Source organism: Terrabacter aerolatus (assembly GCF_007991735.1).
Classification (GTDB): domain Bacteria; phylum Actinomycetota; class Actinomycetes; order Actinomycetales; family Dermatophilaceae; genus Terrabacter; species Terrabacter aerolatus.
Window position 1 is genome coordinate 1 of the sequence record NZ_BJYX01000011.1, and the last position, 113,081, is coordinate 113,081.

Annotated in this window: 108 protein-coding genes, 2 tRNA genes, 1 pseudogene and 1 riboswitch (1 of these 112 running past the window's edge); of the genes and pseudogenes, 79 read left to right on the plus strand and 32 right to left on the minus strand. The window is 71.8% G+C overall.

Features of this window, described 5'->3' with window-relative positions; all coding sequences use genetic code 11:
- Window positions 1-36 precede the first annotated feature (36 nt).
- The 4 genes from TAE01_RS11280 to TAE01_RS11295 all read left to right on the plus strand — a co-directional run bounded on the left by TAE01_RS11280 (window position 37) and on the right by TAE01_RS11295 (window position 2,657).
- A complete protein-coding gene (locus tag TAE01_RS11280; protein WP_147066462.1) occupies window positions 37-1,092 on the plus strand; it encodes an anthranilate synthase component I family protein in 1,056 nt (351 codons plus the stop codon).
- Between the two features lie 52 nt (window positions 1,093-1,144).
- A complete protein-coding gene (locus TAE01_RS11285; protein WP_147066465.1) occupies window positions 1,145-1,990 on the plus strand; it encodes an aminotransferase class IV in 846 nt (281 codons plus the stop codon).
- The gene (locus TAE01_RS11290; protein WP_147066467.1) at window positions 1,987-2,478 is read left to right on the plus strand and encodes a TIGR02611 family protein; all 492 of its coding nucleotides are present in this window, start codon (window positions 1,987-1,989) and stop codon (window positions 2,476-2,478) included. Before TAE01_RS11285 ends, TAE01_RS11290 begins: the two co-directional genes overlap by 4 nt.
- A gap of 105 nt (window positions 2,479-2,583) precedes the next feature.
- Window positions 2,584-2,657, plus strand: a tRNA-Val gene (locus tag TAE01_RS11295).
- Window positions 2,658-2,756: 99 nt separating this feature from the next.
- Here TAE01_RS11295 and TAE01_RS11300 read toward each other — a convergent pair.
- On the minus strand, window positions 2,757-3,170 hold the full coding sequence (locus tag TAE01_RS11300) for a BLUF domain-containing protein (RefSeq protein WP_186815158.1): 414 nt from the start codon (window positions 3,168-3,170) through the stop codon (window positions 2,757-2,759).
- A gap of 304 nt (window positions 3,171-3,474) precedes the next feature.
- On the opposite strand from TAE01_RS11300, the gene TAE01_RS11305 reads away from it, so the two are divergent.
- The 4 genes from TAE01_RS11305 (at window position 3,475) to TAE01_RS11315 (ending at window position 5,490) form a co-directional block, all read left to right on the plus strand.
- Window positions 3,475-4,179 (plus strand): phosphoribosyltransferase, encoded by a 705-nt coding sequence (locus tag TAE01_RS11305; RefSeq protein ID WP_246111291.1) that lies wholly within the window; start codon window positions 3,475-3,477, stop codon window positions 4,177-4,179.
- Between the two features lie 82 nt (window positions 4,180-4,261).
- A complete protein-coding gene (locus TAE01_RS20885) occupies window positions 4,262-4,477 on the plus strand; it encodes an alpha/beta hydrolase family protein (protein WP_246111292.1) in 216 nt (71 codons plus the stop codon).
- Between the two features lie 100 nt (window positions 4,478-4,577).
- Window positions 4,578-4,928 (plus strand): MOSC domain-containing protein, encoded by a 351-nt coding sequence (locus TAE01_RS11310; RefSeq protein WP_246111293.1) that lies wholly within the window; start codon window positions 4,578-4,580, stop codon window positions 4,926-4,928.
- A gap of 40 nt (window positions 4,929-4,968) precedes the next feature.
- Window positions 4,969-5,490: a flavin reductase family protein gene (locus TAE01_RS11315; protein ID WP_147066473.1), complete on the plus strand. Its 522-nt coding sequence runs from the start codon at window positions 4,969-4,971 to the stop codon at window positions 5,488-5,490.
- A gap of 43 nt (window positions 5,491-5,533) precedes the next feature.
- On the opposite strand, the gene TAE01_RS11320 is transcribed toward TAE01_RS11315, so the two are convergent.
- Together TAE01_RS11320 and TAE01_RS11325 are read right to left on the minus strand one after the other, a co-directional pair.
- Entirely contained in the window at window positions 5,534-7,483 is a 1,950-nt protein-coding gene (locus tag TAE01_RS11320; protein ID WP_147066475.1) for an acyl-CoA dehydrogenase family protein, read from the minus strand.
- Window positions 7,484-7,505: 22 nt separating this feature from the next.
- The gene (locus TAE01_RS11325; protein WP_147066478.1) at window positions 7,506-8,255 is read right to left on the minus strand and encodes a TetR/AcrR family transcriptional regulator; all 750 of its coding nucleotides are present in this window, start codon (window positions 8,253-8,255) and stop codon (window positions 7,506-7,508) included.
- Between the two features lie 96 nt (window positions 8,256-8,351).
- Between TAE01_RS11325 and TAE01_RS11330 the strand changes: the two genes are divergently transcribed.
- The 12 genes from TAE01_RS11330 to TAE01_RS11385 all read left to right on the plus strand — a co-directional run bounded on the left by TAE01_RS11330 (window position 8,352) and on the right by TAE01_RS11385 (window position 24,286).
- Window positions 8,352-9,659, plus strand: coding sequence for an acetyl-CoA C-acetyltransferase (locus TAE01_RS11330; RefSeq protein ID WP_147066480.1), 1,308 nt, complete (start codon window positions 8,352-8,354; stop codon window positions 9,657-9,659).
- Window positions 9,660-9,661: 2 nt separating this feature from the next.
- Window positions 9,662-10,981 carry a 3-oxoacyl-ACP reductase gene (locus tag TAE01_RS11335; protein ID WP_222594117.1) on the plus strand — a complete coding sequence of 440 codons (1,320 nt, stop codon included), beginning with the start codon at window positions 9,662-9,664 and terminating at the stop codon, window positions 10,979-10,981.
- Window positions 10,978-11,856 carry a MaoC family dehydratase gene (locus tag TAE01_RS11340; RefSeq protein WP_246111294.1) on the plus strand — a complete coding sequence of 293 codons (879 nt, stop codon included), beginning with the start codon at window positions 10,978-10,980 and terminating at the stop codon, window positions 11,854-11,856. Before TAE01_RS11335 ends, TAE01_RS11340 begins: the two co-directional genes overlap by 4 nt.
- Before the next feature lie 141 nt (window positions 11,857-11,997).
- Window positions 11,998-13,983: a threonine--tRNA ligase gene (gene thrS / locus TAE01_RS11345; RefSeq protein ID WP_147066484.1), complete on the plus strand. Its 1,986-nt coding sequence runs from the start codon at window positions 11,998-12,000 to the stop codon at window positions 13,981-13,983.
- 244 nt (window positions 13,984-14,227) lie between these two features.
- Window positions 14,228-17,509: a GH92 family glycosyl hydrolase gene (locus TAE01_RS11350; protein WP_147066486.1), complete on the plus strand. Its 3,282-nt coding sequence runs from the start codon at window positions 14,228-14,230 to the stop codon at window positions 17,507-17,509.
- A 518-nt stretch (window positions 17,510-18,027) separates the two neighbouring features.
- Entirely contained in the window at window positions 18,028-18,582 is a 555-nt protein-coding gene (locus TAE01_RS11355; protein ID WP_147066489.1) for an HIT family protein, read from the plus strand.
- Window positions 18,583-18,633: 51 nt separating this feature from the next.
- Window positions 18,634-19,257 (plus strand): phosphatidylinositol phosphate synthase, encoded by a 624-nt coding sequence (gene pgsA, locus TAE01_RS11360; RefSeq protein WP_147066491.1) that lies wholly within the window; start codon window positions 18,634-18,636, stop codon window positions 19,255-19,257.
- Complete coding sequence (locus TAE01_RS11365; protein WP_147066493.1) at window positions 19,254-20,261, plus strand: phosphatidylinositol mannoside acyltransferase; 1,008 nt, start codon at window positions 19,254-19,256, stop codon at window positions 20,259-20,261. Before pgsA ends, TAE01_RS11365 begins: the two co-directional genes overlap by 4 nt.
- On the plus strand, window positions 20,258-21,430 hold the full coding sequence (locus tag TAE01_RS11370; RefSeq protein ID WP_147066495.1) for a glycosyltransferase family 4 protein: 1,173 nt from the start codon (window positions 20,258-20,260) through the stop codon (window positions 21,428-21,430). The genes TAE01_RS11365 and TAE01_RS11370 overlap by 4 nt, the downstream gene beginning before the upstream one ends.
- Window positions 21,427-21,978 carry a hypothetical protein gene (locus tag TAE01_RS11375; RefSeq protein WP_147066497.1) on the plus strand — a complete coding sequence of 184 codons (552 nt, stop codon included), beginning with the start codon at window positions 21,427-21,429 and terminating at the stop codon, window positions 21,976-21,978. The genes TAE01_RS11370 and TAE01_RS11375 overlap by 4 nt, the downstream gene beginning before the upstream one ends.
- A gap of 157 nt (window positions 21,979-22,135) precedes the next feature.
- Complete coding sequence (gene pdxS, locus TAE01_RS11380; RefSeq protein WP_147066499.1) at window positions 22,136-23,068, plus strand: pyridoxal 5'-phosphate synthase lyase subunit PdxS; 933 nt, start codon at window positions 22,136-22,138, stop codon at window positions 23,066-23,068.
- A gap of 189 nt (window positions 23,069-23,257) precedes the next feature.
- On the plus strand, window positions 23,258-24,286 hold the full coding sequence (locus TAE01_RS11385) for a DUF4037 domain-containing protein (protein ID WP_147066501.1): 1,029 nt from the start codon (window positions 23,258-23,260) through the stop codon (window positions 24,284-24,286).
- Between the two features lie 95 nt (window positions 24,287-24,381).
- Here TAE01_RS11385 and kynU read toward each other — a convergent pair whose 3' ends face one another.
- A complete protein-coding gene (gene kynU, locus TAE01_RS11390; protein WP_147066503.1) occupies window positions 24,382-25,635 on the minus strand; it encodes a kynureninase in 1,254 nt (417 codons plus the stop codon).
- Between the two features lie 144 nt (window positions 25,636-25,779).
- Between kynU and pdxT the strand changes: the two genes are divergently transcribed.
- The 10 genes from pdxT (at window position 25,780) to TAE01_RS11440 (ending at window position 36,316) form a co-directional block, all read left to right on the plus strand.
- Entirely contained in the window at window positions 25,780-26,469 is a 690-nt protein-coding gene (gene pdxT, locus TAE01_RS11395; protein WP_147066687.1) for a pyridoxal 5'-phosphate synthase glutaminase subunit PdxT, read from the plus strand.
- Entirely contained in the window at window positions 26,466-27,227 is a 762-nt protein-coding gene (locus TAE01_RS11400) for a YebC/PmpR family DNA-binding transcriptional regulator (RefSeq protein ID WP_147066505.1), read from the plus strand. The genes pdxT and TAE01_RS11400 overlap by 4 nt, the downstream gene beginning before the upstream one ends.
- Window positions 27,228-27,360: 133 nt before the next feature.
- Window positions 27,361-28,032, plus strand: a complete 672-nt coding sequence (gene ruvC, locus TAE01_RS11405) for a crossover junction endodeoxyribonuclease RuvC (protein WP_147066507.1) — start codon at window positions 27,361-27,363, stop codon at window positions 28,030-28,032.
- The gene (gene ruvA, locus TAE01_RS11410; RefSeq protein ID WP_147066509.1) at window positions 28,029-28,631 is read left to right on the plus strand and encodes a Holliday junction branch migration protein RuvA; all 603 of its coding nucleotides are present in this window, start codon (window positions 28,029-28,031) and stop codon (window positions 28,629-28,631) included. The genes ruvC and ruvA overlap by 4 nt, the downstream gene beginning before the upstream one ends.
- Complete coding sequence (gene ruvB, locus TAE01_RS11415; protein WP_147066511.1) at window positions 28,628-29,752, plus strand: Holliday junction branch migration DNA helicase RuvB; 1,125 nt, start codon at window positions 28,628-28,630, stop codon at window positions 29,750-29,752. Before ruvA ends, ruvB begins: the two co-directional genes overlap by 4 nt.
- A 242-nt stretch (window positions 29,753-29,994) precedes the next feature.
- The gene (gene yajC, locus TAE01_RS11420; protein WP_147066513.1) at window positions 29,995-30,357 is read left to right on the plus strand and encodes a preprotein translocase subunit YajC; all 363 of its coding nucleotides are present in this window, start codon (window positions 29,995-29,997) and stop codon (window positions 30,355-30,357) included.
- 7 nt (window positions 30,358-30,364) lie between these two features.
- Window positions 30,365-32,281: a protein translocase subunit SecD gene (secD, locus tag TAE01_RS11425; protein ID WP_147066515.1), complete on the plus strand. Its 1,917-nt coding sequence runs from the start codon at window positions 30,365-30,367 to the stop codon at window positions 32,279-32,281.
- The gene (secF, locus tag TAE01_RS11430) at window positions 32,278-33,438 is read left to right on the plus strand and encodes a protein translocase subunit SecF (protein ID WP_147066517.1); all 1,161 of its coding nucleotides are present in this window, start codon (window positions 32,278-32,280) and stop codon (window positions 33,436-33,438) included. The genes secD and secF overlap by 4 nt, the downstream gene beginning before the upstream one ends.
- Before the next feature lie 39 nt (window positions 33,439-33,477).
- Window positions 33,478-34,002 (plus strand): adenine phosphoribosyltransferase, encoded by a 525-nt coding sequence (locus TAE01_RS11435; RefSeq protein WP_147066520.1) that lies wholly within the window; start codon window positions 33,478-33,480, stop codon window positions 34,000-34,002.
- Between the two features lie 28 nt (window positions 34,003-34,030).
- On the plus strand, window positions 34,031-36,316 hold the full coding sequence (locus TAE01_RS11440) for a RelA/SpoT family protein (protein WP_147066522.1): 2,286 nt from the start codon (window positions 34,031-34,033) through the stop codon (window positions 36,314-36,316).
- A 164-nt stretch (window positions 36,317-36,480) separates the two neighbouring features.
- Here TAE01_RS11440 and TAE01_RS11445 read toward each other — a convergent pair whose 3' ends face one another.
- Together TAE01_RS11445 and TAE01_RS11450 are read right to left on the minus strand one after the other, a co-directional pair.
- Window positions 36,481-38,280: a DUF349 domain-containing protein gene (locus TAE01_RS11445; RefSeq protein WP_147066524.1), complete on the minus strand. Its 1,800-nt coding sequence runs from the start codon at window positions 38,278-38,280 to the stop codon at window positions 36,481-36,483.
- Window positions 38,277-39,143 (minus strand): peptidylprolyl isomerase, encoded by an 867-nt coding sequence (locus TAE01_RS11450; RefSeq protein WP_147066526.1) that lies wholly within the window; start codon window positions 39,141-39,143, stop codon window positions 38,277-38,279. The genes TAE01_RS11445 and TAE01_RS11450 overlap by 4 nt, the downstream gene beginning before the upstream one ends.
- 217 nt (window positions 39,144-39,360) lie before the next feature.
- On the opposite strand from TAE01_RS11450, the gene TAE01_RS11455 reads away from it, so the two are divergent.
- Together TAE01_RS11455 and hisS are read left to right on the plus strand one after the other, a co-directional pair.
- Window positions 39,361-40,062 carry an MBL fold metallo-hydrolase gene (locus TAE01_RS11455; protein WP_147066528.1) on the plus strand — a complete coding sequence of 234 codons (702 nt, stop codon included), beginning with the start codon at window positions 39,361-39,363 and terminating at the stop codon, window positions 40,060-40,062.
- Window positions 40,059-41,411, plus strand: coding sequence for a histidine--tRNA ligase (hisS, locus tag TAE01_RS11460; RefSeq protein WP_147066530.1), 1,353 nt, complete (start codon window positions 40,059-40,061; stop codon window positions 41,409-41,411). The genes TAE01_RS11455 and hisS overlap by 4 nt, the downstream gene beginning before the upstream one ends.
- A 35-nt stretch (window positions 41,412-41,446) precedes the next feature.
- Here the strand turns inward: hisS and TAE01_RS11465 are convergent, their stop codons facing one another.
- A complete protein-coding gene (locus TAE01_RS11465; RefSeq protein ID WP_147066532.1) occupies window positions 41,447-42,058 on the minus strand; it encodes a hypothetical protein in 612 nt (203 codons plus the stop codon).
- A complete protein-coding gene (locus TAE01_RS11470) occupies window positions 42,055-42,444 on the minus strand; it encodes a hypothetical protein (RefSeq protein ID WP_147066533.1) in 390 nt (129 codons plus the stop codon). Before TAE01_RS11470 ends, TAE01_RS11465 begins: the two co-directional genes overlap by 4 nt.
- A 197-nt stretch (window positions 42,445-42,641) precedes the next feature.
- On the opposite strand from TAE01_RS11470, the gene ald reads away from it, so the two are divergent.
- The 17 genes from ald (at window position 42,642) to TAE01_RS11560 (ending at window position 59,233) form a co-directional block, all read left to right on the plus strand.
- On the plus strand, window positions 42,642-43,757 hold the full coding sequence (ald, locus tag TAE01_RS11475; protein WP_147066534.1) for an alanine dehydrogenase: 1,116 nt from the start codon (window positions 42,642-42,644) through the stop codon (window positions 43,755-43,757).
- On the plus strand, window positions 43,754-44,740 hold the full coding sequence (gene xerD / locus TAE01_RS11480) for a site-specific tyrosine recombinase XerD (protein ID WP_147066535.1): 987 nt from the start codon (window positions 43,754-43,756) through the stop codon (window positions 44,738-44,740). The genes ald and xerD overlap by 4 nt, the downstream gene beginning before the upstream one ends.
- A 205-nt stretch (window positions 44,741-44,945) precedes the next feature.
- Window positions 44,946-45,782 carry a ParA family protein gene (locus tag TAE01_RS11485; RefSeq protein ID WP_222594118.1) on the plus strand — a complete coding sequence of 279 codons (837 nt, stop codon included), beginning with the start codon at window positions 44,946-44,948 and terminating at the stop codon, window positions 45,780-45,782.
- Between the two features lie 14 nt (window positions 45,783-45,796).
- Complete coding sequence (locus TAE01_RS11490) at window positions 45,797-46,834, plus strand: segregation and condensation protein A (RefSeq protein WP_147066538.1); 1,038 nt, start codon at window positions 45,797-45,799, stop codon at window positions 46,832-46,834.
- Complete coding sequence (gene scpB, locus TAE01_RS11495) at window positions 46,827-47,510, plus strand: SMC-Scp complex subunit ScpB (protein WP_147066539.1); 684 nt, start codon at window positions 46,827-46,829, stop codon at window positions 47,508-47,510. The genes TAE01_RS11490 and scpB overlap by 8 nt, the downstream gene beginning before the upstream one ends.
- A complete protein-coding gene (locus TAE01_RS11500; protein WP_147066540.1) occupies window positions 47,507-48,505 on the plus strand; it encodes a pseudouridine synthase in 999 nt (332 codons plus the stop codon). The genes scpB and TAE01_RS11500 overlap by 4 nt, the downstream gene beginning before the upstream one ends.
- Window positions 48,506-48,551: 46 nt before the next feature.
- Complete coding sequence (locus TAE01_RS11505; RefSeq protein ID WP_147066542.1) at window positions 48,552-49,634, plus strand: prephenate dehydrogenase; 1,083 nt, start codon at window positions 48,552-48,554, stop codon at window positions 49,632-49,634.
- Between the two features lie 57 nt (window positions 49,635-49,691).
- Window positions 49,692-50,399 (plus strand): (d)CMP kinase, encoded by a 708-nt coding sequence (cmk, locus tag TAE01_RS11510; protein ID WP_147066544.1) that lies wholly within the window; start codon window positions 49,692-49,694, stop codon window positions 50,397-50,399.
- Window positions 50,396-51,061 carry a lysophospholipid acyltransferase family protein gene (locus TAE01_RS11515; protein ID WP_147066547.1) on the plus strand — a complete coding sequence of 222 codons (666 nt, stop codon included), beginning with the start codon at window positions 50,396-50,398 and terminating at the stop codon, window positions 51,059-51,061. The genes cmk and TAE01_RS11515 overlap by 4 nt, the downstream gene beginning before the upstream one ends.
- A gap of 12 nt (window positions 51,062-51,073) precedes the next feature.
- The gene (der, locus tag TAE01_RS11520; RefSeq protein ID WP_147066550.1) at window positions 51,074-52,573 is read left to right on the plus strand and encodes a ribosome biogenesis GTPase Der; all 1,500 of its coding nucleotides are present in this window, start codon (window positions 51,074-51,076) and stop codon (window positions 52,571-52,573) included.
- 86 nt (window positions 52,574-52,659) lie between these two features.
- Window positions 52,660-52,733: transfer RNA gene (locus TAE01_RS11525), tRNA-Pro, on the plus strand.
- 297 nt (window positions 52,734-53,030) lie between these two features.
- On the plus strand, window positions 53,031-54,206 hold the full coding sequence (locus tag TAE01_RS11535) for a hypothetical protein (protein WP_147066552.1): 1,176 nt from the start codon (window positions 53,031-53,033) through the stop codon (window positions 54,204-54,206).
- A gap of 153 nt (window positions 54,207-54,359) precedes the next feature.
- Complete coding sequence (locus tag TAE01_RS11540) at window positions 54,360-55,409, plus strand: M4 family metallopeptidase (RefSeq protein ID WP_147066553.1); 1,050 nt, start codon at window positions 54,360-54,362, stop codon at window positions 55,407-55,409.
- 59 nt (window positions 55,410-55,468) lie between these two features.
- Window positions 55,469-55,804: a protealysin inhibitor emfourin gene (locus TAE01_RS11545; protein WP_147066554.1), complete on the plus strand. Its 336-nt coding sequence runs from the start codon at window positions 55,469-55,471 to the stop codon at window positions 55,802-55,804.
- Between the two features lie 316 nt (window positions 55,805-56,120).
- The gene (locus TAE01_RS11550) at window positions 56,121-56,648 is read left to right on the plus strand and encodes a hypothetical protein (protein ID WP_147066555.1); all 528 of its coding nucleotides are present in this window, start codon (window positions 56,121-56,123) and stop codon (window positions 56,646-56,648) included.
- Window positions 56,649-56,753: 105 nt separating this feature from the next.
- Window positions 56,754-57,488 (plus strand): hypothetical protein, encoded by a 735-nt coding sequence (locus tag TAE01_RS11555; protein ID WP_147066556.1) that lies wholly within the window; start codon window positions 56,754-56,756, stop codon window positions 57,486-57,488.
- The gene (locus TAE01_RS11560; RefSeq protein WP_147066557.1) at window positions 57,488-59,233 is read left to right on the plus strand and encodes an Ig-like domain-containing protein; all 1,746 of its coding nucleotides are present in this window, start codon (window positions 57,488-57,490) and stop codon (window positions 59,231-59,233) included. Before TAE01_RS11555 ends, TAE01_RS11560 begins: the two co-directional genes overlap by 1 nt.
- Before the next feature lie 48 nt (window positions 59,234-59,281).
- Here TAE01_RS11560 and TAE01_RS11565 read toward each other — a convergent pair whose 3' ends face one another.
- Complete coding sequence (locus TAE01_RS11565) at window positions 59,282-60,700, minus strand: YibE/F family protein (protein WP_147066558.1); 1,419 nt, start codon at window positions 60,698-60,700, stop codon at window positions 59,282-59,284.
- Window positions 60,701-60,820: 120 nt separating this feature from the next.
- Here TAE01_RS11565 and clsA point away from each other — a divergent pair, with 120 nt between their 5' ends.
- The 11 genes from clsA to TAE01_RS11620 all read left to right on the plus strand — a co-directional run bounded on the left by clsA (window position 60,821) and on the right by TAE01_RS11620 (window position 71,952).
- Window positions 60,821-61,429: a cardiolipin synthase ClsA gene (gene clsA, locus TAE01_RS11570; protein WP_222594116.1), complete on the plus strand. Its 609-nt coding sequence runs from the start codon at window positions 60,821-60,823 to the stop codon at window positions 61,427-61,429.
- The gene (locus tag TAE01_RS11575; protein ID WP_246111295.1) at window positions 61,426-62,472 is read left to right on the plus strand and encodes a DUF881 domain-containing protein; all 1,047 of its coding nucleotides are present in this window, start codon (window positions 61,426-61,428) and stop codon (window positions 62,470-62,472) included. The genes clsA and TAE01_RS11575 overlap by 4 nt, the downstream gene beginning before the upstream one ends.
- The gene (locus tag TAE01_RS11580) at window positions 62,469-62,801 is read left to right on the plus strand and encodes a small basic family protein (RefSeq protein WP_142185479.1); all 333 of its coding nucleotides are present in this window, start codon (window positions 62,469-62,471) and stop codon (window positions 62,799-62,801) included. Before TAE01_RS11575 ends, TAE01_RS11580 begins: the two co-directional genes overlap by 4 nt.
- A gap of 2 nt (window positions 62,802-62,803) precedes the next feature.
- Complete coding sequence (locus TAE01_RS11585) at window positions 62,804-63,871, plus strand: DUF881 domain-containing protein (RefSeq protein ID WP_147066559.1); 1,068 nt, start codon at window positions 62,804-62,806, stop codon at window positions 63,869-63,871.
- Window positions 63,872-64,079: 208 nt separating this feature from the next.
- Window positions 64,080-64,469: a glycine cleavage system protein GcvH gene (gene gcvH, locus TAE01_RS11590; RefSeq protein WP_147066560.1), complete on the plus strand. Its 390-nt coding sequence runs from the start codon at window positions 64,080-64,082 to the stop codon at window positions 64,467-64,469.
- A 115-nt stretch (window positions 64,470-64,584) separates the two neighbouring features.
- The gene (locus TAE01_RS11595; protein ID WP_147066561.1) at window positions 64,585-65,055 is read left to right on the plus strand and encodes an FHA domain-containing protein; all 471 of its coding nucleotides are present in this window, start codon (window positions 64,585-64,587) and stop codon (window positions 65,053-65,055) included.
- Window positions 65,052-65,777 carry a transcriptional regulator FtsR gene (gene ftsR / locus TAE01_RS11600; RefSeq protein ID WP_147066562.1) on the plus strand — a complete coding sequence of 242 codons (726 nt, stop codon included), beginning with the start codon at window positions 65,052-65,054 and terminating at the stop codon, window positions 65,775-65,777. The genes TAE01_RS11595 and ftsR overlap by 4 nt, the downstream gene beginning before the upstream one ends.
- Before the next feature lie 41 nt (window positions 65,778-65,818).
- Window positions 65,819-66,340 (plus strand): bifunctional nuclease family protein, encoded by a 522-nt coding sequence (locus TAE01_RS11605; RefSeq protein WP_142177907.1) that lies wholly within the window; start codon window positions 65,819-65,821, stop codon window positions 66,338-66,340.
- A gap of 203 nt (window positions 66,341-66,543) precedes the next feature.
- The gene (locus TAE01_RS11610; RefSeq protein WP_147066564.1) at window positions 66,544-67,128 is read left to right on the plus strand and encodes a MerR family transcriptional regulator; all 585 of its coding nucleotides are present in this window, start codon (window positions 66,544-66,546) and stop codon (window positions 67,126-67,128) included.
- Between the two features lie 114 nt (window positions 67,129-67,242).
- Window positions 67,243-67,342: riboswitch (glycine riboswitch) on the plus strand.
- A 77-nt stretch (window positions 67,343-67,419) separates the two neighbouring features.
- Entirely contained in the window at window positions 67,420-70,347 is a 2,928-nt protein-coding gene (gene gcvP / locus TAE01_RS11615; protein ID WP_147066566.1) for an aminomethyl-transferring glycine dehydrogenase, read from the plus strand.
- A 117-nt stretch (window positions 70,348-70,464) separates the two neighbouring features.
- Window positions 70,465-71,952: a glutamate-cysteine ligase family protein gene (locus TAE01_RS11620; protein ID WP_147066568.1), complete on the plus strand. Its 1,488-nt coding sequence runs from the start codon at window positions 70,465-70,467 to the stop codon at window positions 71,950-71,952.
- A gap of 96 nt (window positions 71,953-72,048) precedes the next feature.
- Here the strand turns inward: TAE01_RS11620 and TAE01_RS11625 are convergent, their stop codons facing one another.
- Window positions 72,049-72,678, minus strand: a complete 630-nt coding sequence (locus TAE01_RS11625; RefSeq protein ID WP_147066570.1) for a histidine phosphatase family protein — start codon at window positions 72,676-72,678, stop codon at window positions 72,049-72,051.
- A gap of 71 nt (window positions 72,679-72,749) precedes the next feature.
- Here TAE01_RS11625 and TAE01_RS11630 point away from each other — a divergent pair, with 71 nt between their 5' ends.
- The gene (locus TAE01_RS11630; RefSeq protein WP_147066571.1) at window positions 72,750-73,625 is read left to right on the plus strand and encodes a PhzF family phenazine biosynthesis protein; all 876 of its coding nucleotides are present in this window, start codon (window positions 72,750-72,752) and stop codon (window positions 73,623-73,625) included.
- Window positions 73,626-73,628: 3 nt separating this feature from the next.
- Window positions 73,629-74,168: a DUF1697 domain-containing protein gene (locus TAE01_RS11635; RefSeq protein WP_147066572.1), complete on the plus strand. Its 540-nt coding sequence runs from the start codon at window positions 73,629-73,631 to the stop codon at window positions 74,166-74,168.
- Between the two features lie 82 nt (window positions 74,169-74,250).
- On the opposite strand, the gene TAE01_RS11640 is transcribed toward TAE01_RS11635, so the two are convergent.
- On the minus strand, window positions 74,251-75,012 hold the full coding sequence (locus TAE01_RS11640) for a TrmH family RNA methyltransferase (protein WP_147066574.1): 762 nt from the start codon (window positions 75,010-75,012) through the stop codon (window positions 74,251-74,253).
- A 108-nt stretch (window positions 75,013-75,120) separates the two neighbouring features.
- On the opposite strand from TAE01_RS11640, the gene TAE01_RS11645 reads away from it, so the two are divergent.
- From TAE01_RS11645 to TAE01_RS11660, 4 genes are all read left to right on the plus strand, one after another.
- A complete protein-coding gene (locus TAE01_RS11645) occupies window positions 75,121-76,281 on the plus strand; it encodes an LLM class flavin-dependent oxidoreductase (protein WP_147066577.1) in 1,161 nt (386 codons plus the stop codon).
- Window positions 76,278-76,898 carry a CE1759 family FMN reductase gene (locus TAE01_RS11650; protein WP_147066579.1) on the plus strand — a complete coding sequence of 207 codons (621 nt, stop codon included), beginning with the start codon at window positions 76,278-76,280 and terminating at the stop codon, window positions 76,896-76,898. Before TAE01_RS11645 ends, TAE01_RS11650 begins: the two co-directional genes overlap by 4 nt.
- A 183-nt stretch (window positions 76,899-77,081) precedes the next feature.
- Entirely contained in the window at window positions 77,082-78,362 is a 1,281-nt protein-coding gene (locus TAE01_RS11655) for an APC family permease (protein ID WP_147066582.1), read from the plus strand.
- Between the two features lie 158 nt (window positions 78,363-78,520).
- Window positions 78,521-79,714: a Tle-like phospholipase domain-containing protein gene (locus TAE01_RS11660; RefSeq protein ID WP_186815159.1), complete on the plus strand. Its 1,194-nt coding sequence runs from the start codon at window positions 78,521-78,523 to the stop codon at window positions 79,712-79,714.
- 15 nt (window positions 79,715-79,729) lie between these two features.
- On the opposite strand, the gene TAE01_RS11665 is transcribed toward TAE01_RS11660, so the two are convergent.
- The gene (locus tag TAE01_RS11665) at window positions 79,730-80,176 is read right to left on the minus strand and encodes a GNAT family N-acetyltransferase (RefSeq protein WP_147066586.1); all 447 of its coding nucleotides are present in this window, start codon (window positions 80,174-80,176) and stop codon (window positions 79,730-79,732) included.
- 26 nt (window positions 80,177-80,202) lie between these two features.
- On the opposite strand from TAE01_RS11665, the gene TAE01_RS11670 reads away from it, so the two are divergent.
- The 3 genes from TAE01_RS11670 (at window position 80,203) to TAE01_RS11680 (ending at window position 84,095) form a co-directional block, all read left to right on the plus strand.
- Complete coding sequence (locus TAE01_RS11670) at window positions 80,203-80,823, plus strand: L-threonylcarbamoyladenylate synthase (RefSeq protein WP_147066588.1); 621 nt, start codon at window positions 80,203-80,205, stop codon at window positions 80,821-80,823.
- A 63-nt stretch (window positions 80,824-80,886) separates the two neighbouring features.
- Window positions 80,887-82,869, plus strand: coding sequence for an amylosucrase (locus TAE01_RS11675; protein ID WP_147066590.1), 1,983 nt, complete (start codon window positions 80,887-80,889; stop codon window positions 82,867-82,869).
- Between the two features lie 38 nt (window positions 82,870-82,907).
- Window positions 82,908-84,095: a Fic family protein gene (locus TAE01_RS11680; RefSeq protein WP_147066592.1), complete on the plus strand. Its 1,188-nt coding sequence runs from the start codon at window positions 82,908-82,910 to the stop codon at window positions 84,093-84,095.
- Window positions 84,096-84,172: 77 nt separating this feature from the next.
- Here the strand turns inward: TAE01_RS11680 and TAE01_RS11685 are convergent, their stop codons facing one another.
- Both TAE01_RS11685 and TAE01_RS11690 read right to left on the minus strand, forming a co-directional pair.
- Window positions 84,173-85,339, minus strand: a complete 1,167-nt coding sequence (locus TAE01_RS11685; protein WP_147066593.1) for a DUF2332 domain-containing protein — start codon at window positions 85,337-85,339, stop codon at window positions 84,173-84,175.
- Between the two features lie 12 nt (window positions 85,340-85,351).
- Window positions 85,352-86,563: a class I SAM-dependent methyltransferase gene (locus TAE01_RS11690; protein WP_147066694.1), complete on the minus strand. Its 1,212-nt coding sequence runs from the start codon at window positions 86,561-86,563 to the stop codon at window positions 85,352-85,354.
- A gap of 310 nt (window positions 86,564-86,873) precedes the next feature.
- Here TAE01_RS11690 and helR point away from each other — a divergent pair, with 310 nt between their 5' ends.
- Both helR and TAE01_RS20890 read left to right on the plus strand, forming a co-directional pair.
- On the plus strand, window positions 86,874-88,520 hold the full coding sequence (helR, locus tag TAE01_RS21095) for an RNA polymerase recycling motor ATPase HelR (protein WP_281289288.1): 1,647 nt from the start codon (window positions 86,874-86,876) through the stop codon (window positions 88,518-88,520).
- Window positions 88,451-89,056, plus strand: a pseudogene (locus tag TAE01_RS20890) (AAA family ATPase); the annotation flags it as partial. The gene helR and the pseudogene TAE01_RS20890, both read left to right, overlap by 70 nt.
- Here TAE01_RS20890 and TAE01_RS11700 read toward each other — a convergent pair.
- Window positions 89,043-89,582, minus strand: coding sequence for a MarR family winged helix-turn-helix transcriptional regulator (locus TAE01_RS11700; protein WP_186815161.1), 540 nt, complete (start codon window positions 89,580-89,582; stop codon window positions 89,043-89,045). The pseudogene TAE01_RS20890 and the gene TAE01_RS11700 sit on opposite strands and share 14 nt — an antisense overlap.
- A gap of 103 nt (window positions 89,583-89,685) precedes the next feature.
- Here TAE01_RS11700 and TAE01_RS11705 point away from each other — a divergent pair, with 103 nt between their 5' ends.
- A complete protein-coding gene (locus TAE01_RS11705) occupies window positions 89,686-91,062 on the plus strand; it encodes an MFS transporter (RefSeq protein ID WP_147066599.1) in 1,377 nt (458 codons plus the stop codon).
- 119 nt (window positions 91,063-91,181) lie between these two features.
- Entirely contained in the window at window positions 91,182-91,544 is a 363-nt protein-coding gene (locus TAE01_RS11710) for an RNA polymerase-binding protein RbpA (RefSeq protein WP_147066601.1), read from the plus strand.
- A 212-nt stretch (window positions 91,545-91,756) separates the two neighbouring features.
- Here TAE01_RS11710 and TAE01_RS11715 read toward each other — a convergent pair whose 3' ends face one another.
- The 7 genes from TAE01_RS11715 to kdd are packed head-to-tail and all read right to left on the minus strand — an operon-like array spanning window position 91,757 to window position 98,588.
- Complete coding sequence (locus tag TAE01_RS11715) at window positions 91,757-92,302, minus strand: FxsA family protein (protein ID WP_186815162.1); 546 nt, start codon at window positions 92,300-92,302, stop codon at window positions 91,757-91,759.
- A complete protein-coding gene (locus TAE01_RS11720) occupies window positions 92,299-93,090 on the minus strand; it encodes a polyprenol monophosphomannose synthase (protein WP_147066603.1) in 792 nt (263 codons plus the stop codon). The genes TAE01_RS11715 and TAE01_RS11720 overlap by 4 nt, the downstream gene beginning before the upstream one ends.
- Window positions 93,071-94,669 carry an apolipoprotein N-acyltransferase gene (lnt, locus tag TAE01_RS11725; protein WP_147066605.1) on the minus strand — a complete coding sequence of 533 codons (1,599 nt, stop codon included), beginning with the start codon at window positions 94,667-94,669 and terminating at the stop codon, window positions 93,071-93,073. Before lnt ends, TAE01_RS11720 begins: the two co-directional genes overlap by 20 nt.
- Window positions 94,670-94,706: 37 nt before the next feature.
- Entirely contained in the window at window positions 94,707-95,102 is a 396-nt protein-coding gene (gene kal / locus TAE01_RS11730; protein WP_147066607.1) for a 3-aminobutyryl-CoA ammonia lyase, read from the minus strand.
- Complete coding sequence (kamE, locus tag TAE01_RS11735; RefSeq protein ID WP_147066609.1) at window positions 95,099-95,848, minus strand: lysine 5,6-aminomutase subunit beta; 750 nt, start codon at window positions 95,846-95,848, stop codon at window positions 95,099-95,101. The genes kal and kamE overlap by 4 nt, the downstream gene beginning before the upstream one ends.
- Window positions 95,845-97,479 (minus strand): lysine 5,6-aminomutase subunit alpha, encoded by a 1,635-nt coding sequence (gene kamD / locus TAE01_RS11740; RefSeq protein ID WP_147066611.1) that lies wholly within the window; start codon window positions 97,477-97,479, stop codon window positions 95,845-95,847. Before kamD ends, kamE begins: the two co-directional genes overlap by 4 nt.
- A complete protein-coding gene (gene kdd / locus TAE01_RS11745; RefSeq protein WP_246111296.1) occupies window positions 97,476-98,588 on the minus strand; it encodes an L-erythro-3,5-diaminohexanoate dehydrogenase in 1,113 nt (370 codons plus the stop codon). The genes kamD and kdd overlap by 4 nt, the downstream gene beginning before the upstream one ends.
- A gap of 91 nt (window positions 98,589-98,679) precedes the next feature.
- Here kdd and TAE01_RS11750 point away from each other — a divergent pair, with 91 nt between their 5' ends.
- The 3 genes from TAE01_RS11750 (at window position 98,680) to ybaK (ending at window position 101,310) form a co-directional block, all read left to right on the plus strand.
- Window positions 98,680-100,125, plus strand: a complete 1,446-nt coding sequence (locus TAE01_RS11750) for a KamA family radical SAM protein (RefSeq protein WP_147066613.1) — start codon at window positions 98,680-98,682, stop codon at window positions 100,123-100,125.
- 61 nt (window positions 100,126-100,186) lie between these two features.
- The gene (locus TAE01_RS11755) at window positions 100,187-100,807 is read left to right on the plus strand and encodes a TetR/AcrR family transcriptional regulator (protein WP_147066615.1); all 621 of its coding nucleotides are present in this window, start codon (window positions 100,187-100,189) and stop codon (window positions 100,805-100,807) included.
- Window positions 100,807-101,310 carry a Cys-tRNA(Pro) deacylase gene (gene ybaK, locus TAE01_RS11760; protein WP_147066617.1) on the plus strand — a complete coding sequence of 168 codons (504 nt, stop codon included), beginning with the start codon at window positions 100,807-100,809 and terminating at the stop codon, window positions 101,308-101,310. The genes TAE01_RS11755 and ybaK overlap by 1 nt, the downstream gene beginning before the upstream one ends.
- Here ybaK and TAE01_RS11765 read toward each other — a convergent pair.
- Window positions 101,303-101,761 (minus strand): Lrp/AsnC family transcriptional regulator, encoded by a 459-nt coding sequence (locus TAE01_RS11765; RefSeq protein WP_147066620.1) that lies wholly within the window; start codon window positions 101,759-101,761, stop codon window positions 101,303-101,305. The genes ybaK and TAE01_RS11765 overlap by 8 nt on opposite strands.
- 103 nt (window positions 101,762-101,864) lie before the next feature.
- Here TAE01_RS11765 and TAE01_RS11770 point away from each other — a divergent pair, with 103 nt between their 5' ends.
- Window positions 101,865-102,806 carry a 5'-3' exonuclease gene (locus TAE01_RS11770; RefSeq protein WP_186815163.1) on the plus strand — a complete coding sequence of 314 codons (942 nt, stop codon included), beginning with the start codon at window positions 101,865-101,867 and terminating at the stop codon, window positions 102,804-102,806.
- Window positions 102,807-102,935: 129 nt separating this feature from the next.
- Window positions 102,936-103,160: a hypothetical protein gene (locus TAE01_RS11775; protein ID WP_147066622.1), complete on the plus strand. Its 225-nt coding sequence runs from the start codon at window positions 102,936-102,938 to the stop codon at window positions 103,158-103,160.
- Between the two features lie 252 nt (window positions 103,161-103,412).
- Here TAE01_RS11775 and TAE01_RS11780 read toward each other — a convergent pair whose 3' ends face one another.
- From TAE01_RS11780 to TAE01_RS11810, 7 genes are all read right to left on the minus strand, one after another.
- Window positions 103,413-103,613, minus strand: a complete 201-nt coding sequence (locus TAE01_RS11780; protein WP_020144233.1) for a cold-shock protein — start codon at window positions 103,611-103,613, stop codon at window positions 103,413-103,415.
- 220 nt (window positions 103,614-103,833) lie between these two features.
- Complete coding sequence (locus TAE01_RS11785; RefSeq protein WP_147066624.1) at window positions 103,834-106,722, minus strand: DEAD/DEAH box helicase; 2,889 nt, start codon at window positions 106,720-106,722, stop codon at window positions 103,834-103,836.
- Complete coding sequence (locus tag TAE01_RS11790; RefSeq protein WP_147066627.1) at window positions 106,719-107,624, minus strand: diacylglycerol kinase; 906 nt, start codon at window positions 107,622-107,624, stop codon at window positions 106,719-106,721. Before TAE01_RS11790 ends, TAE01_RS11785 begins: the two co-directional genes overlap by 4 nt.
- Before the next feature lie 25 nt (window positions 107,625-107,649).
- Window positions 107,650-108,456 carry a twin-arginine translocase subunit TatC gene (tatC, locus tag TAE01_RS11795; RefSeq protein WP_246111297.1) on the minus strand — a complete coding sequence of 269 codons (807 nt, stop codon included), beginning with the start codon at window positions 108,454-108,456 and terminating at the stop codon, window positions 107,650-107,652.
- 37 nt (window positions 108,457-108,493) lie between these two features.
- Window positions 108,494-108,889 (minus strand): Sec-independent protein translocase subunit TatA, encoded by a 396-nt coding sequence (gene tatA / locus TAE01_RS11800; RefSeq protein WP_147066629.1) that lies wholly within the window; start codon window positions 108,887-108,889, stop codon window positions 108,494-108,496.
- Between the two features lie 138 nt (window positions 108,890-109,027).
- Window positions 109,028-110,035, minus strand: a complete 1,008-nt coding sequence (locus tag TAE01_RS11805; protein ID WP_147066631.1) for a helix-turn-helix transcriptional regulator — start codon at window positions 110,033-110,035, stop codon at window positions 109,028-109,030.
- Window positions 110,032-111,057, minus strand: coding sequence for a helix-turn-helix transcriptional regulator (locus tag TAE01_RS11810; protein WP_147066634.1), 1,026 nt, complete (start codon window positions 111,055-111,057; stop codon window positions 110,032-110,034). The genes TAE01_RS11805 and TAE01_RS11810 overlap by 4 nt, the downstream gene beginning before the upstream one ends.
- Before the next feature lie 77 nt (window positions 111,058-111,134).
- Between TAE01_RS11810 and TAE01_RS11815 the strand changes: the two genes are divergently transcribed.
- Window positions 111,135-112,232: a DUF3866 family protein gene (locus TAE01_RS11815; RefSeq protein ID WP_147066635.1), complete on the plus strand. Its 1,098-nt coding sequence runs from the start codon at window positions 111,135-111,137 to the stop codon at window positions 112,230-112,232.
- Between the two features lie 6 nt (window positions 112,233-112,238).
- On the opposite strand, the gene TAE01_RS11820 is transcribed toward TAE01_RS11815, so the two are convergent.
- On the minus strand, window positions 112,239-112,625 hold the full coding sequence (locus TAE01_RS11820; protein WP_147066637.1) for an FKBP-type peptidyl-prolyl cis-trans isomerase: 387 nt from the start codon (window positions 112,623-112,625) through the stop codon (window positions 112,239-112,241).
- A 78-nt stretch (window positions 112,626-112,703) separates the two neighbouring features.
- On the minus strand, window positions 112,704-113,081 hold the 3' portion of the coding sequence (locus TAE01_RS11825) for an FKBP-type peptidyl-prolyl cis-trans isomerase (RefSeq protein ID WP_147066639.1). 612 nt of this gene lie beyond the right edge of the window; the window shows 378 of its 990 coding nt (coding positions 613-990); its start codon lies off the right edge, out of view; it ends in the stop codon at window positions 112,704-112,706.

Consider the following 113,081-nt stretch of genomic DNA (forward strand, 5'->3'; position numbering starts at 1 on the left):
CCATGACCGGGTACACCTAGGCCCTACGATCTGCGGGTGGACCACGCCCGCTTCGCCGACCGGGACGCCCGCGGGGTCATCGACGTCCGACACGGCCCGGAAGCCCTCGACGCCATCTCCGGCGAGGGCTTCTGGGCCGTCGTCGCGACCTTCGAGGGCGACGTGACCGCCGTGCGCTTCGCCGAGGTCACCCCGAGGCCGTATGCCGTGAGCAGCAGCGTCCCAGATGGCGCCGTCCCGACCGACGCGGCGTGGCGGCCGCTCGACCGGCGCTGGGCCAGCTCGCTCGACCGGACGGCATACGTCCAGGCCGTCCGCGAGGTGCGCGAGCGCATCGCGGCGGGGACCGTCTACCAGGTCAACGTGTGCCGGGTGCTCAGCCATGCGCTCGACGACGTTGCTGACCTCGACGGGCTCGACACCCTTCTGCGGCAAGGCAACCCAGCCCCGCACGCCGCCCGGGTCCGCTGCGTGGCGGCCGGTCTCGACGTCGTCAGCGCGTCGCCCGAGCTCTTCCTCTCGCGTCGCGACGGACGTCTCGTCACCCGCCCGATCAAGGGGACGGCCGAGACCGCCGAGCAGATGCTGCCCAAGGACTTCGCCGAGAACGTCATGATCGTCGACCTCATGCGCAACGACCTCTCGGGCGTCTGCGAGCCGGGCACGGTGTCGGTCGACGAGCTGTGCGCCCTCGAGCGCCACCCCGGCCTGGTGCACCTCGTGTCCACCGTCAGCGGGCGTCTGCGTGACGGCGTGGGCTGGCCGGACGTCTTCGCGGCCGCCTATCCACCCGGCTCCGTCTCGGGTGCCCCGAAGTCGAGCGCGCTCGACGCGATCCGCGAGCTCGAACCCACCCCGCGGGGCCCGTACTGCGGGGCGGTCGGCTGGGTCGACGCCGACCGGTGCGAGGCGGAGCTCGCCGTCGGCATCCGCACGTTCTGGGCCGAACACGACGACGCCGGAGCGCGGTGGCTGCGGTTCGGCACCGGGGCCGGCATCACGTGGCACTCCGACCCCGAGGGGGAGTGGGCCGAGACCGAGCTCAAGGCGGCCCGCCTCATCGGCCTGGCCGCCGGCACTGTGACACCATGATGACTCCCGTCGGGCGCCTTCCGGGCGGCCGCCGAGCCCCCAGGAAGGGACCATGAGCACGACCACGCGCGTCTGGGTCGACGGCGACCTCGTCGACCCGACCGGCCCCTCCGTCTCGGCCCTGGACCACTCGGTCACGGTCGGTGACGGTGTCTTCGAGACGGCCAAGATCGCCGGAGGGCAGCCGTTCGCCCTGACGCGGCACCACCGACGGCTCGAACGATCCGCCGCCGGGCTCGGGCTGCCGCCGCTCGACCTCGCCTTCGTCGACAAGGGCGTCGCGGCCGTCCTCGACGGGCCCGCCATCGACTTCGGCCGGCTGCGCTACAGCGTCACCGGCGGCATCGGACCGCTCGGCTCGGACCGCGACGACGCCTCCCTGACCTACATCGCGCTGGCGGCCCCGCAGCCGCTCCCGCCCGCGAGCGGGAAGCTGACCGTCGTGCCCTGGACGCGCAACGAGCGCTCGGCCGTCGTCGGGCTCAAGACGACGTCGTACGCCGAGAACGTCGTCGCCCTGGCGCGTGCCAAGGCGGAGGGGGCCGTCGAGGCGGTCTTCGGCAACACCCGTGGCGAGCTGTGCGAGTGCACGGGCAGCAACATCTTCGTCGTGGTCGACGGTGTCGTGCTGACGCCACCGGCCGAGTCGGGGCTGCTGCTCGGGATCACCCGCGAGCTGACGATCGAGTGGGGCCGCGCCGCCGGAATCGAGGTGCGCGAGGAGACGTTGCCGCTCGACGTGCTCCAGAGCGCAGACGAGGTCTTCATCACCAGCTCGACCAAGGACGTCCTGCCGATCCATGCGGTCGACGACCGGATGTTGTCGGCCGACGGCCCCGTGACGAGCGAGCTCCGACGCATCTTCCGGAGCAACGCCGAGCGGGACTGCGACCCGTGACGGCCGACGGTCGGGACGGCGACACGGGCAGGGCGGGGGGCCCGGCGTCCGTCGACTACTCGGACCCGAACGCGACTCTCGACGCGGGCGAGGACCGCTGGGCCTGGCGTGCCCGGCTGCGCCGCAACCCGGTGACCCACGCCATCTGGCGTACCGCCGTCGGCGTCGTCGGAGGCGTCGTCACGGTCGTCGGCCTCATCATGGTCCCCGCGCCGGGTCCGGGCTGGCTCGTCGTCTTCTTCGGACTGCTCATCCTCGCGAGCGAGTTCGAGTTCGCGCAACGCTGGCTCGACTTCGCCCGACGCCACGTCAGCCGGTGGAACGACTGGATCATGGGTCAGGCCGTCTGGGTGCGCGGTGTCGTGGCGCTCGGGACGCTGCTCGTCGTGTGGGGGGTCCTCTGGGGCTATCTCGCCTGGGCCGGCGTCTCGCAGTTCGTCCCGGAGTGGGCCGATCAGCTGCTGACACGGGTGCCGGGGGTCGACTGACATCGCGGCCGGTCGGCCCGCCACCGGGGCGATTTCCGTGCGGACGTCCGCACCGGCTATTGTTTCGATCCGACGCCCCGACGCCCTGTCGGGACAGGGGCGCCCGGACGTGTAGCTCAGCTGGTTAGAGCGCTCGCTTCACACGCGAGAGGTCAGGGGTTCGAGTCCCTTCACGTCCACCCTCGAGAGACCTCGTCGGTCCTCGCGCCCCGCCCGTGTGGCCACGTCGTCACCGGAGTGCTCGCGGCGGTTCCCCTCGGCCGGTGTGAGAGCGGGTGTCAGGGTGCGAACGTGCGGAACGCCCGGTGGAACGCCTCGGCCCTGTTGCCGCCCGGTGTGCGCGGAGCGTTCCTGCCGTCGAGGTAGTCGTTGAATCCGGGCACCGACCGGGTCTGCTCGTCCGACAGCTCGCGGAAGCCCATGCTCCAGTCGGGGAAGTGCCGCTCGTCCACCTGCTCGTGCAGCGCGACCGACACGGACCGGTGGCGGGTGTCGCGCGAGATCCGGGCGAAGGTCTCCTCGACGACGTCGTCGGGACCCTCGAGGGTCTGCACGAAGCTCCCGTCGGCATAGAGGAGCAGCCCGGTCAGGCCGACCGACGCGTTGCGCGACCTCGTGCGCTCGAGCAGCTCGCGCAGGTCGTCCGCGTCGAGCGGAGTCGTCGCCGTGCTGAAGTACGTGAGGGATAGCACCCTGTTCCTCCCGATCCGGCCCGGGCCGGGAGGTTCCCGGGACGGTGCCATCGTCGGGCGCCTCTGCTTGATGCCCGCGCGACATCCTAGACGGGGCACGACCTCGGGCCCGAAGGGACGCGCGGCGTGCCCGGAGTCGTCGCGACCTGCACCCGCCCCACGGACCGGGCAGCCCCGAGTCGCTCACCGTCGAGGCCAGGGACCAAGGCCCCTGCTGTCCCGGGCCCTCAGGGGGTGACGATGAGGTGGGCGCCGGAGTGCGTTCGCGAGGGTCGCTCGGTGCCCAAGTCGAGGGAGGCCGACGATGGTGGTGTTCGACGACCGGGTGGACGCGGGACGACAGCTGTCGCAGCTGCTCGCGAGCCTTCGGGACGAGGACGTCGTCGTCCTCGGACTTCCCCGGGGCGGGGTGCCGGTCGCCGCTGTCGTGGCCGAGTCGCTGGGCGCGCCGCTCGAGGTCATCGTCGTACGCAAGCTCGGGGTCCCCGTCCACCCGGAGCTCGCGATGGGCGCCATCGGCGAGGGCGGCGTCGAGGTCGTCGACCGCGACCTCCTCGCTCGCGCCGGGGTCGGCCCGGAGGACCTGGCGACCGTCGAGCGCCGGGAGCGCGCCGTCCTCGACGCCCGTGTCGAGCGCCTGCGCCGGGGCCGGCTCCGGGTCGACCTGCACGGACGGGTCGCCGTCGTCGTGGACGACGGCATCGCGACCGGCGCCACGGCAAAGGTCGCCTGCATCGTCGCCAGGCAGCTGGGGGCCGAGCGCGTCGTCCTGGCCGTACCCGTCGCGCCGGCCCGGACGGTGAGGGAGCTGACGGAGGCCGACACCGTCGTCTGCGTCTCGACGCCGGAACGCTTCCGCGCCGTGGGCGAGCACTACGAGGACTTCACCCCGACGAGCGACGACGAGGTCGTGACCCTGCTGGAGCGAGCCGACCGCCGCCTGCGGTCGGCGGCTCCCCGGGGCGAACGGCCCGATCGCCGGGAGGGCCCGGAGCGACGGGAGCGGTGAGAGCGGTCGCGACACGACCGATGGGGTCGTGGTGATCCCGGCGGGTCCGGCGCGGTTGGAAGGGCGCCTTCGGCTCTCGGCCGTGCGGGCACCGACCCTGCTCATCGTCGGAGGAGCCGACCGGGAGGTCCTCGCCCTCAGCCGTCGGGCGCGGGAGGCGCTGACCGGCTGCACGTGCCGGCTGGCCGTCGTCCCCGGTGCGACCCACCTCTTCGAGGAGCCGGGGACCCTCCCGCCGGCCGCTGCGCTCGCGCGGGACTGGTTCGTCGAGCACCTCGGTGCGAGCGCCACGGCGTGAGCTCCACGGCGTGGGCTCTCCCGAGGCAGCCTGAGGCTTCCCCACCGGCCACGGAGCGGCTGCGCGGCGTGAGCGTCCGTCGCGGGCTAGCGTGTGCAGCATGATCGCCACGGTCTCGAGCCTCTACATCTATCCCGACTCCGACGCGCCCGGGCAGGAGCTCGACTCGGTCGCGATCACCGAGACGGGCCCGGAGGGCAACCGTGCCAAGAAGCACGCCGTCCACCTCGTGTCGGTCGACGACTACGTCGAGAGCCACCCCAAGGCCAACATCGTGCTCGACATGGACTCCTCGGGGCTCGACAAGCTCGTCGGCCGGGTCGTCCGGCTGGGGGGCTGCACGCTCGAGATCACCCAGGCGCCGTCGCAGTGCGCCGGTGTCTACGCGCGGGTCGTCGAGCCGGGTGAGGTGTCGGTCGACGACGCCCTCCTCGTGGCCGAGCCGGAGTGACGGAGCACGGACGGTCGCGGTCGCCGCGGGTGCGGCTGCGATGACGATCCACACCGAGCACCCCTTCGACACCCCCGACGAGGACCGTGACCCGGTCCGGCGGCTGCGCGGGCGCATCGGTGGCGCCGTCTCGCTGTGGACCTCGGGCGAGGGCATCGAGCGGGTGGGGCTGACCGTCTCGTCCTACCTCGTCGCGACCGGCGACCCCGGCCGGGTCGTCGGGCTGCTCCACCCCGACTCCGACCTGCTCGACGCCCTCGTAGAGACGGGCACGGCCGTCGTCACGCTCCTGGGTGCGCGCGACGAGCGGCTCGCGGACGTCTTCGCGGGCGTCATGCCGGCACCGGGGGGTGCGTTCAGGCTCGTCGAGTGGGAGCAGACCGAGTGGGGGCCGCGACCGAGCCACGCGACGTCATGGATGGGCGTGCGGCTCGACCCGGGCAGCCGGCGCGACGTCGGCTGGTCGGTCCTCGTCGAGGCGACGATCGAGCACGCCGAGGTCGGGGCCGAGGACGCCCCTCTCGTGCACCGTCGCGGTCGCTACCAGCACCCGACCGCGTGACCTGCGTCCGACCCCGCCCGGACGGCATACGCCCTCCGGGCGGTCAGGCCGTCCCCGACATCTCCGTGGTGAGCAGGCCCTCGGGGATCCCGAAGGCCTCGACGAGCGTCGTCGCGTGGGGGCGCAGCTCCGTGCAGACGTCGTTGACGAGCGCGGTGAGCGCCTTGGCGCGAGCCGGGCTCAGCCGGTCGTGCTCGAGGTACCACGCCTTGTGCCGCTCGATCGTCGAGAGCGCGTAGAGGTCGCAGACACGCGCCAGCACGCCGCGGGCGCTCTCGTCGGCGCACGCCTCGACCGAGGCGGCGAAGGTCTCGGCGAGCATTCGCTCGACGTGGGCGGTCGCGGCATCGACGAGGTGGTCCTGGCTCGCGTTGAACACGGCGAACGCATCGGCTCCCGGCGCCGTGGCTCGCCGCAACCGGCGGGCGAGCCCCTCGACGAGGTGCTCCTCGCGCTCGCGCAGCAGTCGCAGCTGCGTGCCCCGGATCCCGAAGGTGACGTCCTCCTCGCGACCCGGGGCCGCGTCGACGAGCCGTTGGATGATCCCCCGCGCCGACGAGCGCTCGATGACGGTGCCCCCGACGAGCCGGGCGCCGAACCGGACGATGCCGGCCGTGTCGAGGTCGCCGAACGTGGCCTGGTAGTCGGCGAGGAGCGACTTGGCGACGAGCTGGAGCAGGACGGTGTTGTCGCCCTCGAACGTCGTGAAGATGTCGGTGTCGGCCTTGAGCGCGGCGAGGCGGTTGGCCCAGAGGTAGCCTGCGCCACCGCACAGCTCGCGGCACTCCTGGATGGTGTCGGTCGCGTGGCGCGTCGTCAGCACCTTGATGCCCGCGGCCCGGGTCTCGAGCAGTCGCTGGTCGTGCTCGCTGGTCGCGCGCCCGGCGAGCACGTCGTCCATCGCCGAGACGAGCTCGTGCTGGGCGAGCTGGAGGGCGTATGCCGTGGCGATCCTCGGCAGCAGCCGCCGTTGGTAGGTGCGGTAGTCGAGGACCGTCGTCTCCACGTCGCTCCCGGGGGCCGCGAACTGACGCCGCCCCACGGCATACCTCGTCGTGACGGCGAGCGCCGAGCGGGCAGCCGCCCCGGCGCCACCGGCGACCGAGATGCGTCCCCGGACGAGGGTGCCGAGCATCGTGAAGAAGCGGCGTCCCGGGTTGTCGATGGGGCTCGCGTAGGTGCCGTCCTCGCCGATGTCGCCGTAGCGGCCGAGCAGGTTGGTGCGCGGGACCCGGACGTGGTCGAAGAGGAGGCGGCCGTTGTCGACGCCACCCAGGCCGAGCTTGGGACCGCAGTCCTCGATGGTGACGCCCCTTGCGGGAGTGCCGGACTCGTCGCGAATCGGGACGAGGACGCAGTGCACCCCCCGAGACTCGCCGTCGACGACGAGCTGGGCGAAGACGGCTGCGAGCCGTCCGTCCCGGGCGGCGTTGCCGATGTAGTCCTTGCGTGCGGCAGGCCCGGGCGAGTGGACGACGAGCTCGTCCGACGCAGGATCGAACGTCGCGGTCGTCAGGAGGTTCTGCACGTCGCTGCCGTGGCCGGTCTCGGTCATCGCGAAGCACCCCTGCAGCTCGCCCGAGATGATGCGGGGCAACAGGTCGTCGTGGCGGCTGGTCCCGAGGAGCGACACGGCGCCCCCGAAGAGACCCCACTGGACGCCGGCCTTGACGAAGAGCGAGAGGTCGGAGTGCCCGAGCATCTCGAACGCGGCGACCGCCTCGCCATAGCGCGCCGTCCCACCCTGGTGTTCCGGAAAGCCATGGGCCGCATAGGGCTGCGACGCCAGGTCGGCCATCTGCGAGGCGACGCGGGCTCGGTGCTCTTCCATGGGAAGGGGCGCGGGCAGGGCCCCGAAGGTCGCCGGGTCGAGGGCGCGGCAGTGCTCGCGCACGGCGCCGAACGGGCCGTTGAGGTGGCGTCGCAGCGCGGCGGTGAGAGCGCCGGACGGGTCGGGTGCGGGCTGGGTGGGGGAGTCGGTGGCCGTCGACATCGAATGCCTTCCGGTCTGGACCTCAGGAGGTCGGGGTGGAGGTCGTGGTGGTCGGGGACGTGAGGACGGGAGCGAGCCCGTGCCACGCGAGCTCGGTGAGCGAGGCGACGACGTCGGCCCGAGGTGCCCGGTCGCCCTCGGCCGTGGCCAGCCAGTCGTCGGCGACGGCGCGGACCGAGCCGACGAGCGCGATGGCCCAGGTGCGGGCCCGGGACGGGTCCGTGCCGGGAGCGGTCAGGGACTCCAGCAGCAGGCCGGTGAGCTGGTCGGTGACCTGGTCGACGGTGCCGCCCACCGGGTCGTCCGTCAGGGGCAGGTCGACGAGGGGACGGTTGACGACGAACCGGTAGACCTCGGTGTCGGACTCGACGAGGGCGAGGTAGGCATCGACGGTCGACGCGACGAGCTCGCGCGGACCGACGGCCTGGGAGTCCGCGGAGTCCGCGGAGTCCGGGGAGTCAGTGGGGTCCGGGGCGTGCGAGCGGGCGAGGGCGGCCCCGACGTTGCGGACGACGCGGCCGTCGATGCGGGCTGCGACCGCCCGGTAGAGCCCCGCCTTGTCCTCGAAGTGGCGGTAGATCACGGTCTTGGACGTGCCGGCCTCAGCGGCGATGTCGTCCATGCCGACGCCGGCCCCGTGGGCGCGGATGGCGCGGATCGTCGCGTCCACCAGGGCTGTTCGGCGCTCCTCGCGGTGCCGCTCCCAGCGGGCGTCGCGTCCGTCCCGGGTCGGGGTGCGCGTTCCCGCAGAGGTGGCCACGTCGTCGTCCATGTCACGAAAGTAACAGGTACTGCCTGTATCGACTACTGGCAGTTTCGGATACCTTGGAACCGACGACAGGTTCGACCCCGACCCCAGGAGAGATCCATGGCATCCCAGTCCGCCCAGAGGACCGCCCCCCGCGCGCCGCGCCGTGTCGCGATCGTCGGGGGCAACCGCATCCCCTTCGCCCGGTCCAACGGCCCCTACGCCAAGGCCTCCAACCAGGACATGCTCACCGCGGCCGTCGACGGGCTCGTCGCGCGTCACGGACTCGCCGGCGAGCGACTCGGCGAGGTCGTCGCCGGAGCAGTCCTCAAGCACAGCCGCGACTTCAACCTCACGCGCGAGACCGTACTCGGCACGCGCCTCGACCCGACGACGCCGGCCTACGACATCCAGCAGGCCTGCGGTACCGGTCTGGAGGCGGCGATCCTCGTGGCCAACAAGATCGCCCTGGGCCAGGTCGACGCCGGCATCGCCGGAGGGGTGGACAGCGCCAGCGACGCCCCCATCGCCGTGAGCGAGGGCCTGCGCCGGACGCTCCTGGCCGCCAACCGCGCCCGGTCGGCGGGCGAGCGCGCCAAGGCGCTGGCGGGGCTGCGTCCCGCCCACCTGGTGCCCGCCATCCCGGAGAACGTCGAGCCGCGCACGGGTCTGTCGATGGGCGAGCACATGGCGCTGACGGCCGCCCAGTGGGGCATCACCCGCGAGGCCCAGGACGAGCTCGCGGCGGCGAGCCACCAGCACCTCGCCGCAGCCTACGAGCGCGGCTTCTTCGACTACCTCGTCACGCCGTACCTCGGAGTCTCACGTGACACTAACCTGCGGCCGGACTCCAGCGTGGAGAAGCTGTCCACCCTGAAGCCCGCGTTCGGCAAGGGCGACGGCGCGACGATGACGGCCGGCAACTCGACGCCGCTCACCGACGGCGCGTCGGCCGTGCTCCTCGCGAGCGAGGAGTGGGCGGCCGAGCACCGGCTGACACCGCTCGCCTGGTTCGTCGACGCCGAGACCGCTGCCGTCGACTACGTCCACGGCCACGAGGGGCTGCTCATGGCGCCCGCGTATGCCGTGCCGCGGCTGCTCGCCCGAAACGGACTGACCTTGCAGGACTTCGACTTCTACGAGATCCACGAGGCGTTCGCCGCCACGGTGCTCACGACCCTCAAGGCCTGGGAGGATCCCGACTTCTGCCGCGAGCGTCTCGGGCTCGAGGCGCCGCTCGGCTCGATCGACCGGAGCCGGCTCAACGTCAACGGCTCGTCGCTGGCGGCGGGTCACCCGTTCGCCGCGACCGGCGGGCGCATCGTGGCCTCGCTCGCCAAGCAGCTCAAGGAGGCGGGCGGTGGCCGAGGCCTCATCTCCATCTGCGCCGCCGGCGGCCAGGGCGTCGTCGCGATCCTGGAGGCATGAGCATGACCGACCTGTTCACGACCATCGTCAGCTCACCCGTGGCCAAGCGAGTCGGCGTCCCCCAGCCGACCCGGCTGCGACGCTACGAGCCGGGCCTCCCGCTGTGCGAGGGACCCGTCCTCGTCGCCGGTGGTGGCCGGTTCGCCGAGGGCATCGCCTCCTGGCTGGCTCGCGCCGGGGTCGCGACCGTGTCGACGGCGGCCGACGCGGAGGGCAAGATCGGTGCCGTCGTGCTCGACCTCAGCGCCGCCGCCGATCCCGGTGAGCTCGACCAGCTGCGCCTGCTGGGGGCCCCGGCCGTCAAGGCGCTGAAGCGCAACGGGCGCGTCGTCGTCATCGGCACCGACCCGGCGACGCTCACCGACGTCGCCGAGGTGACCACCCAGCGAGCCCTCGAGGGCGCCGTGCGATCGCTCGGCAAGGAGCTGCGCGCGGGAGCCACCGCCAACCTCGTCCTCGCGCAGGGCGACGCGCCGGACGGCGTCCGCTCCGCCGTCGAGTTCTTCCTCTCCGGGCGATCGGCCTACGTCGACGGCCAGGTCGTGCGGGTCGACGAGTCCACGAGCGGTGAGGTCGACGCGCTCCGCCCGCTCGAGGGCAAGGTCGCCGTCGTCACCGGTGCCGCACGAGGCATCGGAGCGGAGATCGCCACGGTGCTCGCACGCGACGGTGCGACCGTCGTGGCGGTCGACGTGCCCGCCGCCGGCGATGCCCTGGCCCGCGTGGCCAACGAGGTGAAGGGGACCGCGCTCCAGCTCGACGTGACCTCCGACGACGCGGGCCGTCGGATCGTGGAGCACGCCACGGCGCGCCACGGCGGCCTCGACATCGTCGTGCACAACGCCGGCATCACGCGCGACAAGCTCTTCGTCAACATGGACGACGCCCGCTGGCGCAGCGTCATGGACGTCAACCTCCGCTCGGTCCTGCGGATGAACGACGCGATCCTCGGCGAAGGTGGCCTGGCCGACGGCGGCCGGATCGTCTGCGTCGCCTCGATCGCGGGCATCGCCGGCAACCGCGGCCAGACGAACTACGGCGCGAGCAAGGCCGGCGTCATCGGCCTCGTCACGGCGTTGTCGCGCCAGGTCGCCGACCGTGGGATCACGGTCAACGCCGTCGCTCCCGGGTTCATCGAGACGGAGATGACCGCGCGGATCCCGTTTGCCACGAGGGAGATCGGGCGTCGCATGAACTCCCTCCAGCAGGGGGGACAGCCCAAGGACGTCGCAGAGACCATCGCGTGGTTCGTCCAGCCCGGCGCCGCCGCCGTGACCGGCCAGGTCGTCCGCGTCTGCGGGCAGAGCCTGCTCGGCGCGTGAGGGGGAGTGACGCCGCGATGACCAAGGAGATCACGCTCGACGGAGCCCCCGACCTGCGCCGCATCTACGCGACCGCGGCGCTGCGGCGGGGCAACGACAGCGACACCCTGCCCGACGTGCGCTACTCGCGAGCCGGCATACGCGTCGACGTCGACGACCTCGTCGCCTACTCGCGCGTGTGCCGGTTCCCGGTGACCGGAGCCCTGCCGTCGACGTACCTCCACCTCGTCGCCTTCCCCCTCCAGATGCAGGTCATGAGCGGAGACCGCTTTCCCCTGCCGCTGCTCGGCGCCGTGCACGTCGAGAACCGCATCGAGGCCACCCGGCCCGTCGGGGTCGACGAGCCGCTGGACGTCTCGGTCTGGGCGCAGGACCTCCGCCCGCACCGCCGTGGGCGCCAGGTCGACCTCGTGTCCGAGGCCTCGGTCCGAGGCGAGACGGTCTGGCGCGGCATCAGCACCTATCTCTCGCGCGGCACCGAGCACGCGGACACCGAGTCGTCCGACCCACCCTCGACGGAGCAGCTCGCATCCGTAGGCGCCGGCCCGCTCTGGCTGCTCGCCGAGGGCACCGGCCGGTCGTATGCCGCGGTGTCGGGTGACTGGAACCCCATCCACGTGCACGCTCTCACGGCCAGGCCGCTCGGCTTCCCCACCGCGATCGCGCACGGGATGTACTCCTACGCACGGGTGCTCGCGTCGCTCGGTCCGAGGCTTCCCGCGTCGGGACTGACGAGCCGGGTGTGGTTCCGCAAGCCGGTGCGGCTCCCGTCGACCGTGCGCCTGCGGACCGCCTTCGAGCGCTCACGCACCCTGTCGGTGCTCGAGAACGCCACGGGCGAGATCGAGCACGCCGTCGTCGAGAACAGCTGGTGACCCCTGCTTCCCGCCCCCTGAGAGCCAAACCGCGTCGCCCGCCCCGTCGCTGTCTCGATACCCTTGCGGGGCCGCACCTGAGCGGCGCCACCCAGGACCCGTCACCCACGACGGGTCCCTGTCGAACGAGGAGCACCAACCGTGTCTGCACAGATCACCGTCACCGTCGCCGGAAGCGAGCGATCGGTCGCGGAGCAGACGACGGCGGGTGAGCTCTTCGAGGGTGACCGCGCCGTCGTCGTCGCGCGCGTCAACGGTCAGCTGCGCGACCTGTTCCACATCCTCGCCGAGGGCGATGTCGTCGAGCCCGTGACTGTCGACAGTGAGGACGGGCTCGCCGTCCTGCGCCACTCGACCGCCCACGTGCTCGCCCAGGCCGTGCAGTCGCTCCACGCGGACGCCAAGCTCGGCATCGGCCCGCCCATCCGAGACGGCTTCTACTACGACTTCGACGTCGAGACCCCCTTCAATCCCGATGACCTCAAGGCCCTCGAGAAGGCCATGCAGAAGATCATCAACGAGGGACAGACCTTCGCCCGCCGGGTCGTCACCGACGCCGACGCGCTCGAGGAGCTCAAGGACGAGCCGTACAAGTGCGAGCTCGTCGGCCTCAAGGGCGGCAACGCCGACGAGGCCGCCGAAGGCGCCGGGGTCGAGGTGGGCGCCGGCGAGCTGACGATCTACGACAACATCCGACGTGACGGCACGCGTGCGTGGGGCGACCTGTGCCGCGGTCCGCACATCCCCAGCACCAAGCTCATCGGCAACGCCTTCAAGCTGATGCGCTCGGCAGCCGCGTACTGGCGTGGCTCGGAGAAGAACCCGCAGCTGCAGCGCGTCTACGGCACCGCGTGGCCGACGAAGGACGAGCTCAAGGCCTACCTCGACCGGCTCGCCGAGGCCGAGCGGCGCGACCACCGTCGCATCGGCGCCGAGATGGACCTCTTCAGCTTCCCCGACGAGCTGGGCTCCGGCCTCGTCGTGTTCCACCCCAAGGGTGGTGTCATCAAGCGGGAGATGGAGGACTACGTCCGCCGTCGGCACATCGAGGAGGGCTTCTCCTACGTCGGCACCCCGCACATCAGCAAGGAGGCGCTGTTCCACACCTCCGGGCACCTGCCGTACTACGCCGACACGATGTTCCCGCCCATGGAGCTCGAGGGGGCGAAGTACCAGCTCAAGGCGATGAGCTGCCCCATGCACAACCTCATCTACCAGTCGCGCGGCCGCTCGTACCGTGAGCTGCCCCTGCGCCTCTTCGAGTTCGGCGGCGTCTACCGCTACGAGAAGTCCGGTGTCGTGCACGGCCTGACCCGCGTGCGCGGCATGACGCAGGACGACTCGCACAGCTACGTCACCGCCGAGCAGGCTCCGGGGGAGATCAAGCACCTGCTCGACTTCGTGCTCGGCCTGCTCAAGGACTTCGGCCTCGACGACTTCTACCTCGAGCTGTCGACCCGCGACACCGAGGGCGAGAAGTCCTCGAAGTTCATCGGGTCCGACGAGCAGTGGGAGGTCGCGACGAAGGTCCTCGAGGACGTCGCCACCGCCTCCGGTCTCGAGCTCGTGCCCGACCCGGGCGGTGCGGCCTTCTACGGCCCGAAGATCTCGGTGCAGGCGCGTGACGCCATCGGTCGCACCTGGCAGATGTCGACGATCCAGTACGACTTCAACCAGCCCGAGCGCTTCGGCCTCGAGTACCAGGCCGCCGACGGCACCCGGCAGCAGCCGGTCATGATCCACTCGGCCAAGTTCGGCTCGATCGAGCGCTTCCTCGGGGTGCTCGTCGAGCACTACGCCGGAGCCTTCCCGGTGTGGCTGGCGCCCGTCCAGGCGCTGGGCGTGCCGGTCGCGGAGGACTACGCCGACTACCTCGGTGAGGTGCTGGAGCGTTTGAAGCGCAAGGGAGTTCGCGTCGAGCTCGACGCCAGCGACGACCGCTTCCCGAAGAAGATCCGCAACGCGAGCAAGTCGAAGGTCCCCTTCACGCTCATCGCCGGCGAGGAGGACAAGGCCGCGGGCGCCGTGTCGTTCCGCTACCGCGACGGCTCGCAGAAGAACGGCGTCCCGGTCGACGACGCGATCGCCGAGATCCTGGCCGCGATCGAGAGCCGCGCCCAGGTCTGAGGCCGCCGGCCACGACGGCGTATGCCGTGTGGTGACGCGGGAGGAGCCCTTGCCGACCTCGTCGGCGGGGGCTCCTTCGCTGCGCGCGGGGCGGCCGTGGCCGCGGACGGGGCACACGGCATACGACCTCTTTGTCCGATGTCCGGCGTCCATCGGACAGGACAGGCGTCTCGGGTTGCCGGTCACACCGGACGACACGAGTCTCGGGAAGGACACCGTCGTCGCCCTCCCCGAAGGAACGTCCATGCGCACCGTGCTCCGCTCGCTCGGCACCGTCGTCCTCGCCGCCACCGCCCTCGGGCCGGTCCTGCCGTCGGACGCACCCCCGACAGCGGCGGCTGCCGCACCGCTCGTCGGCTCCGTCAACCCGTTCATCGGCACCCAGGACAACGGCAACACCTTCCCGGGTGCCAGCGCGCCGTTCGGGATGGTGCAGGTCAGCCCGGACACCGGGGGAGAGGGGGGCTACGACTACTCGCAGAAGTCGATCTACGGCTTCAGCCAGACCCACCTGTCCGGCGTCGGCTGCCCCGTCGTGGGGGAGCTGCCCGTCATGCCGACGAGCGGGGCCGTCACGAGCGTCGACCCCTCGCGCTACGCGTCGACCTACTCCCACTCCGACGAGGAGGCGAGCCCCGGCTACTACCGTGTCGGCCTGCCGACCTACGGCGTCACGGCCGAGCTGACGGCGACGGACCGCACGGGGTGGCAGCGGTTCACCTTCCCGGCCGACAAGGCCGCGAACGTCCTGCTCAACACGGGCAAGGCCAACATGCGGGTCTTCGACTCCGAGGTCCACGTCGTCGGCGACCGCGTCGTCGAGGGCCGCATCCACGACGGCAACTTCTGCGCCGGCAAGGACGAGCACACCGTCTACTTCCGCGCCGAGTTCGACCGTCCCTTCAGCTCGTTCAGCACCTGGAGCGGGTCCACGCTGACCGCCGGCGCCCGCGACGCGGCCACCACGGCAGGTGGCAACGGCGCGGCACTGACGTTCCCGTCCGGCACGACCTCGGTCACGATGAAGGTCGGCCTCAGCTACACGGGGGCGGACGGTGCCCGCGCCAACCTCTCCCGGGAGACCGGCGGCGGCTTCGACTTCGACGCGACCCGGGCGGCGCTGACCCAGCGCTGGGAGGAGCAGCTCGGCCACGCGCGCATCACGGGCGGCACGCACGAGCGCAGGACGGCGTACTACACCGCGCTCTACCACTCGCTCATGCACCCCAACCTCGCCTCGGACGTCGACGGGACCTACCACGGCTGGGACGGCAGGAACCACGTCGCCCAGGGCTACACGCCCCGGCAGAACTTCTCGCTGTGGGACACCTACCGGCCCCAGAACCAGCTGCTCGAGGTGCTCGCCCCAGACGTGGCCCGCGACTCCTACCTCTCGGTGCTCGCCATCGGGCGCGAGGGCGGCTGGCTGCCGCGGTGGGCGCTCGTCAACAGCGAGACGAACATCATGACCGGCGACCCCGTGACGCCGTTCCTCGTCGAGGGCTGGAGCAAGGGCTTCCTCGCCGGCCACGAGGCGGAGGCCTACGCCCTCCTCAAGCAGAACGTGACCAAGCAACCACCTGCCGACAGCCAGTACAACGGGCGCTCGGGCCAGCACTACTACGAGAAGCTCGGCTACATCCCGTTCGGCCTGCGGGTCGGCACCGACTGCGTCTCCCACGGCGGGGACAACGACTGCGCCCACCCGGCCTCGGCGACGATGGAGTACGCCGCGGCTGACGCGTCGCTCGCGATCATGGCCAAGGGACTCGGCCACACCTCCGACGCCTCGATGCTCACCGAGCGCAGCGGCTGGTACAAGAACCTCTGGGACGCCGGCACGCAGTCCTTCCGGCCGAGGATGGCCGACGGCACGTGGCTCGACCCGTACGACCCCGTCGAGGCCTCGCACGCCTTCCACGAGGGCGGCTCCTACCAGTACCAGTGGCTCGCACCGCAGGACCCCGCCGGCCTGGTCAAGCTCATGGGCGGCCGTGCGTCGACGGAGAAGCGGCTCGACGACTTCTTCGCCTACGACAAGCTGCTCGCCGACCCTGCTCGGACGGCCCGGACCGACTGGATCGAGGCGACCTACGCCTACTACAGCAAGCCGACGTACAACCCGAACAACGAGCCCGACCTGCTCGCGCCGTACGTCTACGCGTGGGTGCAGCAGCCGGCCAAGATCGCGACCGTCGCCCGGGCGGCCTTCACCCTCTTCACCGACGGTGCGGACGGCATGACCGGCAACGACGACCTCGGCACCATGAGCGCCTGGTACGTCTTCTCCTCCTGGGGGCTCTACCCGACGATGAGCGGCGCCAACTTCTTCGTCGTCAGCTCTCCCCAGTTCGAGCGCGTCGACATCGACGTCGCCCGACCGGGCTCGGTGAGCACCGGCCAGGGTGGCCGCCTCACGATCACCGCCCCCGGTGTCTCGGACGACCGGCGCTACGTGCAGAGCCTCGAGATCAACGGCAGCAGGAGCACGAAGAGCTGGGTCGACTGGAAGGCCCTGCGCAGCGGCGGCACCATTGCCCACACCGTCGGCACGAGCCCGAGCCGCTGGGGCACGACGCCTGCGGACGTGCCACCGTCGGCGGTGCAGGCGGGCCGCGACCCGCGGCTGTCCCTGTCGATGACGGCACGACCGAACCCTGTCGTCGTGCCCACCGGGGCACGTGAGGCGCGCTTCTCCGTCGACCTCGTGGGCCAGGCGCCCAAGAGCCTCCCCGTCCAGGTGGCGGTCGCAGCACCACAGGGTTGGTCGGCCGCCGTCGGGTCGGGCGGTGACGGGGCGACCGTGCTGCACAGCGACGGTGTCCCGGCCGGCTCCTCGGTGCCGGTGACGCTCCGGCTCCCGGCCGGTCTCGGCGTCGGCTCCCACGAGGTGACCGTCACGTCGTCGGCCCCCGGTGTCGCACCGGTGACGAAGGTCGTCACCGTGCAGCTGCAGCAGGCCCTCGCCTGTGTGCCGGGCGCCGCCGGGTGCGCCGTCGACCTCGCGGCCGCCCGCGACCACGACGGCACCGCCACGGTCGCCGCGCCGAGCGACGGCAACTTCGACGGCAGCGGGTGGAGCTACGACGCCGCCCTGCTGCCCGCGGCGGGCACCTGGGACTGGAACGGCGTCACGTATGCGGCGCCCGTCACGTCCGGCACGACACCGAACTTCGTCGAGGGCGGCGGCCAGACGATCCTCGTGCCCGCAGCGAGCCGCAGTGCGATCCACGTCATCGGGTCGACGCACAACGGCGACGTGTCGACGGCCCTGCGCGTGACCTACACCGACGGGAGCGTGCAGTCGGTGCCGATCTCGCTCACCGACTGGGCGGCCGGCAGCGGTCACAACGGCAACCAGGTCGCCATCGCGATGGACCACCGGATCAAGGGCGGCGCCGGAGTCGACGGACCCCCGGTCCAGCTCTTCGGCACCACCGTGGCCGTGGACCGCTCGAAGCAGCTCCAGTCGATCACGCTGCCCGGCGACGACCGTTTCGAGGTGTATGCCGTGTCGCTCGGCTGAGAGCCGCCCACCGGCTCCGGCGTGGCGCGACCGACACGCCGGACCCGGTCGGTGCCCCGGTGAGAAAGGTGGCGCGAATGTTTCGGAAACGGTTGCGCCCCGGGCCGCGCGGGGTTACAAATGAAGGACCGAACCGCTTCGGCGGGACGGTTTCCGAATCGCTTCGGCGATGAAGAAGAGAAGGCCCGGGAACTCATACTTCCCGGGCCTTCACCTTCCTCCCACCTGTGACCGACCACGTCGGCGCAGGTCCCGGGATGGCCGGCCCTGCGGCTCTCACACCCGCAGGGTCGTTCCGTGTCCGGAGGCCGGTCGCAGGGACCGTCCCGGGGGCCGTCGCGGGAACAGGTCAGGCCCGGGGACGACGAAGGCCCTGCGGTCTCACACACCGCAGGGCCCGTGTCCTATTGAACCCAAGGTCGGGCCGCTCGCGAAATCGACACGCTGGCGGCCAGGACGGCCATGGGCCCGCGACCGGCGTCCGGCGTCCGGCGGCGGTCGCCCTAGGATCTGTCACCATGACGACGCAGGGCAGTGGCACGGAGTCGGCGGCGGACTTCGCCCACGTCGAGGACGGGTTCGAGAGGCTCTGGACCCCTCACCGGATGGCCTACATCCTCGGCGACAAGCCGACCGAGGAGGCCGGGCACGGCTGCCCCTTCTGCGCGGCGCCCGGCAAGTCCGACGAGGAGGGCCTCATCGTCCACCGGGGTGAGCACTGCTACGTCGTGATGAACCTCTTCCCGTACAACCCGGGGCACGTGCTCGTCTGCCCCTACCGCCACGTCTCCCTCTACATCGACCTCACCGACGAGGAGACGGCCGAGTTCACGGCCCTGACGAAGCAGGTCGTGCGCGTCCTGCAGGCGGCGTCGGAGCCGCACGGCTTCAACCTGGGCATGAACCAGGGGGCCGTAGCCGGCGCCGGTGTCGCCGCCCACCTGCACCAGCACGTCGTCCCGCGGTGGAGCGGGGACTCGAACTTCCTCCCGATCGTCGCGCAGACCAAGGCGCTTCCCGTGCTCCTCGAGGACACCCGTTCCCGACTCGTGGCCGCCTGGCCCACGGACTGAGCCGAGCGCCGTCGGCACGCACGCCCGGACGGTCAGTACGCTGTCCCCACCATGCTCAACAGACTCCTGCGCGCGTCGATGACCAAGATCCTCGGTCCGATCGCCCACCTGTTCCTCCGGCTCGGCATCAGCCCCGACGTCGTCACGATCGTCGGCACGGTCGGCGTGTGCGTCGGCGCCCTGGCCTTCTTCCCGCGCGGGCAGATCTGGGTCGGGGTCCTCGTCATCACCGCCTTCGTCTTCTCCGACACGGTCGACGGCATCATGGCGCGCGAGTCCGGGCGGTCCAGCAAGTGGGGCGCCTACCTCGACTCCACGCTCGACCGCATGGGCGACTCGGCCATCTTCGGCGGTCTCGTCCTCTTCTACGCGGGCCGCGGCAACAACCAGCTCATGGCCGGTCTCGCGCTCGCCTGCCTCATCCTCGGCAGCGTCGTCTCCTACGCCAAGGCGCGCGCCGAGGGCCTCGGCTACACGGCCGACGTCGGCATCGCCGAGCGTGCCGACCGGCTCGTCGCCGTGCTCGTCGCGGCGTTCTTCGCGGACCTCTTCGACTCGACGCTGCTGCTCGGGGTCGTCCTCGGGCTGCTGGCGGTGGCGAGCTTCGTCACGGTGCTGCAGCGGATGCTCACGGTGCGCCGTCAGGCGCTCGCCTCCGGAGAGGTGGGCGCGTGACCAGCTTCCCGCGCCGGGCGACCCAGACGGTCAGCGTGCTGGGGTTCAAGCTCGGGTGGTCGGTCGTGCGCGCCCTCCCGGAGCGGGCTGCCTACGGCCTCTTCGACCGCGTGGCCGACCTCTCCGTCCGACGCGGGGGCAAGGGCATCGAGCGGCTGCGCTCGAACTACCGCCGCGTGCGACCCGAGCTGTCGGAGTCCGAGCTCGACGCCCTCGTGCGCCAGGGGATGCGCTCGTACATGCGCTACTACTGCGAGGCGTTCCGGCTCCCGTCCCTCTCGCGCTCGCAGATCGAGGGCGCGGTCGTGGTGCGCGGCGACGCCAGCGTGCGTGAGCTGAGCGCCCGGGGCGAGGCGAGCGTCGTCTTCGTCGGCCACCTGGGCAACTTCGACCTCGGCGCGGCATGGTCGGCCGGCAGCCTCCTGCCCGTCACGACGGTGGCCGAGCGGCTCGAGCCCGAGGAGGTCTTCCAGGAGTTCGTCGCCTTCCGGCGCAGCATCGATATGGACATCATCCCGCTGACGGGCGGCGACGACCCCTTCCACGGACTGCTGTCCGCGGCCCGCGCCGGCGGCCGGATCATCGCCCTCGCCTCCGACCGGGACCTCACCAACGGCGGCGTCGAGGTCGACCTGCTCGGCCATCGCGCCCGGATGGCCAAGGGACCCGCCGTCCTCTCACTCATGACCGGCGCGCCGCTCTACGCGGCGCGGATCTGGTACGAGCCCGCACCGCGCGGCGAGGGCCTGGGCGGCTACCGCAGCGTCATCGAGTTCAGCGAGCCGCTCGTGCCGCGGGTCCAGGGCACGACGGCCGTCCGCGCCGCCGACCTCATCCAGCAGTGTGCCGACTTCATCGCCGTGGCGATCCGCGAGCACACGTCGAGCTGGCACATGCTCCAGCGCGTCTTCGTCGACGACCTGGCGGCCCCGGTGTCCACCGCGCCGAGCACGGCCACCGAGTCCGCGCCGTCCGCGCCGTCCACGCCGGGTGCGACATCGTGAGGATCGGCATCGTCTGCCCGTACTCGTTCGACGTGCCGGGCGGGGTGCAGTTCCACGTCCGCGACCTCGCCGAGCACCTCATCGGTCAGGGCCACGAGGTGTCGGTGCTGGCCCCGGCCGACAGCGAGACCGAGCTGCCCGACTACGTCACGTCCGCCGGGCGCGCCACCGCCGTGCGCTACAACGGCTCGGTGGCCCGGCTCAACTTCGGGCCCGTGACGGCCGCCAAGGTCAACCGCTGGCTCGACGCCGGACAGTTCGACGTGCTGCACCTGCACGAGCCCGTCACGCCGAGCATCAGTGTCCTCGCGCTCATGGCGGCCGAGGGGCCGATCGTGGCCACCTTCCACACGTCCATGCTGCGGTCGCGGACGATGCAGACGGCATACCCCATCATCCGGCCGAGCCTGGAGAAGATCTCCGGCCGCATCGCCGTGAGCGAGGACGCCCGCCGCACCGTGACGACCCACGTCGGCGGCGACGCCGTCGTCATCCCGAACGGCGTCTACGTGGACCGGTTCGCGAGCGCCCCCCGCCGGTCCGCGTGGATCGGCACGCCGGCATCGCCCACCATCGCCTTCCTCGGCCGGATGGGGGAGCCGCGCAAGGGGCTGCCCGTCCTCGCTGCCGCGCTGCCCGACGTGCTGCGCTCGATCCCCGGCCTGCGCGTCCTCGTCGCCGGCCCCGGCGACCCCGACGAGGTCACGGAGGGCTGGCCCCCCGAGGTCCGTGCGGCGTGCGAGTTCCTCGGCTCCGTCTCCGACGACGACAAGGCCTCGCTGCTCGCGTCGGTCGACGTCTACGTCGCCCCCAACACGGGGGGAGAGAGCTTCGGCATCATCCTCATCGAGGCGATGAGCGCGGGGGCGTGCGTGCTCGCCAGCGACCTCTCGGCCTTCTCCCGCGTGCTCGACGGCGGCACGGCCGGGGCCATGTTCGCCAACGAGCAGCCCGACGACCTCGCCCGCACGCTCGTCGACCTGCTCCGCCGACCGGAGCGCCGGGCCGAGCTCGCGGCCGCCGGCCAGCACCGGGCGCGGCTCTTCGACTGGTCGGTCGTGGCCGACGAGATCCTCGCCGTCTACGAGACCGTCATCGAGGGACGGGCCGCCGCGGACTTCCAGCCCCAAGGACGCTGGAACCGCTTCCTGCGCGGGGGTTCCCGATGAGCGAGGTGCTGTCCTGGGTCTTCGCGGTCCTCTTCGTCCTCGTCGTCATCGCCTGGTACCTCTCCTACACGGCGGCGCGCGTCGACCGCCTCCACGTCCGGCTGAGTGGCACCCTCGCCGCGCTCGACGCCCGGCTCGTGCGACGGGCCGAGGCAGCGGTCGAGCTCGCCAACAGCGGACTGCTCGACGGCGCGACGTCGCTCATCCTCGCCAACGCCGCCGCCGAGTCGCTCGAGGCGCCGGCGGAGCACGGCGAGGCCCGCGAGCTGGCGGAGAACGACCTCACCGAGGCCCTCGACCTCGCCCTGACCCCCGACGTCGTCAGCTCGCTGCGGTCGAGCGCCCTGGGCGAGGACGTGCTGGGCCGCCTCAGCTCGGCGTGCCTGCGCGTCCAGCTCGCGCGGCGCTTCCACAACGACGCCGTCACCGACGTGCGTCGCATGCGCCGGACGTGGACGATCCGGCTCTTCCACCTGGCCGGGCACACGCCGATGCCGCACACCGTCGAGTTCGACGACGCGTCGCCCGAGCACCTCGTCGCCGTCTGACGGCGCGCAAGCCGGCCCACCCCCCGGCTTCGTCGGTGGCTCCGCCGTGCCGCGTACCACGTCCGTCGCCCCTGGGGCGGACCGGGTCGTGGACCCGGCACGCGTGGGCCTACGCTTTGAGGCAACCCACCTCCGGATCACGGGAAAGCAGGACATCGTGAGCACCACCCCGACCACGGGCACCACGTCCGCGGCTGACCAGCACGCCGCCTCCACCGGCACGACGCGCGTCAAGCGCGGCATGGCCGAGATGCTCAAGGGCGGCGTCATCATGGACGTCGTCACGGCCGAGCAGGCCAAGATCGCCGAGGACGCCGGCGCCGTCGCCGTCATGGCCCTCGAGCGGGTCCCCGCCGACATCCGCGCCCAGGGCGGCGTGTCCCGGATGAGCGACCCCGACATGATCGACAGCATCATCGAGGCCGTCTCGATCCCCGTCATGGCCAAGGCCCGCATCGGCCACTTCGTCGAGGCGCAGGTGCTCCAGAGCCTCGGCGTCGACTACATTGACGAGTCCGAGGTGCTCACCCCGGCCGACTACGCCAACCACATCGACAAGTGGCAGTTCACGGTGCCCTTCGTCTGCGGCGCGACCAACCTCGGCGAGGCCCTGCGCCGCATCACCGAGGGTGCGGCGATGATCCGCTCCAAGGGCGAGGCGGGCACCGGTGACGTCTCCAACGCGACGACGCACATGCGCACCCTCCGCGCCGAGCTCAACCGCCTGCGCTCGATGAGCCCCGACGAGCTCTACGTCGCGGCCAAGGAGCTCCAGGCGCCCTACGAGCTCGTCAAGGAGGTCGCCGAGGCCGGCAAGCTGCCCGTCGTGCTCTTCACCGCCGGCGGCATCGCCACCCCGGCCGATGCGGCCATGATGATGCAGCTCGGCGCCGAGGGCGTCTTCGTCGGCTCCGGCATCTTCAAGTCGGGCAACCCGGCCCAGCGCGCCGAGGCCATCGTCAAGGCGACGACCTTCCACGACGACCCCGACGTCATCGCCAAGGTCTCGCGCGGCCTCGGCGAGGCCATGGTCGGCATCAACGTCGACGAGATCCCGCAGCCGCACCGGCTCGCCGAGCGCGGTTGGTGACCTTCGGCCACCCAGCCACCTGCTGACGTATGCCGTCGCGCCCACCCGGCGCGGCGGCATACGTCGTCCTGCGGCCCTCCCCACCGACCCCGCAACACACCGAGAAGGTCACAACGCACCGGTGTCGGATCCCGGTGAGTTGCGACCTGCACGGTGTGTTGCGGGTCTGGGGACTGGCACCATCGTGGCGTGGCCCCGTCCGGATCCGAGCTCTCCAGGTCCTACTTCGAGCACGTCGTGCGTCCGGCCGTCGAGGCGCGCTGGCCGAGGCTTGCGTATGCCGCCGCCCGCCTCGGGAGCGGATCCGACGTCCTCGGCCTCGACGACGCGATGTCGCGCGACCACGACTGGGGCCTGCGGCTCGACCTCCTCGTCCCGGCCGGGCTCGTCGACGACGTCGACGCCCACCTCACGGAGAGCCTGCCCGAGTCGTTCGCCGGTCACCCGACGAGGTTCGCGACGACGTGGGACCCGGCGGTGCGCCACCGCGTGCAGGTCGGGACGGCGCGCGACCTCGCCGTCTCGCGGCTCGGGCTGGACCCCACGACCGTCCTCACCGTCGCCGACTGGCTCTCCCTGACGGGTCAGGCCGTCCTCGAGGTCACCGCGGGCGAGGTGTTCGTCGACCGCGCGGGCGAGCTGTCCGGCATACGCCGCCGGCTCGGGTGGTACCCCGACGACGTCTGGCGTCACGTCGTCGCGGTCGACTGGGCGCGGATCGCCCAGGAGCTGCCCTTCGTCGGCCGGACGGGTCAGCGCGGCGACGACCTCGGCTCGCGCGTCGTCGCGGCGAGGCTCGCGGGGATCGCGATGCACCTCGGCCACCTGCTCGAGCGTCGCTGGCCGCCCTACGCCAAGTGGCTGGGCACGAGCTTCACCCGGCTACCGCGAGCAGGTGCGGCTGCTGAGGCCCTGCAGGCCGCGGTGACCGCCGACGGGTGGCGCGAGCGCGAGGACGGTCTCGTCGCGGCGCTCCGGATGCTGCACCGGACCCAGGGTGCGGCGGGGTTGCCGACCGTCGAAGACCCGGTCGAGCCGTTCTGGGACCGTCCCTACCGGGGCGTCCGTGAGGCTGCCGTCCGGGTGGTGGAGGAGAGCATCGCCGATCCGGCCGTGCGGGCCCTGCCGCGCGGCGTCGGGTCGCTGGAGCAGCGCAGCGACAACGTCGACGTGCTGATGAGTCGCGGTCCGGTCGGCCGGGGCCGAGCCCGGCCATGAGGTTGCCGACGGTGCTGCGCCTGGTGGGGTGATGACCCCACCGGACGCAGCACGATGTGCAGCACGATCTGCTGCAAATCCTGCTGCACGACGGGTCAGGTGACGGCGCCGCGCTCGGCGAACTCGGGGCGCTCGAACTCGCGGCCCTCGATGACCTCCGCGACGTGGACGGCGGCGCGCACGGCGTCGACGTGGGTCACGTAGAGCGGGGCGAACCCGAGCCGGATGATGTCGGGCTCCCGGAAGTCGCCGATGACGCCGCGGGCGATGAGCGCCTGCACGACGGCGAAGGCCTGGGGGTGGCGCAGCGACACCTGCGAGCCACGCCGCTCCGGGTCGCGCGGCGTCGCGAGCGGCAGGTCGACCCCGAGCGCGTCGAGCGCCTCGATGAACGTCCCGGTCACCGACACCGACGCCGCCCGCACGTCGGCGGGGGAGAGCCCGTCGTATGCCGTCAGCGCAGCCTCGAGGGCGAGCACCGAGAGCAGGGGCGGGGTGCCCACCCGGGCTCGGGTGATCCCGGGTGCCGGCTCGTAGTCCGGACGCATCTCGAAGGGGTGGGCGTGGCCCTGCCAGCCCGTCAGCGGCTGGTCGAAGTCGTCCTGGTGGCGGGTCGCGACGTAGAGGAAGGCCGGAGCGCCGGGGCCGCCGTTGAGGTACTTGTAGCCGCAGCCGACGGCGAGGTCGGCACCTCCGGCGTCGAGATCGACCTCGATCACCCCGGCCGAGTGGCAGAGGTCCCAGCAGGCGAGTCCGCCGACGGCGTGCGCGGCATCCGTGATCTCCCGCAGGTCCCAGAGCTCGCCCGTGCGGTAGTCGACGCTCGAGTACGACGCGAGGACGAGCGCGTCGCCGACCTCGGCGATGGCGGCCACGGCGTCGCGCGGGTGCACGCGGCGCACCTCGAGGCCGGCGAGGGCCGCGGCCGACTCCGTCATGTACAGGTCGGTGGGGAACGAGTCCGGGTCGGTGAGCACGACGGTGCGTCCGGGGCGGAGGCGTCCGGCGCCGATGACCGCCTTGAAGAGGTTGACCGACGTCGAGTCCGTCACGACGACCTGCCCGGGGGCAGCGCCGACGAGACGTCCCACGCGGTCGCCGACCCGGGTCTGGGCGCCCCACCAGTCGGCCTCGTTCCAGGACCGGATGAGCCGCTCGCCCCACTGGCGGTGCATGACGTCGTCGACGACGGCGGGGACGGCGCTCGGCAGCGCCCCGAGCGAGTTGCCGTCGAGGTAGATGACGCCCTCGGGCAGGCTGAAGAGGTCTCTCGTGCCCTGCAGCGCAGAGGCCGCGTCGGCGTCCGTTGCGCGGGCGATCAGGTCGTCGTGGGTGTGCACCGTCGTCATGGCCGCAACGTATCCGGTGGCGTCCTGCTCACGTCAGGGCAGGCCCCGGCTCCGTCTCGCATGCCAGACGATTCCCGGCCTCGACCCCTGCTCACCGCACCCGTGCCCGCGCTCTAGGCTGGGTCGGTGAGCACCACCAGCACCCTGACCCTGCCCCGAATCGGCGTCCTCGCCGTCCAGGGCGACGTCCGCGAGCACCTCGCGGCCCTGACCGCCCTCGGCGCGGAGGCGGTGACGGTCCGACGTCCGGACGAGGTCGAGCAGGTCGACGGTCTCGTGATCCCCGGCGGCGAGTCGACGGTGATGGACAAGCTGGTCCGTGCCTTCGACCTGCGCGAGCCCCTCGTGCGCCGCATCGCCGAGGGACTGCCCGTCTACGGCTCCTGCGCGGGCATGATCATGCTCGCCGACCGCATCGCGGACGGCCGACCCGACCAGCAGACCCTCGGCGGCCTCGACATCACGGTGCGGCGCAACGCCTTCGGCCGCCAGGTCGACTCCTTCGAGCAGGACCTCGACTACGCCTGGAGCGACCCAGCCGTCTCCGGGACGACCGGACCGACCGGGAGGACCGGCCCCGTGCACGCCGTCTTCATCCGCGCGCCGTGGGTCGAGCAGGCCGGTCCTGCCGTCCAGGTGCTCGCCCGCGTCGGCGAGGGCCCCGCCGCCGGTAAGATCGTCGCGGTCCGGCAGGGCAACCTCATGGCCACGTCCTTCCACCCGGAGGTGGGGGCCGACCGCCGGATCCACGCCGAGTTCGTCTCGATCGTCAGAGAGCACCGACTCCAGCAGTCGGGCGCACGCCAGTCACCGGAACGCGAGGACACTGCATGAGCGGCCACTCCAAATGGGCCACCACGAAGCACCAGAAGGCGGCCAAGGACGCCAAGCGCGGCAAGCTCTTCGCCAAGCTCATCAAGAACATCGAGGTCGCGGCCCGTCAGGGCGGCGCCGACCCCGCCGGCAACCCGACGCTCTACGACGCCATCCAGAAGGCGAAGAAGACCTCGGTGCCCAACGACAACATCGACCGAGCGGTCAAGCGTGCCTCGGGGGCCGAGGCGGGCGCGGCCGACTGGCAGACGATCATGTACGAGGGATACGCGCCCAACGGTGTCGCCGTGCTCATCGAGTGCCTCACCGACAACCGCAACCGTGCCGCCGCGGAGGTGCGCACCGCGCTGACCCGCAACGGCGGCCAGCTGGCCGACCCCGGTTCGGTCTCGTACGTCTTCAACCGCAAGGGTGTCGTGACCGTCCTCAAGGAGGCCGGCACCGAGGACGACATCCTCGAGGTCGTCCTCGAGGCGGGCGCCGAGGAGGTCAACGACAACGGCGACACGTGGGAGATCATCTCCGAGGCCACCGACTTCGTCGCGGTCCGCAAGGCGATCCAGGACGCCGGCATCGACTACGAGTCGGCCGAGGCGTCGTTCGTGCCGAACCTCCAGGTGCCCCTCGACCTCGACGGGGCGCGGAAGATGATCCGCGTCATCGAGGCCCTCGAGGACAGCGACGACGTGCAGAACGTCTTCGCCAACGGCGACATCCCCGACGACGTGCTCGCGCAGCTCGACGACGACGAGGACTGAGCCGGCCCTCGACCGCAGCACGGGAGGCACGCCGGGACCGGCGTGCCTCCCGTGCTTTCGGGGGAGCGCGGTTAGCGTGGTCCCGAACACCTGTTCGGATCGCCCGTCCCGCCCACAGACCTGGAGGTATGCCGTGCGCGTCCTCGCGGTCGACCCCGGGCTCACGCGCTGTGGCGTCGGCGTCGTCGACGGGGTTCCGGGGCGCAAGCTCGCCCTCGTCGACGTGGGCGTCATCCGCACGCCGTCCACCGATCCCACCCCGCGACGCCTCGTCGCGGTCGAGGACGAGATGCGCCAGTGGTTCGCCCGGCACCGGCCCGAGGCGGTCGCGATCGAGCGCGTCTTCGCCGACACCAACGTCTCGACCGTCATGGGCACCGCGCAGGTGACCGGCATCGTCATGATCATCGCGGAGCGGCTCGGGTTGCCCGTCACGCTGCACACGCCCACCGAGGTCAAGGCCGCGGTCAGCGGCAGCGGTCGGGCCGACAAGGCGCAGGTCACCACCATGGTCACGCGCCTGCTCGGGCTCGACACGCCCCCGAAGCCGGCCGACGCCGCCGACGCGCTCGCGCTCGCGATCTGCCACGTGTGGCGTGGCGGCACGCAGAACCGGCTCGAGGAGGCACGGCTCGAGGTCATGGCCCGCACCGGGAACCGGGGGAGCGGCATACCCCGTCGTGTCCCGCCCGGAGCCATGCCGCCCGTGCAGCGCCTGCGGGCCGTGTCCACCCAGACCTCCAGGGCCGCCCGGCCCACCCCGTCCGACCGCACCCCACCGCACTCTGGAGCCTCGCCCCGATGATCGCCTCGCTCTCCGGCACCGTCCTCAAGGTCGGCCTCGACTCCGTCGTCGTCGGCGTGGGAGGCGTCGGCATGCTCGTCCACACGACGCCCGCGACCGCCACGTCGGTGCGACTCGGACAGCCCACCGAGCTCGCCACCAGCCTCGTCGTGCGCGAGGACTCGCTGACGCTCTACGGCTTCGCCACCGACGACGAGAAGCACGTCTTCGAGACGGTCCAGACCGTCTCCGGCGTCGGGCCCCGCCTCGCGCTCGCGGTGCTCGCGGTGCACTCGCCCGACGCGGTGCGCATCGCGCTCGGCACGGGCGACCTCGTGGCGCTGACCAAGGTCCCGGGCATCGGCAAGAAGGGCGCCGAACGCATGGTGCTCGAGCTCAAGGACAAGCTCGGCGCGCTGCCGGGCTCGGCCGGCCAGGCCGAGGCCGTGCACCTCGACACCGGCGAGGCCTGGCGCGAGCAGGTCCGCGAGGCCCTCGTCGGCCTCGGCTGGACGGCGCGCCAGGCCGACGACGCGCTCGACAAGGTGGCGCCGCTCGCCGCCGACGGCGCGGGCGTCTCCGCCCTGCTGCGCGCGGCCCTGCAGGAGCTCGGACGATGAGCGTCGACCGTCCGTGGGAGATCGAGCAGGTCCCCGACGTCTGGGACGACGGCTCCTTCGACGCGACCGCGCGCATCGTCGACGCCGCCGGTGACACCGACGAGCGGCAGGTCGAGGCAGCCCTGCGACCCAAGCGGCTCGAGGACTTCCCGGGCCAGACACGGGTGCGCGACCAGCTCGGTCTCGTCCTCCAGGCGGCCAAGCGCCGCGGCACCCCGCCCGACCACGTCCTCCTCTCGGGACCACCCGGGCTGGGCAAGACGACCCTCGCGATGATCGTGGCCGGCGAGCTCGAGCAGCCCATCCGCATCACCTCGGGGCCGGCCATCCAGCACGCCGGCGACCTCGCCTCGGTCCTGTCCTCGCTCGCCGAGGGCGAGGTGCTCTTCCTCGACGAGATCCACCGCATGTCCCGGTCGGCAGAGGAGATGCTCTACCTCGCCATGGAGGACTTCCGGGTCGACGTCATCATCGGCAAGGGGCCGGGCGCCACCGCGATCCCGCTGGAGCTGCCACCGTTCACGGTGGTCGGTGCCACGACGCGGGCGGGACTGCTGCCGGCACCGTTGCGCGACCGGTTCGGCTTCACCGGGCACCTCGACTACTACGCCGCGGCCGACCTCGTGACGATCCTGCACCGGTCCGCCCGGCTGCTCGGGCTCGAGGCCGACGAGGACGGCATCCGCGAGATCGCGCTGCGCTCGCGCGGCACGCCCCGCATCGCCAACCGCCTGCTGCGGCGCGTGCGCGACTGGGCCCAGGTCCACGGCGAGGACCGCGTGACCCACACGGCGGCACGGCAGGCCCTCGAGCTGTTCGACGTCGACGAGCGCGGCCTCGACCGGCTCGACCGTGCCGTCCTCGAGGCGCTGTGCCGCCGGTTCAACGGGGGACCGGTGGGGCTCTCCACGCTGGCCGTGGCCGTGGGCGAGGAGCCCGACACCGTCGAGACGGTCGCCGAGCCCTACCTCGTGCGCGAGGGCTTCATGGTGCGAACCCCGCGCGGCCGCGCCGCGTCGGGGCTCGCGTGGGAGCACCTCGGGCTCGTCCCGCCCGTCGAGGCGCAGTCGCTGTGGACCGCCACGCTGCCGATCGACGAGGCCGGCGGCGCCCGTTTCTAGGCCTGTCGCGACTCAACCCCCGGGGCGCCCGAGCGCGACCAAAACGTGACCCGCACCCGTTGCGCCACGGCCCGATCCGGTCTGACAAACTGCACCGGCGCACGTAGACTCCTGCGGGCACCATCGCCGCTGCCGCGGCACCATCCGGTGCCCTCGGTCGTTGACGCGACATCCGCCCACCCGATCGAGGGTGTGGCGCGTGTGTGCACCGACCGGACGAAGACACGAAGGACTGAGCTGACATGAACAACAACGGGACCTTCTCGTTGCTGATTTTCGCCCTGCCCATCCTGCTGCTGGGTTGGCTGTTCTTCACCCAGAACAAGCGGATGAAGCAGATGCGCGACTTCAGCTCGGCGCTCAACGTCGGGGACCGCATCGTCACGTCCTCGGGCATCTACGGCACGGTCAAGCACCTCGACGACGCGAGCGCGTGGCTCGAGATCGCCGAGGGGACGACGATCCGCGTGGACCGCCGCGCCATCGCGATGAAGCAGGCCGACGAGACGCCGGTCGGCGGCATCCCCGACGCCACGCCGGCCACCGACGTCGCGTCCGACGACGCTCCGGGCAGCACGCCCGGCTCCCAGCAGAACGGTCAGTGAGGGTTTCGTGGCACGCAGCTCCACCAAGAAGTCGGCGAGACGCAGCCTCCTGGCGCTCATCGTCGTCATCCTCGGCCTCAGCGCCCTGGCAGCAGGTCTGACGAAGTGGGGCGACGGGTCATTGACCCCGCGCCTCGGACTCGACCTCGAGGGCGGCACGGAGCTCGTGCTCCAGCCCCAGCTCACCGGCACCGAGACGATCAGCGAGGGCCAGGTCAACCGCGCGGTCGACATCATCCGGCAGCGCATCGACGCCAACGGTGTCTCCGAGGCGGAGATCACGACCCAAGGTGGCCGCAGCATCGTCGTCTCCATCCCGGGACAGCCCACGGCCGAGCAGCTCGACGCGCTGAAGAAGCCGTCGCAGCTGCGCTTCCGGGCGGTCTACGTCCAGGCGCTCGACCCCAACGCCTCGCAGGCCAACCCCGGCGCCACGCCCTCGGGCACCGCCACCGGCACGGCCACGCCGTCCGGCACGGCGACCGGCACCGGCACGCCCACCGCGACCGGCACCGCGACCCCGTCGACGTCGAGCACCGCCCAGAACGGCGCCGTTCCCGACGCCCTGCGCGCCGCGACCACCCCGGCCACGCCCACGGGGAGCGCCACGACGCCGGCCGCCGGCGCGACCACCCCGGCACCCGCCGCCACGACGCCCGCACCGGCGCCCACGGCCGCGCAGACCGAGGCCGCGATCAAGGCACAGGCGAGCACGGGTCTCGTCGGCCTGGGCTGGGACAAGGCGAAGGCCGACGCGGCCGCCGCCAAGGTGGCCAAGGACTACACGGCCCTCAACTGCTCCAAGGCCGGCGCCATCGACGCCATCGCGGACGACCCGGCCCTGCCGCTCGCCACGTGCGGCGAGGACCGCGTCACCAAGTACGTCCTCGGCCCGAGCGAGATCGACGGCAGCGAGATCGCCGACGCCACGAGCGGCTACCAGCCCGGCCCCAACGGCCAGCCCACCTCGATCGTCGAGGTCGCCCTGTCGTTCAAGGACGCCGGCAAGGCCAAGTTCGCCGCGGTGACCAAGCGTCTCTACGGCCTGCAGTCGCAGCCGCCGCTCGACCAGTTCGCCGTCGTGCTCGACAAGGCCGTCATCACGGCGCCGCAGGCCCGAGCCGTCATCACCGACGGACGCGCCTCGATCACCGGCTCGTTCACCATCGACTCGGCCAAGCAGCTCGCCGAGCAGCTGAAGTTCGGCGCGCTGCCGATCTCCTTCGCCCTGCAGACGCAGGACAACATCACCCCCCAGCTCGGCAAGGAGCAGCTGCGCATCGGTCTGCTCGCCGGCCTCATCGGGCTGCTGCTCGTCGTCATCTACTCCCTGATCCAGTACCGCGCGCTCGGGTTCGTCACGGTCGCCTCGCTCGTCGTCGCGTCCGTCATCACCTACCTCGCGGTCACGGTGCTCGGGACCACCCACGGCTTCCGCCTCACCATGGCGGGGGTCACGGGTCTCATCGTGGCGATCGGTGTCACCGCCGACAGCTTCATCGTCTACTTCGAGCGCATCCGCGACGAGGTGCGTGACGGTCGACCCCTCGTCGCCGCCGTCGAGACGGGCTGGAAGCGGGCGCGCCGCACGATCATCGCGGCCGACGCCGTCAACTTCATCGCGGCCGGCGTGCTCTACTTCCTGGCCTCGAGCAACGTCCGCGGCTTCGCCTTCACCCTCGGCCTGACGACCCTCATCGACCTGCTCGTCGTCATGCTCTTCACGCACCCGATGGTGCAGCTGCTCGCCCGCACCGAGTTCTTCGGCAACGGACACAAGTGGTCCGGTCTCGACCCGCAGCGCCTCGGCGCCAAGGAGTCGGTCCGCTACCGCGGTCGCGGCCAGTTCGGGGCACCCGGCGCGCAGCGCCCGCCCGCCACCGTGGGCTCGGCCCGCATCGCCGATGGGAAGGCCCAGGCATGATCAACTTCGCCCAGGTCGGCAACGACCTCTACACCGGCAAGCGCTCGATCGACTTCATCAAGCGCCAGAAGACGTGGTACGCCCTGTCGGCCGTGCTCATCGCCCTCGCCCTCGTCGGCATCTTCGTCAAGGGCCTGAACTTCGGCATCGAGTTCAGCGGCGGCTCGGAGTTCCGCGTCCAGGGCGTGACGAACAGCCAGGGCTACGAGGAGAAGGCGCAGGCCGCCATCTCCAAGTCCGGCATCGAGGGCAACGTCATCTCGACGATCGTCGGCCAGGACACCGTCCGGGTGCAGTCCGAGGCCGCCTCGGACCGCACCGACGAGGCGTCGGCCGCGCTGGCCCAGCAGTTCGGCGTCGACAAGAGCGCGGTCAGCGCCTCGCTCATCGGCCCCAGCTGGGGGCAGTCGGTCAGCCAGCAGGCGATCCGGGGCCTGATCGTCTTCCTCATCCTCGTCACCATCGTCATGGCCCTCTACTTCCGCACGTGGAAGATGGCCGTGTCCGGTCTCGTGGCGCTGCTGCACGACCTCGTCATCACGGTCGGCATCTACGCCCTCTTCGGGTTCGAGATCACGCCGTCGTCGATGATCGGCTTCCTGACGATCCTCGGCTACTCGCTCTACGACACCGTCGTCGTCTTCGACAAGGTGCGCGAGAACACGGCCGAGGCCTTCCGCACCAAGCGCATGACCTACTCCGCGGCGGCCAACCTCGCGGTCAACCAGACCCTGGTCCGCTCGATCAACACGACGGTCGTCGCGCTGCTGCCCATCGCGGCGGTGCTCTTCGTCGGCTTCACCCTGCTGGGTCCGGGCACCCTGCTCGACCTCTCGCTGGCCCTGTTCATCGGCATCGCCGTCGGCGCCTACTCCTCGATCTTCATCGCGACGCCCCTGCTCGTCGACCTCCGTCGCAACGAACCGGCCGTGCGTGAGCTGGCGAAGTACGTCGAGCGCCACGGCGCCAAGCCGCACGTCGCCGGACAGCAGGGATCGCCCGAGCCGGCCGTCGTCGGCGCCGACGCCACCGGGGCGGCCTCCGGCACTGCCGCCGTCTCGTCCGTGCCCAGCGAGGGCGGCGCCCGTCCCGTGCACAAGTACGCCCAGCCGGGTCCGCGCAACCAGCCGAAGCGCGCGCCGAAGTCTCGTCGCTGAGCAGTCCCACACCGTACGTTCGACCCCCCAGGAGACGGCGTGAGCCAGATCAGTGACCTCGTCGCGAGCAAGCTGCGTGACATCCCGGACTTCCCGAAGCCCGGCGTCCTCTTCAAGGACTTCACGCCGCTCATCGCCGACGGCCCCGCCCTGGGGGAGCTGGTGCGCGACATCGCCCGGCGCTACGAGGGGCACATCGACGTCGTCGTCGGCATCGAGGCCCGTGGCTTCATCCTCGGGGCGGCGGTGGCCTACGAGCTGGGTCTCGGCATGGTCCCGGTCCGCAAGGCCGGCAAGCTGCCGGGGGAGACCCTCAAGGAGTCCTACGCCCTCGAGTACGGCACGGCCGAGATCGAGGTCCACACCGACGCCTTCGAGCCCGGACAGCGCGTGCTCGTCCTCGACGACGTGCTCGCCACCGGCGGCACCGCGGAGGCCTGCGCCCAGCTCGTCGAGCGCGCCGGGGCGAAGGTCACCGCCATCGAGGTCGTCCTCGAGCTCGCCTTCCTCGAGGGACGCAAGCGTCTGGCCGACCGGCCGGTCAACGCCATCCTCACGCTGTGATCCCGGACGGACCGCCTAGACTCTCTTCATGAGCGAGGACGTCCACAACGAGCTGTCCACCCCGTCGCGGGTGCGCGCCCGTTTCGCGCGTTTCGGGGCCACGCGTCCGGCCGGGAACCCGGTCCTCGAGCCGCTCATGACAGCGGTCCGCCAGAACCACCCGAAGGCCGACCTGTCGGTCATCGAGCGGGCGTATGCCGTCGCCGAGCACGCGCACGAGGGCCAGATGCGCAAGAGCGGCGACGCCTACATCACGCACCCGCTCGCCGTGACGACGATCCTCGCCGAGCTGGGGATGACACCCCCGACCCTCGCGGCCGCGCTGCTGCACGACACCGTCGAGGACACGGCATACAGCCTCGACGAGCTGCGGCGCGACTTCGGCGACGAGATCGCCATGCTCGTCGACGGCGTCACCAAGCTCGACAAGGTGACCTACGGCGAGGCAGCCCAGGCCGAGACCGTGCGCAAGATGGTCATCGCCATGGCCCGCGACATCCGGGTGCTCGTCATCAAGCTCGCCGACCGGCTGCACAACGCGCGGACGTGGCGCTACGTCAGCCCCGAGTCGGCCAAGCGCAAGGCCAACGAGACGCTCGAGATCTACGCGCCGCTCGCGCACCGCCTCGGCATGAACACCATCAAGTGGGAGCTCGAGGACCTCTCGTTCGCGACGCTCTACCCCAAGGTCTACGACGAGATCGTGCGTCTCGTGGCCGAGCGTGCGCCGGCGCGTGAGGAGTACCTCGCCGGGGTGCGCAGCCAGGTCACCGAGGACCTCACCGCGGCCAAGATCAAGGCCGTCGTCACCGGTCGCCCCAAGCACTACTACTCGGTGTACCAGAAGATGATCGTGCGCGGTCGCGACTTCGAGGAGATCTACGACCTCGTCGCGGTGCGCGTGCTCGTCGACACGGTGCGCGACTGCTACGCGGCGCTGGGCGCCCTTCACTCGCGGTGGAACCCGGTCCCCGGCCGGTTCAAGGACTACATCGCGATGCCGAAGTTCAACATGTACCAGTCGCTGCACACGACCGTGATCGGTCCGCAGGGCAAGCCCGTCGAGATCCAGATCCGCACGCACACCATGCACCGACGCGCCGAGTACGGCGTGGCCGCCCACTGGAAGTACAAGGACCAGAGCAACGGCGGCGGACCTGCCCGACCCGGCGAGATCACGCCGCAGAACGACATGGCCTGGCTGCGCCAGCTGCTCGACTGGCAGCGCGAGACCGAGGACCCGGGCGAGTTCCTCGACTCGCTCCGCTTCGAGATGGGCAGCAGCGAGGTCTACGTCTTCACCCCGAAGGGCTCGGTCGTCGCCCTTCCCGTGGGCGGCACCCCCGTCGACTTCGCGTATGCCGTCCACACCGAGGTCGGGCACCACTGCATCGGCGCGCGCGTCAACGGCCGCCTCGTGCCCCTCGAGTCGACGCTCGAGAACGGCGACGTCGTCGAGGTGCTGACGTCCAAGGCCGACGGCGCGGGACCCTCGCGCGACTGGCTCCAGTTCGTCAAGAGCCCGCGGGCCCGCAACAAGATCAAGCAGTGGTTCTCCAAGGAGCGGCGCGAGGAGGCCGTCGAGGCCGGCAAGGACTCGATCGCCAAGGCGCTGCGCAAGCAGAACCTGCCCCTGCAGAGGCTGATGAGCCACGAGTCGATGACGGCCGTCGCGACCGACCTGCGCTACCAGGACATCGAGGCGCTGTATGCCGCCGTGGGCGAGGGGCACGTCTCCGCGCAGCACGTCGTGGGCAAGGTCGTCGCCTCCATGGGCGGCGTCGACGGGGCGACCGAGGACCTCGCCGAGGCCACCGTCCCCACCCGGGCTGCGAGCCGCCGCAAGCCCGGTGACCCCGGCGTCGTCGTGGTCGGCACGGCCGACGTGTGGGTCAAGCTCGCCAAGTGCTGCACGCCCGTGCCGGGTGACCCCATCATCGGCTTCGTGACGCGCGGCAACGGCGTCTCGGTCCACCGGGTCGACTGCACGAACGCCGACCAGCTGACGGCCAACCCGGAGCGCCTCATCGACGTCGAGTGGGCGCCGAGCTCGGCGAGCGTCTTCCTCGTCCAGCTGCAGGTCGAGGCGCTCGACCGCAACAGGCTGCTCAGTGACGTCACGCGCGTGCTGTCCGACCAGCACGTCAACATCCTGTCGGCGTCGGTCCAGACCTCGCGCGACCGGGTGGCCATCTCACGCTTCACGTTCGAGATGGGCGACCCGGCCCACCTCGACCACGTCATCAAGGCGGTGCGCAAGATCGACGGCGTCTTCGACGTCTACCGCGTCAACGGCGGCAAGTCGACGATGTGACTCGCCGGGGTGGCCCGCGCCCCCGTCGCCGCCCACCCCGCCCCGACTCCCATAGTCGAGTGGGCACTTCGACGCGTCTGTCCACACGAGCCTGTGCCCCAGGCGGAGCAAAGTGCCCACTCGACGTGGGGGTCGAGTGGGCACTGTCGCGCGTGTGGGGTCGGTCAGCCGCCGAACTCGGCGACGCCGGCCCGGGCCTGGTCGAGCCAGACCTGACGGGCGTCGAGCGCCTCACGCGCCTTCTTGATCTTGCTCGCGCTGCCGGACGCCTCGGCCTTGGCCAGGTCGTCCTGCAGGTCGGCGACCGCGCGCTCGAGCTGCTCGACCATCGCCTTGGCGCGGGCTGCGACCTCCGGGTTGCTCGACTTCCACTTGCGGTCCTCGGCATCGCGGACGGTCTGCTCGACCCGTCGCATCGCCTTCTCGACGCGCTCCATGTCGGACCTCGGGACCTTGCCGGCGGCATCCCACTTGTCCTGGATGACGCGCAGCTGGCCCTTGGCCTTCTCGAGGTCGGTGACGGGCAGGATCGCCTCGGCCTCGACGAGCAGGGCCTCCTTGACGGTGAGGTTGCCGCGGTACTGCTCCTCCTCGACCGCGACGACCTCGTCCTTGGCCGCGAAGAAGGCGTCCTGGGCGGCCTTGAAGCGGGCCCACAGCTTGTCGTCGTCGGTACGGCTCGCGCGACCGGCGTTGCGCCACTCGTCCATGAGCCGCTTGAAGGCGCCGGCCGTGGCGGCCCAGTCGGTGCTCGTCGCGAGCTTCTCGGCGTCGGCGACGAGCCGCTCCTTGGCGCTCTTGGCGTCGGCGTGCTGGGCGTCCAGGCCCGCGAAGTGGCTGCGGCGCGCCTTGTCGAAGCCGTTGCGAGCCGAGCTGAAGCGCTGCCAGAGGCTCGACTCCGTCTCGCGGTCGAGACGGGTCGCCGAACGCTGGTGCGCCTTCCACTCGTCGAGCAGCTCGCGCATGCGCGCCCCGCTCGTCTTCCACTGGATCCGGTTCTCGGGCTGCCCGGCGATGGACTCGGCCTCGGCCACGATCTTCTCGCGCTCGGCCGTGGCCGCGACGCGCGCCTCGGCCCGGTGCTGCTGCTCGACGTTGCGCTTGGCGGCCAGACCCGACTGGATCTGGTCGAGCTTGGCGGCCAGGGCGTCGAGGTCGCCGACGACGGTCGCGTCCTTGACCTGTGCCGTCAGGGTCTTGAGGCCCTCGGCGACGTCCTTGGACGGCACCTCGGGCTGCGAGAGCCGCTGCTCGAGGAGGACGGCGGAGGCGAAGAGCTCGTCGTACTTGCGCGCGAAGTAGGTCAGCGCCTGCTCGTCGCTGGCTCCGGGGTAGGAGCCGACCTCCTGCTCCTCGCCGTCCTTGGTGCGGACGAAGACCGTGCCGTTCTCGTCGACCCGCCCGAACGCGGCGGACGCCGAGTGGTCGGTCGTGATGAGCGCCGGAGCGGCGGGCGTCACGGTCGGGTGCGGCACCGCTTTGGCCAGGGCGGCGGGCGTCGGGATCGCGGACGGCTTGGGCACGGCGGCGGGCGACGGGGACGGCGTCTCTGCCTGCGCCGGTGTCTCGGTCGCCGACTCGGTCTCACTCGCCGACTCGGCTGCGGCGTCGGCCTCGGCGGCCGGCTCGTCGGCCTCGGCGGTCGTCTCGTGCCCGGCATCGCTCGTCGCCTCGGAGGTGGGCTCGGAGGTGGGCTCGGAGGTGGGCTCGGAGGTGGCCTCGGCCGTCACCTCCGTCGTGTCACCGGCCTCGGTGCTGCTGACCGAGGCGATGACGTCGGCCGTCGCGGCGTCAGCCGGCTCTACGTCAGCCGGCTCCGCCGCCACGTCAGCCGCCACGTCAGCCTCCGCTGCGGCCGCGGGTGCGGCCCCGTCCGTCTCGGGGGCGGGTGTCGCCGGGGTGGCCGAGGAGTCCGTCACGGGCTCGGAGCTCTCGTCGGTCTGGGGGTGCTGGATGTCGGTCATGCCTTCTTCTCCGTCACGCTGACGCTGAGGATGCTGATCGGGGAGACGGGGGTCCCGTCCGCCGGGCTGGGGGGCAGGGCCTTGTTGGCCGCAATCTTCTCAACGATGTCGAGGCCCTTGGTCACCTTCCCGAAGATCGTGTAGCCACCACCGTCGGTCGGCAACTGGGTTTCCTTGTAGGTGATGAAGAACTGGCCACCGTTGCTGTTCGGGTCCGAGGTGCGGGCCATGGCGAGGACGCCGGTGGCGTACTTCCCGTCCTTGGGCGCGTTCTCGATGCCGAAGGTGTAGCCGGGGCCGCCCTGGCCGGTGCCGGTGGGGTCGCCGCACTGGAGCACGTAGATGCCCTCGGTCGTGACCCGGTGGCACGGGCTCGGGGCCCAGTAGCCGGTCTTGGCGAGGTTGATGAACGACGCCACGGTCTGCGGCGCCTTGGCGCCGTCGAGCTCGAACGTCAGGTCGCCACACGTCGTCTTGACCGTCGCGACGAAGGTCTTGCCCGCCGCGGCGGCCTTGGCGGGGACCTCCTTCTGCTGCTTGGGGGTCGTCTGGTTGGCCGGGGGAGCCGTGCAGCCCGCGGCGAGCTTCTGCCCCGCCGCCAGGCCTCCGGTCGACGTCGGGGTGCTCGTCGCCGTGCCCGTCGCGGTGCTCGCCGGAGTCGTCGCGCCGGCCGCAGGGGCGGGGCTGTCGGAGCTGCCGACGATCTTGGGCACGACGATGACGGCTGCGACGATGAGGATGACCGCGAGGATCACACCGAAGACCTGCTTGTCGCGCGTCGAGTCGCCCACCGGCGGCTTGGCGCTCTTCTGCTGTTCCTCGTGGCGGCGGCGCGCACGTGCGCGTTCCTGCTCTTTGGTCACGAACCTCTCCTCGTACGGGCCACATGGGCGGTCCCCGGGCGTCCGGTCATTTTATGGAACGACGGAGGCGCCGGTGCAGCGGGACCGGTCACGAGTCCGTGACATCTCCCGTCGGGAGCGGGGAGATGCCGTCCGCGAGGCGCGCGGACGGCATACCGCGTCGTCGTCGAGGGCGTATGCCGGGTGCCGCAGACCGCGTCGTCGCTAGGCTCCCAGCGTGCTGACCATCGCGTTCCCGGCCCAGGCGTTCGACACCAACTGCTACGTCCTCGCCCCGGAGGCGGGGGAGGAGTGCGTCATCGTCGACCCGGGGGTCGGCGTCGAGGAGACGCTCCGGGAGATCCTGTCGCAGCACCGGCTGCGGCCGGCTGCGGTGCTGCTGACCCACGGGCACGTCGACCACGTCTACTCGGTCACGCCGGTGTGCGGGTCCGACACCGCGGCCTACATCCACGCGGACGACCGCTACCGGCTGCACGACCTCCTCGGTCGCAGCAACCCCGGGCTCATCGCCATGTTCGAGCAGCAGTTCGGCGCGGCCGCGACGTGGACCGAGCCGACGAACGTCGTCGAGATCGGCGACGGCACGCGGCTGACGCTGGCCGGCATGGACTTCGACGTGCTCCACGCCCCGGGGCACACCGAGGGATCGGTGATGTTCGGCACCGACCGCGTCCCGGACGGCATCCGCGAGCAGGTCGACGTCGACCGGACCATGATCACCGGTGACGTGCTCTTCGCCGGCTCCGTGGGCCGCACCGACCTGCCCGGCGGCGACCCGGCCGCGATGCAGCGCAGCCTGCGTGACGTCGTGCTGCCCCTGCCCGACACGACGCTCGTGCTGCCCGGCCACTACCAGGCCACGACGATGGCCCAGGAGCGCGCCACCAACCCCTACCTGAAAGACTTGCCCGCGTGAGCACCCCGCAGCCCAAGGCCGCCAAGGTCATGCCGATCAGTGGCTTCCCCGAGTACCTCCCGTCCGAGCGCATCGTCGAGCAGCGCTTCCTCGACGTCATCCGCGAGACGTTCGAGCTGCACGGCTTCTCGTCCGTCGAGACCCGGTCCATCGAGCCGATCGACCGCCTGAGCTCCCAGGGTGAGGACGCCGACAAGGAGATCTACGCGGTCTCCCGACTCGCCGGGGGCAGTGACGACGACGCCCGGTGGGGCCTGCACTTCGACATGACGGTCCCGTTCGCGCGCTACGTGCTCGAGAACGCCGGCAAGCTCTCCTTCCCCTTCCGCCGGTACCAGATCCAGAAGGCGTGGCGCGGCGAGCGACCCCAGGAGGGCCGCTACCGCGAGTTCACTCAGGCCGACATCGACGTCGTGGACGTCGGCCAGCTCTCGCCGCACTTCGAGGCGGAGATGCCGCTCGTCATCGCCGACGTTTTCGGCAAGTTCCCGGTGGGCGAGTTCGTCATCCAGGTCAACGACCGCAAGATCCCCAACGGCTTCTACCAGGGCATCGGCATCACCGACGTCATCGGGACGCTGCGCATCGTCGACAAGCTCGACAAGATCGGCCCGGAGAAGGTCAAGGCGCTGTTGCTCGAGTCAGGCACGACCGACGAGCAGGCCGACCAGTGCCTCGCCCTCGCCGCGATCCGCTCGACCGACCTCGGCTTCGTCGAGCAGGTCCGCGCCCTCGGTGTGGAGCACCCGCTGCTCGACGAGGGCCTCGAGTCGCTGGCACGGGTCATCCGTACCGGAATGGCCCACGCACCGGGCAAGCTCGTCGCCGACCTCCGGATCGCCCGCGGTCTCGACTACTACACCGGCACCGTCTACGAGACCCAGTTCGTCGGTCACGAGTCGTGGGGCTCGTTCTGCTCCGGCGGTCGCTACGACGCCCTCGCCAGTGACGGCCGGACGACCTACCCGGGCGTCGGCATCTCGATCGGCGTGACGCGCATCCTCGGTCTGCTCATCGGCCGTGGTCTCGTGACGGCCTCCCGCTCGACCCCCGCCGCCGTGCTCGTCGCCCTCACCGACGACGAGTCGCGCGAGGAGGCGGTGGCGGTCGCGACGGCCCTGCGCAGACGCGGCATCGCCTGTGAGGTGGCGCCCTCGGCAGCCCGCTTCGGCAAGCAGATCCGCTACGCCGAACGCCGGGGCATCCCTTTCGTCTGGTTCCCGGGTGCGGGGGAGTCGGGTGACGAGGTCAAGGACATCCGCTCGGGCGAGCAGGTTCCGGCCGCGGCCGACTCGTGGAGCCCGCCCGCGCAGGACCTCGTGCCCCAGGTGACGCGCACCGACACCTGACCCGGGGCGCGACCACCGTGGGGGGTCGGTCGCGGTCACGTGCCGGGCGGCGGCCGCAGCCCCTGCTCCCTCAGCTCGAGCAGGGCGAGCCGGTGGATGACGTCGCGGTCCTGGCGCCGCCAGGCGCCCGCAGGGTCGTCGGACACCCGCGCCAGCGCCCGCATCGGTTGCGTCGCCAGGGCCCGCAGCGCGAACAGGTCGAGGTCCTCGCCGGCGTCGATGAACCGCTGCGACCGGGTGGCGTTGCGCACGAAGCGGACCCGGACGTAGAGCCAGACCGCGAGCACGATCAGGATGGGCACGAGCGCCGTGGCGAGCCCCAGCACGACGGCGAGCGTGTCGACGGTCTCCGCCATGGAGGTCCCGGCCGACTGGAGCGTCTTGCCCGACCCCGCGGCCTGGGTCAGCCAGCCCTTCAGCTGGTCGCCCACGAGCGGGAGCTGGCCCGCCTGGTTGCCCGCGCCCGTCAGGGCGCCGTCGACCGAACGGCCCGCCGAGGTGATCGAGTCGGCGGGGGCGCGGAGGCGGTCGACGGTGTCGTGGACCTGGCGGCCGGCATACACCCACACCCCGAGCCAGAGCAGCATGAACACGTCCGACAGGATCTGCCGGGTGCGTCGGGCGGGCGCGTCCGCGTAGAGCCTCACCACAGGGTCGCGGTGGTGAAGAGGACGGCGACGAACAGGTACAGCGCCGCGACGCCGCCGACCGCAGCGGCCACCGACCCGACGAGGAACCCCTGCGCGAACGCGCGCAGCCGCGGCAGTGCGACGGCCACGGCCGACGCGGCGACTCCCATGGCGACGACGGTGAGGCCGAGGGACAGGGTGAGTCCGGTGACGACCGTCGCCCCGACGCTCACGAGGGCGAAGACCCCACCTGCGACGGCACCCTGGCGACGGGTGAGGCCCACCGGCCGGGCGCCCTCGGACGACGGCTGCGGCCGGACCGGTCGGTCGTCCGGCCCCGTGGTGGGCGGCGACGACGGGGTCGTGGGCCACGTGTAGCCCTCCTGTGGCGTCGGGTCGGTCATGTCGGCTCCTCCCTGGTCGTCTGACATGTGCACCGCTGCCCACACTCTGGCAGGAGCGCCGTGTCGAGGGGCGGTTGGGCGAGCACGTGAACGGTCCGCGGGGCCCATGGATACAGTGGCTTCGCGGCCCCTGCGGGCCTCTTCTCACCACGGCAACGGCGCCGTGGCCGAGTCAGTCCGGAAGGAAGTGCAGCACCATGAAGGTCGGCATCCCCCGCGAGGTCAAGAACCACGAGTACCGCGTGGCCATCACCCCCTCAGGCGTCCACGAGCTCGTCGAGAACGGGCACGACGTGCTCGTCGAGAAGGACGCCGGCATCGGGTCCCAGATCAGCGACGACGACTACGCGGCCGCGGGGGCTCGGGTCATCGGTTCCGCGGACGACGTCTGGGGCGAGTCCGACATGGTGCTCAAGGTCAAGGAGCCGGTGGCCGAGGAGTACCACCGCATGCGTGAGGGCCTGACCCTCTTCACCTACCTCCATCTCGCCGCCGACAAGCCGCTCACCGAGGAGCTCGTCAAGCGGAAGGTCACCGGCATCGCCTACGAGACGGTGCAGCTGCCGTCCGGCGGCCTGCCGCTGCTCTACCCGATGTCCGAGGTGGCCGGCTGCCTCGCGCCGCAGGTCGGCGCGCACGCGCTGATGCGCGCCCAGGGCGGCCGCGGCGTCCTCATGGGCGGCGTCGGCGGCGTGGCCAACGCCAAGGTCGTCATCCTCGGCGCCGGGGTCTCCGGCCAGAACGCCGCGAACATCGCGCTCGGCATGGGCGCCGACGTCACGCTCCTCGACACCGACCTCGACAAGCTGCGGATGTCGTTCTGGCGCTACGAGAACCAGGTTCACGGACTCGCCTCCAACCGGCTCACCGTGCAGCAGCAGGTGCAGGAGGCCGACATGGTCATCGGCGCCGTCCTCATCCCCGGGGCGGCCGCCCCCAAGCTCGTCTCCAACCAGCTCGTATCGCAGATGAAGCCGGGCTCCGTGCTCGTCGACATCGCCATCGACCAGGGCGGTTGCTTCGAGGACAGCCACCCGACGACGCACGCCGACCCGACCTACCGCGTGCACGACTCGGTCTTCTACTGCGTGGCCAACATGCCGGGCGCCGTGCCCAACACCTCCACCTACGCCCTGACCAACTCGACGCTGCCGTATGCCGTGAAGCTGGCCAACCAGGGGTGGCGTGACGCCCTGCGCAGCGACCACGCCCTCGGCCTCGGGCTCAACACCCATGACGGACACGTCACCTACGCGGGCGTGGCCGAGGCGCACGGCATGCAGTCGGTCTCGCTCGACGAGGCCCTGTCCTGACCGACCAGGTCGTCACCGGGCCACCCGCGGCACGGCTCTCGCGCCTCGAGCGCGACGTCCGCGGGTGGCTCGACCACGTCCGGGTCGAGAGGGGCGCCTCCGACAACACCCTGAAGTCCTACGCCCGCGACCTGCGCGCCTACACCGCCTACCTGGCCGCCAGGGGCGTCGACGAGCCCGGGCGGGTCACCGAGGCGGACGTCACCGACTTCCTCGCCTCCCTGCGTGAGCGCGGGCTGGCCGCGTCGTCGGCGGCGCGCACGCTCGTGGCGGTGCGCGGCTTCCACCGCTTCCTCGCGCTCGAGGGCGAGGTCGCCGGCGACCCCGCCGCCAACGTCGCACCGCCCAAGCCGCCCGCCCGCCTGCCCAAGGCCATCCCGATCGAGGCCGTCGAGCGTCTCCTCGCGGCCGCGTCGGTCGGCGACACGCCCGAGTCGCTGCGCGACCGCGCCCTGCTGGAGGTCCTCTACGGCATCGGCGCACGCATCAGCGAGGCCGTCGGCCTCGACGTCGACGACATCGAGACGGCCGGCCCGGACGAACCCGCGGCCGCGGGTGCGGCGCGCGGGGGAACGGCGTCGGTGCGCCTGCGCGGCAAGGGCGGCAAGGAGCGCATCGTCCCGGTCGGTCGCTACGCCGTCGAGGCCGTGACGGCATACCTCGTCCGGGGGCGGCCGGCCCTCGCCACGCACGGGACGGGCGGTCCGGCGCTCTTCCTCAACCAGCGCGGCGCGCGCCTCTCCCGCCAGTCCGCCTGGGCCGTCATCCGTCGCGCGGCCGAGCGGGCCGACCTCACCGAGCACGTCTCGCCGCACACGCTGCGGCACTCCTTCGCAACGCACCTGCTCGACGGCGGAGCCGACGTGCGCGTCGTGCAGGAGCTGCTCGGGCACGCCTCGGTGACCACGACCCAGATCTACACGATGGTCTCGGTGCACCGACTCCGCGAGGTCTATGCGGGCGCCCACCCCCGCGCCCGCTGATAAGGTCACACGTGATCAGCGCGAGGCTGACCGCAGCATCCCAGGGCCAGGCCGAGCGGAGTGGGAACACCCGGTGAACGAGGAGTCACACGACACCATGCAGTCCGTGCCGTCGGAGCAGCTCGACCAGACCCGCGACACCCCGGTGAGCGCCGTCCCGCGAGTCGCGCAGCTGCCGGGCACCGAGTCCGCTGGATCCGGCGCCATGGGTCCCACCGGTCGCCCGCTGCCTGACTTCCCGGACCCCGGTCCGCTCTCGAACCACGGCCCGGCGCGCATCATCGCCATGTGCAACCAGAAGGGCGGCGTCGGCAAGACGACGACGACCATCAACCTCGGTGCGGCCCTGGCCGAGCTGGGCCGCAAGGTCCTCGTCATCGACTTCGACCCGCAGGGTGCGCTCTCGGTCGGCCTCGGCGTCAACGCCCAGGAGCTCGACACGACGATCTACAACCTCCTCATCGAGCGCGGCCACGACGTCCACGACGTCATCCAGCAGACGCGCACGCCGAACCTCGACCTCGTGCCGGCCAACATCGACCTGTCGGCGGCCGAGGTGCAGCTCGTCGGCGAGGTCGCCCGCGAGCAGATCCTCTCCCGCGTGCTGCGCCCCGTCGTCGACGAGTACGACGTCGTCCTCATCGACTGCCAGCCCTCGCTCGGCCTGCTCACGGTCAACGCTCTGACAGCCGCCCACGGCGTCGTCATCCCGCTCGAGTGCGAGTTCTTCGCCATGCGCGGCGTCGCCCTGCTCATCGACACCATCGACAAGATCACCGACCGCCTCAACCCGCGCCTGCAGGTCGACGGCATCCTGGCCACGATGTACGACAGCCGCACGCTGCACAGCCGGGAGGTCGTGCGCTCGGTCGTCGACCACTTCGGCGAGCAGGTCTTCCACACCGTCATCAGCCGCACGGTGAAGTTCCCCGACGCGACCCTGGCCGCCGAGCCGATCACGTCGTACTCCTCCGAGCACTCCGGTGCCAACGCCTACCGCCAGCTCGCTCGCGAGCTCATCGCGCGCGGCGGCGCAGCCTGATCCGCAGTGATCTGATGACCGAGCAGGACACCGTCGACCGCCCCGCGGTCGACGTCGACGACGCTGCCGTGCCCCCGGAGACGACGGTCGAGATCGCCCCCGCGCCGGAGCTGACCCCCGGTGGCGTCATCACGCGCCGCGCCTCCTCACCCTTCGAGGTGCACCTCGAGATCTTCTCCGGTCCCTTCGACCTGCTGCTCGGCCTCATCAGCAAGCACAAGCTCGACATCACCGAGGTCGCGCTCGCCCAGGTCACCGACGAGTTCGTCGCGCACATCAAGAAGGCCCAGGCGGCCGACAGCGACTGGGACCTCGGCCAGGCCTCGGAGTTCCTGCTCATCGCCGCGACCCTGCTCGAGCTCAAGGCGGCGCGCCTGCTCCCGCAGTCCGGCCCGCAGGACGACGAGGACCTCGCGCTCATCGAGGCCCGCGACCTGCTCTTCGCTCGACTGCTGCAGTACCGCGCCTACAAGGAGATCGCCGGCATCTTCCGCGACCGGATGGCGACGGTCGGACGCATCACCCCGCGCCAGGCCGGCCTCGAGCCCGAGTTCGCGAGCCTGCTGCCCGAGCTCGTCATCGCCATCACGCCGGAGCAGTTCGCGATGATCGCCGCCCGGGCGATGACGCCGAAGATCGCGCCGACCGTCGGCCTGGAGCACCTGCACGCCCCGCAGGTCAGCGTGCGCGAGCAGGCCGCCATCATCGTCGACCGGCTGCGCCACCGCGGCCAGGTCTCCTTCCGCAGCCTCGTCGCCGACGCCGACAGCACGCTCGTCATCGTCGCGCGCTTCCTCGCGCTGCTCGAGCTGTTCAAGGAGGCCGCCATCGCCTTCGAGCAGGCCGAGGCGCTCGGCGAGCTCGACATCCGCTGGACCGGCACGGAGGACGGCGACATCGCCATCGACGACGAGTTCGACGAGGACGACACCGAGGACGACACCGAGGACGAGACCGAGGGCGACCAGGGGGACCCGGGCGACCTGGACTCGAACGATCCCGACGAGACGGGCGGCGACACCGCTGCACGGACAGGAGCAGACGATGAGTGACCAGTCGGCGCAGGGGCCCGACGCGACCGCCGAGGCGGACGTGGCCGTGGAGCCCGACGTGGCCGTGGAGCCCGACGACCACGACGGTGCCGACGAGCAGATCGCCTTCGACATCAACGACTTCCCGGGCGGCGCCCGGTCTGCCCTCGAGGCCGTGCTCATGGTCGTCGACGAGCCCGTGACCGAGGTGGCGTTGGCGTCGGCGCTCGAGCTCCCCGTCGAGGACGTGCGCGGGCACCTGCACGCCCTCGAGGAGGAGTATGCCGCCGCGCAGCGCGGGTTCACGCTGCGCAGCGTGGCCGGCGGGTGGCGCGTCTACAGCCGGTCCGACTTCGCGCCCGTCGTGGAGAAGTTCGTCCTCGACGGGCAGCAGGCCAAGCTGACGCAGGCCTCGCTCGAGACGCTGGCCGTCATCGCCTACCGCCAGCCCGTCTCGCGCGCCCGCGTCAGCGCGGTCCGGGGCGTCAACGTCGACGGTGTGGTGCGCACACTGACGTCGCGCGGACTCATCGAAGAGGTCGAGGACCTCGGGGAGAGCGGTGCGATGCTCTATCGCACGACCCCCTACTTCCTCCAACGCATGGGACTGTCGTCGCTCGACGACCTCCCGGCGCTGGCGCCCTACCTACCGGACGCCGACGTCATCGACGAGCTCATCGAGGAAGGACACGCATGAGCGAGTACTCCAGGTCACCCCGCCAGCCACGCAAGAAGGGGTCCGGCTCGTCCGGTTCGTCAGGGGGCACCGGCGGCGCCCGCCGAGGGGGTCCCGCGGCCGCCCGTGGTGGCTCCGGTTCCAAGGGGCGCACCGGTCGACCCGTCGCGGGCGGACGCAGCGGGGGAGGCGCCAAGGGCGCGGGACCGCGTTTCGCCGGCTCGACCAAGGCGAGCCAGCCCACCAAGCTGCCCGAGCGCAGGGCCACTCCCGAGATCGACGTGCACGACCCCGACGGCGTGCGCCTCCAGAAGCTCATGGCCGCCGGCGGGGTGGGCTCGCGGCGCGTCTGCGAGAACCTCATCGAGCAGGGCCGTGTCGAGGTCGACGGTCAGATCGTCACCGAGCTCGGCGTGCGCATCAACCCGCAGACCCAGGTCGTCCACGTCGACGGGGTGCGGGTCAACCTCGACGAGGACCGCGTCTACCTCGCCTTCAACAAGCCCAAGGGCGTCGTCACGACGATGCACGACGAGCTCGGGCGCATCTCGCTCGAGGACTACGTCGGCAACCGCGAGGAGCGGCTCTTCCACGTCGGGCGCCTCGACGCCGACACCGAGGGCCTGCTGCTGCTCACCAACGACGGAGACCTGGCCCACCGGCTGCAGCACCCGGCATACGGCGTGCTCAAGACGTACATCGCGACGATCCGCGGACCGGTCCAGCGCGACGTCGGCAAGCGGCTGCGTGACGGTGTCGAGCTCGATGACGGCCCGGTGAGCGTGGACTCGTTCCGCATCGTCGACCACCAACCCGGCAAGGCCATGGTCGAGGTGGTGCTGCACGAGGGGCGCAAGCACGTCGTGCGCCGCATGCTCGAGGCCGTCGGCCACCCGGTGCTCGAGCTCGTGCGCACCGAGGTCGGGCCCATCCGTCTCGCCGACCTCAAGTCGGGGCGCCTGCGCCGGCTCAACAAGGCCGAGATCGGCGCGCTCTACAAGGCCGCCGGTCTGTGATCCGGACGCCCCGCCGGCGTGACGACACCCTCGCTACGCTGACGGGGTGAGCACGCACGTCCACATCGTCGGTACGGGGCTGATCGGCACCAGTCTTGGAATCGCTCTGTCCCACAACGGGTTTCGAGTGTCCCTGGCTGACCCTTCCCCGACCGCGGTTCGTCTGGCGCGTGATCTCCAGGCGGGCGAGGTCGCCGACGACGAGACCTCTGCACCCGATGTCGTCGTCGTCGCCGCGCCCCCCGACGTCACGGCGCGCGTCGTCGTGGACGTCCTGGACCGGTGGCCCGATGCCGTCGTGACCGACGTCGCCTCGGTCAAGGAGTCGGTGCTGCGCGTCGTGCTCGACTCCGGCGCCGACGCCAGCCGCTACGTCGGCTCGCACCCGATGGCCGGGCGCGAGCGCTCCGGCGCAGCGGCAGCGCGCGCCGACCTCTTCGACGGCCGGGCCTGGGTCATCGTCCCCCACGAGGGCTCCACCGACGCAGCCGTCCGCCGCGTGCGCGAGGTGGCCCTCGCCGTCGGCTCCGCCGTCCGCGTCATGCCCGCGCACGAGCACGACGAGGCCGTCGCCGCCGTGTCGCACGTCCCGCAGCTGGCCGCGAGCATCGTCGCGGCGTGCCTGCGCGAGCTGCCCGAGTCGGCCGTGGGGCTCGCCGGCCAGGGGTTGCGTGACGTCACGCGGATCGCCGCGAGCGACCCACGCCTCTGGACCCAGATCCTCGCCGGCAACGCGCCGGCCGTGCGCGACGTCCTGCGCCTCGTCCGTGACCAGGTCGACGACGTCGTCGGGGCGCTCGACGCACTCGTGGACGCCGACGGGGACGGGTCGCTCGGCACGCTGAGTCGCGTCCTCGAAGCCGGCAACCTCGGCCACGCGCGCATCCCCGGCAAGCACGGTGCCGCCCCTGCGGCATACGAGGTGGTCTCGGTCGTGGTCCCCGACGAGGCCGGCGCGCTGGCCCGGCTGCTCACCGACGTCGGCGAGGCCGGCATCAACCTCGAGGACCTCCACCTCGAGCACGGTCTGGGACAGGCGGTCGGCGTGGCCGAGATCTCCGTCGTGCCCGCCTCCGTCGAACCGTTGCGCGCCGAGCTGGCACGGCTCGGCTGGCGCGTCCACGACTGACGGTCCGGCCCCCGGGCACGTCCGGGCGGACGACGTCCAGGCACTATCCTCGTCCGCATGCCGCAGAGCCCCGATGACCACCTGTCCGGATTCGTCGTCGCCGTGGACGGGCCCTCCGGCTCCGGCAAGTCGAGCGTCAGCAAGCAGGTCGCGCGCGCCCTCGGCTACGGCTACCTCGACACCGGCGCCATGTACCGCGCGCTGACGTGGTGGTGCCTCCACGAAGGTGTCGACCTCACCGACCCGGACGCGATCACCGCTGCGGCACAACGGTTCCCGCTGCACATCGGCACGGACCCCGACGCCCCGACCGTTGCGGTCGACGGCACCGACGTCGCCGCTGCGATCCGCGAGACCGGCATCTCGACCAACGTCTCGGCGGTGGCCACGGTCATCCCCGTGCGCGAGATCCTCCGGGTCCTGCAGCGCCGGCTCATCTCCGAGGCCGCGGCCGCGCAGGGTGGGGTCGTCGCCGAGGGCCGCGACATCACGACCGTCGTCGCCCCCGATGCGCCCGTCCGCATCCTGCTGACGGCGTCCGAGGAGGCCCGGCTCGCCCGCCGCTCCACCGAGCTCCACGGGGCCGCCGACGCCGCCGCGGTCGCCGCGACCCGCTCGCAGATCGTCGACCGCGACAAGGCCGACTCGGCCGTGTCCGAGTTCACCGTGGCGGCAGACGGGGTCACGACGATCGACACCTCGCACCTCGACTTCGACGGCTCGGTCGAGGCGGTGCTCAAGGTGGTCGAGGCGGCGCGGGCGTGAGCCAGGCGGTCGCTCCCCACCCGAGCCGGGCCCGGATCGGCCGCCCGATCGGCAAGGTCATCTTCAGCACCCTCTACCGCGGCACGGCGCTGCACGCGGACCGCGTCCCGCGCACTGGTCCGGTCATCCTCGTGGCCAACCACGCGGCCTTCCTCGACGGGCCCCTCGTCTTCGGCCTCGCGCCCCGCCCGGTCAGCTTCCTCGTCAAGCAGGAGGCCTTCTCGGGCTTCTGGGGCTGGACCATCCGCAACGTCGGCCAGATCCCGATCGACCGGTCGGTGGGCGACCGCGCCGCCCTCGCGTCGTCGAGCGCCGTCCTCGAGGCCGGGGGAGCGGTGGGCATCTTCCCCGAGGGCAACCGCGGCGACGGCGAGGTCCACGAGATCAACCACGGCGCCGCGTGGATCGCCCTGCGCACCGACGCCCAGATCGTGCCGGTGGCGGTGAGCGGCACCCGCGTCCCCGGCGCGAGCAAGGACGACTGGCCGGCCTTCCGCTCACGTCTGGTCGTCGACTTCGGAGACCCCTTCCGGCTCGTCACGGAGGCCGGAGTGCCCGGCCGGGACCGCCTCAGACTGGCCAGCGACCAGCTGCGCGAGGCGCTCGCGTCACATGTACGCCGCTCGCGGGTGGAGAATGGTCCCTCAACAGACGTTCACTGATTCGAGGACACCGTGACTGACGAGACCGCCCGCCCCATCGACGAGGGCGCTCCGATCTCGACCCCCGCCCCCGTCGTCGACGACGCCGCCGTGGAGCGAGCCCTGCGCGCCGGGCTCGAGGACTTCGAGCTGAGCCCCGAGGACCAGGCCCTGCTCGACGCCCAGGGCGGCCTGTCCGCCGACGCCGGCCCCCAGGGCCCGCTGCCGGTGGTGGCCGTGGTCGGCCGCCCGAACGTCGGCAAGTCGAGCCTCGTCAACCGCATCCTGCGCCGGCGCGAGGCCGTCGTCGAGGACGTCCCGGGCGTGACGCGTGACCGGGTGTCCTACGAGGCCGAGTGGGGCGGTCGCCGCTTCACCATCGTCGACACCGGCGGCTGGGAGGCCGACGCCACCGGCATCCACCTACGGGTCGCCGAGCAGGCCGAGATCGCCATCGACCTCGCCGACGTCGTCATGTTCGTCGTCGACGCCACCGTCGGAGCGACCGACGACGACGAGGCCGTCGTCAAGCTGCTGCGCCGCTCGGGCAAGCCCGTCGTCCTCGTCGCCAACAAGGTCGACGACCAGCGGGGCGAGGCCGACGCGGCCATGCTGTGGAACCTCGGCCTCGGCCAGCCGTTCCCGGTGTCGGCCGTGCACGGCCGCGGCAGCGGAGACGCGCTCGACGCCGTGCTCGCCGTCCTGCCCGACGTCTCGGCCCACGGCGCCTACGCGCAGGGTGGCCCGCGCCGGGTCGCTCTCGTCGGCCGGCCCAACGTCGGCAAGTCGAGCCTGCTCAACCGCCTCGCCGGATCGGACCGCGTCGTCGTCGACAACGTCGCCGGCACGACCCGTGACCCCGTCGACGAGCTCATCGAGCTCGGTGGCACGACCTGGCGCTTCGTCGACACGGCCGGCATCCGCCGTCGCGTCCACCAGAGCCGCGGTGCCGACTTCTATGCCTCACTGCGCACGCAGACCGCCCTCGAGAAGGCCGAGGTCGCCGTCGTGCTCATCGACGCCGAGGAGCCGATCGCCGAGCAGGACATCCGCGTCGTGCAGCAGGTCATCGACTCGGGTCGCGCCCTCGTCATCGCCTACAACAAGTGGGACCTGCTCGACGAGGAGCGTCGCCACTACCTCGAGCGCGAGATCGAGAAGGAGCTCGTGCAGGTCCCGTGGGCCCCGCGCGCCAACATCTCGGCCCGCACGGGTCGGCACATGGACCGCCTCGTACCGGCCATCGAGACCGCCCTGGAGTCCTGGGACACCCGGGTCCCCACCGGCCGTCTCAACGCCTTCCTCGGCGAGATTGTGGCCTCGCACCCGCACCCGCTCCGGGGTGGCAAGCAGCCGCGCATCCTCTTCGCCACCCAGGCGTCGACGCGTCCGCCGCGCTTCGTCATCTTCGCGTCGGGCTTCATCGAGGCGGGCTACCGCCGCTTCATCGAGCGTCGCCTGCGTGAGCAGTTCGGTTTCGAGGGCACGCCGATCGAGGTCTCGGTGCGGGTCCGCGAGAAGCGTCGCCGCTGACCCGAGCGGGAGACTGCCTCTCGCGGGGGCCGATTGGGAACAGTGGCGCCCGGTGCGCTACTGTTCCTTTCGCCCCGAGGGGCATTCGGGCTGTGGCGCAGCTTGGTAGCGCACTTGACTGGGGGTCAAGGGGTCGCAGGTTCAAATCCTGTCAGCCCGACCGAATCGCAGGTTGTAGGAATCCGCTGAAGACCTGCGGAGACGACGAAGGCCCGTGCCGGAGCACCATCCGGCACGGGCCTTCGTCGTCTCCGCGACCAGCTGGGCGTGCCGTCCGGGTCGTCCGGGTCGCCCGGTTCGCCCGGATCGCCCGGATCGCCCGGATCGCCCGGATCGCCCGGATCGCCCGAGGGCGGGTGGGTGCCGCTTCCAGCAGATTCACGTCGGCGTGTCGTCGTACGCCCATGTCCGTGCCCCACTGTGTGACTGAACTCGTCACGACAAGGCAGGGGGCGCGGTGACCGTGCAACGTTCCGAGGAGGACGCAGCCGTCTGGCCGCTGTCCCGCGACTGGCTTCGGGGGACGTGCCGCAGGGAGCTGCTGCCGGTGTGGCTCGTCCTCGGCGGCTGGACCGTGCTCTGGGGGGCCTATGCGGTCCAGAACCTGCTGATGCGCTCCTGGGGCATCTTCCCGATGGCTGCCCGGATCCTGCTCTCCGGCGGACCCAGCGGAGGGTTGCACCTCTACTCGGTCCGGCCCGACTTCCAGTTCGGCCCGGTGTCGGTCCTCGTCGCTGCGCCTCTCGCGCACCTGTCCCTGCACGGCTCGAAGTGGGTCGCCGGGGTCCTCATGACGGTCGCCGGACTCTGGCTGGTCGCCGTCATCGCCGGATCCAAGGCGCGCGACGTGGGCATCCCCGCACGACGGCCACTGCTCGTCGGCGGCCTGCTCGTCATGCCGGTCTGGCCCCTCCTCTCCCTGACCAGTGGCCATCTCGACGACGTCCTCGCCCTCGGGTTCGGCCTGTTCGGGATCCTCCAGGTCCAACGGCGCAACCCGGTCTGGGCTGCAGCCCTGCTCGCCCTCGCCGTCGACAGCAAGCCCTGGGCCCTTCCCTTCGGGGTGGCCCTGCTGGCGCTGCCCCGCACACAGTGGCTCAAGGCCGCGGCCGTCTTCGGCGGGCTCGTCGCCGCGGCGTGGCTGCCCTTCTTCATCGCCGACCCGGCGACGATCGCCGCGGTCAAGTTCCAGCTGCACATCTCGTACGGGTCGGTGCTGTCGATCTTCCACCTCAGCGGACCGATCCCGCCCTGGGTGCGCCCGGCACAGCTCGTCGTCGCGGTCGCCATCGGGATGCTCGCCGTCCGCGCGGGAGTGCTCCAGGCGATCCTGCTCGCGACGGTCGCGGGCCGGATCCTGCTCGACCCGGCCATCGCGTCCTACTACACGGCCGGGGCCGTCATGGTCGCGTTCTTCATGGACCGCACTCGGAGCTGGCGCGTGCCGTGGTTCACCGTGGCAGTCGTGGTGCTGCTCTGGGCGCCGCAGCTGGTCCAGCTCGGCAACGACTGGTACGTCGTCACCCGCTGGCTGCGCCTGCTCTGGGGGGTCGGGACCCTCGCCGCGCTCGTGGTGACCCTGCTTCGGCACGGTCGCCCTGTCGCCCAGGAGGCGGGGCAGACGGCGGCCTGACCGCCTGCCCTGACCACGTTCCCTGACGGTTCTCCACGGGGTGCCGGGGATTCGGGGCAAAGGACAGGTATCTGGGGACGGCAGCCAACACACTGTTGGTAAGCCTCGAGGAGCCGGGCTCGTCGGGGACGTGTCTAGTGAACGGAGTCCCCGATGTCCCTTCAGCCCCTCGCCTGCATCATCCCGCCGGACCTGCTCGCCGCCGTCGCCCGAGAGGCGGACGCGACGCAACGGCAGGCCCTGCTCGACACCCTCCAGCTCGACCAGAGCTTCCGCGTCGTCCGTGCCGAGAACGCGGCCCGGACCGTCGAGACCACCCGGGCGCTCACGCCGCGCGTGGGCGCCGGCACGCCGAGCCGGTCGATCTACGACCAGAAGCACTCGACGGCCACCACCCCCGGAACGCTGGCCCGCTCGGAGGGCCAGGCGCCGGTGGCCGACGTCTCGGTGAACCAGGCCTACGACAACTTCGGCTACACCTACAAGCTCTACTGGGACATCTTCCACCGCGACTCGATCGACGACCAGGGCCTGCCGATCGAGGGTCTGGTCCACTTCGGGGCGAACTACGACAACGCCTTCTGGGACGGTGCCGGCCACATGTTCTTCGGTGACGGCGACGGTCAGATGCTCACCGACACGACCAAGGGCATCGACGTGGTCGGGCACGAGCTCACCCACGGGGTGACCCAGCACGAGGCGAACCTCACGTACTCCGGGCAGTCCGGGGCCCTCAACGAGTCGGTGTCCGACGTCTTCGGCTCGCTGGTCAAGCAGTACCACCTGGGCCAGGACGTGGCGACCGCCGACTGGCTCATCGGCGCCGACATCGTCGGCCCGCAGCTCGCACCCGCCCTACGGTCGATGAAGGCACCGGGCACCGCGAACCACTACGACAACCAGCCCGCGACGATGGACGGCTACGTCCACACGACCTCCGACAACGGCGGCGTCCACACGAACTCGGGCATCCCCAACCACGCCTTCTACGTCATCGCCACGACCATCGGGGGCAACGCCTGGGAGGCAGCGGGACAGATCTGGTACGACACGCTCGTCGACCCGAGGCTGCGGCCGAACGCGACGTTCTCGAAGTTCGCCGCCCTCACGCTGCGGTCGGCTCGGACCCGTTACGGGGCATCGAGCAACGAGGCAGCCGCCGTCAAGACGGGCTGGGACGAGGTGAAGGTCAGGGTGCGGTGAACCTGCCCGGTTCCACCGGTGACCCAAGCGGGTTACCGGACCCGGCCCACCCCCGGGACATGAGCGACGCCGGACTGCACGTCACGTACCGTCGTAGCGGCGGGATCGCGGGCCTGGACCTGGTGGCCGAGTGCGCCGGCTCCGACCTCCCGCAGGACCACGCCCGGGTGGCGCGGGACCTCCTCGACGCCCCGGCGGATGAGCCGGGCAGGGGCGGCACGGAGCGTGAAGCGGCCGTGGTCCCCGCGGGCGCCGACCGGTTCACCTACACCGTGCACATCACCGACGGGACCCGGCACCGGACCCTCACATGGTCCGAGGGCGCCGTCCCCTCCGCCGCGGAGCCGCTCCTGGCGAGCCTGGGTGGCCTCGCCACCCCGCAACGGGCGCCGTGACCCGTGACCCGTGGAGCAGGACCTCCACGAGGCACCTGACAGCGACGGGCCGTGCTCTCCTCCGAGAGCGCGGCCCGTCGTCGTTGTCGTATGCCGTCCGCGCCCTTGCGACGGTTGGCGGCGCCTCGCGAATCCGCCCGTAACGCAAGCCTTCCCGGCCTTCGCTGCAAGGACTCCCTTGGCGCCACAAGCGTTCCGCAAGGTATGCGCAACATTGCCCGACGTGCCCTGTTTCCGGCTGATTCGCGTGTCAGTGTTGCACCAGCAGATCACCAAGAAACGGTAAAACCACTCGAGGGAAAGGTCATGGGGGACCATGCGCACTGAGAAGAACTCCGCGAAGAAGAGCTCCGCCAGGAAGAACTCCACGAAGAAGAAGTCCGCTGCCTTCCTCGCCGCCGGCGTCATCGGTCTCGCGACGGCCGGCGGGGCCTACGCCTACTGGACCAGCCTCGGTGGCGGCAGCGGCACCGCGTCGACCCGTGGCGGAGCCTCCAACGTCTTCCAGGTCACCGGCAACGTCGCCAACGCGATGTACCCCGGCGACAGCGCCCAGACGGTCACCGCGACGGTCACGAACAACGGCAGCGAGAACTACAAGCTCCAGGCCGTCAAGGCCTACGTCTCGACCGACAAGCAGGGCTGCGACGGGAGCGACTACAAGCTCAACGGCGCCGTGGCCCCGACGAACGCCACGGACGCCGTCGCCATCGCGGTCACGCAGGCCGACCTCGCCCCGGCAGCCACGACCAGCGGCACCTTCACCATGCAGTTCAACAACAAGTCGACGAACCAGGACGCCTGCAAGGGCGCTGCCGTGACCATCACGTACATCGCCAGCTGAGACCCCGGCGGGGTGGGCCGCCGCATCGACCCCGGCGCCCACCCCGTCCGCCTCCACCCGAGCCTCCAGCAGGCCGTGACGCCGTCCAGACAGGGAGCTCGAACCGTGAAGACGCCGACATCCACCAGGCACACCGCCTTGGGGCTGTTCGGCGTCGTCGTCGTTCTCGCCACGTCTGCGGACGCCGCGAAGACGGTCGCCCCGGGCGTGCTGCTCGCGGCCCCGGTGCTGCGCTCGGTGCCGGCCGACCCGACCTCGACGGTGACCAACACGGTCGCGTGGATCCACCCCCGGCCCGGGGTGGGCTTCCGCTGCACCACCGACGACCGCGACTGGTTCCCCTGCACCTCACCGCTGACGTGGGAGCTGGACCCGGCGACGGACGGTCGTCACACGTTCTCGGTGCGCGCCGTCGACGCCTCCGGCCGCGAGTCCCTCCCGGCCCGCTACACGTTCGCCTACCGGGACGCGCTGCGTGCCTCCAGTGTGCGGCTCACGGTGACGGGCAGCGTCGACGGTCTCGCTCCCGGTGTCTGGGTCCCGGTGCCGGTCCGCGTCAGCAACCCGGGACCCGTCCCGGTGCACCTCACCTCGCTCGAGCTCCACGTCGCGGCCGACAGCACACCGCCCGGGTGCTCGGCCGCGACGAACCTCGAGGTGCGGCAGCCGCAGGTCACCGGCGGCGACCGGGTGCTCGTCCCGGCGCGCTCGACCGTCACCCTGCCGGTCGCGGGAACCGCCCCGGCGGCGATCCGTCTGCGTGACCTACCCACGGTCAACCAGGACGTCTGTAAGGCCAAGAGCTTCGCGCTCAGCTGGTCCGGGACGGCGGAGCACTGATGCCGCACCGGACGACCCCGAAGACGCGCGCACGCCGTGCCGCCCCGAGCCGCGGCGTGCGCGCCCTTCACGTCGGCCTCCTGCTGACCGTCCTCATGACCGTGTCGGGGACCGCCTGGGCCGCCTGGTCTACGGCGGGTGGCGGGACGGGCAGCGGGTCCACGGGCACCCTCTCGGCGCCGTCGGCCGTCACGGCGACCGCCGCCGGCGGGGGCTCAAGCGTCTCCGTGTCCTGGAGCGCCCCGTCCACCGGGGTCGCGCCCGCGGGATACCGCGTGGACCGCACCGACACCACGTCCGGGACCATCGCCGGGGCCTGTGGCTCGTCGAGCACGTCACTCGTCACCGGTACCTCGTGCACCGACGCGTCGGTGCCCGACGGCACCTACCGCTACACGGTCGTGGCGATCCGCTCGGGATGGACGGCCACGAGCGCCACGAGCGCCGCGGTCACGGTCCGCGCCGCGGTGTCCACGACCACGACCCTCGCCTCGTCGGCCACCCCGTCGGTCGTCGGACAGACGGTGACCCTCACCGCGACGGTCACCGCAGGAAACGGCACGCCGACGGGCACGGTCGTCTTCCGCGACGGCGGGTCCGCCATCTCGTGCAGCGGCGGCACCCAGACGCTCGGCTCCGGCACGGCCACCTGCTCGACGACCTGGTCGAGCGCCGGTACACGCAGCCTCACCGCCGCGTATGCCGGGTCGGCGCCCTACGCTGCGTCGTCCTCGTCCGTCGTGGGCCAGGTCGTCAACGCCGCCTCGACGACCACGAGGGTGGCCTCCTCGACGAGCCCGTCGGTCGTCGGCCAGTCCGTGACCTACACCGCGACGGTGTCGGCACCGGCCCCCGGGGGCGGCGTACCGTCCGGCACCGTCACCTTCCGTGACGGCGGGTCCACGATCACGTGCGCCGGGGGCGCCACCCAGACCTTGAGCTCGGGGACGGCGACGTGCGTCGTGGCGTCCGGGTCGGCAGGAACGCACAGCATCACGGCGGTCTACGCCGGCTCGACCAACCACATCGCCTCCACCTCGTCGGCGACGAGCCAGGTCGTCAACCCCGCCTCGACGACGACGAGCCTGACGAGCTCGGCCGGCAGCGTGACGCCCGGCCAGAGCCTCATCTTGACGGCCACCGTGGTCGCGGTCGCGCCCGGAGGGGGAGTACCCACGGGTTCGGTCACCTTCAAGGACGGCGCCACCACCCTGTCGTGCGCCTCCGGAACGCAGACGCTCGACGCCTCCGGGGTGGCTACCTGCACGACGTCGTTCGCCACGACGGGCTCGCGGACGATCACGGCCACGTATGCCGGTAGCTCGAACTACGGGACGTCCACGTCCGCCGGGGTGTCCGAGTCTGTCGTCAACGCCTCGGCATCGGGGCTCGGCTTCTCGGGGGTCACCGTGGACGGCAGTGCCCAGACGCCGACCTGCACCGGCACTCCCGGCTCGGGGTACAGCTGCTCCGTCACGGGCGGCAACAACGCCGTCCTGTCCGCGACGGTCGGTTTCGTGGACAGGGCGGGCAACCCCGTCGCCTACAACTCGGCGACGGAGACCATCTCGTGGACGACCACGGGCAAGACGGCCGGGAGCGGCACCGTCACCGTCGCACCCAACACGACGACCTCGACCAGCAGCGTCTCGGCGACGAAGAAGGGCAGCAACCCGGCATCCATCACGGTGACCTTCAAGACCGCGGCCGGCGCCACGTGGAGCGCGACCCTCAACCTGAGCTGACCACCTCGTGCGCTCGACGGCCCCGGTCCCGTGGGTGTCAGGACGAGGTCACCTCGACGTCAGGCGCGACCGGGCCTCGGCGCGGGTGGTCGGAGGCGGCGGCCCGTCCGCTGCCCGCACGAGGTCGGCCGCCGTCGGTCGGCCGGCCTCCGGGGCGCCGCGGTCCGACGGGGCCGCACCGGTCTCGGGGGCGGCTGCCGGTGTGGCGACGCTGGCGCCGCCGACCGTGAGCGCGGCGATGGCCGTCGTGACGGGCACCGCGAGGACGAGTCCGATCGCGCTCGAGAGGGTCCGCACGATCTCCTCCGACAGCGACTCCGTCTGGAGCATCTCGAGCACGGGACGGTCGTAGAGGAAGATGAGCAGCAGCACCGGGAGGGCGGCGCCGGCATACGCGAAGACGATCGTGTAGATCGTCGAGGCGATGTGGTCGCGTCCGATGCGCATCCCCGACCGGAACAGCTCACGGCGTCCCATCGACGGCGCGGCCGCACGCAGCTCCCACACGGCCGACGACTGGGTGATGGTCACGTCGTTGAGCACGCCGAGCCCGGCCACGATGATCGCGCACGTCAGCAGCTCGCGGGGGTTCATCGTCGTGACGAACGACGCCAGCGTGGCGCCCTCGTCGTTGGCGACGCCGCTCAAGCGCGCCATGTCGACGGCCAGCAGGCCCAGGCCGGCGGTGATGCCCACACCGAAGAGCGTGCCCGCGAGGGCCGTGCTCGTGCGCACCGACAACCCGTGGGCGAGGTAGAGGACGACGAACATGATGGCCGACGAGCCGATGAGGGCCACGAGCAGGCCGGACTGCCCCTCGAGGAGGGCCGGCAGCATGAACCTGGCGACGACGAGCCCGCCGAAGCCGAGGCCGGCCAGGGCGAGCACGCCACGCCACCGCGCCACGGCGGCCACGACGACGAGGAAGAGGGCCAGCATCAACGACAGGGGAGCGCCGCGCTGGACCTGGAGGAAGGAGTAGGTCTCGGACTGACCGTTCTGAGCCGGTGTCCGCAGCAGCTGGACGCTGTCGCCCTCGCGCAGCCCCGAGAGCGAGACCGCGGGAGGCACCTGCACCGACACCGTCGGCCGCACGTCCCCCGAGGTCGGACTGGGCTGCGCCAGCTGCACGGTGATCGCGCCGCACGCCGCTGGCGCATCACCCACGCCGCCCGACGGTCCCGACGAAGCCTGGCCGCTCGACCCGGCTCCGGGGCAGACCGGGAGGACCCTCTGCACCTCGGCGACGGGCAGGGTGACCCCGGGGGCCGCGAAGTCGGTCGTGCCCACGCTGCTGGAGGAGGCCTGCGCGTCGCCGGGCCAGTAGCGCACGATGCCGTAGACCGTGGCAGCCGCGGCCAGGACGAGCACGAGCGTCAGCCCCACCCGGGCGAGCGTGCTGACGGCGACGTGGCCCGAGGCGCCACGGTCGGCATGCGAATGCGTGTGCGAGTGTCCGCCGGGCATGGTGCCGAGTGTGCCAGAGCCTCGGTCGCGAGGCGGGTCGCGCCATCGCGCCCCAGCCGTGTCCGGATCGATGCCGAAGGCGCGCATCGGCCCTCCGGGGCGGCCGTTAGGCTAGCCGCCGTGGAGGTCGAGAGCACGGGAGAGCGCGAGCACGTCGTGACGGAGCGACTCCTGACGATCCCCAACGTGCTGTCCGTGCTGCGTCTCGTGGGAGTGCCCGTCTTCCTCTGGGCCATCCTGTCCGAGCGAGACGGGCTCGCCTTCCTGCTGCTGCTCCTGTCCGGCGTCACGGACTACCTCGACGGCAAGATCGCCCGACAGTTCAACATGGAGAGCCGTCTCGGCCAGTTGCTCGATCCCGTCGCCGACCGGCTCTACATCCTCGCGACGCTCTTCGGACTCGTGTGGCGCGACCTCATCCCGGTCTGGCTGGTCGCGGTGATCCTCGCCCGCGAGGTCGTCATGGCCCTCATGCTGGCGTTCCTGCGCACCCGGGGACAGCTCGGCCTGCCCGTGCACTTCGTCGGCAAGGCCGCGACCTTCAACCTGCTCTACGCCTTCCCGCTCCTGCTGCTCGCGCACCGCGATGACTGGCTGGGCGCCCTGGCCCGCCCGATCGGGTGGGGCTTCGCGTGGTGGGGCGTCGTGCTCTACTGGCTCGCCGCGGTGCTGTATGCCGTGCACGCCAGGATCGTGCTCGGGCGGGCTCCGCGGACGGTGACGTCGTGATCGCCCCCCGTCGCCCGGACGAGTCGATGACGCTGCTGACGACGATGATGGAGCGTCCGCTCGACGCCGGCTACCAGGAGGCTGCCGACCGTCGGGCCGCGGCCGGCCTGCCCCCCGCGACGTCGACACGCACGGTGCTCGTCGTCGTGCTCGCGATCCTCGCCGGATTCCTCTTCGCCGTCGCGGCCCAGTCGCTGCGCCCCAAGCCCACGGCGGCCGTCGCGGTCAAGAAGGTGCTCGTCACCCGCATCGAGACCCTGCAGAAGCACGGGAGCGACCAGGAGGCCAGGGTCGCGGCACTCGGCAAGCAGGTCCGCGACCTGGAGGCCCTGGCGCTGCAGCAGTCCGGCGGCCCGGACCTGACCGCCCAGATCAAGGACCTCGAGGTCCAGGCGGCCGCGGTCCCGCTCAAGGGGCCAGGGGTCACCCTGACCGTCGACGACGCGGCCTCGACGGTGGCCGACGGCACCGCCGGCAGCCGGCCCAGCAGCGGTTTCGAGGACGGCAGGGTCACCTCGGCCGACCTGCAGATCATCGTCAACGGGCTCTGGGGCTCGGGCGCCGAGGCGATCTCCATCAACGGCCACCGGCTCAGCTCGACGGCCGCCATCCGCTTCGCGGGGCAGGCCATCATCGTCGACTTCCGGCCCCTCTCGCGGCCCTACGTCATCACGGCGCTCGGCGACCCGCAGGGCATCCAGCAGCTCTTCGAGCCGTCCTTCGCCGGGCTCTACCTCTCCCAGCTGACCGACCAGTACAAGATCCGGTCGGTCATGGCGGGCGCCGACTCGCTGACCGTGCCGGGCGACTCGTCGGCACGGCTCGAGGTCGCGCAACCCATCGGTCCGACCGTAGGCTCGACGGCGCCCGCACCACCCGCGCTGCGGTCCGGCTCCAGCACCCCTCAGGGGAGCGGGGGAGCCAGCAGCACGCCGACGGGCACGAGCAGCTCGAGCCGGCTCACGCCCTCGGCACCCGCCAGCAGCGCCGCCCAGGGCACCGGAAGCCCGGCGTCCCCGACCAGTCAGGAGAACCCATCGTGATCCCCGTTCTCGGCCTCTTGGCCGGACTCGCGGTGGGACTCTTCCTCGACCCGTCGGTACCGGTGTGGCTCCAGCCCTACCTGCCGATCGCCGTCATCGCGGCCCTCGACGCCGTCTTCGGCGCGATCCGGGCCATCCTCGACGGCATCTTCAACGACAAGGTCTTCGTCGTGTCGTTCCTGTCGAACGTCGTCGTCGCGGCGTTCATCGTCTTCCTCGGCGACCAGCTCGGCGTCGGTGCCCAGCTGTCCACCGGTGTGGTCGTCGTCCTCGGCGTGCGGATCTTCTCCAACGTGGCCTCGATCCGCCGGCACCTGTTCAAGGCCTGAGCATGGCAAAGCGCAAGAAGGGTCGTCCCGCACAGCCCGACGTCGAGCCGGACGCCACGGTCGTCCCCGGCGGGAGCCTCCCCGACGCGTCCACGAGCCATGACGCCGACGCCGACGCTGATGCCGCGTACCCCACGACACCGGACCCCACGCCCGCAATCCCGCCCGTCGACGTGGCGGACGAGCCCGGTCCGGAGCCCGAGACGCCCTCCGTGCCGGACTCCGCGCACGCCCCGGACCGGGCACCGACCGCCCCACGGGCACCCGTCTTCGGCACGGGCCTCGACGACGGCGCCGAGGTGGACTTCACCTCCTCGGTGGCGCGCGAGTCCGGGACGAGCCGAGTCCCCGTCGAGGGCGGTGCCGCGTGGAGGCGCCTGCTGAGGATGAGCCGCCCACGGGCGACCCGCGCGAACCTCCTCGGGGCCCTGCTCGCCGTCCTGCTGGGCGCCGGCATCGCGGCCCAGGTGCAGCTGACCAACCAGAGGGGCCTCGACGAGCTGAGCCAGAGCGACCTCGTGCGCCTCCTCGACGACGTCTCGGTGCGCTCGTCGCGCCTCGACCAGCAGGTCCGCGAGCTCGAAGCCACCCGGGACCGGCTCAAGAACGGAACGGGCACGGCGGCCGAGGCCCTGGACCAGGCGCAGAAGCGCGTCGACACCCTCGGCATCCTGGCCGGCACGTTGGCTGCCAAGGGGCCCGGGATCACGCTGCGCGTCACCGACCCGACCAAGACCGTGACCGGTCCGATCGTCCTCGACATCATCGAGGAGCTGCGTGACGCGGGTGCGGAGTCCATCGACGTCGGAGGCGTCCGGGTCGTCGCGTCCTCGTACGTGGGGGACCGCGGTGGCCAGCTCGTGGTCGACGGGGTCACGGTGCCGCGCCCCCTCGTCATCAAGGTCATCGGCGACTCCAAGACCCTCTCGTCAGCCATGACCATCCCCGGTGGCATCGTCGAGTCGGTCCGCCAGAAGGGCGCCGAGGCGGTGGTGACCGAGTCGAGCCTCATCGAGATCACCTCGGTCCACCGGCCCGTCGAGATGACCCACGCCAAGCCGGTCGAGTGACGCTCCGGGCGCCGGCGACGCACTCGAGCCGGCGCACCGGCGGACCAGCAGGGAGTTCACAGCGCACTCACCGACCCCACTTCCTGCGCGTGCGGCGCCGGCATGGCATCCTCTGGGGTGCCGCGACATCGTCCGCGGCAGCCCGCACGGCAGGACTCGCGGCCACGACGACCCTCAGACCGTGGCCGCACACCGACGAAGGAGCGACATGAGCGACCTGGACTACCCCTCCGACCTGCGCTACACCACCGACCACGAGTGGGTCCGCGTCGGCGACGACGGAGTCGTCCGCATCGGCATCACCGCCTTCGCGCAGGACGCCCTCGGCGACGTCGTCTACGTCTCGCTCCCGGCGGTCGGCGACACGGTCGCGCCGGGCGACTCCTGTGGCGAGGTCGAGTCGACGAAGTCGGTGAGCGACGTCTACGCCCCGCTCGAGGGCGAGGTCACCGCGACCAACGCCGCCCTCGACGCCTCACCCGAGCTGATCAACTCCGACCCCTACGGCGAGGGCTGGATGTTCGAGCTGCGCCTCGCCGACGCCTCGTCCGTCGACGGACTCATGGACGCCGCGGCCTACACGGCTTCGCTGTCCTGACCCACCAGCAGCACCCGAGGGCATCCGTACGCGGTGGATCCGGGCAGGAGAAGCACCTGCCCGGTCTACTAGAGTGGCTGCACCCGAATCCGCCCGCACCACAGAGGAGGACCGCATGTCGAGCAACCTGCCCGACCCCGACGACATGAACGTCGAACCCCGCACCATGCGGTTCCAGGGCGTGCCGTCGCAGGACAGCGACCACGTCGACAGCGTCGCACCCCGAGGCCTCACGGCCGAGGACCAGGCCACGATCGACGCGCTGCGACCGGGCACGGCGCTGCTCGTCGTGCTCCGGGGTCCCAACACCGGCGCCCGCTTCCTGCTCGACGACCAGCAGGTCGCCGCGGGCCGCCACCCCGACTCGGACATCTTCCTCGACGACGTCACCGTCTCGCGCAAGCACGCCCTCTTCGTCGCCCAGGGCGGCGGCTACCTCGTCCGTGACGCGGGCTCCCTCAACGGCACCTACGTCAACCGGCAGCGCATCGACGAGGCACCCCTCCAGCTCGGCGACGAGGTCCAGATCGGCAAGTTCCGACTCGTGTACTACTCGTCCGGAGCGCCCCAGCCCACCACGGCATGACCGCAGGCTCGGCGGCGGGTGAAGCGGGCGGCACCGCCCCCCGACGCCTGACGATCGGGAAGGTCCTCGCGGCCCTGTCCGAGGACTTCCCGGACGTCACGGCCTCGAAGATCCGCTTCCTCGAGGCCGAGGGTCTCGTCCTCCCGCACCGCACCGCCTCCGGCTACCGCACCTACACCGACGACGACGTGCGCCGACTGCGCTACGTCCTCACCGCCCAGCGGGACCGCTACTGGCCGCTCAAGGTCATCCGGGACGCCCTCGACGCCCTCGACCGCGGCCTGTCCGAGCCGGGGGACGACCCCGGCGGCCGGCCCCAGCCACCCGCGCCGGGTGTGGACCCCGAGGTGCCCCGACCCGCCGACCTCCTCCCACGCCCCGCCGTGGCCCTGACCGGGCCCGAGCTGCGGGAGGCCACCGGCATCGACCGCGCCACGATGCACGCCCTGGAGACCTACGGGCTGCTCCAGCCGGACGAGCGGGGACACTTCGGCCACGAGGCGCTCTCGGTCGCCGCCGCCGCGCGCACGCTCGCCGAGCACGGGCTCGAGCCCCGCCACCTGCGCCCCTTCCGCACCGCGGCCGACCGGGAGGTCGGGCTCGTCGACCAGGTGCTGGCCACCCGACGGGGGAGCGGCAGCCGCGAGGACCGGGCCGCCGAGATCGCCGCCGCCTGCATCGCGCTGCACGCCGCGCTCGTCCGGGCCGGGCTCGCCCGCTGAGGGCCGTCCGCCGCGGTCACGGGCCGGGGTACGGTGGAGGAGTGAGAGAGGTCGATGTCCTGGGCGTCCGCGTCGAGATGCCCACGAACCACCCGATCGTGCTGCTCCGGGAGCGGGACGGGGGGCGATACCTGCCGATCTGGATCGGGGCGGCCGAGGCCGCGGCGATCACCTACGCACAGCAGGGGGTCGTGCCCCCGCGTCCGCTGACCCACGACCTCATGCGCGACCTGCTGGCCGTGCTCGGCCACGAGCTGACCGAGGTGCGCATCGTCGCTCTCAAGGACTCCGTCTTCCACGCCGCGCTCATCATCGACGGCAAGGTCGAGGTGGGCTCGCGGGCCAGTGACGCCATCGCGCTCGCGCTGCGCACCGGGGCCAAGGTGCTCGTCGAACCGGCCATCCTCGACGAGGCCGCCATCGTCGTCTCGTCCGAGGAGGACGACGAGGTCGAGCGGTTCAAGGAGTTCCTCGACCACGTGTCGGCCGAGGACTTCGAGGGCCCCTCGCCCGAGTCGCAGGAGCCCGGGGACCGCCCGGACCTGCCGGACCGCCCGGACTGAGGGTCCCACCCTCACATCTATGACCTTCAGGTAGACCTCGAAGGTTGCTTCCGACCTCCGACACGCCGCCGCTGCAGGCCCGGGGTGATTGACCGCAGCCGGACCGCGGCCTACCTTCGGAGAACGACGTGACTGTAGTTATCTGGATGTCGTCTGCACGTCCGCACCACCGCGGATCGCAGCTTGAGCACGAGGAGGACGGCATGGCCGCCATCGAGGACGCGCGCGACACCGGTCGGGCCCTGCCCGTCGGGTCCCAGGGCCTGCTGTTCACCGACGACCTGCCCGAGCTCGACGTCGACAGCGGCTACCGCGGGCCGACGGCCTGCAAGGCCGCCGGCATCACCTACCGCCAGCTGGACTACTGGGCCCGCACCGGCCTCGTGGAGCCCTCGGTGCGCAGCGCGACCGGATCCGGCACGCAGCGGCTCTACGGCTTCCGCGACATCCTCGTGCTCAAGGTCGTCAAGCGCCTGCTCGACACCGGGGTCTCCCTCCAGCAGATCCGTGTCGCCATCAGCCACCTGCGGGAGCGCGGCGTCGAGGACCTCGCCCAGATCACCCTGATGAGCGACGGCGCCTCCGTCTACGAGTGCACCTCCGCCGACGAGGTCATCGACCTCGTCCAGGGCGGGCAGGGCGTCTTCGGCATCGCCGTCGGACGCGTCTGGCGCGAGGTCGAGGGCGAGCTGGCCCACCTGCCCAGCGAGCGGGCCGACGAGGACCTCTCGCTCGAGCACCCCGACGACGAGCTGACCGCGCGCCGGCAGGCCCGCCGGATGGCCTGACCGCCTCCCACCGCCTGACCCAGCAGCTCCCGACACGGCCCGACCGGACGACCCGGACGGGCCGTTCGCATGTCGGGGGAGCCCGCTCCTGCTGGTAGATTCGGCAGTGCCGATCGACCCTGCGTGGGAGAGTCCTCGGGGTGCGCTGCACCTGCGAGGCGCCGAAGGGGCAACATCCCCGGAACCTCTCAGGCGCCAGGACCATGCGGGTGAGGCAACTCTGGAGAGCCCCGGTGCGGGCTCGACAGACGGGGAGCGTGTGTCGTCCGCTCGAACCCGTCAGGAGCCCGCATGTCGATCGACCACCTCGTGCCCGTCACCACCGGAACGTCCACCGAGACGGTGATGGCCGACTTCGTCAGCCGCCACGTCGGGCCGGCCGGCGACGACGTGCGCCACATGCTCGAGGTGGTGGGCCAGCCCAGCCTCGATGCCATGTGTGACCGCGCCATCCCCGGCGCGATCCGCTCCGAGTCCCCCCTGCGGGTCGAGGCGGCCGCGAGCGAGAGCGCCGTCATCGAGGAGCTGCGCGGGTTCGCCTCACGCAACACCGTGCTGACCTCTCTCATCGGGCTCGGCTACTACGGCACGGTGACCCCGCCGGTCGTGCGCCGCAACGTGCTCGAGAACCCCGCCTGGTACACCGCCTACACGCCCTACCAGCCGGAGATCTCCCAGGGCCGCCTCGAGGCGCTGCTCAACTTCCAGACCGTCATCACCGACCTGACCGGCCTCGACGTCGCAGGCTCGTCCCTGCTCGACGAGTCGACGGCCGCGGCCGAGGCGATGTCGCTCATGCGGCGGGCGAGCAAGGCGCCGGCCGATGCCGTCGTGCTCGTCGACGAGCGCCTCTTCCCCCAGACGATCGCCGTCATGCGTACCCGCGCCGAGGCGCTGGGACTGCCCCTGGCCGTCGCCGACCTGCGTGCCGTCAGCGACGCGGACTCGCTCTCGGCCGCCGCCGGCGGCAAGGCGGTCGTGGGCGCGATGGTGCAGTACCCCGACGCCACGGGCGAGCTCGTCGACTGGGCGCCGCTGACCGCCGCCGTCCACGACGCCAAGGGTCTCGTCACGGCCTGCGCCGACCTGCTCGCCCTCACCCTGGCCGCGGCGCCCGGCGAGTGGGGCGCCGACATCGCCGTCGGGAGCGCCCAGCGCTTCGGCGTCCCGATGGGCTTCGGTGGTCCGCACGCCGGCTACATGGCCGTCCACCGCGGCCTCGAGCGACAGATCCCCGGACGCCTCGTCGGCGTCTCCGTCGACGCGGAGGGACACCAGGCCTACCGTCTGGCCCTCCAGACGCGCGAGCAGCACATCCGCCGTGAGAAGGCGACGTCCAACATCTGCACCGCGCAGGTCCTCCTCGCCGTCATGGCGAGCATGTATGCCGTGTGGCACGGTCCCGCGGGTCTCGTGGCCATCGCGCAGCGGGTCGCAGGACTCACGACCGCTCTTCGCCGCGCCCTCGTCGACGGGGGCCTCGAGGTCGAGACGACGTCGTTCTTCGACACCGTCACCGTCGTCGTCCCCGGTCGTGCCGACGAGGTCACGGCGCGCTTCGCCGAGAACGGGATCAACGTCTGGCGCGTCGACGCGGACCGCTTCTCGGTCAGCCTCGACGAGACGTCCACGCCGGCGACGGCGCAGGCCGTTCTCGACGTCCTCGGCGTGAAGGGCTCCGACGGCGCGCTCCCCGGTGCCGGCGGCACGGGAGCGCACGGCATACCTCAGGCCCTGGTGCGCACGACCGACTTCCTCACCCACCCCGTCTTCCACGCGCACCACTCCGAGACGGCGATGCTGCGCTACCTGCGGCGGCTCTCCGACCGGGACTTCGCGCTCGACCGCGGCATGATCCCGCTCGGGTCGTGCACCATGAAGCTCAACGCCACCACCGAGATGGAGGCGGTGACCTGGCCCGAGTTCGCGAACCTCCACCCGTTCGCACCGGCCGAGCAGACCGTCGGCATCCGTGCCCTCATCGACGACCTGTCTGCCTGGCTGTGCGAGATCACCGGCTACGACGCCGTATCGCTCCAGCCCAACGCCGGCTCCCAGGGCGAGTTCGCGGGGCTCCTCGCCATCCACGCCTACCACCAGGCGCGCGGCGAGGGTCACCGTCGCGTCTGCCTCATCCCGGCGAGCGCCCACGGCACCAACGCGGCCTCGGCCGTCATGGCCGGGCTCAAGGTCGTCGTCGTCAAGACCGCCGCCGGCGGCACGGTCGACATGGACGACCTGCGCGCCAAGGTCGAGGCACACCGCGACGACCTCGCGGCGATCATGGTGACCTACCCGTCGACGCACGGCGTCTACGAGGACACCATCACCGAGCTGTGCGAGCTCGTCCACGAGGCCGGCGGCCAGGTCTACGTCGACGGGGCCAACCTCAACGCCCTCGTCGGCCTGGCGCAGCCGGGCAGGTTCGGCGCCGACGTCAGCCACCTCAACCTCCACAAGACCTTCTGCATCCCGCACGGTGGTGGCGGTCCTGGCGTCGGGCCGGTCGCGGTCCGGGCCCACCTCGCGCCGCACCTGCCCAACCACCCGCTCGCCGCAGAGGCCGGGCCCGAGTCCGGTGTCGGGCCGGTGTCGGCCGCGCCCTACGGCTCGGCGAGCATCCTGCCGATCTCGTGGGCCTACGTGCGGCTCATGGGCGGCGAGGGCCTGCGCCACGCCACCCAGATGGCCGTCCTCGGCGCCAACTACATCGCGGCCCGGCTGCGCGAGCACTACCCGGTGCTCTACTCCGGCCACGACGGCCTCGTCGCGCACGAGTGCATCCTCGACGTCCGTCAGATCACGGCCGAGACGGGCGTGACGGTCGACGACATCGCCAAGCGCCTCGTCGACTACGGCTTCCACGCCCCGACGATGAGCTTCCCCGTCGCGGGCACCCTCATGGTCGAGCCGACCGAGTCGGAGAACCTCTACGAGCTCGACCGCTTCTGCGACGCGATGATCGCGATCCGCGGCGAGATCGAGGCGATCCGGGCCGGCGAGGTGGCCGTCGGCGACAGCATGCTGCGCCACGCCCCGCACACGGCGCTCAACATCGCGGGGGAGTGGGACCACCCCTACGACCGCACGGCGGCGGCCTTCCCGGTCGGCGTCCACGCCGCCGACAAGTACTGGCCGCCGGTGAGCCGCATCGACGGCGCCTACGGCGACCGCAACCTCGTCTGCTCGTGCCCGCCGCCGGAGGCCTTCGAGGGCTGAGGCGGGGCCGACGGGGCGGTCATCGGCCGGGGCGCGACCCACCCTGCCGATGCCCGCTCCGTGCCCGCTCCGTGCCCGCCCCTCGCGTCGGGCGCGCGAGTGTGGTTGTCTCCTCACGTGGGAGCCGACGTCGAGCAGGCCAGATACACCCGCGAGCAGCGGCAGCAGTACCGCGAGAAGGTGCGGCGCGACCTCGACGTGTTCGAGCGCATGCTCGGCAAGAGCGAGTTCGAGTTCGACCGACCCATGACGGGTCTCGAGATCGAGCTCAACCTCGTCAACGAGGACCTCGGCCCCAAGCTCGACAACAAGACGGTGCTCGAGCAGATCGCCGACGAGGACTACCAGACCGAGCTGGCCCGCTACAACATCGAGCTCAACGTCCACCCGCGCCCCCTCCCGGGTGACTCGGCCATCGAGCTCGAGCAGCTGCTGCGCGAGTCCCTCAACCGCGCCTCGGCCAAGGCCGCCGAGGCCCACGCCGGGATCGTGGCCATCGGGATCCTGCCGACCGTCATGCCCGAGCACTTCGAGGGCGACTGGATCAGCGAGAACATCCGCTACGCCGCGCTCAACAACGCGGTCCTCGACGCCCGCGGCGAGGACGTCTGGCTCGAGCTGGAGGGACCGACCGGCGAGCGCATCGCCCGCTACTCCGACAGCCTCGCCCCGGAGTCGGCGTGCACCTCGATCCAGCTGCACCTGCAGGTCCAGCCCGAGCGGTTCGCCGACCACTGGAACGCCGCCCAGGTCCTCGCCGGACCCCAGCTCGCCCTCGGCGCCAACTCGCCCTTCTTCCTCGGCCAGCGCCTCTGGGCCGAGACGCGCATCCCCCTCTTCACCCAGGCCACCGACACGCGGTCGGTCGAGCTGAAGAACCAGGGGGTGCGCCCTCGGGTCTGGTTCGGCGAGCGGTGGATCACCTCGATCTTCGACCTCTTCGAGGAGAACGTCCGCTACTTCCCGGCGCTGCTGCCCGAGCTGTACGACGAGGAACCGGAGGAGGTCTTCGAGCGGGGCGAGGTGCCCGAGCTCAAGGAGCTGCGCCTGCACAACGGCACCGTCTACCGCTGGAACCGCCCGATCTACGACATCGTCGGCGGCCGACCGCACCTGCGGGTGGAGAACCGGGTGCTCCCCGCCGGCCCGAGCATCGCCGACGTCATGGCCAACGCCGCCTTCTACTACGGCACGATGCGTGTCCTCGCGGAGGAGGACCGCCCGGTCTGGACCCGGATGAGCTTCTCGGCCGCGGAGGCCAACTTCGAGGAGGGGGCGCGTCTCGGCATCGACGCCCGCACCTACTGGCCCGGCTTCGGCGACGTGCCGGCCGCCGAGCTCGTGCTGCGTCGCCTGCTCCCCATGGCCCACGAGGGCCTCGAGCGGTGGGGCGTGTCGTCGGCCGTGCGGGACCGCTTCCTGACGATCATCGAGCAGCGGTGCCTGCTCGGCGTCAACGGGGCGTCGTGGCAGACCGAGTGCGTGGCGCGGCTCGAGGCCCGGGGCCTGCCGCGCGACAAGGCGCTCCGCGAGATGCTCCGTCACTACATCGAGGGCATGATGGCCAACGAGCCGGTGCACACGTGGGAGCTACCCCGCGACTGACCTGACTGCGCCACCGGCCTCCTCGCGTGTGACGGGTGGCCCGGCACACGGCATACGGCATACGGCATACGGCATACGCGACGGTTTCGTCCGTGGTCAGTCCTCGGAGAGCAGCCGCCACGGGGAGAGGTTGTACATCCCCAGGCAGCGCGTCGAGCGGTGGTGCGTCAGCACGCTCATCGACCCGGCGTCGAGGACGAGCTGCTGGCCGAAGCGAGGGTCGACCCCCAGGAAGGTGGCGGTCAGCACCCGCAGGGCATGGCCGTGGCCGAAGAGCGCGACGTCGCCGTGCTCGAGGTCCGGCCACACCTTGTCGATGACCTGCTGGGCCCGGGCGGAGACCTCCTCGATGGTCTCGCCGGGGGTGACGCCGGGCTTGACCCCGTCGACGAAGACCTCCCAGGGGTGGCCGATCTCCGCGGTGATCTGCTTCGTCGTGATGCCCTCGTAGGCGCCGTAGTCCCACTCGCGCAGGAGCGGCTCGACCTCGAAGTCGCCGAGCCCCGCGAGCTCGGCCGTGCGCTTGGCGCGCTGCAGCGGCGAGACGAGGACCCGCTCGAAGCGGTGCTTGCGCAGCACGTCGGCGAGCTCACGTGCTGCTGCCTCGCCCTCGGGCAGCAGCGGCAGGTCGGTGGTGCCGGTGTGCTGGCCGCTCAGCGACCACTCCGTCTCGCCGTGCCGGAAGAGGTAGATGTTGCCGGGAACGACGCCGTCGGGGGTGGCCATGACCGCCACAGTATCGGCGAGCGCGTCCGTCGGTCCCCGCCGGTCACCGAGGTTCGGGCAGACTCGCTCCCATGGACCTCGCCTTCGAGCTGCTCAACGTCTTCTCCATCGCGGGCCGGCCCTTCTCGGGCAACCCGCTCTGCGTCTTCCCGGACGCCGCGGACCTGACCGACGAGGAGATGCAGGCGTGGGCGCGCCAGTTCAACCTCAGCGAGTCGACGTTCGTGACCTCGTCCGGCGGCAGCGCAGCGGGAGAGGTGGCGGAGGCGGACGTGCGCATCTTCACCCCCGACCACGAGATGCCGTTCGCCGGACACCCGACGCTCGGTACGGCCGAGGTCGTGGGCCGCGCGGCCGGCGCGGACACCGTCCAGCTGACCATGCCGGCCGGGGCCATCGGCGTCGTGAGGAGCGACGACGAGTGGCGGCTCACGGCCCGTCCGGCGAGCCTGCGCGCGGTGGACGCGAGCGGCGGGGATCTCGCCGCTGCACTCGGGGTCGAGGCCACGGCCGTCGTCCGCTCGGACGCGAGCTGGGTCGACGCGGGGGTGGAGCAGCTCGTCGTGCGCCTGGACCACGTCGACAGTGTCCGTGCCTGCCACCCGGACCCGGACCTCATGGTCGATCACCTGAGCTCTCCGGGACGACCTCCACACGTGTACGCGTGGGCCTGGAGCGGGCCGCGGAGCATCGAGGCGCGCCTCTTCCACACCCAGGGGCAGTCCGTCCTCGAGGACCCGGCCACCGGCTCGGCGTGCGCCAACCTCGGCGGCTGGCTCGTGGCGCAGGGCGCTCGCGACCTGTCGGTCGAGGTGAGCCAGGGCGCCGCGGTGGGTCGCCCGTCCCGGCTGCTGCTCGACCTCGACGTCGAGGGCGGCATCCACGTCGGTGGCCGGGTCGACCCCGTCGGACACGGCAGTGTCTCGCTCGCGAAGCGGGGAGCCTGAGCCGTGCCCACCTACATCGCCTTCCTCCGGGCCGTCAACGTCGGCCAGCGCTGGGTCAAGATGGAGCGACTGCGAGCACATCTGTCCGACAACGGGTTCGGCGACGTCGTCACCCACATCCAGAGCGGCAACGTCTGCGTCACGACGTCGCTGCGCAGCGTGCCGAAGGTCGAGGCGTCGTTGCGCAGCCTGATCAGCGACGAGTTCGGTTTCGACGTGCCCGTGGTCGTCCGCACCCCCGCCGAGCTGCGACGCACGGCGGCCGAGGCCGATGCCGTCGACTCGCCCCTCGGCGCGGACGCACGCCGCTACGTGACCTTCACGACGGGCGGGATCAGCACCGAGGGCGCGCAGGCGCTCGAGGCGTGGGACGTGCCCGGCGAACGGGTCGTCGTCCTCGGGGACGACGTGCTGCTCTTCCTCACCAAGCCCGCGCACCAGGCGAAGCTGACCAACGCGCGACTCGAGCGCCTGACGGGCGCGACGGGCACCGCGCGCGACATCAAGGTCGTGCGCGCGCTCGCCGAGAAGTGGGGAGGCTGAGGCGGCAGCCGCCGCAAGGGCCGACCAGCGCCCCGCGCCGACGTGGATGCCGGACCCGACGGCCGACGAGGTGACGGGCCGGTCAGAGGCGCGAGCGGCGGACGAGCTCGAAGCAGACGACGGCGGCGGCTGCGGAGACGTTGAGCGACTCGACGCCGGCTGCCATGGGGATCGACACCCACGTGTCGACGAGCCCGGCGACCTCGGGCGTGAGCCCGGCGGTCTCGCTCCCGAGGACGAAGGCCACCGGCTCGGGCAGGTGGGCGGCGAAGAGGTCGTCGTCACCGTCGGCGTCGAGCCCGACCACCCGGAAGCCGTGCTCCTTGAGGGAGGCCACGGCCTCGGCGGCCGTGAAGGCCTTGAGGATGGGGGCCCGGAACGCGACCCCGGCCGACGCCTTGACGACGAGCGGGTCGAGCGAGGCGACGCCCTTGCGCGGCACGACGATGCCGTCGACACCGGCGGCGGTGGCCGAGCGCAGGATCATGCCGACGTTGGCGGGCGTGGTGACGCCGTCGAGCACGAGGACCGCCCGCAACGACGACAGGTCCTGCTCGAGCGCGACGTCGAGGGGACGCATCCGCGGCGCCACGACGTCGGCGAAGACGCCCTGGTCCTGGCGCCCGTTGCCCGCGAGCTTCTTGACCCGCTCGGCGCTCGCGTGCTGCACCTCGACGCCGCGTCGGCGTGCAGCCTGCTGGATCTCGCGAAGACCGCTGCCGCGGGCGCCGTCGGCGATGACGACCTTGTCGACGTGGACCGCTTCGTCGAGGAGGACCTCGTGCACGGGGTTGCGTCCGTAGACCGTGATGAAGCGGTCCTTGGGGGAGATCTCTGCGCTCACCGCGACAGGATGTCACAGGGCGCCGGGGTCGCCGAGCCGCTCGGGAATGGGGGAGCGGGGCTCGGCGTTCGGTATGATTGAATCGTCAATCAAAAGGAGCTGGGACACATGCAGTTCGGGATCTTCACCGTCGGGGACGTCACCACCGACCCGACGACGGGACGCACGCCGACCGAGAACGAGCGCATCAAGGCCACGGTCGCCATCGCCCGCAAGGCGGAGGAGGTCGGACTGGACGTGTTCGCGACGGGGGAGCACCACAACCCGCCGTTCGCCGCGCCCGCCAACCCACCCGTCCTGCTCGCTGCCGTCGCGGCCCAGACCGAGCGTCTCGTCCTGTCCACGTCGACGACCCTCATCACGACGAACGACCCCGTCCGGATCGCCCAGGACTACGCCTACCTCCAGCACCTGAGCGACGGCCGCATGGACCTCATGCTCGGCCGCGGCAACACCGGCCCGGTCTACCCCTGGTTCGGCAAGGACATCCGCGACGGCATCCCGCTCGCCATCGAGAACTACGCGCTGCTGCACCGGCTGTGGCGCGAGGACGTCGTCAACTGGCAGGGCAAGTACCGGACCCCGCTGCAGGGCTTCACCTCGACGCCGCGTCCCCTCGACGGCGTGCCGCCGTTCGTGTGGCACGGCTCGATCCGCAGCCCCGAGATCGCCGAGCAGGCGGCCTACTACGGCGACGGCTTCTTCTCCAACCACATCTTCTGGCCGGCCAGCCACACCAAGCAGATGGTCGAGCTCTACCGCCGACGCTTCGAGCACTACGGCCACGGCAGCGCCGACCAGGCGATCGTCGGCCTCGGCGGTCAGGTCTTCATGCGCAGGAACAGCCAGGACGCCGTCCGCGAGTTCCGGCCCTACTTCGACAACGCGCCCGTCTACGGGCACGGACCCACGCTCGAGGAGTTCACGAGCCAGACGCCGCTCACCGTCGGTAGCCCGCAGGAGGTCATCGAGAGGACGCTGGCCTTCCGGGAGTACGCCGGCGACTACCAGCGCCAGCTGTGGCTGGTCGACCACGCCGGGCTCCCGCTCAAGACCGTCCTCGAGCAGCTCGACCTCCTCGGCGAAGAGGTCGTGCCGGTGCTCCGCAAGGAGTTCGCCGCGCTCAAGCCGGCGCACGTGCCGGACGCCCCGACCCACGCCGCGCGGGTCGCCGCCGCCGGCGGCGCGCGCGACACCACCGTCCACGCCGCCGCCGACGACGTCACCGGCGCCTCGCCCGAGCCGACCACCCTGGAGGTGACCTCATGACCACGCAGACCCCGTTCCACCTCGCCGTCGTCACGGCCGGCGTGACCCAGCCGTCCTCGACACGCCTGCTCGCCGACCGCCTCACCGAGGCGACGGTGCGGGCCCTCGCGCCGCTGGACGTCGTCGTCGAGGTCGTCGACGTGCGCGACGTCGCCCACGACCTGACGAACAACGTCCTCACCGGCTTCGCGTCGCCCGACCTGCAGGTGCGCCTCGACGCGATCACCGAGGCCGACGCCGTCGTCGTCGCGACACCCGTGTATGCCGCGTCGTACAGCGGGCTGTTCAAGATGCTCGTCGACGTGCTGCCCCAGGACGCGCTGCGCGACACCCCGGTGCTCCTCGGCGCGACCGGCGGCACGGCCCGCCACTCGCTGGCCATCGACCACGCGCTGCGGCCGCTCTTCGCCCACCTCGGCGCGCTCGTCGCCCCGGTCGCCGTGTTCGCGGCCAGTGAGGACTGGGGAAGTGTCGAGGCCGGTCGCCTCGGAGAGCGCATAGAGCGCGCCGGCACGGCCTTCGCGGCCCTGGTCCAGGGCTCGCCGCGCGCCGCCCGGGTCGACCCCTTCGCCCAGGTGACGCCCTTCGAGTCGATGCTGACCGACCTGCGGCACTGAGCCGGCAGCGCGCGACGAGGGAGACGACCGGGGTCGACGGCCCGGCAGCGACGGCCCGGTCGGGACCACGGTCCTGACCGGGCCGTCCTTCTGCACGACCAGAGGTACGGGAACGGGCACGGCTGCCGGTCCCGGCCGCGCGCCGGTGTCGGGCCCGGGCGTGCGCCACGGCAGACTCGGCACATGAGCTCGCCACGCGCGCAGCCGGCCCTGGCCCGTCGCCTGACCACCCGCGACGCCGCCTTCATCGGGGTTGGCTCGATGGTCGGCGCGGGCCTGTTCACCGCCTTCGCGCCCGCCGCCGCGGCCGCCGGGTCGTGGATGCTGGCGTCCCTCGGGATCGCCGCCGTCATCGCCTTCTGCAACGCCACGTCCTCGGCCCAGCTGGCCGCGCAGTACCCGACGTCGGGTGGCACCTACGTCTACGGCCGCGAACGCCTGGGGCCGTGGTGGGGGTTCGTCGCAGGCTGGGGCTTCGTCATCGGCAAGACCGCGGGCTGTGCGGCCATGGCACTGGCCGTCTCGGTGTACGTCGCGCCGCCGGCCTGGCAGCGTCCGCTCGCAGCGGCGGTCGTCGTCGCGCTCGTGACCGTGAACTACCGCGGCATCACCCGCACGGCTGCCCTGACCCGGGTGCTCGTCACCGTGGTGCTGCTCCTGCTGGCCCTCGTCCTGGCCGTCTCGGCGTCGCAGCTCTGGGGGCGTCCGGCACTCGACGGCGGCACCCCCCTTCCGGGTGCCGGCGGGTGGGACGGAGTCCTGCGGGGCGGCGCCCTGCTCTTCTTCGCCTTCGCGGGCTACGCGCGCGTGGCGACCCTGGGGGAGGATGTGCTCGACCCGGCGCGCGCCATCCCGCGCGCCATCGTGATGAGCTTCGCCGTCGTCGTGCCCCTCTATGCCGTCACCGCCGTACTCCTGCTCCACGTGCTCGGGCCGGGGGCCACGGCTTCGACGGGGGCGCCGCTGCACCAGCTCGCCGTGATGGTCCAGGGACCCGGCGGCTGGCTGGCCTGGGTCGTCTCCGCGGCGGCCGCGGTCGCAGCCCTCGGGGCCCTGCTGGCGCTCGTGGCGGGAGTGGGCCGCACGACGCTCGCGATGGCCCGGGAGGGTGACCTGCCGCGGGTCCTGGCCGCGGTGCACCCGCGATTCCACGTGCCGCACCGTGCCGAGCTGGCGCTCGGCGCCGTCGTCGTGGGGCTCGTGCTCGTCACCGACCTGCGGGGCGTCATCGGCTTCTCGTCCTTCGGCGTCCTGACCTACTACGCCGTCGCGAATGCCGCGGCCCTGACCCAGCACGCCCCCCACCGCCGCTACCCCCGGGCGCTCGCGACGCTGGGGCTCGTAGGGTGCGTGCTGCTCGCCCTGGCCGTCCTCGTGGGATCGCTCGTCTCGGGTGCGGCCGTCCTCGCGACAGGCGTGCTCGGCCGGTTCGTCGTCGTCCGTCGGCGGGCCGCCACGCCCTGACGACAGCCCGCCGACGACCTGACCGGGGCCGGGTCGGGTCGGGTCGACAGGCTCGGCCGACGAGCGTGGGCGCCGTCGTCGACACGCGGGGGAGTCCTCCCCATGGACCGACCGGGAAGCCCCACCTACCGTGGCCCCATCGTCGACAGGAGGCCGAAGTGCTCTACCGCAAGGGTGCAGACCCCGAAGCCCTCGAGCGCAGCGCGCGCGAGCTCACCGCGTGTGCGGCGGAGGTGGACGGCATCCGTTCGACGGGGAGCCGGGCGCTCGCCGCCATCGGACGCTCCTGGGGCGGGGACGACGCCCAGTCCGCCCAGGACAGCTGGCGCGCCACGTCGGCGTCACTCACGGCCCTGGGGTCCACGCTCGAGTCGATGTCCCGCCGGCTCACCGACAACGCCAGGTCGCAGCGCGGGGCCAGCCAGGCAGGAGCGGGAGCCCCGGGCCTGCCTGTCCCTCCTGCTCCGGGCCGGCCGTCGGCACTCCTCCCGTGGCTCGGTGGCGCCGTCGTGAGGCCGACGTCGTTCGCCGACCAGGCGCGCGGCACGTCACCGCGTCCCATCGACCTGACGCTGGCCGACATCGCCGACAACGTCTACCACCCGAGCCGGGTCGACGGCTGGAGCCCGCTCGACGCCGGCGAGCTCCGCACCCTCGGGATCGACCCTGCCGGGCTCCACACGCGAGACGGCTTCGACGCCGCCGTGTACCGCAATGCGGACGGCCGGTACGTCCTCGCGTACGCCGGCACGACGACGATGAGCGACTGGCGCACCAACGCGGAGCAGGGCGTCGGGCTGCCGAGCGAACAGCACCTGCGTGCCATCCACCTGGCACAGGACGTCTCGCGCTCCGTCGGGGCCGAGAACATGGTGATCACCGGCCACTCGCTCGGTGGTGGGCTCGCGAGCACGGCCTCGATCGCGACCGACGTCCCCGCCGTCACGTTCAACGCAGCCGGCGTCCACCCCCACACGGTGGCCGAGGCCCGGGAGCAGGGGGGCGCCGCCGCGGCCTACTCGCCGGACCAGATCCGCAACTACCACGTGCGGGGTGAGATGCTGACGACCCTGCAGAACCCCCTCGGGTCGTTCGTCGACCACGCGCCGCCGGTCGGTGACACGCCGCTCCCCAACGCCCTCGGCACCCAGATCGCGCTCGACCCCGCCCACGGCCCCGAGATCACGCCGTCGAGGTGGTCCGTGGTCGCCTCGACAGCAGCCCCGAACCTCGCCCCGGCCATCAGGGGGGTCGACGCCGGACTCGACCTGCTCGGCTGGTCCGTCGGCGCGCACTCGGGCAGCTCGGTCGTCGACGCCATGCAGGCGAGCGCCTACTTCGGCACGCGCTGACCAGCCACCGAGCGCTCAGCCCGCCGCGTGAGCGGCCCGGTCGGCCGCCTCGAGGTCGGTCGGCGTGGGCTCGACGACGTGGCCGGCATACGGCTCGGGGTGTCGTCGCAGGTACGCCTTGACGTAGGGGCACAGGGCGACGACGGAGCGCCCGGAGGCCACGGTCGCGTCGAGTGCCGTCGACGCCAGACGGGCGGCCAGTCCCCGACCCTCGTGGTCCGGGCGCACCTCGGTGTGGAAGAAGACGACACGCTCGCGTCCGTCCGCGCCACCGGCGGGGACGACGGCATAGCTCGCCACGCCGACCACCTCTCCCTGCTCGCGCAGCTCGTACCGGCCGTGGTCGACGCCGAGGGGATGGTCGACGACCTCGACACCGTCGGTGCCGTCGGTCCCTCCGGCCGTCCCGGGGACCGTTCCGGGGGCCGCCCCGCTCTGCTCCTCACCCGTGCGCTCGCTCATGCCTGCCAGCATGGCAGGCTGGGCCCATGGCGAAGTACTTCGACGTCCACCCGGTGGACCCTCAGCCCCGGGCCATCGGCCAGGCGGTCGAGATCCTGCGGTCGGGCGGCCTCATCGCCTACCCGACCGACTCCTGCTTCGCACTCGGCTGCTCCCTCGACAACCCCGAGGGCAAGGAGCGGATCCTGCGCGTCCGGCAGCTCGACGACAAGCACCACTTCACGCTCGTCTGCGCCGACTTCGCCCAGCTGGGACAGTTCGTGCACCTCGACAACTCGGTGTTCCGCGCCATCAAGGCGGTGACGCCCGGCCCGTACACCTTCATCCTGCCCGCGACGAAGGAGGTGCCACGGCGGCTGCTGCACGCGAAGAAGAAGACCGTCGGCGTCCGCATCCCCGAGCACCCCGTCGTCCGCGAGCTGCTCAAGGCCATGGGAGAGCCGATCCTCTCGAGCACCCTGCTCATGCCCGACGACGACGCGCCGATGACCGAGGGCTGGGAGATCAAGGACCGGCTCGACCACGTCATCGATGCCGTCATCGACTCGGGGGAGTGTGGCCTCGAGCCGACGACGGTCGTCGACTACTCGGACGGCTACCCCGTCGTGACCCGTGTCGGGGCCGGCGACCCGAGCCCGTTCGAGTGACGCCACGCCCGTCAGCGCGGCCGGCACCTGTCGCCGGAGCCCGTCGTGCTGTTCAATCGGGCCATGAGCCAAGGCGCCCATGACGTGCGACCGACGACGGAGTCGGTGACCTCGATCCTGTCCGGCCTCGACGAGGCCGACCGCGAGACCATCGAGCTGCGACTGGAGCGCTGGTCCGACGACCTCGTCGCCGCGCTCACGGTGCTCTACCCCGACCGGGACGTGTCGGCCCTGGCCCTGCGTCTCATCGAGCGCGCCGTCGCGGCGCACCGCGAGCGGTCGGCTGACCTCAGACGTCTCGACCAGCGACGCCTGCTGCGTCCGGACTGGCTCCAGCAGCCGAGCATGTTCGGCTACGCCTGCTACACCGACCGTTTCGCCGGCGACCTCGAGGGGCTGCGTGGCCACATCGACTACCTGCGCGACCTCGGTGTCAGCTACCTGCACCTCATGCCACTGCTCCAGCCGCGTGAGGGCGACAACGACGGTGGCTACGCGGTGCAGGACTACCGCAGCATCAGGGCCGACCTCGGCGACCTGGACGACCTGACCCGTCTCGCGAGCGACTTGCGGGCACAGGGCATCTCACTCGTGCTCGACCTGGTGCTCAACCACGTGGCGCGGGAGCACGAGTGGGCCCGGCGGGCCAGGGCGGGGGAGTCGCGCTACCGCGACTACTTCCTCGTCTATCCCGACCGGGTCATGCCGGACGCCTACGAGCGCACCCTCCCGGAGGTTTTCCCCGACTTCGCGCCGGGCAACTTCACGTGGGACGACACGCTCCGGGGCTGGGTCTGGACGACGTTCAACGAGTGGCAGTGGGACGTCAACTGGGCCAACCCCGACGTGCTCGTCGAGTACGCCGACATCGTGCTGCACCTCGCGAACCTCGGCGTCGAGGTGCTGCGCCTCGACGCCATCGCCTTCACCTGGAAGCGCCTCGGGACCAACTGCCAGAACCAGCCCGAGGTGCACGCGGTCACCCAGGCCCTGCGGACCGTGGCCCGCATCGCCTGCCCGGCCCTTGCGTTCAAGGCCGAGGCCATCGTGGGGCCCCGTGACCTCGTCCAGTACCTCGGGCAGGGCGAGCACGCGGGCCGGGTCAGCGACCTCGCCTACCACAACAGCCTCATGGTCCAGGTGTGGTCGATGCTCGCGACGGGGAGCACCGGCCTGACGAAGCAGGCGCTCTCTGCCCTGCCGACGACACCTCCCAGCGGTACGTGGATCTGCTACGTGCGCTGTCACGACGACATCGGCTGGGCGATCGACGACGGCGACGCTGCCGCTGCTGGGCTCGACGGCCACGCCCACCGCCGCTTCCTGTCGAACTGGTACGCCGGCGAGCACCCCGGGTCGTGGTCGCACGGCCTCGTCTTCCAACACAACCCGGCGACCGGCGACAAGCGCATCAGCGGCACGGCGGCCTCGCTGACCGGCCTCGCCGACGCCGAGGCGCGTGGCGACGCCGAGGCGACGGGGCGGTCGCTGGCGCGGCTCTTCCTCGCCCATGCCGTCATCGCCGGGTGGGGCGGCATCCCGGTCGTCTGGAGCGGCGACGAGCTGGGCATGCCGAACGACCCGTTCTGGGCACTCGAACGCGGGCACGAGGACGACAACCGGTGGGCGCACCGTGAGCGTCTCGACTGGGCACTGGCGGCCCGTCGCGACGACCTCGACACGGTGCCGGCCAAGGTGTTCCAGGGCCTGCGCCACCTCGCATCGGTGCGAGCCGGACTGCCGCAGCTGCACGCCGCGGGACCGACGCGGGTCCTGCTCGAGACGGACGACGGTGTCCTCGCGGTCGCCCGTGCACACCCCAGCGGACCGATGGTGTGCGTCTACAACGTGACCGACACGTGGCGGACCGTCGACCTGCGCCACTTCACGGACGCCGGCCTGACCCGGCCGTTCGACGCCATCGGGGGCTACCCGGTGTTCGGCGGAGCCGACGGCCCGGCGTCGCTGAGCCCGTATGCCGCGTGGTGGGTCATCGACGCACCCGTGGAGGTGCCGCACGCCCCACCACCCGAGCTCCTTGGTTAAGGTTATGGCCTAACCTTCATCAAGGAGGAGGTCGACGCATGGGTGGAGCCTGGCCGTCACTCGGTCGAACCACGGTGCCGTGGCACCCCGTCGCGGGCCTGCTCGAGGTCTCGAGGCGTTCCCTTCGCGCGACGCCGGCCTCGTTCGAGGCTGCTGTCGTACCGATGATCGCCGAGGCGGGGCTTGAGCTGTCCGGTGACCTCGCGGCGGACCTCGACGAGGCGACCCGGCTGCTCGCGGCCTTCGACGCCGGGGGAGCGGGCGAGATCGCACCGTTCGCCTCGGTCCTGCTCCGCTCGGAGAGTGCAGCGAGCTCGCAGATCGAGAACCTCACGTCATCCTCCCGGGCCCTGGCCGAGGCCGAGATCGGCGAGGGCAACCGGGCCAACGCCGGCCTCATCCTCGCCAACGTGCGCACCATGCAGGCCGCCCTCGACCTCGCCGGCCGGCTCGACGAGGCGGCCGTCCTCGACATGCACCGAGCCCTCATGGCCCAGCAGGCCCAGCACGTGCCGGGCCGCTGGCGCGACCAGCAGGTGTGGCTCGGCGGCTCGGCGCTGCACCCCGGCGACGCCGACTACGTGCCGCCGATCGCCTCCGACGTCCCGAACCTCATGGCAGACCTCGTCACCTTCATGGACCGGGACGACCTTCCGCCGCTCGCCCTCGCCGCCCTGTCCCACGCCCAGTTCGAGACGATCCACCCCTTCACCGACGGCAACGGCCGAACGGGTCGCGCACTGCTGCACTCGGTGCTGCTCCACACGGGCGCCATCCGCCGCGTCACGGTGCCGATCTCGGCAGGTCTGCTTGCCATCCGTGACGACTACTTCGCGGCCCTGACGGCGTACCGCACCGGCGAGGTCGAGCCCATCCTCAGGTGCGTCGCCGAGGCGGCCCGCAACGGGACACGCATCGGCGAACGGCTCGTCGGAGCGCTCCGCGCCGTGCGCGACGACTGGTCCGACGCCGTCACGGCGCGGGCCGGTTCTGCGTCCTGGGCGGTCCTCGACCTGCTGGTGCGCCAGCCGGTCGTCACCGCCCGAGTCGTCACCCTCGAGCTGGGCGTCTCGGCCCCCACCGCGCAGACCGCGCTGCGTCGCCTGGTCGAGGACGGTGTCCTGCTCGAGTCGACCGGACACCGACGCAACCGGGTCTACCGGGCGCCCGCGGTGCTCAGGGCGCTCGACGACTACGCAGAAGGCCTCGGTCGTCGTATAGTCTGAGGAATCACCCTGTGCCGCAATCAAATTCGCCGTTAATCGACATTATGAAACTCGGGCCGCCGGCGGGTCCTACCGGCTCACCAGGTCTCGAGCCAGGCTCCGTGCGGGTGCGCCACCCCGACGATGCGCGCCGGCACCTCGCGCCCCGACACCCAGGACCGTAGGCCGAGCACCGTCGGCCCGGCCTGGGCTCGAGGGTCGTGGGGCAGGCCCGGAACGCACCTGGGCGGCTCCGCCGTGAACCATGTCAAGCGCGGCACCGAGTCGGCGAGAGCGGACAGCCCGTCGGCGAGCACCAGTCGTCGCTCCCGCTCCACGTACGTCAGGGCCCACGAGCTGTACACGACCACGTGGTCGCTGCCTCCAGACGCATCGGACTGGACGAGCGCGTCGCCCATGGCCGCAGCGACGTCGTCGACGAGGTCTCCCGCGCGGACCGGGGGAGGGTTCGCACCCAGCTCGCGCAGCGCGGCATCGAAGCGCTCGACGCGGCCGGGGACGTCGGGCCACAGGCAGGCACGCAACCAGCGCACCGCGTCCTCGTCTGCGAGGCCCACCGGCTCGCGGTCCACACCTGCGCGGCCCACGACCTGCGGCAGCGGGCGCAGGGCCGGACGCCCGTCCGAGCGGTCCAGGCCCTCACAGCGCACCCGGGACGAAGGGTTTCCGACCACCGTGCGTCCGCCAGACGGCGGCGTCGTCTCGATGCGGTACCGGTCCAGCCCGAGGAGCAGTCCGGCGCTGGCCCCGAGCTCGACGAGGGCGACCCGCGCCTGCTCCGAACCTGCGCCCTCCACCGCCGCCGCCAGACCGGCCGCGACGTACACGCTCCGGTTGACCTCGTTGGTCTGCGTCGTGCGCGTCGCCACGAGCCGGCGCAGCTCGTCGGCGTGCGCGAGCACCGTGGTGCGCACGTCGGGCCACGGGTCGCCGGACGGGAGCGCATCCCGCCCGACGATGCTCGCGTACCAGCGCGCCGCCGGCAGGTCAGACCTGCGCAGAACGAGGTCGTGGAGTGCCGCGAACCACAGCACCGGGCGCGCCTGTCCGGGCTGGGCCGAGACGAGGAGTGCTGCCACCTCGGGGTCCTCGGCGACGCGGCGGCTCACGGTTCCGTAGAGGGGGAGGGCGGCATACTCGGTCCCGAACTCGTGGAACCGACGGCGGATCCGCTCGAGGCGTCCGGTGCCGACATCGCCATCGTCGTCGTCGCGGGCCTGCTGACCGTCAGCTGCGGGCGGCACTGACGGCCCTCGTCACGACAGGCCTGCAGTTCGCCTGCTGCCCAGAGGAATTCGTTCGAGCAGGACCGCGACCTCGTGGTGCGAGGTCTGCGGGAACATGTCGAACAACCGTGCCTCGACCGCCCTGAGCGACGGCATCGCGGCGAGGTCACGAGCGAGGCTGTCCACGTTGCAGCTGGAGTAGACCACGTGCTCAGCCGACGACGTCTCGAGCCACGCGGCCAGCCGTGGCCCGATGCCGCGCCGGGGCGGGTTGACGACGACGAGGGACGATCGCGGCCGACCGGTGCCGTGGCCACCGACGCCGGGCAGCAACGCCACGTCGGTGGCGTCGCCCACGGTGAACTCGAGGTCGGCTCGCGTCAGACCTGCTGCCGAGAGGGCCGCGGCGCTGCGGCGGGCCGAGGCGACGGCCTCCGGCGCGATCTCGAGGCCACGCACGACGCGGTCGGTGCGCCCGCTGGCGATCGCGGCCTGGAGCGCGAACCCACCGACACCGCAGTAGAGGTCGAGGACGACGGAGGGGTCGATGAGTGCCACCCAGTCACGGGCCTGTCGGTAGAGGGCCGTGGCGACGCCGGTGTTGGTCTGGAAGAAGCTGTTGGGACGCAGGAAGAGCTCGACGTCCGCGAGAGGCATCGTCAGGACGTCCGCCTCGGTGAGGACGAGCTCGACCTCGCCCTCGGTGACGGCCTTGTGCTCCGGCTGGAGGTTGACCGAGACGACTCGGACACCGGGCAGGGCGCTCTGGAGCGCCGCCAACCGGGAGCGGAGCAGGGCCAGGTGCTTCTGGGACCGCAGGACGAACCGGAGCATCGTCTCGCCGCCGGGGGAGTGGGTCAGCAGGACGTGCTTGACCTCGCCCCGACGTGACGGCACCTCGTAGGGCTCGAGCCCGAGGTCGTCGAGCAGGTCGGCGACGCGGGGCACGAGCTCCGCGAGCCCGGGCTCGTAGAGCCCGCAGTGGCGCAGGTCGGTCCCGAATCCGTCCCGGTCGAGGATGCCCACGGTGACGGCGCCGGGGGACCCGCCGACGACGAGCTTGGCCTTGTTGCGGAACGCCGACTCGGCACTGGGGGCCGGGTCGAGCCAGGCGACGTCCGGGGCGACGTCGGCGAGCACGCGCCGGCAGTGCGCGTCCCTGTCGGCGAGCTGCACGGCATACGGCACGCCCATCAGGGCACAGGAGCGGCAGCGGCCGGCGTCGAAGTAGTCACACTGCATCACGGGACAGGCTACGGCTCAGCGCGGCCCGTCATGACCATGAGGGCGGTCCGTGGGGAGGGGCCGCCCAGCGCTAAGTGACATAATGTCGATTATCGGCGTTATGGGGTGAGCGGAGAGGAGCGAACAGGGCGCGCCACCGCGGATCCTGCGCACGCGCTCGACTCGTCCGAGGCGCCACGAAAAAGGAAGGAGGCGCGACGCCTCCTTCCACTTCCAACGTATAGCGCACCCCCGGTCTTGCGGCAAGGCCCCCGTCGTGCCCGAGAATCGCTGGCTCGACACCAGCATCCGGGACGGAGCCCGACCTGTGGACCTGCCGACGACCAGCGCCTTCGACCTTCGCGACCACCTGACCACCAAGGCCGATCCGGCTCTCATCGGGCCGGACGACGCCCACTTCGCCGCCGTCGCCGACGCGATGGAACAGACCGTGGCCGAGCTGGCCGACCGTCTCGACCTCGCCCGTCGCGCCCGCGGCGGCCGCGGCCAGGCTGCCCTGGACCGCGACCAGGAGGTCCACCGACTGAGCGCGCGCCTGCGGACCCTGAGACGGTTCGACCTCGACCTCTGCCTCGGCCGCATGGTGGATGAGAATGATTCCCGTCCCATTCATATCGGCCGTGTCGGGCTGACGGACCGCACTGGCGAGCGACTGCTCGTCGACTGGCGTTCCCCTGCCGCCGAGCCGTTCTTCGCCGCCACCCACGCCAACCCCATGGGCCTGGCGAGCAGGCGCCGCTACCGCTGGACCCGGGGTCGGGTCAGCGACTACTGGGACGAGGTGTTCACGCCGGACGACCTCGAGGGGCGCGCCGCCCTCGACGACGAGTCGGCCTTCATCGCCTCGCTCGGCGCCAGCCGCTCACCGCGGATGCGTGACGTCCTCGCCACCATCCAGGCCGACCAGGACGCCATCATCCGCGCGAGCTCCCGGGGCGCCCTCGTCGTCGACGGCGGCCCGGGCACGGGCAAGACGGTCGTCGCCCTCCACCGGACGGCATACCTGCTCTACTCCGACCCGCGGCTCGGGCACCGGCGCGGCGGAGTGCTCTTCGTCGGACCCCATGAGCCCTACCTCAGCTACGTCTCCGACGTCCTGCCGAGCCTCGGTGAGGAGGGCGTGCAGACGTGCACGCTGCGTGACCTCGTCCCGGAGGGCGCCACGGCGGCTCCCGAGAAGGATCCCGAGGTGGCCCGGCTCAAGGCGTCGACCGCGCTCGTCGACGCCATCGAGCCCGCCGTCGCCCTCTACGAGGAGCCACCGTCGCAGGAGACCGAGGTGACGACGCCCTGGGCGGAGGTGCGCCTCTCCCCCGCCGACTGGCAGGAGGCCCTCGCCGCCGGCGCCCACCTCCCCCACAACGAGGCCCGCGACGACGTCTGGGACGCTCTCGTGGCCATCATCGTCGAGCGGCACGACCTCGAGATCCGCCTCGACGACGACGGGCAGGACCTCGAGAACGATGCGACTCCTGCCCTGGTCCGTCGCTCGCTCGAGCAGAACCGCGAGCTCCGGACGGCCTTCGACCGCACGTGGCCGCTCCTCGACGCGGGCGAGCTCCTCGGCGACCTGTGGACGGTGCCGGCCTACCTGCGCCGGTGCGCACCGTCGCTCACCGTCCCCGAGGTCCGTCGGCTCCAGCGCGCCGAGCCGGACGCGTGGACCCTGTCGGACCTGCCCCTGCTCGATGCCGCGCGCCGCCGGCTCGGCGACCGGGAGGCCGGCCGACGCCGGCGCCGACGCGAGGCGGCCCTCGCCGTCGAACGCGAGGAGCGCACCAAGGTCGTCGAGCACCTCATCGCGTCCGACGACTCCGACATGCACGTCATGTCGATGCTGCGCGGCGAGGACCTCCGAGGCGCCCTCGACGACGACACCGACGAGCTCGAGGCAGGCCGGGACCTGCTCGCGGGGCCTTCGCGCACGTCGTCGTGGACGAGGCCCAGGAGCTGACCGACGCCGAGTGGCGCATGCTCCTCAGCCGCTGCCCCTCTCGCAGCCTCACGGTCGTCGGGGACCGCGCGCAGGCCCGGCACGGCTTCACGGAGTCGTGGCGGGACCGCCTGGCTCGCGTCGGACTCGACCGCGTCGCCGTCGCCACGCTCGACGTCAACTACCGCACCCCGGCCGAGGTGATGGCCGAGGCGGAACCGGTCATCCGTGCAGCGCTGCCCGACGCCAACGTCCCGACCTCGATCCGCGAGAGCGGCATCCCGATCCGTCACGGCACGACGGCAGAGCTCCGTTCGGTGCTGACCAGCTGGCTCGGGGCCCACTCCGACGGAACCGCCTGTGTCATCGGCGATCCGACCTTCGCGGGAACCTCGCGCATCCGCTCCCTGACGCCCACCCTGGCCAAGGGGCTCGAGTTCGACCTCGTCGTGATCGTCGAGCCCGAACGGTTCGGCGGCGGCATCGAGGGCGCCGTCGACCGCTACGTCGCGATGACGCGCGCCACCCAGCAGCTCGTCGTCCTCACGGACCGGTGACCCCGCCCGTGTGCGGCGCGCCCGCACCCTCCTCGAGGGCGGTCAGCCACGCGCGGAGCAGCCCCTCCAGGGCGGTCCGCTGCGGCTGGGACAGTCCCGTCAGCAACGACTCGTCACCGGCCATGACCTCGGCGAAGATCCCGTCCAGGCGCGCGAGCCCCTGCGGCGTCAGCTGGACGTGCACCGTGCGCCGGTCGGGCTCCTCGCGGACCCGTTGGACGAACCCGAGCGCCTCCATGGCCTGGACGCGCTGCGTCGTGGCGCCCGGCGTCACGCGACAGCGCCGGGACAGCTCGCCGGCGGTCAGGCGGTAGGGCTTTCCGCTGCGACGGAGCGTCGACAGGACGTCGAGGTGGCTCTGCTCGAGACCGTGTGCGGCCAGGACGCGTGACCGGTTGTCCATGACGATGCCACCGAGCCGCGACACCGGGGTGATGATGCCGATGGACGACACGTCGACGTCAGGTCTCTCCCGCTGCCAGGCGGCGATGATCGGGGCGACATGGTCCCCCGCTGGGCTGCTCACCCTGGATACTTTAGTTCTAAACCACGTGCGAGTGGGCGAGGAGCGGCGGCGTGTTGGCCCCGCTCCCCTGCCCCGCCGCCCGACCGTGTGGGACAGTCCTCGCATGTCGCACGTCGCCGTCAACGCCGCCCGACCGGAGACCCGCGAGCAGCGCGCCTGGTACTGGTACGACTGGGCCAACTCGGCCTACGTCACGACCACCGCGACGGTGCTCATGAGCCCCTACCTCACGACCGTCGCCGAGCAGGCCGCGTGCCCCGGGCTACCGAGCGGCCAGGACTGCACGACGAGCCTCTCGGTGCTCGGCATCCCCGTCGCGCCCGGCTCGCTGTGGTTCTTCACCGTGACGTTCACGACCATCCTGTCGGCGATCGTGCTCATCTTCATCGGCGCCATCGCCGACCGCAGCCCCAGGCCGACGCGGCTCTTCGCGACCTTCGCCTGGGTCGGCGCGCTCGCGGCCAGCCTCATGTTCTTCGTCGCGGGCACGAACTGGCAGCTCGGGGCGGCCCTCGTCGTCGTCGCGGGCATCTGTCTCGGGGCCTCGCTCGTCATCTACGACTCGATCCTGTGTCGCATCGCCAACGAGAACGAGCGAGACCGGGTCTCCTCCAAGGGGTGGGCGTTCGGCTACCTCGGGGGCGGCATCCTGCTCACCCTCAACTTCGCCCTCGACTTCTTCCACGAGAACCTCGGCCTCGACCGGGCCATGAGCACCCGCATCAGCATCCTGTCGGCCGGCCTGTGGTGGGCGGGGTTCACGGTCATCCCCTACCTCGGGCTGCGCCACCTGACCGGCACGGTCGAGACGCCTGTCGACAGGTCGGCCGGTGTCGTGCGCGGCAGCATCGTCCAGCTGCGCAGCACCTTCCGTGACCTCGCCAACTACCCCCAGACGAAGATGTTCCTGCTCGCCTACCTCTTCTTCAACGACGGCATCCAGACGGTCATCGGCAGCTCGAGCGTCTACGGCTCGAAGGAGCTCGGCTTCTCCGAGACGACGGTGCTCGGGGTCTTCCTCTTCGTGCAGTTCGTCGCCTACGCCGGCGCCCGGCTCTTCGGCCGGGTGGCGGCGACCATCGGGGCGTGGCGCACCGTCCTCTACGGCATCGGCCTCTGGACGCTGGTCGTCGTCCTCGCCTTCCTCGTCCCCTCGAAGTCCCTCGTCATCTTCCTCGCCCTGGCCCTGCTCATCGGCATCGTCCTCGGTGGCACCCAGGCCCTGTCGCGCTCGCTGTACAGCCAGCTCATCCCCCGCGGCCGGGAGGCGGAGTACTTCAGCCTCTACCAGGCGATGGAGCGCGGCACGAGCTGGTTCGGGACGCTCATCTTCGGGCTCGTCTACCAGTTCACCCTCAGCTACCGCTGGGCGATCATCGCCCTCATCGTCTTCTTCGCCGTCGGCGGCGCACTGCTGTCGAGGGTGCGCATGCGCGAGGGCATCGAGCAGGCGGGCAACCCGGTTCCCTCCGTCATCTGAGACCGGCTTACAATTCGCGGCCGCTCGGGGAACAAGTCAACTGTTTCGCTCGTTCAAGCGTCTGTGAGGGTAAGACACCAGCGAGGTGTCACAAGGGCAGAAGTCTTGGAGGGGTCCACATGGCCGATCGAGCACTACGCGGTTCCAACCTCGGCGCGAGGAGCATGGAATCTGACGAGAACGTCGTCCCGAGTGAGCGTCAGCTCACCGCTTACGTCTGCCCGGAGGGACACCGCACCGAGCTTCCCTTCTCCATCGAGGCCGACGTGCCTCCGACGTGGGAGTGCCGTTGCGGCCTCGACGCCAAGCTCCAGGGCGGCGGCGCCGAGCCCGAGGCCAAGCCGGTCAAGCACCAGCGCACGCACTGGGACATGCTCCTCGAGCGTCGTTCCATCCCGGAGCTCGAGGAGCTCCTCGAGGAGCGCCTGACGTTGCTGCGCGAGTCGCGGGGCGAGAAGCCGCGCCGCAAGAAGACCGCCTGACCCCACCCGACCGCACCACCGGGAAGCCCGCCTCGTTCGTGGAGGCGGGCTTTTCGTATGCCGTATGCCGTGTGCCGGGGTGCGAGGTGGTCGTGACCCCGCCCCGGGTGACGGGGTCACCTCGGGCCACGCGGGCACGCAGGCGCCGATCATGACCGGGCCGGTCATGACCGGGCCGATCAGGACCGCGCTGATCAGGACCGGGCTCGCCCTCAGTCCTCGTCGATGATCTCGCCCTCGACGACCTCGTCGCTCGAGGTCGACCGGGTGCCACCCTGTGGCGTCGTCGGCTGCTCCCATGCGGGACCGTTGGGCTGACCGGTGACGGCGGGTCCGCCGAAGCGCTCGGTCTGCGCGACCAGCCGTCGCGAGATGACCGCGGCGAGGAGGCTACGCGCGACGGGGCGGGTGAACGGGAGCACGAGGACGAGGCCGAGCAGGTCCGTGACGAATCCGGGTAGCAGCAGCAGGCTGCCGCCGACGAGGACGACGACGCCGTCGGCGATCTCACGGGCCGGCATCCGCCCGTCGCGCACCGCCTGCTGCAGCGCACGCCAGGCTCGGGCGCCCTCCCGGCGGATCAGCCACGCGCCGAGGAGCGAGGTGGCGAGCAGGAGCAGGAAGGTCGGCCAGCCGCCGATCCACTGTCCGACCGCGACGATGACGACGATCTCGACGATCGGCAGGAGCAGCAGCCCCACGACGGCGAGCCGGGTCAGTCGCAGCCGACGGGCGCGGGACGGCTGGGCCGAGGTCATGCGCGGTCCCTCGCAGCCTCGCGTCCGCGCACCCGGCCCGAGACCGAGCGCAGCTGGTCCACGCGGTGCTCGACGCCCCAGCGGGTCACGCTCGTCAGGGCCTCCCGGACGATGTCGTGGCCCATCTTCGACACGCCGACCTCACGCTCGACGAACGTGATGGGCACCTCGACGACCGTCAGTCCGGCGCGCACGGCGCGCAGCGTCAGGTCGATCTGGAAGCAGTAGCCCTGGGACTCGACGCCCTCCAGGCCCATGGTGCGCAGGGCGCCCGAACGGTAGACGCGGTAGCCGGCCGTCGCGTCGTTGACCGACATCCCGAGCATCATCTTGGTGTAGATGTTGGCACCGATCGAGAGGACCTTGCGGTGGGCCGGCCAGTTGCGGACCTCGCCGCCCTTGACCCACCGGGCCCCGATGACGAGGTCGGCCTCGCCGAGCGCCGCGAGCAGCGACGGCAGCTGCTCGGGCAGGTGCGACCCGTCGGCATCCATCTCGACGGCGGCGTCGTACCCCCGCTCGAGCACGATGGCGAAGCCGGCGAGGTAGGCCTTGCCGAGGCCCTCCTTGCCGGCTCGGTGCACGACGTTGACCTGGGGGTCGGCCGCCGCGATCTCGTCGGCGATCTGCCCGGTGCCGTCGGGTGAGCCGTCGTCGAGGACGAAGACGTCGGCGGTGGGCACGCTCGCGCGCACTCGCGCGACGATCCCGGGCAGGTTGTCCCGCTCGTTGTACGTCGGGATGAGCACGGCGACTCGGGTCACCGGCTCACGCTGCATCGTCGTCATCCTCGTCCTTCGTCGGGCCCGGCACGTCCGGGGCTCCAGCGCCAGCACCGCGGCCGCCGAGGAGGCCCAGGGCGAGCATCGTCAGCAGTGCGGCGGCAGCGACCCACTCGGGGGCCTCACCCACGCGGGTCGCCAGCGTCGTGGCGTCACGCAAGGGTAGTGCCCCTCGGACCACTGCCTGGGTGAACAACGACGTCACCTGGTGCGCGGTTCCGTCAGGCGTGATGAGGGCGCTCTGTCCCACCGTCGAGACGTGGACGACGGACCGGCCGAACTCCATGGCCCGCAGCCGGCTGATGGCCAGCTGCTGCGGCGACTCGACGGTGAAGCCGAAGGTTGCGTTGTTCGTCTGGACGACGAGCACGTTGGCGCCGGTCTGCACGGCGTCGCGCATGATGTCGTCGTAGGCCACCTCGAAGCAGATCGCCAGACCTGCCCTGATCGGCTGGCCGGAGGCGCTCTTCACGGTGAACAGGCCGGGACCCGGGCCCGGCACGAAGTCGCGCCGCACGAGGTCGACCTCCGCGCTGAAGTTGCGCCAGAAGGCCCGGTTCGGGATGTACTCGGCGAAGGGCACCGGGTGGCGCTTCACGTAGCGGTCGGTGTTGCCCTTGCCGGGCTCGAAGAGCAGCGACACGTTGGAGACGAAGCCCACCGGCTCCGCGAGCAGCCCACCGACGATGAGGGGGCGGCGGAGGGCGGCGACGGTCTCGAGGATGAGGTCCTTGGCGTCGGCGTTGCGCAACGGGTCGATGTCCGAGGCGTTCTCGGGCCAGACCACGAGATCGGGCGCCGGCGCCCGCCCGGCATCGACGTCGGCCTGCGCCTTGAGCGTGGCCGCGATGTGGTTGTCTAGAACGGCGCGACGCTCGGAGTTGAAGTCGAGACCGGGGTGGGGCACGTTGCCCTGCACCCCGAGGAACTGCGCCGAGGGGCCGTCGGTCGGTAGCGGGACGGCGAGCCCGGCCAGCCCGAGCACGAGCGCGCCCGCCAGGGGCAGCACGAACCGGCGCGACGGCATACGCGAGGAGGTCGGGCCACCCGGGGTCCTGCGGGCCGCGAGGACGCGGAGCGCGTGCTGGGCGCCGAGGGCGAGCAGCGCCGCGCACAGGGCGATGACGAACCCGACGAAGGGCGCCCCGCCGAGCGCGACGAGGCGTCCGAAGGGTGAGTCGGCCTGGCCGAAGGCGAGCTTGAGCCAGGGGAAGCCGCCGTAGGGGGCCCGGGCCCGGAAGCCCTCGGCCACGACCCACACGAGGGCGAACGCCAGCGGGCGCACGCTCCCCCGACGGCTCAGCCACCCGTAGAGGGCGCCGGCGAGGCCGAGGAAGAGCGCCTCGAGGGTCGCGAGCGCGAGCCAGGGCAGTGAGCCGACGTAGATGCCGGACCAGCTGAGCGACGGGACGAAGAAGGCGAGGCCACCGACGAGACCGGTGAGGAAGCCACGGCGGGCGCCCACCCCCGTCCAGGCCCAGGCCCACAGGGCCAGGGCGAGCGGGGCCGCGACCCAGACGTCGAACGTCGGGAACGCGAGGCACAACAGCCCGCCGGCGATCAGGGACAGGAGGAGGCGCCGCACGGGATCACCGTATGCCGTGCTGTCTGGACGTCGGCTGTCAGGGCACGACGACGACCCCCCGCGCCGTCGTCGCGACGACGGCCGGGTCGAGGGGGTCGGCCGCGGACGCGCCCCTCGAGGGGTTGCCGCGCGCCACGACGCGCACCTCGAAGTCCATCTCACGCGAGCGGGTCCCCACCCTGACGATCTCGGCCGAGACCTCGATGACGTCTCCGGCGCGGACCGGCGCCGTGAACTGCACGTCGCTGTACGAGGCGAAGAGTCCCTCGTCACCGTCGGTGATGATGCACATCTCGGTCGCGACGTCGCCGAACGCGGCCAGCGAGTAGGCCCCGTCGACGAGGTTGCCGGCATAGTGCGCGTGGCTGTAGGGCACGTATCGGCGGTGGGTGACCCGCTGTCCGACCCTCGCCGTGGTGGTGCGCTGCGTCATGACGTCTTCGCCTTTCGTCGGGTCATCTCGTGCACGAGGTAGCTGGCCACCTCGCCGGGGGTCGTGCCGCGGCCGAAGATGCGGTCGACGCCGAGGGCCGCCTCGGACCCCTCCTCGAAGCGCGGGCCGCCGGCGACGAGGATCGGCACCTGCCCAGCGGGATAGGCCTCGCGGAAGGCTGCGGACATCTGCGTCGTGTTGTGGATGTGGGCGTCCTTCTGCGTGACGACCTGGCTGACGAGCACGGCGTCGGCCTTCTCGGCGCGGGCCCGCGCGACGAGGTCGGGCACGAGGACCTGGGCCCCGAGGTTGACCACCCGGACCTCGCGGTAGTACTCGAGACCCTTCTCGCCGGCGAAGCCCTTGATGTTGAGGATCGCGTCGATGCCGACCGTGTGCGCGTCGGTGCCGATGCAGGCCCCGACGACGACGAGCTTGCGGCGCAGCTGCCGCTTGATGCTGAGGTTGGCGTCCTTGGCCGAGAGGAGGGGGTACTCGCGCTCGACCACGTGGACGTCGTCGACGTCGACGAGGTGCGTCGTGCTGCCGTAGACGACGAAGAAGGTGAAGTCCGGTCCCATCGCCTTGGCGTGGACGAGCAGGGCGGGGTCGAGGCCCATCCTGCGCGCCAGCTGGAGCGCGGCCCCCTCGGCGCGCTTGTCGTGCGGCAACGGCAGGGTGAACGAGAGCTGGACCATTCCGTCGCCCGTGGTGTCTCCGTACGGGCGGACGATGTGGGCGCTCATCGGACCACCCCCTCCGTGGACGTATGCCGGGTGGCGGCTGGCGGCGTCCACGCGTCGAGGGCGGTGGTGGCCGGGTTGTCGTAGTCGTCGGCGCGCTCGCAGACGCCGTCGAGCCCCTTGCCGCCGGTGGGTGGGCGCTTCATGAGCCCGAAGGTGCCGTCGGCGATCGCGGCGAGCAGCGGCGCGTCGCCCGCCGGGTCACCGTCGTGGACGATCCGGTCGAGCAGGTCGACCGCCTCGGAGAGCACCTGCCGGGCCCGGGTCTGGATGAAGCCGTCGCGCGGCGGGTGGAAGTCCTCGGCGAGGCCGCTCGCGGCGTTCATGACGTAGCGGACGTTCTGCAGGGCGAGGTCGCGGTCGGACAGGAACGGGGTGACGACCGCCTCGGTCATCATGCCGACGAGCAGGATACCCTGTCCGGTCATGGCTCCGACGAGGTTGAAGAAGCCGTCGAGGAGGTAGCCGCGGAAGATGTCGCCCGTCATGTGCTTGGTCGGCGGCATCCACTTGAGCGGGGCCTCCGGGAACAGCTGGCGCGCGAGGAGCGCGTGGGCCAGCTCCATCCGGAAGCTGTCGGGGATCTCGGGGTTGATCTCGAAGGCGTGCCCGAGGCCGAGCTGCCAGTCCTCGAGGCCGGCCTCCTTGGCGAAGCGCTCGTTGAGGAGCTGGCTGACGGTGACGGTGTGGGCGGCCTCGATCGCGTCGGCGGTGGTGAGGTAGTTGTCCTCGCCGGTGTTGATGATGATGCCGGCGCGGGCGTGGACCTGGCGCGAGAACCGCTGGTCGACGAAGGTGCGGATCGGGTTGATGTCGCGGAAGAGGATGCCGTACATCGAGTCGTTGAGCATCATGTCGAGACGCTCCATGCCGGCGAGCGCCGCGATCTCGGGCATGCACAGGCCGGAGGCGTAGTTCGTCAGGCGGACGTAGCGGCCGAGCTCCGTGCTCACCTCGTCGAGGGCGGCCCGCATGAGGCGGAAGTTCTCCTGCGTCGCGTACGTCCCGGCGAAGCCCTCACGCGTGGCCCCCTCCGGGACGTAGTCGAGGAGGGACTGCCCCGTGGAGCGGATGACCGCGATGATGTCGGCGCCCTCGCGGGCGGCGGCCTGGGCCTGCGGGATGTCCTCGTGGATGTCGCCCGTCGCGACGATGAGGTAGATCCACGGCTTGGTCCTCGGGTCGCCGTGACGCCTGATGAGGCGCTCCCGGGTGGCGCGCGAGCGGTCGATGGTGCGCAGCCCTCCGCCCACGCCCTTGGTGGCCGCGCGGCGCGCCGCGGTGGCCTCGCGGCCGGTGGGCAGCCGGAAGGAGACGTTGCCGCTCGCCGCCTTCTGGGCGAGCGTCATGAGGTCCGGTGCCTCGCCGCGCAGCAGCGCGTCGTAGACCGGCGTCGTGACGCCGTGCTCGAGACCGACCTCGTCGCGGACCGCCGTCACGAGGTGGTTGACCCACGGGACGCGTTCGTGGTCGGCACCGGAGAGCCCGGCCAGGCGGAGCGTGGCTCGTTCGACGGACACGGTCGTGTGGCTGCGGGCGATCTCGACGACGGGCTCGGCCGCCCTCGCGGCCAGTGCGCGCGCCCGCCGGACGACGGCGGGGTCCAGGTCGAGCAGGGCGTGTGGGCGGCTCATGCGTCCGATCCTGCCGTCTCGGCGGCGAGCCGGCCCTCGAAGAGCGCGCGGAGCGCCGGCACCTCGCGGACGAGCCGCAGGGCCTCCTCGGCGTGACCCGGGACGTAGCCGTTGCCGACGAGCATCCGCACGTCGGCCGCGAGTCCCTCCGCACCGAGCGCCGCCGCCGCGAAGTTCGTGGCCATGCTGAAGAAGATGATGGTGCCGCCCTGGGCGGTGGCGAGGATCGCGGGCTGCTCGCAGCCCGGCACGTCGACGCAGACGACGGTCACGTCCGCCGGGCCACCGGCCGACTCGACGGCAGCGGCCAGTCCGAGCGGGGAGCGCGCGTCGGCGAGCACCACGGCGTCTGCGAGCCCGCTGGCCACCAGCACGGCGCGCTCGCGCTCGACCGGGACGACCCCGATGGTGCGACCTGCACCGGCGGCACGGGCGGCGGCCAGCGAGAGCGAGCCGGACTTGCCGGCCCCGCCGAGGACGGCCACGGTCGGCGCGATCCCCCGCGCGGCATACTCCCCCACGACCCGCTCGACGAGAGCCGGGGCGCCGCAGACGTCCATGACCATGAGGGCGAGGTGCGGGTCGAGGTCCTCGGGCAGGGTGGCCGCGATGCTGCGGCCGAAGAGGATGGCGTGACCGGTGGCGGGAACCTGCTCGGACAGGCCGTCCCAGCCTTCGAGGCCGTCGGTGACGGCGAGGGGCGTCAAGGACAGGGACACGAGCGTCGCGACCCTGTCCCCGACCGAGAGCCCGAGCGGGCTCTCCGGACCGACCTCGTCGACGGTGCCGATGAGCATGCCACCCGAGCCGGTGACGGGGTTCTGCATCTTGCCGCGCTCCCGGACGATGTCGAGGACCTCGGCACGCACCGCTCCCCCGTCGACTCGCCCGCCGCTCGTGTGCTTCAGCGCCAGCTGGCGGTACGAGGCGGCGTCGAGGTTGAGCGTCTCGACGGCGATCCGGACCTCGTCGGGCCACAGCTCCGGTCGCGCGTCGAGGCGCTGCGCCGCCTGCGGGAGCGTGATCGCCTCACCGGTGGGTTCGAGGACGCGGTGCAGTCCGACGGGCGAGGGGGCGCGGTCGTCACCGGGGACGGGCAGTGGGGTCACGGAGCAGATCCTTCTGTCGTAACGGGAACACACGACAAATCCTTCTGCATCATAGGAGGTCCGGGGGCGGCCCTTCGGCTATCGTCGATTCATGACTCTGGTGTCACAGCCGTACGTCTATGCCCGTCGACCGCTCGTCGAGCCCGACTGGACCCGCCTGCCCGGCTGGGCCGCGGTGAGCCAGGCCGACTGGGACAGCGCCCAGTGGCAGCGCGTCAACTGCGTCCGCAACATCAAGCAGCTGCGCGCCCTCATGGGCGACCTGCTCGACGACCGCTTCTACGACGACCTCGCCCGGGACCAGGCCGAGCGCGCCACGATGTCGATGCTCGTCCCGCCGCAGATGCTCAACACGATGGTGCCCGCCACCGACGGTGCCGTGCCGTCGGCGGGCCACGACTTCACCGAGGCCTTCTACGCCGACCCGGTGCGCCACTACATGCTCCCCGTCTTCTCCGACCGACGCACCGACTGGCCGTCGCACCCGCACGCCTCGCGCGACTCGCTGCACGAGCACGACATGTGGGTGGCCGAGGGGCTGACCCACCGCTACCCCACGAAGGTGCTCGCCGAGCTGCTCCCCACCTGCCCGCAGTACTGCGGGCACTGCACCCGCATGGACCTCGTCGGCAACTCGACGCCCCAGGTCGCCAAGCTGAAGTTCGACCTCAAGCCCGTCGAGCGCTACGCCGCGATGCTCGACTACCTGCGCTCGTCCCCCGGCGTGCGTGACGTCGTCGTGTCGGGTGGCGACGTGGCCAACATGCCGTGGAAGAACCTCGAGGCCTTCGTCGACGAGCTCCTCGACATCGACAACATCCGCGACATCCGGCTCGCCACCAAGGCGCTCATGGCGCTGCCCCAGCACTGGTTCGCCGAGGACGTCGTCGAGGGGGTCGCCCGCGTCTCGGCCAAGGCCCGCGCCCGGGGCGTCTCCCTCGCGATCCACACGCACGTCAACAGCGCCCAGTCCGTGACGCCGTCCGTGGAGCGAGCCAGCCGCGCGATGCTCGACGCGGGCGTGCGCGACGTCCGCAACCAGGGCGTGCTGATGCGGGGCGTCAACGACACGACGGAGGCGCTGCTCGACCTGTGCTTCGCGCTCGCCGACGGCGCCTCGATCACGCCGTACTACTTCTACATGTGCGACATGATCCCGTTCGCCGAGCACTGGCGGCTCTCGCTCGCCGAGGCGCAGCACCTCCAGCACTCGATGATGGGCTACCTCCCGGGCTTCTCGACCCCGCGCATCGTCTGCGACGTGCCCTTCGTCGGCAAGCGCTGGGTGCACCAGGTCGAGGAGTACGACACCGAGCGGGGAATCTCCTACTGGCGCAAGAACTACCGCACGTCGATCGAGGGCGAGGACACCGAGGCCCTCTCGCGCGAGTACGTCTACTACGACCCCATCTACACGCTGCCCGAGGAGGGCCGCCGGTGGTGGCACGCGTCGGTCGACCACGAGTCCGTGCTCGCCGACGCCACACGCCAGGCCGCCACGAGCCGAGCCGCGGCGCAGTCACAGCTCGTCCCCTGAGAGCCGGTCCGGTCCGTCGCTGGGGCGACGGGCGCGAACGGTGCCGCCGTAGACTGCCGCGGTGACCTCCCGCTCCCCCGGCACCCGCACCCGCATGCCCCGCGCCGAGCGTGAGGCGCAGATGCTGGCCGTGGCCGAGCAGGTCTTCTCGGCCCGCGGCATCCAGGCCACGACGATGGACGAGATCGCCGAGCTCGTCGGCGTGACGAAGCCGCTCATCTACGACTACTTCGGCTCCAAGGAGGGCCTGCTCGCCGCGACGATCGAGCGCGCGCGCGGGCAGCTGCTCGCGGCCCTCATCGACTCGTGGGTCGCCCAGCCCGCGGCAGCCCCGCGCGACCGCGTGCGCGGCGTCGTCCACGCGTTCTTCGCCTTCATCGACGAGCACGACGAGGCCTTCGCCCTGCTGCGCACCGAGGGCGCCCTCATCGGCGAGGCGTCGGCCTCGGTCGAGCGCATCCGTCAGCAGACCGCCAAGGCCTTCGCCGAGGGACTGCGCACCTTGCCGGCGTTCGGCTCGCTCGAGCCCCGCCGGGTCACCGTCATGGCCGAGATCCTCATCGGCGGCTGCGAACGTCTCGCCGTCTGGCGCAGCACCCATCCCGGCACCACGGCCGAGGAGGCGACCGACCTGGTCGTGACGACGATCTGGGACGGGCTCGCCACCGTCGCCGAGGCCTGATGGCACGCCGGCCCTCCGGTGACGGGCCGTCGACGCCCGCCACGGTCGCCCTCGACCGGGCCGGGGTCACCTACTCCCGGCACCCGTACGACCACGACCCCTCGGCGCAGAGCTACGGGCTCGAGGCCGCCGAGGCGCTCGGCGTCGACCCGGCGGAGGTCTTCAAGACCCTCCTCGTCGACACCGGCGCGGGACTCGCCGTCGGCATCGTGCCGGTCGACGGGCAGCTCGACCTCAAGGCGATGGCCTCGACCCTCGGCGTCAAGTCGGTGACGATGGCCGACCCGGCGGCCGCCGAACGCAGCACGGGCTACGTCGTCGGCGGGATCTCCCCGCTGGGGCAGAAGAGGTCCCTCCCCACGGTGCTCGACGAGACGGCATACGCCCTCGAGGTCGTCTACGTCTCCGGCGGGCGGCGAGGCTTCGACATCGGGTTGGCCCCCGCCGACCTCGCGACCGTCACCCGAGCGGTCCGGTCGGCGATCGGGCGCCCGGTCAGCTGACGTCGCGGGGCGCGGCAGAGGCGCTCCGGCCCTCCCAAGGCGTCGAGAGCACCACGGTCGTGTGGGTCGAGACGTTCGCCGCGGAGCGGATGCGCGCGAGCAGGTCCTCGAGATCTCCCGGCGTGGCCACGCGCACCTTGAGGATGTAGCTCTCGACCCCGGCCACCGAGTGGCAGTCCTCGATCTCGGTGATGTGCCGGAGGCGGTCGGGCACGTCGTCCGGCGCGCTCGGGTCGAACGGTGCCACGGAGATGAGGGCGGTCAGCGGCAGGCCGAGGGCGTCCGGTGAGACCTGCGCCGTGTAGCCGGTGACGACCCCACGCTCCTCCAGCCGGCGGACGCGCTGGTGCACCGCGGACGTCGACAGGCCCGTGGCCCGGCCGAGGTCCGTGTAGCTCATCCGGCCGTCCGCGAGCAGCAGTCCGACGAGGCGACGGTCGAGATCTTCCATGGCCGAAGGGTAGTGCAGCGCCCGGCGGCCGAGCGGCCGGTTCTCGTGCGAGCCGGCCCGCGTCGGCTCCGGCGGGCGCTGACGGCCCGGTAGCCTCTCGCGTATGCCGGCCGCCGCCCCCAGGATGCTCCTTCTCGACTCCGCGTCGCTCTACTTCCGCGCCTTCTTCGGGGTGCCCGAGGTCATCGGCCCCAGCGGGGTCCCGACCAACGCCGTGCGCGGGCTGCTCGACATGATCGCCTCGCTCGTCGACCGGGGCCGTCCGACCCACCTCGTGGCCTGCTGGGACAACGACTGGCGTCCCGCCTTCCGGGTCGAGGCCATCCCCTCGTACAAGGCGCACCGGGTCGCCGAGCCCGGCCCCGACGAGCTCGCCGGCGAGCAGGTCCCCGAGGCGCTGGGTGTCCAGGTGCCCATCATCGTCGACGCGCTCGCGGCGCTGGGGATCGCGCGCGTCGGCGTCGACGGCTACGAGGCCGACGACGTCATCGGGACCCTGGCGACACAGTTCAGCGGTCGGATGCCGGTCGACATCGTCACCGGGGACCGGGATCTCTTCCAGCTCGTCGACGACGCCAACCGGGTGCGCGTCGTCTACACCGCGCGTGGGGGCGTGCGCTCCCCCGACCTCGTAGACGAGGCCTTCCTCGCCGAGAAGTACGGCGTCGCCAGCGGCAGCGCCTACGCCGACATGGCGGTGCTGCGCGGGGACACGAGCGACGGGCTGCCCGGCGTCGCGGGCATCGGGGAGAAGACGGCGGCCAAGCTCATCACGACCTACGGGACCCTCGAGGCGGTCCGGGCCGCCATCGACTCCGGTGACCCCGCCCTCAAGGGCGCCCAGCGAGCCCGGCTCGAGGCCGCGACCGACTACCTCGACGCCGCTCCGCGGGTCGTCGCCGTCGCCAAGGACGCCGCCGTCCCCGACATCGAGCTCGCCGCCCCGACGTCCGTCGCCGACCCCGCACTCATGTCGCGACTGGCCGTCGAGCACGGCCTGACGTCGTCGTTCGACCGCGTCATCTCGGCCCTCGGCATCGACTGACGGCCGGCCTCCACCGGACCCCCGGGACCGGTCACGGTACGGTCACGTCTCGCTGCAGCTCGTGCGGGCCGGCGCTCCGCCGGGGCGGTCGCGGTCACCACGCGACCGCGAAAAGGCGCATACTGAAGGGTGCCCAACCACGGAACGCCCGACCGCCGTCGACACCTGTCCAGCAGCCCGTTCCGGCCCGCGCCGGCCAGGGACATCGAGGAGTTCTCCGTGGGCGACCGCGTGTCGCACCTGCGGCACGGCCTCGGAGTCGTCGTCGCCTGCAGCGAGGCCACCGTCACGTTGCGCTTCGAGTCCGGGGTGGTCCGCGTCAACAGCCCGTTCGACCGGCTGACGCGCCTCTGACCGGCGCCGGGGCCTGCCTCGGAGCTTCTCCGATGGTCCAGATCCGCTGCCACCCGGCCAGCTGCGCCCGCCCTCGGAGACTGGCGCCCGGCCTGCCCTGATCTGGGGTCGGACGGGGGCCGACGACAGTCCTGGCCACGGAGCCTCGGGGCGACACCCGGCCCGGCGCACTCCGGACATGACGAAGGCCGGTCCCCGAGGGGACCGGCCTTCGTCGTGCGGACTGTGCGGTCCGCCGAGATCAGCGAGTGATCAGAGAGCGCGGACGCGCATCGCCTGCGGGCCCTTGGGACCCTGCTCGACGTCGAACTCGACGGCCTGGTTCTCCTCGAGGCTGCGGTAGCCGTTGCCCGTGATCTCCGAGTAGTGGACGAAGACGTCGGGACCCTCGGTCGGGGCGATGAAGCCGAAGCCCTTCTCCGAGTTGAACCACTTGACGGTTCCCTGTGCCATGTTTTTCTCCTTTGGGTGGAAGTGAGCCGTTGCTTGTCAGCGACCCCCGGTCGGCAGAGACGCGACCACTTTCCAGAAACCCTGAAGAAACAGTTGCGCTCGCAATGGCGTTCCTTGCGAGCGTGTGAAAACACGAGCACCAAAAACGTCGACCGGTGCCTCAACCATAGCCGACCGGGCACCTCGGACGACAATCGCGACGGGCGTGCGGAGGCCCTGCTCAGTCGAGCCGGTCCGCCGCCACGACCCCCCGCAGCACGCCCTCGCTCGCCCGTCGCGCCGTCGTGGCCAGGTCGGGGTCGGCGGCGTCGGTGAGCTGGCCCAGCAGGTCGATGACCTGCTTGCACCGCCGCACGAAGTCTCCGGCAGCAAGGTCGGTGCCGCGCAGCACGTCCTCGAGCCGCTGCCCGCTCGCCCACCGGTGCATGGCCCAGGCGAGGCCACCGTCCGGCATCCCCGTGCGGGGCAGGGCCAGGGCGCCCTCGGCGTCCTCGAGGTCGGACCAGATGCGGATCATCCGGTCGTAGGCCTCGCGCACGTCGTCGGTGGGCCACCTCGGGGTCAGGCCGCCCTCCTCGCGCCGCGGCTCGTGGACGAGCGTGGAGACCACGGCAGCGAGCGACGGCGGGTCGAGCCGACGCCAGATCCCCTCACGGAGGCACTCCGCCGCCAGCAGGTCCTTCTCGGTGTAGAGCTGGCGCAGCCGGTCACCCTCGCCGGTGATCGTCTGGCCACCCTCGCCGAGGTAGCCCATCTCGACGAGCAGCTCGCAGATCCGGTCGAAGGTCTTGGCCACGGAGTTCGTGCGGCCGTCGATCTTGCGCTGGATCCCGTCCGTCTCACGTCGCAGGCGCCACCAGCGCTCGGCCCAGCGGGCGTGGTTCTCGCGGTCGGGACACCGGTGGCAGGGGTGGGCCTTCATCCGGCGCCGCAGCTGATCGACGCGGTCCTCGGTCGGGTCCGCCTCGCTCTGGCGGTGGCGTTGCGGGGGGTCGTGCGGCATCGTCGCGCGCAGGGTCGCCGCGAGGTCGCGGCGCGCCTTGGGGTTGCGGGCGTTGAACTGCTTGGGCACGCGCATCGAGCCGAGCGGCTCGAGCGGGGTCGGGACGTCGTGCAGGGTCAGGCGGCGCAGCTGGTGGTCCTCGGTGACGACGGCGGGTGACGCGGACTCGCCCTTGCCGCCCCGGTTGGGCATGACGACGACGGCCAGACCGCTGTGCCGTCCGGCGGGGATGCGCACGATGTCGCCGATCTTGAGCGCCTCCAGCGAGATCGCCGCTGCGGCACGCATCGACGCCGACCGCGCCCGGGCCCCCTCCTTCTCGACGTCGCGGATCTCGTTGCGGATCGCGGCGTACTCGGTGAAGTCGCCGAGATGACACGTCATCTGCTCGGCGTAGCCGGCCAGGGCCTCCTCGTTGCGTCGCACCGTGCGGACGAACCCGACGACCGCACGGTCCGCCTGGAACTGCGCGAAGGAGGTCTCGAGGATCTCCCGGGCGCTCTCCCGCCCGAACTGGCGCACGAGGTTGACGGCCATGTTGTAGGTGGGCCGGAAGCTCGACCGGAGCGGGTAGGTGCGCGTCGAGGCGAGGCCGGCGACACCGGCCGGGTCGAGCCCGCGGTTCCACAGCACCACGGCGTGACCCTCGATGTCGATGCCCCGTCGGCCCGCCCGGCCGGTGAGCTGGGTGTACTCGGCCGGGGAGATGTCGACATGGCTCTCGCCGTTGAACTTGACGAGCTTCTCGAGCACCACGGTGCGCGCCGGCATGTTGATGCCGAGCGCCAGCGTCTCGGTCGCGAAGACGGCGCGGACCCGCCCGGCCGTGAAGAGCTCCTCCACGATCTCGCGGAACGTCGGCAGCATGCCGGCGTGGTGTGCCGCGAACCCGCGCGAGATGCCGTCGACGAAGTCCCAGTAGCCGAGCACCGACAGGTCCTCCTCGGCCAGACCCTGGATGCGCGTCTCGACGAGCCGACGGTTGGCCTCGCCCTCGGACTCGGGGATGAGCCGCATGCCGCTCGAGAGCAGCTGGCCGACGGCGCCGTCGCAGCCGGCGCGGCTGAAGATGAAGGTGATCGCCGGCAGCAGGCCCTCGCGCTCCAGGCGCTCGATGACCTCGGCGCGCGTCGCACCGCCGCCGGGACGACCACCACGAGAGAAGCCCCGACCGCCGTCGCCCCCACCGGGCCCGCGGCCACCGCCGGAGTCGGCGCCACGACGCCCGCGTCCGCCCCAGTCGTCACGACCGCCACGCCCACCACGGTCGCCGCCCGACGACCCTCCACGGGCGCCGCCCTTGCCACGCGGACGACCCTTGTCGCGGCCGCCACGCGAGCTGACCCAGTGCGAGTCCCAGGCGCCGCGCCCCTCGGTGCCACGGATCGCGTGCACCAGGTCGGGGTTGACGCTGACCGACGACCGGCCCGGCGCGGTGAAGTGCTCGTCGTCGTCGCGGGCGTCGCGCTCCTCGACGAAGAGGTCGAAGAGCGTCTGTCCCACCATCATGTGCTGCCACAGCGGCACGGGACGGTGCTCGGACACGATGACCTCGGTGTCGCCGCGCACCTCGCCGAGCCACGCGCCGAACTCCTCGGCGTTGCTCACCGTCGCCGAGAGCGACACGACGCTGACGTCGGGCGGCAGGTGGATGATGACCTCCTCCCACACCGCCCCACGGAAACGGTCGGCGAGGTAGTGGACCTCGTCCATGACGACCCAGCCGAGCCCGCGCAGCGTCGTCGACCCGGCATACATCATGTTGCGCAGCACCTCGGTCGTCATGACGACGATCGGGGCCTCGCCGTTGATCGAGGCGTCACCCGTCAGCAGGCCCACGTTGTCGGCGCCGTGCACGCGGACGAGATCGGTGTACTTCTGGTTCGACAGCGCCTTGATGGGGGTCGTGTAGAACGCCTTGCGGCCCGTGGCGAGGGCCATGTGGACGGCGAACTCGCCGACGATCGTCTTGCCGGCGCCCGTGGGCGCCGCCACGAGGACCCCGCGACCCTCCTCGACGGCACGACACGCCTCGGTCTGGAAGTCGTCGAGGGGGAACTCGAGCTGCGCGGCGAACTCCGCGAGCCGCGGCCAGGTGGCGATCACGCGAGCACCTCCTCGGGGGTCACGACGTGCAGGGCACCGGGGACGACCTCGGCGTCGATGGGAAGGTCGGCGAAGGACTCGCCGTCGGCCTGGGAGTGGATACCGCTCGCCTCCAAGCGAACTCGCCGGGCTCGATGGATCTCGACGGCCGGGTGGGTGGTGTGCGTACCGGAGTAGACCTTGGGAAAGACCCGGAGGAACGCGGGGATCGACAGGGCGTGCACGATCATGACGTCGAAGAGCCCGTCGGTGACGTCGGCGTCGGGACAGACCCGCATGCCACCCCCGAACGACGTCGTGTTGGCGACGGCCACCAACATCGCACGGGTCTCGATGCGGCGCCCGTCGAGCTCGACGGCGTACGGGATGGGTCGGAAGACGGGGAGCTCGCGCAGCACCGCGAGGTTGTAGCGCATCTGACCGCGCGGCCACGTCATGCGCTGGGCGCGGGCGTTGACCACGGCGTCGAACCCGGCACCGAGGACCCCGCCGAACCACCGCTCCCCCGCCACGCCGTCGGTGACGCGCCCGAGGTCGACGCTGCGGGTGCGGCCCTCGGTGAGGAGCGCCACCGCGGCGCGTGCGTCGCGGACCGGGAGGCCGAGGTTGCGCGCGAAGTCGTTGCCGGTCCCGGCCGCCACGACGGCGAGGCGTGCGGTCGTGCCCGCGCACAGGTTGACGCCGAGGTGGACCATGCCGTCGCCGCCGACGACGACCACCGTGTCGAGGCCGTCGGCCACCGCGCCGCGGGCCCGCTCGCGAGCCTGCCGGTAGTCACTGCCGGACACGTCGACGACGTGGTGGCCGGCCTCGTGGAGCAGGTGACGCGCCTGCTCCCCCAGCTCCCGCCCGACGCCCTTCCCGGAGGTGGGGTTGACGATCAGTGCGACACGCTGGGACACACCCGAACGCTACAGGGCGGACGGCTCAGAGCTGGGACGCCTCGTCGTCGGGAACCGACATCCACGACGGCTCGGTCTGCACCCGGCGACGGTCCAGCACCGCACACACCCCGATGGCGGCGAAGTAGAGCGCCACGATGGGCAACGCCAGGAACAACATCGACCACGGGTCCGGCGTCGGCGTCATGACCGCGGCGAAGACGAAGATGACCATGACCATCGGACGCCAGCCGCGCAGCATCGCCGCGGCCGAGAGGACGTGGGCGAGGTTGAGCGCGACCATGAAGACGGGCAGCAGGAACGCCAGCCCGAACGCCAGCACGAGCTTGAGGACGAAGTTGAGGTAGTCGGTCGCCTGCTGCAGGTTGTAGGCACCCGGCGGCGTGAAGCCGAGGAGCACGTCGACGGCGTGGGGCAGGAACAGGTAGGCCAGCGCGCACCCGGCGAGGAAGAGCGGCACCGACGCCACGATGAACAGGCGCGCGACGCGCTTCTCCTTCTTCGTCAGACCCGGGACGACGAAGCCCCAGATCTGGAAGAGCCACACCGGCGAGGCGAGGATCAGCCCCACGAAGATCGACACGTTGAGCTGGATGCTGAAGGCATCCGTCATCGTCGTGAAGTTGATGTTGACGACGCCCTGGCGCCGCTTCGCGAGCTCGTAGAGAGGCTCGGTCAGCTTGGCGAGGACACGTTCGTAGTTGATCCATCCCACCACGGCGCCGACGATGATCGCCACGCCGGCGATGACGATTCGCTTGCGGAGCTCACGCAGGTGGTCGCCGAGCGACATCCGGCCTTCGGGGTCGCGTTGACGTCGGAGTGAGGGCATTCAGATGAGTCCGTCGGGCGATCGAGGGTGGACCGGCTCACAGAGCCGGATCACGGCGGACCTCGTCCGCTCCGTTCATCGAGGTGCTGCTGGGGACGCCGGAGGAGGCGGTGGGGCGCGTGGCGGCCGCGGCCGCACGGAGACGGTCGGCCTCGGCACGGGCCTCGGCAGCTCGACGCTCTGCCTCGGCCAGCTGCTCGTCGGCGACGCGGCGGCGCTCCTCGGTGTCGACGACGTCACCGGGGACCGTTGACCTCGAGGCCTCGCTGGGGTCGGGCTTGCCGTCCTTCTTCAGCTCGTCGACCTCGGACTTGAAGACCCGGGCGGAGCGCCCGAGGCTGCGAGCCATGTCCGGCAGGCGCTTCCATCCGAAGAGCACCACGAGCACGACGACGACGATCATGATGTGTGCTGGGCTGAGGTTCCGCAGCATGGCGGCATCTCCTTGCAACGTCGATGGGAACGGCCGGCTGTTCCCGGGTCACTGCCAGTGTACGTGCCCGGTCGTCTTCTCCGGCCTTCGGCTCTGACCTGACCACGATATGGGCCGGGCCTCGGCCGTGCCGCGGAATCAGGGTTGCGGCACCGGCGCGTAGGCGGCCAGGGCCGAACGGGCCTCCTCGGCGACGGCCGCGGCGAGCTCGGGCGGCTCGACGACCCGGGCCTCACCACCGAGGCGGAGCACGAGTCGCCGCACGAGGGCCGGGTCGGCGACCTTGAGCGTCACCCGCAACGAGCCGTCCGGGCCACGCTCGACGCCCTCGTTGGGGTAGTAGTCCGCGATCCACGCCGCGCCACGGCTCGCCTCGATGACGACGGTGAGGTCGTTCTCCCCCGGGACGAAGACGTCGTCGAGGTCGCGCGGGCGGGCGCCGGCGGGCGGTGTGCCGTCGACCTCGAGCACCGAGGCGTCCTCGATGCGGTCGAGGCGGAAGAGACGGACGTCCTCCGCGCGGTGGCAGTAGCCCTCGACGTACCACTGCGCGTCGAGGTTGAGGATGCGCATGATGTCGACGTCGCGCTCGGTGGACTCGTCGCGCGTCGCGACGTAGTAGCGCAGGTGCACCCGCCGACCGCGGGCGAAGGCGTCCTTGAGCGTCGCCATGGCCGGGTGCTGGCTGCCGTCGTCGAGGTCGAGGTCGATGCGCCCCGTGGGCTCACCCGCACCGGTCGCGGCCGCCACCCGGATCTTCTCGAGCGTGCGCTCGGCGACGTCGGACCCCACGAGGGTCGAGCCGAGCGCCTGCAGACCAGCCGTCAGGGTGACCGCCTCGTCACGCGTCAGACGCATCGGGGCGGCGATGTCGTCGGCGTTGTCGAGGTAGATGAAGCCGCTGTCCCACTGGGCGTCGATGAGCTCGGCGTGGCCGTAGCCGGGGGTGCCGCACACGAAGAGCAGCTCGAGGTCCTCGACGACCTGCTCCTCCTCGACCCCGAACTCGCGGGCGGCGTCGGCGATCGGCACGCCGCGGTGCTGGAGCAGCCACGGCACCATGTCGAGCAGGCGTCCGAGGCGTTGCGTCGCCGTCTCGGGCGGACGTCGTGCAGCCGTGCGCCCCGTGCCGCTCGAACCGGTCATGCCCGCGCCTCCGATCGCGTCGACTCCTGGGGTGCCGGCGAGCCCGGCGTCATCGGGTGGGCCTCGGCCACCGCGAGCAGCGCCGCTCGCACTCCGGCGACGAGCTCGGGCGGCGACACCGCGACCGCGTGCGTGCCCAGGGCCACGACGTCGCGCTCGGTCGTCCCCCGGCGGTAGGGCACCTCGATCTCGGCCCACCGCTCGTCCAGCTCGGTCGTGCGCTGCGCGTGCCGGCGCAGCGTGTGACCGCGCCCGTGGCGCACGCGCACGACGGCGGTCCCCTCGGGCTCGGGCAGCTGGGCCTCCAGGGCCACCTCGGGCACGTGGTCGGTCGGGACGGCATACGACCCCGCACGGCCCTTGCGACGGACGGCGCCCTCGAAGCGGCTGAGGCGGAAGGCGCGCTCGTCGGCCCGGTCGACGTCGAAGCCGGTGAGGTACCAGCGGCCGTGCCAGTTCTTCAGCGCCCACGGCTGCACGTGACGGGTCGTCAGCTCGCCGTCGTTCTTGCGGTAGCCGAAGGTGATCGGTTGCAGGGCCGAGACGGCCGCGTGCACCGCCTCGAAGGCCGGCTCCCTGGTGCGGATGCGCGGCTCGGCGCCTGCCGCCACCGACTCGTCGATCTCGACGCCGGAGAGGCGCAGCTTGCGCAGGCCCGCCGACGCCGCGCCCGAGATGCTGGCCGTCGACCACGCCCGCGCCGCCAGCGCCAGGGCCGCCACCTCGTCCGGCTCGAAGGTGATGGCCGGCAGCGTCGTCTCGCTCGCGTCGATGCGGTAGCCGACCTCGTCGTCGAAGAGGACGTCGAGCACCGTCGTCGAGATGGGGATGCCCATCTCGCGCAGCTCGTCCTTGTCGCGCTCGAACATCCGGTCGAACGCCTCGTCCGAGCTCGCCTGCGCGTAGGCCGGCAGGGACTCGCGGATCTTCTGCTTCGAGACGGGCCGCCGCGCGGACTTCAGCGCGAGGATGAGGTTGAGCAGCCGTTCGGTCTTGTCGGCCGAGGCAGACGCAGGGCTCATCGAGACCTTCCTGAAGGGGGCGGCGGCGGGTGGGCAGTCCGACGCTACCCGAACATGCGATCGAATAGGGTCAGCCCATGATCCAGTGGCGCCGGGGTGTCGTGGTCGAGATCCGTGCGCGCTGGGCGGGAGCGGTCGAGTATGCCGTCCGCCTCGCCTCCGGGGACGTCGTCCGGGCGCTCGGCTACGTCGAGGTCGTCGGCGACCTGGGCCCCGGGACCACGGTGCTGCTCAACACGACGGCCCTCGAGCGCGGGCTCGGCACCGGCGGCCTCGCCATCGTCGTCGCGGCCCCCGACGCGCTCCCCCGCCCGGTCGACGACGTCACCGCCGTGCGCGGCCACGTCGTCAAGGCGCGCTACACGCCCTCCCAGACGATGGTGCTCGGCGTCGACGAGCAGCACAGCGAGCACCACGCGGTTCTCGCCGACGCCGACGACCTCGACGGGATGCCCGTCGTCGTGGCCGACCTGCACTCGGCCCTGCCGGCCGTGCTGGCGGGACTGCGTCAGGCCGGCCCGTCGCTGCGCGTCGCCTACGTCATGACCGACGGTGGCGCGCTGCCGATCGACTTCTCGCGCACCGTCGCGGGACTGCGCGAAGCAGGTTGGCTCGAGGCGTCCGTCACCGTCGGACAGGCCTTCGGCGGTGACCTCGAGGCCGTCAACGTCCACACCGGGCTGCTCGCCGCACGGCACGTCGTGGGCGCCGACGTCGTCGTCGTGTCCCAGGGCCCCGGCAACCTCGGCACGGGCACGCGCTGGGGCTTCTCGGGCACGTCTGCCGGTGAGGCGGTCAATGCCGCCGGGACGCTCGGCGGCCGCCCGGTGTGCTCGCTGCGGATCTCGGAGGCCGACCCCCGCGAGCGGCACCGCGGCGTCTCGCACCACAGCCTGACGGCATACGGCCGCGTGTCGCTCGTACCGGCGGACGTGCCGGTGCCGGTGCTTCCCGGCCCCCTCGGGGCACGGGTGCTGGCCCAGGCGCGGGAGCTCGCAGCGGCGAGCGGCGGACGCCTCGACCTCCACGAGGTCGAGACGGACGGGCTCGAGGACGCGCTGCGGACCTCGCCGGTGGCGCTGCGCACCATGGGCCGCGGATACGACGACGACCGCGCCGGATTCCTCGGCGCGGCCGTCGCAGGGCGGTATGCCGCCCGGATGCAGAAGGTCTAGGACCGTCTACTTCACGTCGTCGAGGTCGACGACGAAGATGAGCGTCTCGCCGGGCTTGATCGCAGCGCCTGCGCCGCGGTCCCCGTAGGCGAGGTGGGCCGGGATGGTCAGCTTGCGCCGACCGCCGACCTTCATGCCCTCGATGCCCTTGTCCCAGCCCGGGATGACCATGCCGACGCCGAGACGGAAGTCGAGCGCGCTGCCGCGGTTCCAGGACGAGTCGAACTCCTCACCCGTCGAGTGCGCGACACCGACGTAGTGGGCGCTGACCGTGTCGCCGGCCTTCGCCTCGCGGCCGTCGCCCTCGATGAGGTCCTCGACGACGAGGTCTGCCGGGGCGTCACCCTCGGGGAAGTCGATCTCGGGCTTGGTGCGGTTCGGGTCGAGTGCCATGCTGCGTGTCCCTTTCGTTGGTGGCTCAGGTGGCTCAGGTGCCTCGGACGGCGAGCGGGTCGCCCGCCGGGGTGATGCTCAGTACGCGTCGAGGATGTCGACGACGAAGACCAGGGTGTCGGTGCCGGAGATCTTCGGCGGGCTGCCGGCCTTGCCGTAGCCGTCGGTCGGCGGGATGACGAGCAGCACGCGGCTACCCACCTTCTTGCCCACGAGCGTCTTGTCCCAACCGGGGATGACCCCACCGACGCCGATCGGGAAGTCGGCGGCCGCGCCGCGCTGCCACGAGGAGTCGAAGACGCTGCCGTCCTTCCAGAGGACGCCGTGGTACTGGGCGCTGATGGTCTGGCCCTTCTGGACCGTGGCACCGGTGCCCTGGATCAGGGTCGCCTGCTGGGTGGTCGTCGGAGCGGCCGACTTCGGGACCGTGACGGTGGGCTCCTTGGTGGGGCCGTT

What these genes read in the sequence shown, in the direction of transcription:
- TAE01_RS11285 (WP_147066465.1), top strand. Translation starts at nt 1,145, where the DNA reads ATGAGCACGACCACGCGCGTCTGGGTCGACGGCGACCTCGTCGACCCG.
- TAE01_RS11305 (WP_246111291.1), top strand. Translation starts at nt 3,475, where the DNA reads ATGGTGGTGTTCGACGACCGGGTGGACGCGGGACGACAGCTGTCGCAG.
- TAE01_RS11310 (WP_246111293.1), top strand. Translation starts at nt 4,578, where the DNA reads ATGATCGCCACGGTCTCGAGCCTCTACATCTATCCCGACTCCGACGCG.
- TAE01_RS11315 (WP_147066473.1), top strand. Translation starts at nt 4,969, where the DNA reads ATGACGATCCACACCGAGCACCCCTTCGACACCCCCGACGAGGACCGT.
- TAE01_RS11320 (WP_147066475.1), bottom strand. Translation starts at nt 7,483, where the DNA reads ATGTCGACGGCCACCGACTCCCCCACCCAGCCCGCACCCGACCCGTCC.
- TAE01_RS11325 (WP_147066478.1), bottom strand. Translation starts at nt 8,255, where the DNA reads ATGGACGACGACGTGGCCACCTCTGCGGGAACGCGCACCCCGACCCGG.
- TAE01_RS11330 (WP_147066480.1), top strand. Translation starts at nt 8,352, where the DNA reads ATGGCATCCCAGTCCGCCCAGAGGACCGCCCCCCGCGCGCCGCGCCGT.
- TAE01_RS11335 (WP_222594117.1), top strand. Translation starts at nt 9,662, where the DNA reads ATGACCGACCTGTTCACGACCATCGTCAGCTCACCCGTGGCCAAGCGA.
- TAE01_RS11350 (WP_147066486.1), top strand. Translation starts at nt 14,228, where the DNA reads ATGCGCACCGTGCTCCGCTCGCTCGGCACCGTCGTCCTCGCCGCCACC.
- TAE01_RS11355 (WP_147066489.1), top strand. Translation starts at nt 18,028, where the DNA reads ATGACGACGCAGGGCAGTGGCACGGAGTCGGCGGCGGACTTCGCCCAC.
- pgsA (WP_147066491.1), top strand. Translation starts at nt 18,634, where the DNA reads ATGCTCAACAGACTCCTGCGCGCGTCGATGACCAAGATCCTCGGTCCG.
- TAE01_RS11375 (WP_147066497.1), top strand. Translation starts at nt 21,427, where the DNA reads ATGAGCGAGGTGCTGTCCTGGGTCTTCGCGGTCCTCTTCGTCCTCGTC.
- kynU (WP_147066503.1), bottom strand. Translation starts at nt 25,635, where the DNA reads ATGACGACGGTGCACACCCACGACGACCTGATCGCCCGCGCAACGGAC.
- TAE01_RS11400 (WP_147066505.1), top strand. Translation starts at nt 26,466, where the DNA reads ATGAGCGGCCACTCCAAATGGGCCACCACGAAGCACCAGAAGGCGGCC.
- ruvA (WP_147066509.1), top strand. Translation starts at nt 28,029, where the DNA reads ATGATCGCCTCGCTCTCCGGCACCGTCCTCAAGGTCGGCCTCGACTCC.
- ruvB (WP_147066511.1), top strand. Translation starts at nt 28,628, where the DNA reads ATGAGCGTCGACCGTCCGTGGGAGATCGAGCAGGTCCCCGACGTCTGG.
- yajC (WP_147066513.1), top strand. Translation starts at nt 29,995, where the DNA reads ATGAACAACAACGGGACCTTCTCGTTGCTGATTTTCGCCCTGCCCATC.
- secF (WP_147066517.1), top strand. Translation starts at nt 32,278, where the DNA reads ATGATCAACTTCGCCCAGGTCGGCAACGACCTCTACACCGGCAAGCGC.
- TAE01_RS11440 (WP_147066522.1), top strand. Translation starts at nt 34,031, where the DNA reads ATGAGCGAGGACGTCCACAACGAGCTGTCCACCCCGTCGCGGGTGCGC.
- TAE01_RS11445 (WP_147066524.1), bottom strand. Translation starts at nt 38,280, where the DNA reads ATGACCGACATCCAGCACCCCCAGACCGACGAGAGCTCCGAGCCCGTG.
- TAE01_RS11470 (WP_147066533.1), bottom strand. Translation starts at nt 42,444, where the DNA reads ATGACCGACCCGACGCCACAGGAGGGCTACACGTGGCCCACGACCCCG.
- ald (WP_147066534.1), top strand. Translation starts at nt 42,642, where the DNA reads ATGAAGGTCGGCATCCCCCGCGAGGTCAAGAACCACGAGTACCGCGTG.
- TAE01_RS11485 (WP_222594118.1), top strand. Translation starts at nt 44,946, where the DNA reads ATGGGTCCCACCGGTCGCCCGCTGCCTGACTTCCCGGACCCCGGTCCG.
- TAE01_RS11490 (WP_147066538.1), top strand. Translation starts at nt 45,797, where the DNA reads ATGACCGAGCAGGACACCGTCGACCGCCCCGCGGTCGACGTCGACGAC.
- scpB (WP_147066539.1), top strand. Translation starts at nt 46,827, where the DNA reads ATGAGTGACCAGTCGGCGCAGGGGCCCGACGCGACCGCCGAGGCGGAC.
- TAE01_RS11500 (WP_147066540.1), top strand. Translation starts at nt 47,507, where the DNA reads ATGAGCGAGTACTCCAGGTCACCCCGCCAGCCACGCAAGAAGGGGTCC.
- cmk (WP_147066544.1), top strand. Translation starts at nt 49,692, where the DNA reads ATGCCGCAGAGCCCCGATGACCACCTGTCCGGATTCGTCGTCGCCGTG.
- TAE01_RS11540 (WP_147066553.1), top strand. Translation starts at nt 54,360, where the DNA reads ATGTCCCTTCAGCCCCTCGCCTGCATCATCCCGCCGGACCTGCTCGCC.
- TAE01_RS11545 (WP_147066554.1), top strand. Translation starts at nt 55,469, where the DNA reads ATGAGCGACGCCGGACTGCACGTCACGTACCGTCGTAGCGGCGGGATC.
- TAE01_RS11550 (WP_147066555.1), top strand. Translation starts at nt 56,121, where the DNA reads ATGCGCACTGAGAAGAACTCCGCGAAGAAGAGCTCCGCCAGGAAGAAC.
- TAE01_RS11560 (WP_147066557.1), top strand. Translation starts at nt 57,488, where the DNA reads ATGCCGCACCGGACGACCCCGAAGACGCGCGCACGCCGTGCCGCCCCG.
- TAE01_RS11565 (WP_147066558.1), bottom strand. Translation starts at nt 60,700, where the DNA reads ATGCCCGGCGGACACTCGCACACGCATTCGCATGCCGACCGTGGCGCC.
- TAE01_RS11585 (WP_147066559.1), top strand. Translation starts at nt 62,804, where the DNA reads ATGGCAAAGCGCAAGAAGGGTCGTCCCGCACAGCCCGACGTCGAGCCG.
- gcvH (WP_147066560.1), top strand. Translation starts at nt 64,080, where the DNA reads ATGAGCGACCTGGACTACCCCTCCGACCTGCGCTACACCACCGACCAC.
- TAE01_RS11595 (WP_147066561.1), top strand. Translation starts at nt 64,585, where the DNA reads ATGTCGAGCAACCTGCCCGACCCCGACGACATGAACGTCGAACCCCGC.
- ftsR (WP_147066562.1), top strand. Translation starts at nt 65,052, where the DNA reads ATGACCGCAGGCTCGGCGGCGGGTGAAGCGGGCGGCACCGCCCCCCGA.
- TAE01_RS11610 (WP_147066564.1), top strand. Translation starts at nt 66,544, where the DNA reads ATGGCCGCCATCGAGGACGCGCGCGACACCGGTCGGGCCCTGCCCGTC.
- gcvP (WP_147066566.1), top strand. Translation starts at nt 67,420, where the DNA reads ATGTCGATCGACCACCTCGTGCCCGTCACCACCGGAACGTCCACCGAG.
- TAE01_RS11625 (WP_147066570.1), bottom strand. Translation starts at nt 72,678, where the DNA reads ATGGCCACCCCCGACGGCGTCGTTCCCGGCAACATCTACCTCTTCCGG.
- TAE01_RS11630 (WP_147066571.1), top strand. Translation starts at nt 72,750, where the DNA reads ATGGACCTCGCCTTCGAGCTGCTCAACGTCTTCTCCATCGCGGGCCGG.
- TAE01_RS11645 (WP_147066577.1), top strand. Translation starts at nt 75,121, where the DNA reads ATGCAGTTCGGGATCTTCACCGTCGGGGACGTCACCACCGACCCGACG.
- TAE01_RS11650 (WP_147066579.1), top strand. Translation starts at nt 76,278, where the DNA reads ATGACCACGCAGACCCCGTTCCACCTCGCCGTCGTCACGGCCGGCGTG.
- TAE01_RS11655 (WP_147066582.1), top strand. Translation starts at nt 77,082, where the DNA reads ATGAGCTCGCCACGCGCGCAGCCGGCCCTGGCCCGTCGCCTGACCACC.
- TAE01_RS11665 (WP_147066586.1), bottom strand. Translation starts at nt 80,176, where the DNA reads ATGAGCGAGCGCACGGGTGAGGAGCAGAGCGGGGCGGCCCCCGGAACG.
- TAE01_RS11670 (WP_147066588.1), top strand. Translation starts at nt 80,203, where the DNA reads ATGGCGAAGTACTTCGACGTCCACCCGGTGGACCCTCAGCCCCGGGCC.
- TAE01_RS11675 (WP_147066590.1), top strand. Translation starts at nt 80,887, where the DNA reads ATGAGCCAAGGCGCCCATGACGTGCGACCGACGACGGAGTCGGTGACC.
- TAE01_RS11680 (WP_147066592.1), top strand. Translation starts at nt 82,908, where the DNA reads ATGGGTGGAGCCTGGCCGTCACTCGGTCGAACCACGGTGCCGTGGCAC.
- TAE01_RS11690 (WP_147066694.1), bottom strand. Translation starts at nt 86,563, where the DNA reads ATGCAGTGTGACTACTTCGACGCCGGCCGCTGCCGCTCCTGTGCCCTG.
- TAE01_RS11705 (WP_147066599.1), top strand. Translation starts at nt 89,686, where the DNA reads ATGTCGCACGTCGCCGTCAACGCCGCCCGACCGGAGACCCGCGAGCAG.
- TAE01_RS11710 (WP_147066601.1), top strand. Translation starts at nt 91,182, where the DNA reads ATGGCCGATCGAGCACTACGCGGTTCCAACCTCGGCGCGAGGAGCATG.
- TAE01_RS11715 (WP_186815162.1), bottom strand. Translation starts at nt 92,302, where the DNA reads ATGACCTCGGCCCAGCCGTCCCGCGCCCGTCGGCTGCGACTGACCCGG.
- TAE01_RS11720 (WP_147066603.1), bottom strand. Translation starts at nt 93,090, where the DNA reads ATGACGACGATGCAGCGTGAGCCGGTGACCCGAGTCGCCGTGCTCATC.
- kal (WP_147066607.1), bottom strand. Translation starts at nt 95,102, where the DNA reads ATGACGCAGCGCACCACCACGGCGAGGGTCGGACAGCGGGTCACCCAC.
- kamE (WP_147066609.1), bottom strand. Translation starts at nt 95,848, where the DNA reads ATGAGCGCCCACATCGTCCGCCCGTACGGAGACACCACGGGCGACGGA.
- kamD (WP_147066611.1), bottom strand. Translation starts at nt 97,479, where the DNA reads ATGAGCCGCCCACACGCCCTGCTCGACCTGGACCCCGCCGTCGTCCGG.
- TAE01_RS11750 (WP_147066613.1), top strand. Translation starts at nt 98,680, where the DNA reads ATGACTCTGGTGTCACAGCCGTACGTCTATGCCCGTCGACCGCTCGTC.
- ybaK (WP_147066617.1), top strand. Translation starts at nt 100,807, where the DNA reads ATGGCACGCCGGCCCTCCGGTGACGGGCCGTCGACGCCCGCCACGGTC.
- TAE01_RS11765 (WP_147066620.1), bottom strand. Translation starts at nt 101,761, where the DNA reads ATGGAAGATCTCGACCGTCGCCTCGTCGGACTGCTGCTCGCGGACGGC.
- TAE01_RS11770 (WP_186815163.1), top strand. Translation starts at nt 101,865, where the DNA reads ATGCCGGCCGCCGCCCCCAGGATGCTCCTTCTCGACTCCGCGTCGCTC.
- TAE01_RS11780 (WP_020144233.1), bottom strand. Translation starts at nt 103,613, where the DNA reads ATGGCACAGGGAACCGTCAAGTGGTTCAACTCGGAGAAGGGCTTCGGC.
- tatC (WP_246111297.1), bottom strand. Translation starts at nt 108,456, where the DNA reads ATGCCCTCACTCCGACGTCAACGCGACCCCGAAGGCCGGATGTCGCTC.
- tatA (WP_147066629.1), bottom strand. Translation starts at nt 108,889, where the DNA reads ATGCTGCGGAACCTCAGCCCAGCACACATCATGATCGTCGTCGTCGTG.
- TAE01_RS11805 (WP_147066631.1), bottom strand. Translation starts at nt 110,035, where the DNA reads ATGACCGGTTCGAGCGGCACGGGGCGCACGGCTGCACGACGTCCGCCC.
- TAE01_RS11810 (WP_147066634.1), bottom strand. Translation starts at nt 111,057, where the DNA reads ATGAGCCCTGCGTCTGCCTCGGCCGACAAGACCGAACGGCTGCTCAAC.
- TAE01_RS11815 (WP_147066635.1), top strand. Translation starts at nt 111,135, where the DNA reads ATGATCCAGTGGCGCCGGGGTGTCGTGGTCGAGATCCGTGCGCGCTGG.
- TAE01_RS11820 (WP_147066637.1), bottom strand. Translation starts at nt 112,625, where the DNA reads ATGGCACTCGACCCGAACCGCACCAAGCCCGAGATCGACTTCCCCGAG.